General features: G+C 56.7%; 101 protein-coding genes, 1 tRNA gene, 7 pseudogenes and 1 riboswitch (2 of these 110 running past the window's edge). Of the genes and pseudogenes, 49 read left to right on the top strand and 60 right to left on the bottom strand.

Features of this window, described 5'->3' with window-relative positions; all coding sequences use genetic code 11:
- A protein-coding gene (locus AB4P97_RS09760; protein WP_230679682.1) for a LysR family transcriptional regulator crosses the window boundary here: on the bottom strand, positions 1–576 show its 5' portion. 321 nt of this gene lie to the left of the window's left edge; only the first 576 of its 897 coding nucleotides appear in the window; it begins with the start codon at positions 574–576; the stop codon falls past the left edge of the window.
- Positions 577–751: 175 nt separating this feature from the next.
- On the opposite strand from AB4P97_RS09760, the gene AB4P97_RS09755 reads away from it, so the two are divergent.
- Genes AB4P97_RS09755 through AB4P97_RS09740 form a run of 4 tightly spaced genes read left to right on the top strand, consistent with a single transcriptional unit; the run spans position 752 to position 3,780 of the window.
- Positions 752–1,129 carry a hypothetical protein gene (locus AB4P97_RS09755; protein WP_042559156.1) on the top strand — a complete coding sequence of 126 codons (378 nt, stop codon included), beginning with the start codon at positions 752–754 and terminating at the stop codon, positions 1,127–1,129.
- Positions 1,054–2,175 (top strand): ABC transporter substrate-binding protein, encoded by a 1,122-nt coding sequence (locus AB4P97_RS09750; RefSeq protein WP_273878350.1) that lies wholly within the window; start codon positions 1,054–1,056, stop codon positions 2,173–2,175. Before AB4P97_RS09755 ends, AB4P97_RS09750 begins: the two co-directional genes overlap by 76 nt.
- On the top strand, positions 2,175–2,987 hold the full coding sequence (locus AB4P97_RS09745; RefSeq protein ID WP_220182562.1) for an ABC transporter permease: 813 nt from the start codon (positions 2,175–2,177) through the stop codon (positions 2,985–2,987). The genes AB4P97_RS09750 and AB4P97_RS09745 overlap by 1 nt, the downstream gene beginning before the upstream one ends.
- Before the next feature lies 1 nt (position 2,988).
- Complete coding sequence (locus tag AB4P97_RS09740) at positions 2,989–3,780, top strand: ABC transporter ATP-binding protein (RefSeq protein ID WP_395602557.1); 792 nt, start codon at positions 2,989–2,991, stop codon at positions 3,778–3,780.
- A gap of 189 nt (positions 3,781–3,969) precedes the next feature.
- Here AB4P97_RS09740 and AB4P97_RS09735 read toward each other — a convergent pair whose 3' ends face one another.
- Positions 3,970–4,890, bottom strand: a complete 921-nt coding sequence (locus tag AB4P97_RS09735; RefSeq protein WP_042559159.1) for a LysR family transcriptional regulator — start codon at positions 4,888–4,890, stop codon at positions 3,970–3,972.
- Between the two features lie 225 nt (positions 4,891–5,115).
- On the opposite strand from AB4P97_RS09735, the gene AB4P97_RS09730 reads away from it, so the two are divergent.
- The 3 genes from AB4P97_RS09730 (at position 5,116) to AB4P97_RS09720 (ending at position 8,566) form a co-directional block, all read left to right on the top strand.
- A complete protein-coding gene (locus AB4P97_RS09730; RefSeq protein WP_042559160.1) occupies positions 5,116–6,156 on the top strand; it encodes a polysaccharide deacetylase family protein in 1,041 nt (346 codons plus the stop codon).
- A gap of 275 nt (positions 6,157–6,431) precedes the next feature.
- Positions 6,432–7,250 carry a DoxX family protein gene (locus AB4P97_RS09725; RefSeq protein ID WP_395602556.1) on the top strand — a complete coding sequence of 273 codons (819 nt, stop codon included), beginning with the start codon at positions 6,432–6,434 and terminating at the stop codon, positions 7,248–7,250.
- 218 nt (positions 7,251–7,468) lie between these two features.
- Positions 7,469–8,566: an alkene reductase gene (locus AB4P97_RS09720; RefSeq protein ID WP_234451831.1), complete on the top strand. Its 1,098-nt coding sequence runs from the start codon at positions 7,469–7,471 to the stop codon at positions 8,564–8,566.
- A 46-nt stretch (positions 8,567–8,612) separates the two neighbouring features.
- Here AB4P97_RS09720 and AB4P97_RS09715 read toward each other — a convergent pair whose 3' ends face one another.
- Entirely contained in the window at positions 8,613–9,497 is an 885-nt protein-coding gene (locus AB4P97_RS09715; protein WP_395602555.1) for a LysR family transcriptional regulator, read from the bottom strand.
- A 98-nt stretch (positions 9,498–9,595) separates the two neighbouring features.
- On the opposite strand from AB4P97_RS09715, the gene AB4P97_RS09710 reads away from it, so the two are divergent.
- The 3 genes and pseudogenes from AB4P97_RS09710 to AB4P97_RS09700 form a co-directional block, all read left to right on the top strand.
- The gene (locus AB4P97_RS09710) at positions 9,596–9,982 is read left to right on the top strand and encodes a VOC family protein (RefSeq protein WP_115148076.1); all 387 of its coding nucleotides are present in this window, start codon (positions 9,596–9,598) and stop codon (positions 9,980–9,982) included.
- 48 nt (positions 9,983–10,030) lie between these two features.
- A complete protein-coding gene (locus tag AB4P97_RS09705) occupies positions 10,031–10,249 on the top strand; it encodes a hypothetical protein (protein WP_395602554.1) in 219 nt (72 codons plus the stop codon).
- Positions 10,218–10,379, top strand: a pseudogene (locus AB4P97_RS09700) (IS21 family transposase); the annotation flags it as partial. The gene AB4P97_RS09705 and the pseudogene AB4P97_RS09700, both read left to right, overlap by 32 nt.
- 58 nt (positions 10,380–10,437) lie before the next feature.
- On the opposite strand, the gene AB4P97_RS09695 reads toward AB4P97_RS09700, so the two are convergent.
- Positions 10,438–11,328 carry a LysR family transcriptional regulator gene (locus AB4P97_RS09695; protein ID WP_042559165.1) on the bottom strand — a complete coding sequence of 297 codons (891 nt, stop codon included), beginning with the start codon at positions 11,326–11,328 and terminating at the stop codon, positions 10,438–10,440.
- Positions 11,329–11,568: 240 nt separating this feature from the next.
- Here AB4P97_RS09695 and AB4P97_RS09690 point away from each other — a divergent pair.
- The 8 genes and pseudogenes from AB4P97_RS09690 to AB4P97_RS09655 form a co-directional block, all read left to right on the top strand.
- A pseudogene (locus tag AB4P97_RS09690) lies at positions 11,569–11,781 on the top strand (putative quinol monooxygenase); the annotation flags it as partial.
- A gap of 17 nt (positions 11,782–11,798) precedes the next feature.
- Positions 11,799–11,852, top strand: a pseudogene (locus AB4P97_RS09685) (hypothetical protein); the annotation flags it as partial.
- A gap of 132 nt (positions 11,853–11,984) precedes the next feature.
- On the top strand, positions 11,985–14,648 hold the full coding sequence (gene mdeB, locus AB4P97_RS09680) for an alpha-ketoglutarate dehydrogenase (protein ID WP_395602553.1): 2,664 nt from the start codon (positions 11,985–11,987) through the stop codon (positions 14,646–14,648).
- Positions 14,649–14,754: 106 nt separating this feature from the next.
- Positions 14,755–15,840, top strand: a complete 1,086-nt coding sequence (locus AB4P97_RS09675; RefSeq protein WP_395602552.1) for an L-dopachrome tautomerase-related protein — start codon at positions 14,755–14,757, stop codon at positions 15,838–15,840.
- Positions 15,841–15,954: 114 nt separating this feature from the next.
- Positions 15,955–16,497, top strand: a complete 543-nt coding sequence (locus AB4P97_RS09670; protein ID WP_220182561.1) for a VOC family protein — start codon at positions 15,955–15,957, stop codon at positions 16,495–16,497.
- Positions 16,497–17,402, top strand: a complete 906-nt coding sequence (locus tag AB4P97_RS09665; protein WP_230679681.1) for a glycine betaine ABC transporter substrate-binding protein — start codon at positions 16,497–16,499, stop codon at positions 17,400–17,402. Before AB4P97_RS09670 ends, AB4P97_RS09665 begins: the two co-directional genes overlap by 1 nt.
- 81 nt (positions 17,403–17,483) lie before the next feature.
- Entirely contained in the window at positions 17,484–17,960 is a 477-nt protein-coding gene (locus AB4P97_RS09660; RefSeq protein ID WP_181818538.1) for an Atu1372/SO_1960 family protein, read from the top strand.
- A gap of 15 nt (positions 17,961–17,975) precedes the next feature.
- Positions 17,976–19,241, top strand: coding sequence for an MFS transporter (locus AB4P97_RS09655; RefSeq protein WP_395602551.1), 1,266 nt, complete (start codon positions 17,976–17,978; stop codon positions 19,239–19,241).
- A 13-nt stretch (positions 19,242–19,254) separates the two neighbouring features.
- Here the strand turns inward: AB4P97_RS09655 and AB4P97_RS09650 are convergent, their stop codons facing one another.
- From AB4P97_RS09650 to AB4P97_RS09640, 3 genes are all read right to left on the bottom strand, one after another.
- Positions 19,255–19,920, bottom strand: a complete 666-nt coding sequence (locus tag AB4P97_RS09650) for a TetR/AcrR family transcriptional regulator (protein WP_395602550.1) — start codon at positions 19,918–19,920, stop codon at positions 19,255–19,257.
- Between the two features lie 348 nt (positions 19,921–20,268).
- Positions 20,269–21,162, bottom strand: coding sequence for a glycine betaine ABC transporter substrate-binding protein (locus AB4P97_RS09645; RefSeq protein WP_395602549.1), 894 nt, complete (start codon positions 21,160–21,162; stop codon positions 20,269–20,271).
- A 350-nt stretch (positions 21,163–21,512) separates the two neighbouring features.
- The gene (locus AB4P97_RS09640; protein WP_042559172.1) at positions 21,513–22,004 is read right to left on the bottom strand and encodes a cupin domain-containing protein; all 492 of its coding nucleotides are present in this window, start codon (positions 22,002–22,004) and stop codon (positions 21,513–21,515) included.
- A gap of 1,000 nt (positions 22,005–23,004) precedes the next feature.
- On the opposite strand from AB4P97_RS09640, the gene AB4P97_RS09635 reads away from it, so the two are divergent.
- Positions 23,005–23,280: a hypothetical protein gene (locus AB4P97_RS09635; protein ID WP_235378397.1), complete on the top strand. Its 276-nt coding sequence runs from the start codon at positions 23,005–23,007 to the stop codon at positions 23,278–23,280.
- A 232-nt stretch (positions 23,281–23,512) separates the two neighbouring features.
- Here AB4P97_RS09635 and AB4P97_RS09630 read toward each other — a convergent pair whose 3' ends face one another.
- Positions 23,513–23,746, bottom strand: a complete 234-nt coding sequence (locus AB4P97_RS09630; RefSeq protein ID WP_155401121.1) for a hypothetical protein — start codon at positions 23,744–23,746, stop codon at positions 23,513–23,515.
- Positions 23,747–25,035: 1,289 nt separating this feature from the next.
- Between AB4P97_RS09630 and AB4P97_RS09625 the strand changes: the two genes are divergently transcribed.
- From AB4P97_RS09625 to AB4P97_RS09610, 4 genes are all read left to right on the top strand, one after another.
- Positions 25,036–26,094 carry an ArsO family NAD(P)H-dependent flavin-containing monooxygenase gene (locus AB4P97_RS09625; RefSeq protein WP_395602548.1) on the top strand — a complete coding sequence of 353 codons (1,059 nt, stop codon included), beginning with the start codon at positions 25,036–25,038 and terminating at the stop codon, positions 26,092–26,094.
- Positions 26,095–26,245: 151 nt separating this feature from the next.
- On the top strand, positions 26,246–27,316 hold the full coding sequence (locus AB4P97_RS09620) for an SDR family oxidoreductase (RefSeq protein ID WP_395602547.1): 1,071 nt from the start codon (positions 26,246–26,248) through the stop codon (positions 27,314–27,316).
- Positions 27,317–27,547: 231 nt separating this feature from the next.
- Complete coding sequence (locus tag AB4P97_RS09615; protein WP_080896099.1) at positions 27,548–27,706, top strand: DUF2256 domain-containing protein; 159 nt, start codon at positions 27,548–27,550, stop codon at positions 27,704–27,706.
- Positions 27,707–27,736: 30 nt separating this feature from the next.
- Positions 27,737–28,198 (top strand): PAS domain-containing protein, encoded by a 462-nt coding sequence (locus AB4P97_RS09610; protein WP_395602546.1) that lies wholly within the window; start codon positions 27,737–27,739, stop codon positions 28,196–28,198.
- Between the two features lie 49 nt (positions 28,199–28,247).
- Here the strand turns inward: AB4P97_RS09610 and AB4P97_RS09605 are convergent, their stop codons facing one another.
- From AB4P97_RS09605 to AB4P97_RS09595, 3 genes are all read right to left on the bottom strand, one after another.
- Complete coding sequence (locus AB4P97_RS09605) at positions 28,248–28,505, bottom strand: Pathogenicity locus (RefSeq protein ID WP_042559114.1); 258 nt, start codon at positions 28,503–28,505, stop codon at positions 28,248–28,250.
- A gap of 199 nt (positions 28,506–28,704) precedes the next feature.
- The gene (locus AB4P97_RS09600) at positions 28,705–29,067 is read right to left on the bottom strand and encodes a response regulator (protein WP_042559113.1); all 363 of its coding nucleotides are present in this window, start codon (positions 29,065–29,067) and stop codon (positions 28,705–28,707) included.
- Between the two features lie 23 nt (positions 29,068–29,090).
- A complete protein-coding gene (locus AB4P97_RS09595) occupies positions 29,091–30,533 on the bottom strand; it encodes an ATPase domain-containing protein (protein WP_395602930.1) in 1,443 nt (480 codons plus the stop codon).
- A 167-nt stretch (positions 30,534–30,700) separates the two neighbouring features.
- Between AB4P97_RS09595 and AB4P97_RS09590 the strand changes: the two are divergent.
- Positions 30,701–30,799 (top strand): annotated as a pseudogene (locus AB4P97_RS09590) (DUF190 domain-containing protein); the annotation flags it as partial.
- A 6-nt stretch (positions 30,800–30,805) separates the two neighbouring features.
- Here the strand turns inward: AB4P97_RS09590 and AB4P97_RS09585 are convergent.
- The 5 genes from AB4P97_RS09585 to AB4P97_RS09565 all read right to left on the bottom strand — a co-directional run bounded on the left by AB4P97_RS09585 (position 30,806) and on the right by AB4P97_RS09565 (position 35,529).
- Positions 30,806–31,669, bottom strand: a complete 864-nt coding sequence (locus tag AB4P97_RS09585) for a sensor domain-containing diguanylate cyclase (RefSeq protein WP_042559111.1) — start codon at positions 31,667–31,669, stop codon at positions 30,806–30,808.
- Positions 31,670–31,912: 243 nt separating this feature from the next.
- Positions 31,913–32,938: a sensor histidine kinase gene (locus AB4P97_RS09580; protein ID WP_395602545.1), complete on the bottom strand. Its 1,026-nt coding sequence runs from the start codon at positions 32,936–32,938 to the stop codon at positions 31,913–31,915.
- Between the two features lie 10 nt (positions 32,939–32,948).
- Positions 32,949–34,409 (bottom strand): RAD55 family ATPase, encoded by a 1,461-nt coding sequence (locus tag AB4P97_RS09575; protein WP_395602544.1) that lies wholly within the window; start codon positions 34,407–34,409, stop codon positions 32,949–32,951.
- Entirely contained in the window at positions 34,406–34,840 is a 435-nt protein-coding gene (locus AB4P97_RS09570; protein ID WP_228732718.1) for a hypothetical protein, read from the bottom strand. The genes AB4P97_RS09575 and AB4P97_RS09570 overlap by 4 nt, the downstream gene beginning before the upstream one ends.
- Before the next feature lie 50 nt (positions 34,841–34,890).
- Positions 34,891–35,529, bottom strand: a complete 639-nt coding sequence (locus AB4P97_RS09565) for a dTMP kinase (RefSeq protein WP_395602543.1) — start codon at positions 35,527–35,529, stop codon at positions 34,891–34,893.
- Positions 35,530–35,904: 375 nt separating this feature from the next.
- On the opposite strand from AB4P97_RS09565, the gene AB4P97_RS09560 reads away from it, so the two are divergent.
- The 3 genes and pseudogenes from AB4P97_RS09560 to AB4P97_RS09550 form a co-directional block, all read left to right on the top strand.
- The gene (locus AB4P97_RS09560) at positions 35,905–37,203 is read left to right on the top strand and encodes an MFS transporter (RefSeq protein ID WP_042559108.1); all 1,299 of its coding nucleotides are present in this window, start codon (positions 35,905–35,907) and stop codon (positions 37,201–37,203) included.
- Between the two features lie 90 nt (positions 37,204–37,293).
- On the top strand, positions 37,294–38,421 hold the full coding sequence (locus tag AB4P97_RS09555; protein ID WP_395602542.1) for an alanine--glyoxylate aminotransferase family protein: 1,128 nt from the start codon (positions 37,294–37,296) through the stop codon (positions 38,419–38,421).
- Between the two features lie 295 nt (positions 38,422–38,716).
- Positions 38,717–38,995, top strand: a pseudogene (locus tag AB4P97_RS09550) (hypothetical protein); the annotation flags it as partial.
- Between the two features lie 348 nt (positions 38,996–39,343).
- Here AB4P97_RS09550 and AB4P97_RS09545 read toward each other — a convergent pair.
- Together AB4P97_RS09545 and AB4P97_RS09540 are read right to left on the bottom strand one after the other, a co-directional pair.
- Positions 39,344–40,138 (bottom strand): CPBP family intramembrane glutamic endopeptidase, encoded by a 795-nt coding sequence (locus tag AB4P97_RS09545; protein WP_395602541.1) that lies wholly within the window; start codon positions 40,136–40,138, stop codon positions 39,344–39,346.
- A gap of 208 nt (positions 40,139–40,346) precedes the next feature.
- Positions 40,347–42,473, bottom strand: a complete 2,127-nt coding sequence (locus AB4P97_RS09540; RefSeq protein ID WP_395602929.1) for a TonB-dependent siderophore receptor — start codon at positions 42,471–42,473, stop codon at positions 40,347–40,349.
- 326 nt (positions 42,474–42,799) lie between these two features.
- Here AB4P97_RS09540 and AB4P97_RS09535 point away from each other — a divergent pair, with 326 nt between their 5' ends.
- Complete coding sequence (locus AB4P97_RS09535; protein WP_395602540.1) at positions 42,800–43,615, top strand: DUF1206 domain-containing protein; 816 nt, start codon at positions 42,800–42,802, stop codon at positions 43,613–43,615.
- A 188-nt stretch (positions 43,616–43,803) separates the two neighbouring features.
- On the top strand, positions 43,804–45,012 hold the full coding sequence (locus AB4P97_RS09530) for an ATP-binding protein (protein ID WP_395602928.1): 1,209 nt from the start codon (positions 43,804–43,806) through the stop codon (positions 45,010–45,012).
- On the opposite strand, the gene AB4P97_RS09525 is transcribed toward AB4P97_RS09530, so the two are convergent.
- Positions 44,969–46,474 carry a diguanylate cyclase gene (locus AB4P97_RS09525; protein WP_395602539.1) on the bottom strand — a complete coding sequence of 502 codons (1,506 nt, stop codon included), beginning with the start codon at positions 46,472–46,474 and terminating at the stop codon, positions 44,969–44,971. The two genes, AB4P97_RS09530 and AB4P97_RS09525, sit on opposite strands and share 44 nt — an antisense overlap.
- A 249-nt stretch (positions 46,475–46,723) precedes the next feature.
- A riboswitch (cobalamin riboswitch) is annotated at positions 46,724–46,918 on the top strand.
- A gap of 143 nt (positions 46,919–47,061) precedes the next feature.
- Between AB4P97_RS09525 and AB4P97_RS09520 the strand changes: the two genes are divergently transcribed.
- Genes AB4P97_RS09520 through AB4P97_RS09510 form a run of 3 tightly spaced genes read left to right on the top strand, consistent with a single transcriptional unit; the run spans position 47,062 to position 49,876 of the window.
- Positions 47,062–48,075 carry an ABC transporter substrate-binding protein gene (locus tag AB4P97_RS09520; RefSeq protein ID WP_395602538.1) on the top strand — a complete coding sequence of 338 codons (1,014 nt, stop codon included), beginning with the start codon at positions 47,062–47,064 and terminating at the stop codon, positions 48,073–48,075.
- Complete coding sequence (locus AB4P97_RS09515; RefSeq protein ID WP_042559102.1) at positions 48,072–49,088, top strand: iron ABC transporter permease; 1,017 nt, start codon at positions 48,072–48,074, stop codon at positions 49,086–49,088. The genes AB4P97_RS09520 and AB4P97_RS09515 overlap by 4 nt, the downstream gene beginning before the upstream one ends.
- The gene (locus AB4P97_RS09510; RefSeq protein WP_395602537.1) at positions 49,085–49,876 is read left to right on the top strand and encodes an ABC transporter ATP-binding protein; all 792 of its coding nucleotides are present in this window, start codon (positions 49,085–49,087) and stop codon (positions 49,874–49,876) included. Before AB4P97_RS09515 ends, AB4P97_RS09510 begins: the two co-directional genes overlap by 4 nt.
- A gap of 4 nt (positions 49,877–49,880) precedes the next feature.
- Here AB4P97_RS09510 and AB4P97_RS09505 read toward each other — a convergent pair whose 3' ends face one another.
- The 3 genes from AB4P97_RS09505 to AB4P97_RS09495 all read right to left on the bottom strand — a co-directional run bounded on the left by AB4P97_RS09505 (position 49,881) and on the right by AB4P97_RS09495 (position 51,453).
- The gene (locus AB4P97_RS09505) at positions 49,881–50,342 is read right to left on the bottom strand and encodes a GNAT family N-acetyltransferase (protein ID WP_234451733.1); all 462 of its coding nucleotides are present in this window, start codon (positions 50,340–50,342) and stop codon (positions 49,881–49,883) included.
- An 83-nt stretch (positions 50,343–50,425) separates the two neighbouring features.
- Entirely contained in the window at positions 50,426–51,337 is a 912-nt protein-coding gene (locus AB4P97_RS09500) for a ZIP family metal transporter (protein WP_395602536.1), read from the bottom strand.
- The gene (locus tag AB4P97_RS09495) at positions 51,274–51,453 is read right to left on the bottom strand and encodes a hypothetical protein (protein ID WP_162184569.1); all 180 of its coding nucleotides are present in this window, start codon (positions 51,451–51,453) and stop codon (positions 51,274–51,276) included. The genes AB4P97_RS09500 and AB4P97_RS09495 overlap by 64 nt, the downstream gene beginning before the upstream one ends.
- A gap of 206 nt (positions 51,454–51,659) precedes the next feature.
- On the opposite strand from AB4P97_RS09495, the gene AB4P97_RS09490 reads away from it, so the two are divergent.
- Together AB4P97_RS09490 and AB4P97_RS09485 are read left to right on the top strand one after the other, a co-directional pair.
- Positions 51,660–54,068 carry a glucose/quinate/shikimate family membrane-bound PQQ-dependent dehydrogenase gene (locus AB4P97_RS09490; RefSeq protein WP_395602535.1) on the top strand — a complete coding sequence of 803 codons (2,409 nt, stop codon included), beginning with the start codon at positions 51,660–51,662 and terminating at the stop codon, positions 54,066–54,068.
- 95 nt (positions 54,069–54,163) lie between these two features.
- Positions 54,164–55,453 (top strand): carbohydrate porin, encoded by a 1,290-nt coding sequence (locus tag AB4P97_RS09485; RefSeq protein WP_395602534.1) that lies wholly within the window; start codon positions 54,164–54,166, stop codon positions 55,451–55,453.
- 65 nt (positions 55,454–55,518) lie between these two features.
- Here the strand turns inward: AB4P97_RS09485 and AB4P97_RS09480 are convergent, their stop codons facing one another.
- Positions 55,519–55,710: a hypothetical protein gene (locus AB4P97_RS09480; protein WP_273876988.1), complete on the bottom strand. Its 192-nt coding sequence runs from the start codon at positions 55,708–55,710 to the stop codon at positions 55,519–55,521.
- A gap of 177 nt (positions 55,711–55,887) precedes the next feature.
- Here AB4P97_RS09480 and AB4P97_RS09475 point away from each other — a divergent pair, with 177 nt between their 5' ends.
- Positions 55,888–56,790, top strand: coding sequence for a bestrophin family protein (locus AB4P97_RS09475; RefSeq protein ID WP_042559095.1), 903 nt, complete (start codon positions 55,888–55,890; stop codon positions 56,788–56,790).
- Between the two features lie 57 nt (positions 56,791–56,847).
- Here AB4P97_RS09475 and AB4P97_RS09470 read toward each other — a convergent pair whose 3' ends face one another.
- From AB4P97_RS09470 to AB4P97_RS09445, 6 genes are all read right to left on the bottom strand, one after another.
- Complete coding sequence (locus tag AB4P97_RS09470; protein WP_042559094.1) at positions 56,848–57,096, bottom strand: hypothetical protein; 249 nt, start codon at positions 57,094–57,096, stop codon at positions 56,848–56,850.
- Between the two features lie 147 nt (positions 57,097–57,243).
- Positions 57,244–58,452 carry a chromate efflux transporter gene (chrA, locus tag AB4P97_RS09465; protein ID WP_395602533.1) on the bottom strand — a complete coding sequence of 403 codons (1,209 nt, stop codon included), beginning with the start codon at positions 58,450–58,452 and terminating at the stop codon, positions 57,244–57,246.
- Positions 58,453–58,670: 218 nt separating this feature from the next.
- Positions 58,671–59,426, bottom strand: a complete 756-nt coding sequence (locus AB4P97_RS09460) for a hypothetical protein (protein ID WP_395602532.1) — start codon at positions 59,424–59,426, stop codon at positions 58,671–58,673.
- 250 nt (positions 59,427–59,676) lie between these two features.
- The gene (locus AB4P97_RS09455) at positions 59,677–61,536 is read right to left on the bottom strand and encodes an ABC transporter ATP-binding protein (RefSeq protein ID WP_042562058.1); all 1,860 of its coding nucleotides are present in this window, start codon (positions 61,534–61,536) and stop codon (positions 59,677–59,679) included.
- Positions 61,537–61,785: 249 nt separating this feature from the next.
- Positions 61,786–63,117 (bottom strand): ATP-binding protein, encoded by a 1,332-nt coding sequence (locus AB4P97_RS09450; protein WP_200614280.1) that lies wholly within the window; start codon positions 63,115–63,117, stop codon positions 61,786–61,788.
- The gene (locus tag AB4P97_RS09445; RefSeq protein ID WP_200614289.1) at positions 63,114–63,824 is read right to left on the bottom strand and encodes a response regulator; all 711 of its coding nucleotides are present in this window, start codon (positions 63,822–63,824) and stop codon (positions 63,114–63,116) included. Before AB4P97_RS09445 ends, AB4P97_RS09450 begins: the two co-directional genes overlap by 4 nt.
- 165 nt (positions 63,825–63,989) lie before the next feature.
- Here AB4P97_RS09445 and AB4P97_RS09440 point away from each other — a divergent pair, with 165 nt between their 5' ends.
- The 3 genes from AB4P97_RS09440 (at position 63,990) to proP (ending at position 66,727) form a co-directional block, all read left to right on the top strand.
- Positions 63,990–64,304, top strand: a complete 315-nt coding sequence (locus AB4P97_RS09440; RefSeq protein WP_042559089.1) for a hypothetical protein — start codon at positions 63,990–63,992, stop codon at positions 64,302–64,304.
- On the top strand, positions 64,304–64,963 hold the full coding sequence (locus AB4P97_RS09435; protein ID WP_181818534.1) for a DUF3313 domain-containing protein: 660 nt from the start codon (positions 64,304–64,306) through the stop codon (positions 64,961–64,963). Before AB4P97_RS09440 ends, AB4P97_RS09435 begins: the two co-directional genes overlap by 1 nt.
- Before the next feature lie 261 nt (positions 64,964–65,224).
- The gene (proP, locus tag AB4P97_RS09430) at positions 65,225–66,727 is read left to right on the top strand and encodes a glycine betaine/L-proline transporter ProP (RefSeq protein ID WP_042559087.1); all 1,503 of its coding nucleotides are present in this window, start codon (positions 65,225–65,227) and stop codon (positions 66,725–66,727) included.
- 63 nt (positions 66,728–66,790) lie between these two features.
- On the opposite strand, the gene AB4P97_RS09425 is transcribed toward proP, so the two are convergent.
- On the bottom strand, positions 66,791–67,906 hold the full coding sequence (locus AB4P97_RS09425; protein WP_115148024.1) for an AI-2E family transporter: 1,116 nt from the start codon (positions 67,904–67,906) through the stop codon (positions 66,791–66,793).
- Positions 67,907–68,157: 251 nt separating this feature from the next.
- Between AB4P97_RS09425 and AB4P97_RS09420 the strand changes: the two genes are divergently transcribed.
- Positions 68,158–69,861 carry an amidase gene (locus AB4P97_RS09420; RefSeq protein WP_047301041.1) on the top strand — a complete coding sequence of 568 codons (1,704 nt, stop codon included), beginning with the start codon at positions 68,158–68,160 and terminating at the stop codon, positions 69,859–69,861.
- A 260-nt stretch (positions 69,862–70,121) separates the two neighbouring features.
- Here the strand turns inward: AB4P97_RS09420 and AB4P97_RS09415 are convergent, their stop codons facing one another.
- A complete protein-coding gene (locus AB4P97_RS09415) occupies positions 70,122–70,589 on the bottom strand; it encodes a hypothetical protein (RefSeq protein ID WP_234451726.1) in 468 nt (155 codons plus the stop codon).
- Between the two features lie 220 nt (positions 70,590–70,809).
- On the opposite strand from AB4P97_RS09415, the gene AB4P97_RS09410 reads away from it, so the two are divergent.
- Positions 70,810–72,444, top strand: a complete 1,635-nt coding sequence (locus AB4P97_RS09410) for a hypothetical protein (RefSeq protein ID WP_395602531.1) — start codon at positions 70,810–70,812, stop codon at positions 72,442–72,444.
- Positions 72,445–72,497: 53 nt separating this feature from the next.
- Here the strand turns inward: AB4P97_RS09410 and AB4P97_RS09405 are convergent.
- The 7 genes from AB4P97_RS09405 to fdnG all read right to left on the bottom strand — a co-directional run bounded on the left by AB4P97_RS09405 (position 72,498) and on the right by fdnG (position 81,567).
- Positions 72,498–72,593, bottom strand: a tRNA-Sec gene (locus tag AB4P97_RS09405).
- A gap of 6 nt (positions 72,594–72,599) precedes the next feature.
- The gene (gene selB / locus AB4P97_RS09400) at positions 72,600–74,516 is read right to left on the bottom strand and encodes a selenocysteine-specific translation elongation factor (RefSeq protein ID WP_395602927.1); all 1,917 of its coding nucleotides are present in this window, start codon (positions 74,514–74,516) and stop codon (positions 72,600–72,602) included.
- On the bottom strand, positions 74,513–75,925 hold the full coding sequence (gene selA, locus AB4P97_RS09395; RefSeq protein ID WP_395602530.1) for an L-seryl-tRNA(Sec) selenium transferase: 1,413 nt from the start codon (positions 75,923–75,925) through the stop codon (positions 74,513–74,515). Before selA ends, selB begins: the two co-directional genes overlap by 4 nt.
- A 48-nt stretch (positions 75,926–75,973) precedes the next feature.
- Positions 75,974–76,900: a formate dehydrogenase accessory protein FdhE gene (gene fdhE / locus AB4P97_RS09390; protein ID WP_395602529.1), complete on the bottom strand. Its 927-nt coding sequence runs from the start codon at positions 76,898–76,900 to the stop codon at positions 75,974–75,976.
- A 3-nt stretch (positions 76,901–76,903) separates the two neighbouring features.
- Positions 76,904–77,569: a formate dehydrogenase subunit gamma gene (locus AB4P97_RS09385; RefSeq protein ID WP_047301033.1), complete on the bottom strand. Its 666-nt coding sequence runs from the start codon at positions 77,567–77,569 to the stop codon at positions 76,904–76,906.
- Positions 77,566–78,501 carry a formate dehydrogenase subunit beta gene (fdxH, locus tag AB4P97_RS09380; protein ID WP_042559079.1) on the bottom strand — a complete coding sequence of 312 codons (936 nt, stop codon included), beginning with the start codon at positions 78,499–78,501 and terminating at the stop codon, positions 77,566–77,568. The genes AB4P97_RS09385 and fdxH overlap by 4 nt, the downstream gene beginning before the upstream one ends.
- Positions 78,502–81,567, bottom strand: a complete 3,066-nt coding sequence (fdnG, locus tag AB4P97_RS09375; protein ID WP_395602528.1) for a formate dehydrogenase-N subunit alpha — start codon at positions 81,565–81,567, stop codon at positions 78,502–78,504. It abuts the gene before it with no gap.
- A 332-nt stretch (positions 81,568–81,899) separates the two neighbouring features.
- Between fdnG and AB4P97_RS09370 the strand changes: the two genes are divergently transcribed.
- Both AB4P97_RS09370 and AB4P97_RS09365 read left to right on the top strand, forming a co-directional pair.
- On the top strand, positions 81,900–83,054 hold the full coding sequence (locus AB4P97_RS09370) for a MalY/PatB family protein (RefSeq protein WP_395602527.1): 1,155 nt from the start codon (positions 81,900–81,902) through the stop codon (positions 83,052–83,054).
- A gap of 166 nt (positions 83,055–83,220) precedes the next feature.
- Complete coding sequence (locus AB4P97_RS09365; protein ID WP_042559075.1) at positions 83,221–84,000, top strand: TSUP family transporter; 780 nt, start codon at positions 83,221–83,223, stop codon at positions 83,998–84,000.
- On the opposite strand, the gene nudC is transcribed toward AB4P97_RS09365, so the two are convergent.
- The 4 genes from nudC to AB4P97_RS09345 all read right to left on the bottom strand — a co-directional run bounded on the left by nudC (position 83,968) and on the right by AB4P97_RS09345 (position 88,310).
- The gene (gene nudC, locus AB4P97_RS09360) at positions 83,968–84,798 is read right to left on the bottom strand and encodes an NAD(+) diphosphatase (protein WP_395602526.1); all 831 of its coding nucleotides are present in this window, start codon (positions 84,796–84,798) and stop codon (positions 83,968–83,970) included. The genes AB4P97_RS09365 and nudC overlap by 33 nt on opposite strands.
- Before the next feature lie 5 nt (positions 84,799–84,803).
- Positions 84,804–85,616 (bottom strand): crotonase/enoyl-CoA hydratase family protein, encoded by an 813-nt coding sequence (locus AB4P97_RS09355; protein ID WP_395602525.1) that lies wholly within the window; start codon positions 85,614–85,616, stop codon positions 84,804–84,806.
- Between the two features lie 188 nt (positions 85,617–85,804).
- Positions 85,805–86,728 (bottom strand): magnesium transporter CorA family protein, encoded by a 924-nt coding sequence (locus tag AB4P97_RS09350; RefSeq protein ID WP_042559072.1) that lies wholly within the window; start codon positions 86,726–86,728, stop codon positions 85,805–85,807.
- Positions 86,729–86,735: 7 nt separating this feature from the next.
- On the bottom strand, positions 86,736–88,310 hold the full coding sequence (locus AB4P97_RS09345) for a RimK family protein (RefSeq protein ID WP_042559071.1): 1,575 nt from the start codon (positions 88,308–88,310) through the stop codon (positions 86,736–86,738).
- Positions 88,311–88,402: 92 nt separating this feature from the next.
- Here AB4P97_RS09345 and AB4P97_RS09340 point away from each other — a divergent pair, with 92 nt between their 5' ends.
- Positions 88,403–89,503, top strand: coding sequence for a GNAT family N-acetyltransferase/peptidase C39 family protein (locus AB4P97_RS09340; RefSeq protein ID WP_210624339.1), 1,101 nt, complete (start codon positions 88,403–88,405; stop codon positions 89,501–89,503).
- 79 nt (positions 89,504–89,582) lie between these two features.
- On the opposite strand, the gene AB4P97_RS09335 is transcribed toward AB4P97_RS09340, so the two are convergent.
- Positions 89,583–90,731 (bottom strand): PQQ-dependent sugar dehydrogenase, encoded by a 1,149-nt coding sequence (locus AB4P97_RS09335; protein WP_395602524.1) that lies wholly within the window; start codon positions 90,729–90,731, stop codon positions 89,583–89,585.
- 51 nt (positions 90,732–90,782) lie between these two features.
- Positions 90,783–91,103 (bottom strand): hypothetical protein, encoded by a 321-nt coding sequence (locus AB4P97_RS09330; protein ID WP_042559068.1) that lies wholly within the window; start codon positions 91,101–91,103, stop codon positions 90,783–90,785.
- A gap of 189 nt (positions 91,104–91,292) precedes the next feature.
- On the opposite strand from AB4P97_RS09330, the gene AB4P97_RS09325 reads away from it, so the two are divergent.
- On the top strand, positions 91,293–92,153 hold the full coding sequence (locus tag AB4P97_RS09325; RefSeq protein WP_395602523.1) for a Ku protein: 861 nt from the start codon (positions 91,293–91,295) through the stop codon (positions 92,151–92,153).
- Between the two features lie 143 nt (positions 92,154–92,296).
- Here AB4P97_RS09325 and lpxO read toward each other — a convergent pair whose 3' ends face one another.
- On the bottom strand, positions 92,297–93,196 hold the full coding sequence (lpxO, locus tag AB4P97_RS09320; protein WP_273877004.1) for a lipid A hydroxylase LpxO: 900 nt from the start codon (positions 93,194–93,196) through the stop codon (positions 92,297–92,299).
- Positions 93,197–94,400: 1,204 nt separating this feature from the next.
- Between lpxO and tnpB the strand changes: the two genes are divergently transcribed.
- The 4 genes and pseudogenes from tnpB (at position 94,401) to AB4P97_RS09300 (ending at position 98,861) form a co-directional block, all read left to right on the top strand.
- Positions 94,401–94,838 carry an IS66 family insertion sequence element accessory protein TnpB gene (gene tnpB / locus AB4P97_RS09315; protein WP_395602926.1) on the top strand — a complete coding sequence of 146 codons (438 nt, stop codon included), beginning with the start codon at positions 94,401–94,403 and terminating at the stop codon, positions 94,836–94,838.
- Positions 94,777–95,581 (top strand): annotated as a pseudogene (tnpC, locus tag AB4P97_RS09310) (IS66 family transposase); the annotation flags it as partial. The gene tnpB and the pseudogene tnpC (AB4P97_RS09310), both read left to right, overlap by 62 nt.
- Before the next feature lie 712 nt (positions 95,582–96,293).
- Positions 96,294–96,821: a C40 family peptidase gene (locus tag AB4P97_RS09305; protein WP_395602522.1), complete on the top strand. Its 528-nt coding sequence runs from the start codon at positions 96,294–96,296 to the stop codon at positions 96,819–96,821.
- Between the two features lie 1,263 nt (positions 96,822–98,084).
- Positions 98,085–98,861 (top strand): hypothetical protein, encoded by a 777-nt coding sequence (locus tag AB4P97_RS09300; RefSeq protein WP_395602521.1) that lies wholly within the window; start codon positions 98,085–98,087, stop codon positions 98,859–98,861.
- On the opposite strand, the pseudogene tnpC (AB4P97_RS09295) reads toward AB4P97_RS09300, so the two are convergent.
- The 10 genes and pseudogenes from tnpC (AB4P97_RS09295) to AB4P97_RS09250 all read right to left on the bottom strand — a co-directional run bounded on the left by tnpC (AB4P97_RS09295) (position 98,821) and on the right by AB4P97_RS09250 (position 108,930).
- Positions 98,821–100,261, bottom strand: a pseudogene (gene tnpC, locus AB4P97_RS09295) (IS66 family transposase). The gene AB4P97_RS09300 and the pseudogene tnpC (AB4P97_RS09295) overlap by 41 nt on opposite strands.
- A 561-nt stretch (positions 100,262–100,822) precedes the next feature.
- Positions 100,823–101,887: a fimbrial protein gene (locus AB4P97_RS09290; RefSeq protein ID WP_395602520.1), complete on the bottom strand. Its 1,065-nt coding sequence runs from the start codon at positions 101,885–101,887 to the stop codon at positions 100,823–100,825.
- 186 nt (positions 101,888–102,073) lie between these two features.
- On the bottom strand, positions 102,074–102,508 hold the full coding sequence (locus AB4P97_RS09285) for a hypothetical protein (RefSeq protein ID WP_395602519.1): 435 nt from the start codon (positions 102,506–102,508) through the stop codon (positions 102,074–102,076).
- A gap of 93 nt (positions 102,509–102,601) precedes the next feature.
- Positions 102,602–103,696: a fimbrial protein gene (locus AB4P97_RS09280; protein ID WP_395602518.1), complete on the bottom strand. Its 1,095-nt coding sequence runs from the start codon at positions 103,694–103,696 to the stop codon at positions 102,602–102,604.
- Positions 103,684–106,155 (bottom strand): fimbria/pilus outer membrane usher protein, encoded by a 2,472-nt coding sequence (locus tag AB4P97_RS09275; protein WP_395602517.1) that lies wholly within the window; start codon positions 106,153–106,155, stop codon positions 103,684–103,686. The genes AB4P97_RS09280 and AB4P97_RS09275 overlap by 13 nt, the downstream gene beginning before the upstream one ends.
- A gap of 111 nt (positions 106,156–106,266) precedes the next feature.
- The gene (locus AB4P97_RS09270; RefSeq protein ID WP_395602516.1) at positions 106,267–107,007 is read right to left on the bottom strand and encodes a molecular chaperone; all 741 of its coding nucleotides are present in this window, start codon (positions 107,005–107,007) and stop codon (positions 106,267–106,269) included.
- A gap of 91 nt (positions 107,008–107,098) precedes the next feature.
- A complete protein-coding gene (locus AB4P97_RS09265) occupies positions 107,099–107,647 on the bottom strand; it encodes a fimbrial protein (RefSeq protein WP_395602515.1) in 549 nt (182 codons plus the stop codon).
- A 240-nt stretch (positions 107,648–107,887) separates the two neighbouring features.
- Complete coding sequence (locus AB4P97_RS09260; RefSeq protein WP_395602514.1) at positions 107,888–108,370, bottom strand: autotransporter outer membrane beta-barrel domain-containing protein; 483 nt, start codon at positions 108,368–108,370, stop codon at positions 107,888–107,890.
- Positions 108,297–108,527 carry an autotransporter outer membrane beta-barrel domain-containing protein gene (locus AB4P97_RS09255; RefSeq protein ID WP_395602513.1) on the bottom strand — a complete coding sequence of 77 codons (231 nt, stop codon included), beginning with the start codon at positions 108,525–108,527 and terminating at the stop codon, positions 108,297–108,299. Before AB4P97_RS09255 ends, AB4P97_RS09260 begins: the two co-directional genes overlap by 74 nt.
- On the bottom strand, positions 108,439–108,930 hold the full coding sequence (locus AB4P97_RS09250; RefSeq protein ID WP_395602512.1) for a pertactin-like passenger domain-containing protein: 492 nt from the start codon (positions 108,928–108,930) through the stop codon (positions 108,439–108,441). The genes AB4P97_RS09255 and AB4P97_RS09250 overlap by 89 nt, the downstream gene beginning before the upstream one ends.
- Here AB4P97_RS09250 and AB4P97_RS09245 point away from each other — a divergent pair.
- The gene (locus tag AB4P97_RS09245; protein WP_395602977.1) at positions 108,874–109,248 is read left to right on the top strand and encodes a hypothetical protein; all 375 of its coding nucleotides are present in this window, start codon (positions 108,874–108,876) and stop codon (positions 109,246–109,248) included. The genes AB4P97_RS09250 and AB4P97_RS09245 overlap by 57 nt on opposite strands.
- A 235-nt stretch (positions 109,249–109,483) precedes the next feature.
- On the opposite strand, the gene AB4P97_RS09240 is transcribed toward AB4P97_RS09245, so the two are convergent.
- The 5 genes from AB4P97_RS09240 to AB4P97_RS09220 form a co-directional block, all read right to left on the bottom strand.
- Positions 109,484–109,912: a hypothetical protein gene (locus tag AB4P97_RS09240; protein ID WP_395602511.1), complete on the bottom strand. Its 429-nt coding sequence runs from the start codon at positions 109,910–109,912 to the stop codon at positions 109,484–109,486.
- A gap of 261 nt (positions 109,913–110,173) precedes the next feature.
- The gene (locus AB4P97_RS09235) at positions 110,174–110,947 is read right to left on the bottom strand and encodes an OmpA family protein (RefSeq protein ID WP_395602510.1); all 774 of its coding nucleotides are present in this window, start codon (positions 110,945–110,947) and stop codon (positions 110,174–110,176) included.
- Between the two features lie 10 nt (positions 110,948–110,957).
- Entirely contained in the window at positions 110,958–111,371 is a 414-nt protein-coding gene (locus AB4P97_RS09230; protein ID WP_395602509.1) for a DUF4398 domain-containing protein, read from the bottom strand.
- Between the two features lie 259 nt (positions 111,372–111,630).
- Positions 111,631–115,257: a transporter substrate-binding domain-containing protein gene (locus tag AB4P97_RS09225; protein ID WP_395602508.1), complete on the bottom strand. Its 3,627-nt coding sequence runs from the start codon at positions 115,255–115,257 to the stop codon at positions 111,631–111,633.
- Positions 115,258–115,343, bottom strand: partial view of a response regulator gene (locus tag AB4P97_RS09220; RefSeq protein WP_395602507.1) — the final stretch only. The gene runs 541 nt beyond the window's last position; 86 of the gene's 627 nt are visible here — the last part of the coding sequence; the start codon falls outside the window, past its right edge — the gene reads right to left on this strand; the stop codon is at positions 115,258–115,260.

Here is a 115,343-nt window from a genome sequence, read left to right as displayed (position 1 = left end):
CTCGCTGGGCAGCAACGCTAATTTAACTTGGGCAAGCGTTACCAAATCGATGCTTTCTCCGTTGTGCGGCGCGTTGCTAATCGCCACAAACTGCTCCTGGAAGCACTTCGTAATCTCCAGGTCCGCGGAAGGTTCAGGATCAAATGTCACCGCCAGTTCGAAATCTCCGCGCAGGACACCATCGGTCAATGCCTGCGCGCTACGCCGGCGTAGAGATACGGACAACGCAGGCCATTGCTCTTGCGCCCGGCGGACAACCGGTAAAACCCAACATTCGCCATAGGATTGTACGAGCCCTATGCGCACCAGCCCGCCAACCTCTTGCGAGCGATCGCTGATGCTGCGCAATGCCGCCTGGAGATCGCCAAGGCAAGCTGAAATCTGCAGATGAAGTTGATTGGCCGGTTGTGTCGGTCTGGCGCGCCCCCCACTGCGATCAAATAGCCTGAGCCCGAGCGTCATCTCCAGAGCGGCAATTTGTTCAGACAAGGCAGGTTGCGAAATCGAACATGATTTCGCGGCTTCGTTAAAGCTGCTGCATTCCATCGCTGCGCTGAAATAGCGCAATTGGCGCAACGAAATGACTTCAAGAGGGTCGCGATTTTTAATAGGTTTTTCCGATGTTTTTTAAAGAAAAAAGTGAATTTACCTTGGCAAATCCTATTGGGGATACTGGTGACCGTCAAATGTGGTGGTAGCCAGCTTTTCCACCGCAGTCTTTTTTCTCCTCTCCTGGCCAAACGGGTCTGCCATGCCACATATCAAAATTGAAGCAAGCGCTGGGATTATCGATGTCATCGACTGGGCAAATATCCTGAACAAGCTGCACACCGGGCTGGCCAATGAAGGCTGGGCCAGGCTGTCAGATCTTAAATCCCGCATCCACCCCTGTACCGCGGCTGTTTCAGCTGATGATCCGAGCGCCCAACAAGTTATCGCGACGTTGGTTCTGACTAATCCAAGGCCTGCCGAAATGCAGCGAGCGATGATCCAGATGGTTCTGGAGCACCTAGGACAAGCCATTGATGCCACCCACCCGGATCAGTGGGTTCAATGCTGCGTTTTTCTGCAGCCGGTTCCCAAACACGATTACATCAAGCAACAGTGGAACCCTCCGAGTTCAGCGTAACCGAGCAATACCAAAACGATTTGTCAGTCACATTTTCCTTACAACAAGAAGCAGACAAAATGAAAAACTCTATTTTCCGCATTGCACTCTTGCTCGCAGGCAGCCCTCTTTTATTGGCGGCTTCACCCACTCAAGCCCAGGATGTCGTCCGTCTCGGCAATCTCAAACTGGCACATTTCGGGGCCGTCTCGTACATGAAGGACCATTGCAGCAAATACGGTTTGAAGGTTGAAGAGCGGGTTTTTTCTAAAGGTACTGACATGCTTCCGGCGATCATCTCGGGTGACCTCGATATCGCCGCTTTTGGCTCGGAGGCAGCCATTTCCGGGCGCTCTAACGGTGTGCCAATCTTTGCTCTGGCTGGTTTCTCGACCGGAGGCGCGCGCATCATCGCCGGAGCCGACAGTGGCATAAAAAGTATGAAAGACCTTAAAGGCAAGCGTGTCGCCGTAACTCGCGGTACTGCGCTGGAGCTAATGCTCTATGGAGAGCTTGAGCTTGCAGGCCTGACCTGGTCTGACAAACCGGGCAAGGATGTGCAGATAGTTTTCCTCGCTTTTGCCGATCTCAACAATGCCTTGGTCACCAAGCAAATAGACGCTATGAATCAAGCCGAGCCGCAGGCAACACAAGCACTCAGCAAGAACATCGGAATCGAAATCACCAAGCCCTACAACACAGCGATGGGCAGCCCTTCTCGCCTGCTCGTCATGACCGAAAAAATGTACAAGGAAGCCCCCGACGTTGCGCAGCGTGTTGTCACCTGTTTTGTAGAGTCGACCTTACTATTCAACAAAGATATGGCTTTGGCCGACAAATACGTGCGCGAGCAGATGTTCAAGGGACAACTCAGTCCACAGGACTTCAAGGACGCCATGGAAAATGCGCAATACACGTACGACGTTACCCTCGAGCATATCGACATCACCACCGGTTACATGGCCAAGTATGGTGCGGGCAAGATGAGCAAGCCACCGAAGGCGGCCGAGTGGGTCAAGCTTGACTTGCTGCAAAAGGCTAAGGCCGATCTAAAGGTGACGCAATGATGTACAAACTCAAGAGCTTTGCCGAGGGGCTGCTGGTCCCGGTGGTGATATTGATTCTCTGGGAAGCTGGTTCGCGTTTCGGGTTGTTCTCGGCGGTTCTTCTGCCTTCTCCCACTGCAGTCGCAATCAAGTGGTGGGCCTATCTGCTGCCGCTGCAATCGCAGGAACCCAACCAGAGCTATCTCGCCTGGCTATTCTCCGGCGAACTACTGCATGACGCTTACTCCAGCCTCTACCGCGTGATCGTCGGTTTCATCATCGGTGCCGCGCTGGCGTTGCCCGTCGGCCTTCTAATGGGGGCCAGCAACCGCATCTACCAGCTGCTCAACCCGCTGATGCAGATACTGCGGCCGATTCCACCCATTGCTTATATTCCGCTGGCTATCCTCTGGTTCGGGCTGGGCAATCCACCGTCCTTCTTCCTGATTGCCATTGGTGCTTTTTTCCCCGTATTGATGAATACCATTGCCGGTGTCCGTCAGGTCGATGGAATCTACCTGCGCGCTGCACGTAATCTGGGGGTTAATCAGTGGACGATGTTTAGCCGCATCATCCTGCCAGCCGCGACACCCTACATCCTGGCGGGTGTGCGCATCGGTATCGGCACCGCGTTTATCGTCGTGATCGTTTCCGAAATGATTGCGGTCAACGATGGCCTGGGCTTCAGGATTCTTGAGGCTCGGGAGTTCATGTGGTCGGACAAAATCATCGCAGGCATGATCACCATCGGCATGCTCGGACTCCTTATCGATACCGCTGTCAGTCGACTAAATAACCATTTGCTGCGCTGGCATCGCGGCCTGGAGCAATAGCATGGCCCAAATCATCATCAACAACGTACAGAAGGTCTTTAAGACGCCGGGCAAGGATGTCATTGCGCTGAAGGATATCAATCTGGAGATCAAGCAGGGGGAGTTCGTTTGTTTGCTGGGCCCTTCGGGCTGTGGCAAGTCAACGCTACTCAACGCCGTGGCTGGCTTTGCGCTGCCTTCGGATGGGGAGATTACCGTCGAGGGCAAGAACATCATCGGGCCTGGCCCGGATCGTGGCATGGTGTTTCAGGAATACGCACTATTCCCGTGGATGAGCATTTCTCAGAATATTGCGTTTGGCCTTGAAGTGCAGAAGAAGTCGAAGTCGGAGATCGATTCGACGGTCAATCAGTTGCTGGCGTTGTTGCACCTCACTGATTTTCGCGACCGTTTTCCAAAAGATTTGTCCGGTGGCATGCGCCAGCGCGTAGCCATTGCCCGTGTGTTGGCGCTCGATTCGCCAATCATGCTGATGGATGAACCCTTCGGTGCTCTCGATGCGCTGACCCGGCGCAATTTGCAGGATGAATTGCTGCGCATCTGGCAGAAGCTAGGCAAGACGATTCTCTTTGTCACCCATTCGATAGAGGAGTCAATCTATCTCGCTGACCGCATTGTTGTGATGACTTACCGCCCAGGTACGGTCAAGCGCGATCACATTGTCCAGATACCCCGCCCGCGTGATCCGGCTTCGCCAGAGTTCAACAAACTGAAACGCGAACTTGGCCTGTTGGTCATGGAGGAGCAGCAGCGCCATTCCAACGATGAAATGAAACTTGCCACGGGCGACTGATAAAAGACCGAGAATGTCGTTCAGAAGCAAAATCTGAACCCCATTCAATCAGTTGCAACACCCAATCGTCACACCGCGCTATGACAAGGTGTGACGATTATCTTTTTGTGTCTTGGCCTCTCGTGTCTTGTTGCCGTCTATCTGGCAATCGAAGGAAAAATTCCGGTCCAACATTTCGATAACGCTGAACTACCAAGCCTCTAGTGTCTGGCTATCCAATTGCGCAACGCGAGAAATAATGTAATCGCGCAAAGTGCGTATCAACGGGGTGATCTGGCGTCGGCTCGGCAGCACCATGAAGAGTGGCGCCGGCTCGGTCGTCCAATGGGTACACAAGGCCTGGAGATGCCCTTGCGCAAGATCCTTGGCCACGTCTAAACGCGCCTTGTAGGCGATACCTTTACCCAGCAGCGCCCAAAGCCGCACGGCGTCGCCGTCGTTGGACACATTCATGCTCCTGACGCGCACGGTAATCTGCGGCTCATCCCCCAAAGAGAAGCGCCATCTGTCACGCACGTTGTCACCTAGCATAAAGCACAGGCAGGCATGGTCGGTCAGTTCGTGGGGGCTTGAGGGCGTGCCATGCCTGGCCAGATAAGCGGGTGAGGCGCAAAGCACACGACGGTGCGTCGGTGCCAGTGCAAGAGCCACAAGGCTGGAGTCTGGAGGTTGACCATAGCGGAATGCCGCATCGACAGGCTCGCTGTACACATTGGCCATGCGATCTGACAGCTGCAGACGGATTTCAACCTGTGGGTGCAGATTTTGGAAGTCGTTGAGCCAAGGCAGCAGCAGGTTACGGCCGAAGTCGGACGATGCAGCGAGCTTGAGAACGCCATGCAGTACCGGATCGCCCACGGCGATTTGCTGCGCGGCTTTGTGCAGTGTCTGTAAGGCCGGACGGCAATCTTCCAGGAAACGTTCGCCGTGTTCTGTCAGACGCAGGCTGCGAGTCGATCGCACGAACAGTTGCACGCCCAGTTCCGCTTCCAGGCGTTTAAGCGCAGCGCTTGCCGCAGCCGGCGTCAGGTCGAGCTTGCGAGCTGTCGCAGACAGACTTCCGGTGTCAACGGTACGTACAAAAATCTCAAGATCCTGTAGGGCTTTCATCGGTAAGCGGGGCGCTCTGCTGGGCACATTCTCAAATATTATTTGAATATACCTTCTCGAAATAGGCTGTTCTTCAAATTATTTTGTTCGTGGATGATCAGCCTTCATCCACGGGATGTCAGGCGCTCAACAACCTGATCCGATTGCTCATTGCCCTGCATGCCGCTTGACGTCTGGCCGTTGTGATCAACGACTCAAACTGAAAGCCAAATCTGAGAGAGACCTATGAAAGCCGATGATCGAGACCAACCTTCTATCCAGACGCCCGATAACCCACAGCGCCGCACTTTTCTCCAGCACGCGGGGGTAGGTGTGGCCGCCCTCGCAGCCACGACTTTAGTCAACCAGGCATCAGCGGCGTCGGTTCCCGTTCTCGAGGACGGCAACAAAGGCAAGGTCGCTGGCAAGCAGGGGAAGTTTTGGCCCGGTGATACGCGCCTGGTAGTTTCAGTGTCGATGCAGTTCGAGGCTGGTGGTCAGCCTGCGAAAGGCACGGACAGCCCGTTCCCTCGTGTGGATTTTCCTGACAGTGTGCCTTCGGATGCTGCCGCGAATACCTGGTTTGCCTACGGCTACCGGGAAGGTATACCGCGAATGCTTGATCTGTGGGACCGGTATGGCGTGAAAGTCACTTGTCACATGATCGGCGAAGCCGCTCAGCGTCACCCGGAGTTGGCCAGGGAAATAGTGAGGCGCGGCCATGAAGCGTCTGGTCACGGGCCGCGCTGGAGCTCTCAATATGCGATGGGGCGAGATGAAGAACGCAAATTTTTACAACAAGCGCGGGACATGGTCGCAGAAGTAACGGGCCAGAGTCCTGCGGGTTACAACTGCAATTGGTTACGGCGCGGCCCAAATACGCTATCACTGCTGCAAGAGTTGGGTTATCTCTATCATATTGACGATCTTAGTCGTGACGAGCCTTTTATTGAGAAGGTGAATAATAAAGACTTTGTGGTAGTTCCGTATACATTGCGTAATAACGATATCCTGTTGGTTGAGGGTCGTAATTATTCACCAAGTCAGTTTTTGGAGCAGATAAAGTTAGACTTTGATCAGTTGTATGAAGAGAGCAGTACTCGCCGCCGGATGATGTCTGTCAGCGCCCATGATCGCATCAGTGGCTCCCCTCAAATGGTTCGTGTATGGGGTGAGTTTCTGAAATATGCTAATAGTCATGCGGGCGTGAAGTTTATGCGTAAGGATGAAATCGCTCGCTACACCCTGGAAAGTCCACTCTCGTACAGAGAGTCAGAAACGATATAGGTTAGATCAGGGTTGCCCACCTTATAGGTTTTGAAGAGATTTAAGTTTCATCCCGATCAAGGATCATGAGAATCCGCGATATTCGACCATAACGCGAATGTTCGATGGGTTCGGTGACCATGAGTTTTACGAGCAGGCTTGCTCCTGCAGAAAGCCAGAACTGATGAACGCCGGGTAATTTTCAAGGACCTTGAAAGGGATGGTTTTAAATGGCCTTCAGTATGCTGTGATTTTATCATTATCCCGATAAATTGCGTGTGAGGCGCTGTATGTCTATGAATATAAAAGTTGTTAATTGGCTGTCATTGTTGACCACTGTCATGGTGGTTGTATTGTCGGTTAGTTCGTTTTTTATCTACTCCATTTCGAGTTGGACGCTAATATCGTTAGTGGGGTTGATCATGTTGTTGGGGTTGTCTTTTTTTTCGCTATGGCAACGTCCATACTCGTTTTTTGCATGGCTCGCTACGATGTTTTCATTGCTTGTAGTCGGTCGTTTATTTTCCACTATGCGCCTCAGCGCCTTGAGTGAAACCGGATCAGCGCTTGATCCGCTACTTCTGGCAGAAACGGGTCCTGGATTACCTTGGGTAACCTGGTCGTGTGTAGGGCTATTTGTCTTGTTGATGCTAAAGCTCTGGAGCATTATTCAGCACGATCGCAGTGTGGCTGGTACAAGTTCAGAGCAATGGGGCATGACCGCAATCAGGGTTTATGTTGGTTTGATGTTCATTGCTCATTTCGCCGGGCATTTGTTCGCTGGACCCCAGGCGTTTGAAGTGTTTCGTAATTACTTCGCAAGTATAGGCCTTCCGTATCCAGCCTATTTTGTGGTGCTGGCCGGGCTAATAGAGTTGGCTGTAGCGTTTGGGCTGGCGTTTGGCTTTCTAACGCGTCTGGCGGCCTTCGGCGGCGCCGTGTACCTGCTGGTGTCCGTTGGAATGGGCGGACACTACGGCGTGGGTTACATATGGGTGTTGCCTACGGGGGGCTGGGAGTTTCCTGCTCTCTGGGCCTTTGTTGTAGGGGTTTTTGCATTCACGGGAGCCGGTCCTGTTTCTGTTGATAATTACCTGCGAACTCCGCGCTACTGATATATGACCGTTAGGGCTCTACAACTTCCACTTTGACCTCTGTTGGCTTTGTTAAGGGGCTGCGATTGCCTGCGCCAAATGCGTCTGCCTACCCAGCAGGCCAATAGCCGTGCGCATTATCCGGATTAACCGGAATATGTTTCCCGAGCTGAGTCGATTATCAAGAAATCCCCTCGTGGATATTCTGTGGTCATTCCCCCACTATTTACCAGGAGACACTGATGTCCACACTTTTCACACCAGGCGTTGTTGGTCAACTTAATACGCCCAACCGTGTAGTCATGGCACCCATGACTCGATCGCGCAGCACCCAGCCTGGCGATGTGCCGAACGCCATGAACGCGTTGTATTACGCGCAGCGTGCGTCGGCTGCGTTCATTGTTACCGAAGCCACGCAGATTTCGCCTCAGGGCAAGGGCTATTCCTTCACACCAGGGATTTACAGTGAAGAACAGGTCGCAGGCTGGCGCTTGGTAACCGATGCAGTGCATGCCGCTGGCGGACGAATTTTCTTGCAGTTGTGGCATGTAGGGCGCATGTCGCACCCTGACTTTCACAATGGCGAATTACCGGTCGCGCCTTCCGCGATTGCGTTTGATGGCAGCATCTGGAAAGTGGATGCCGAATCGGGTGTCGGCAGTATGGCCCCGTGCCCGATACCACGGGCACTGGAGCGCGACGAAATCCACGCCATCGTCGACGATTATCGTAAGGCTGCACGTAATGCCATGACGGCAGGTTTCGACGGTGTCGAAGTGCATGGGGCCAACGGCTACCTGATCGACCAGTTCCTGCGTACCACTTCGAACACGCGTACGGATGAATACGGCGGATCTCGCGAGAACCGCCTGCGCTTTCTCAAGGAAGTCATGGATGCGGTAGTTGATGAAGTGGGGAGCGATCGCACAGCGATACGGATTGCGCCATTTCTTACGGCGCGCGGCATGGCCTGTCCGGACATTCTGCCGACTTTGCTGGAGGCAACCAGCTATTTGCAGGACAAGGGCATTGCGTACCTGCACCTGGTCGAAGCGGACTGGGATGATGCCCCCAAGTTTCCCGAGGACTTCCGCCAAGCCGTGCGCGAGCGCTTTCGCAATGCAATTGTGGTGGCCGGTAAGTACGACCTGGAACTTGCTGAGTGGGTACTGGAAAAAGGCTACGCAGACTTTATCGCCTTCGGACGCAAGTTTGTCGCCAACCCCGATCTGCCTTTGCGGTTGGAGAAGGGTTACCCGTTAGCCGGTCTGGAGGGGGCTGAGTTGTTTGGCGGTACCGAACGAGGTTACTCGGACTTTGCCGCCTGGGCTCAGTAGGGCTGAAAGCTGTACGTCTGATCCAAAAAATCTCCTTGGAGCGCGCTCAGGTCGCCAGCTTCAAGGAGATTTCGTCCATCAGCAGTTTGACCCGGCGCGGTACTGCGTGGCCGGAAGGGTAGACAATCTGCAAATCCACGCCCGGCATGGAGTAGGTCTCCAACACCTCGACCAGTCGGCCTGCGTCCAAGTCATCACGCACATCGATGTAGGACTTGATACAGATGCCGTGACCCGCCTGGCACCACTGGCGCACCTGATCGCCATCATTGGCAATACGCCTGCCTGATACCAGCACCTTGAACGTCCGGCCATCGGCGTAGAACTGCCATTCACGGTGGATGCTGCTGCCAAAGCGCATCAGGATGCACTGCTGCTGCACCAAGTCCGATGGGTGCTGGGGAATGCCGTGGGCCATGAGATAGGCGGGGGATGCACACACGACCCTACGGCCCTCGCTGATTTTTCTGACGCGCAGGGTGCTGTCGGGCAGGGCGCCATATCGAATGGCAAAATCAATGCCTTGCCCCGCCAGATCCAGGTAGCCATCGGTCAGGTTCAGGTCGAGGCTGACGTCGGGATGTTCCTGCAGAAAATCATCGAGGATTGGCACGATGCGGTTGCGCCCCAGGTCGACGGGGGCGCTCAGGCGTATCAGGCCCGAGATCCGCTCGGTGCCCAGTTTGATATTGCTCTCGATGTCTTCAGCCTCTGCGAGCAGGCGTCGGGCGCCCTCCATCAGCATCCGTCCTTCGTCCGTCAGGCTGATCGAGCGTGTGGTACGGGTCAGCAGGGTTGCGCCGTAGTGCCTTTCCAAAGCCCCGAGCCGTTCCGATACAGACGTGGGCGACAGCCCTACCTCGCGGCCTGCCGCCGACAATCCGCCTTTCTCGACAATCAATAAAAACAGCGCAAGGTTCTCGAAGAGCATTATCCGGATTTCCCTGAATATGATTGTGCTTTTGGCTGGATTCTACGCCTTGTGCTTCAACGATATCGTTTCTCCATTCACTCTTGAGGAGCGACATCGTGCATATCGATCACGTCACCCTACGTACCCGCGACCTTCGCGCTACCCGCGACTTCATGATTCAGGTCTTTGATCTGGAGGAGGGCACTCGCCCCCAGGAAATCCGTGGCATACGCGGTCACTGGCTGTACAGCGAGGGCCAACCGTTGGTGCACATCATCGAAGCCCACGGCCAAGGCCTGCTGCGTGCCGCCGAATTTATCGACCACGTGGGGTTTCGGATGGGCGACTACGACGCCTTCAAGGCAAAACTCGAACGCCTTGGCATCGATTACAGAACCATTGATATCCCGACACTGAATGAGCGGCGGATTTTTTTACGCACCCCGGGCGGGCAGTTGTTAGAGACCGTTTTCCCAGGCGCCTCTTCTGAATACAGCTGGTAGTCACTCAACCGTACGCGTGGAGAAACAACGATTACTGATCCAACCAAAATGCCTTTTCAAGTATGGATCCTCACGCTGGCGGCATTCGCCATTGGTACGGCGGAGTTTGTGATCGCCGGTATTCTTGCGCAAGTGGCCGAAAGTCTGGCGATCAGCGAGGGGCAGACAGGATCGTTGATCACAGCCTATGCCTTGGCCATTGTCGTGGGCGGCCCTTTGCTGACCCTGTGGCTAACTCACGGCGTTTGTTCGTGCCCGGCGAGGTGAGCAAGACAAGTCCTCATGCGCTTTTGAACCGCTAACTCTTGCTCTGGGGGAGGCCTTTCGATTCGACTGGAGCGAAGACAGCCTGATGATCGGCGGCCTGTTTCGACGTCTCCAAGTCTTCCACGTGAAACCAGATAATCCGCGATGACGGTGTGTGGCGACATAGGGGAGGGCGCCGCAGGCACGGTTCAGATGCGTTCAAACTGGCTGAATTGGCTACTCAACCATGCGTAGAGTTGAGACACGGCTGGTGATATCTGCTTGCGGTGCGGGCATACCAAGCTTAATGGCGAAGACTCGCCAGGGTAGTCTGGGAGCAGAAGGACGAGTCGTCCTTGCGCCACATCCGCACTCACATCCAGCCATGACTTGTAGGCGATGCCTTCGCCGGCCAATGCCCAGCGCCGCACCACGTCGGCATCGTCACTGAATAGCGGACCTGAAACTTGGACGGTGTGTGAACCCAGGCACCATTTGTCGTAGACACGACCGTTTTGCAGGTATAGCAAGCAGGAGTGCTGGTTGAGGTCATCGGGGGTTTGCGGACAGCCATGACGCGCGACATAGTCTTTTGAAGCCACCAGCACTTTGCGATTCCAGGGTGCCAGCGGCAGGGCAACGTAGCTGGCATCTTCATTCAAACCGTAGCGAATGGCGACGTCTACCGGGTCGCGAAACAGGTCGGAAACCTGATCGGACAGGAAAAACCGCAAGCTGAGCTGGGGATTCTGTTTGCGAAATGCCGAGAGCCAGGGCAGCAGCAGGTTACGTCCCAGGTCGGACGGCGCAGCCACTTGCAGCACTCCCCTGAGGCGCGCGTGCTCGCCACGCAGGTTTTCGTGCCCCTGTTTGAGGGTCTCCAGTACCGCTTGCGCGGTAGGCAGGTACTGCTCGCCTTCGGCGGTCAAGCGAATGCTGCGGGTGGTGCGCGCAAACAAGCGTACATCCAGTTCGCGCTCCAGACGCTTGATGGAGGCTGCGACCTGACCCGGCAACAAATCTGCCTCCAGCGCGGCGGCCGTGAAGCTCCCCAACGCAGCGCTTCGCACGAACAAACCCAGGTCATCGATACGGATCATTTTCATTCCTGAGGTGAAAGTGTTGGCGGATTCTGCAGGTTTTTCTCCGCCGTTGGGAAGGTGAAGATGATCGCGCGCATCGTGCGTCAGCCCTCAAGACCGCGAGTTTCCATGACAGCCACCCGTTTTGCCCAGCACGGTTTGCCCATTGAAGCCAACAAGCGCTGCAAGTTCGAAGGGCTCCGAGTCACGGTTGCGGCAACTTCATGCCGTGGCACTGCCGTCTTTATTGGTATTTGAATGATCTTAATGTGGGGAGAATCGAAGATGAATGCGTCCAGGAATGTGTTGGTATCAATTGCCGTGCTTAAAGCTAAGGCCGAACAACAACAGGCCCTGAAGGAGGCGTTGTTGGCATTGGTTGAGCCGACACGCGCCGAGCCGGGGAACCTTGACTACGTATTGTTTGAGCTGCGCGATCAGCGCGGCACTTTTTACATGCGCGAAGCCTTTGAGGATCAAGCCGCACTCGATGCTCACTTTGCCATGCCGTACTTCCAGCACTTCGCCGCCATCGCCGATGACCTGCTCGAGGAGCCCCTGCAACTGATCTTTCTTGAGCAAGTATCGAACTAGGAATTTTCAATCGCTCATTAAAGCTGCCCGACACGTTTTGCTGGATGGGCAGCACTTGCAGTCTGTCGGAGTGCTCCACCATGAAAGATTCCGCGCAACGGCCACAGCGTGTGGCGCCCGTGCCTGAAGATGTTGATGTCATTGAAACCAACGAGTGGCTTGAGGCCCTGGTAGGGGTGGCGAGGGTCGCAGGCAAGTCGCGTGTCAGGTTTTTGCTGCAACGCCTGGCCGAGCAGGCCAGCCGCCTGGGTGTTAAGACAGCCAGCAGTGCGTACTCGCTGTACCAAAACACGATTGCGCTGGAGCATCAGCCGATTTATCCCGGTGACCTTGTGATGGAGGAACGCATTACCTCGATCATCCGCTGGAACGCCCTGGCCATGGTCGCCAAGGCAAACAAAGCCTATGGCGAGCTGGGTGGACACATCGCCAGTTATGCGTCGGCTGCGGAAATTTTCGAAGTAGGCTTCAATCACTTCTTTCGTGCCGACAGCGAGGAGGGTCGAGGCGATCTGGTGTACTTCCAGGCGCATTCGGCTCCGGGCGTCTATGCGCGGGCATTTCTTGAGGGGCGGCTGCAAGAGAGCCACCTTGAGCGTTATCGACAGGAGGTGCAAGGCGGCGGCCTGTGTTCCTATCCGCACCCCTGGCTGATGCCTGATTTCTGGCAGTTTCCTACCGGCTCCATGGGCATTGGCCCGATCAATGCTATTTACCAAGCGCGGTTCCTGCGCTACTTGCAACACCGTGGGATTGCCGAGACTGAGGGGAGGCATGTCTGGGGGGTATTTGGCGACGGCGAGATGGATGAGCCGGAGTCGATTGCCGCGCTTTCGTTGGCGGCCCGAGAGAGCCTGGACAATGTCACCTTTGTAATCAACTGCAATTTGCAGCGCCTGGACGGCCCTGTTCGGGGTAACGGGCAAATTGTCCAGGAACTGGAATCTCTGTTCAGTGGCGCAGGATGGAACGTGATCAAGGTCTTGTGGGGCTCTGGCTGGGATGAGTTGTTTGCCCGTGATGAAGGCCAGGCGCTGTTGCGTCATTTTGCCCAGATGGTGGACGGTCAGTATCAGACCCTGGGCGCTAATGACGGGGCTTACAACCAGGCGCACTTTTTCGACCAGGATCCACAGTTGCAGGCCCTGGTTGCGCACTTGAGCCCCGAACAGATCGACGCGTTGCGTCGGGGCGGGCATGACTTTCGTAAATTGCACGCCGCGTTCGATGCCGCCAGGCGGCACGAGGGCAGGCCGACCGTGGTGCTGGCGAAAACCAAGAAAGGCTTTGGCATGGGCCAGATCGGTGAATCTCGCAATACCTCGCACCAACAGAAAAAGCTCGATGTCGAGGTGCTCAAGGCGTTTCGTGATCGCTTTGCTTTGCCGCTCGATGATGAAGCGGTGGAGCACATGCGCTTTTATCGGCCGTCGGATGACAGCCCTGAGTTGCGCTACCTGCAGCGCCAACGACAGGCGCTGGGCGGCTATCTGCCCAAGCGCAATAGCCAGGCCGCGTCCATTCCCGTGCCCTCGCTGGCCAGCTATGGAAGTTTTGCGCTGACCAGCGAAGATCGAGAAATCTCCACCACCATGGCAGTGGTGCGCCTGTTTACCAACCTGATCAAGGACAAGCAGTTGGGGCCACGCATTGTCCCGATTGTCGCGGACGAGGCCCGTACGTTCGGCATGGCCAACCTGTTCCGCCAGATCGGGATCTACTCGGCAGTCGGGCAGTTGTACGAGCCGGAGGATGCTGGTGCGCTGCTGTACTACAAGGAGTCGACTGACGGACAGTTGCTCGAAGAAGGCATCACCGAGGCGGGGGCCATTTCCTCCTGGATCGCGGCGGCCACCTCTTACAGCGTCAATGGCGAGCCGATGTTGCCGTTCTACATCTACTACTCGATGTTCGGCTTCCAGCGCATCGGTGATCTGATCTGGGCGGCGGCTGATCAGCGGGCCAGGGGATTTCTCATCGGCGCCACCTCGGGGCGTACCACCCTGGCCGGTGAAGGGCTGCAACATCAGGACGGCTCTAGCCAATTGATGGCTGCCACCGTACCCAACTGCCGTGCCTATGACCCGGCGTTCGCCAGCGAAGCAGCGGTAATTATCGACCATGGCAGCCGCCGCATGCTGGAGCAGCAGCAGGACGAGTTCTATTACCTGACGGTGACCAACGAGAACTATGTCCAGTCCTCACTTGAGCCGGACCAGTACGAGGATGTGATTCGTGGCATGCGTCTGTACTGCCGGCAGGGCGAGAAGGCGTCAGCGGTGCGCTTGCTGGGGTGCGGGGCGATCTTGCGCGAAGTGATCGCGGCGGCCCGCCTGCTTGAAGAAGAGTGGCAAGTCAGTAGCGAAGTCTGGAGTGTCACCAGCTTTTCCGAATTGGCCCGTGAGGCCCGGGAAGTGCAACGCCAACAACTATTTGGCGGCGACGTCGAGCAACAGAGTCACCTCCACCGCTGTCTGCCCGGCAGTACGCCGATCGTGGCGGCCAGCGACTATGTACGGGGTTACGTGCAACTGGTGGCACCTTATTTACAGGCGCCCTATATCGCCCTGGGAACCGATGGTTTTGGGCGTAGCGACACGCGCTCGGCCTTGCGCAGTTTTTTTGAAGTAGACCGCTTTCATATCGTGCTGGCGGCCCTTGCCATGGTCGACCCGCAAGCCCATGCACGGGCACGTGTCCAGTATGGCGTGGATGCAACGTCACCCGCCCCTTGGAATTGTTGAATGGACGCTGCCCGGCTGCGGGCGGCGCTTTTCATCTGGTCACTCACTCTTCAACCCTTATCGGGAGAATAAACATGGCACTGCATTTCCTTTCTGAGGTTCAACAATGAGCAGCGTAGATCCTTGGTGGTGCGGGCTGGCAATGGCCTTGGCGCTAACCGGCTGTACAAGCCAGCAAAGCAGTCCTGCAGCCCTTGAAGCAGCATTGCAAAGCCGTGAGAAAATCTGGAACGCTGTGGCTCACCTTGAAGGTCAAACCTATGTCGCCGGCCCTCGCTGGACAGCAGGCAGGGGACCACAGTTGAGTATTGTCGATGAGCAGGGACGGCGAGCGGCTTACCCGGATTCGGCATGGAACGCCTGGGCACCGGCAAAGGATGCACGCCAAGCGTTTGTCAACATCAATGCCCTGCGTCTTGAAGAGACCACGCTGTGGGTGGTGGACACCGGCGCTGCCGAGTTTGGTGGTAACCCGATACCTGATGGGGCCAAGCTCGTCGCCATTGACCTGAATGAAAAACGCGTGAAGCGCACTTATCTCTTTTCCGCTGAGGTCGCCCGGCCAGGTAGCTACATCGATGATGTGCGGTTCCAGGGCAATTATGCCTTCCTGACCGATGCGGGAAACGCGGGGATTATCGTTCTGGATCTCCTCAGTGGCAGTGCCCGGCGCGTACTGGATGGGCATCCGTCCGTCACCGCCACGAATGACAGAGACATTGTGCTCAGCGGCCAAACGGTCAAGGCACCAGGCGGCAGCGCGCTACGCGTGAATGCCGACCCGCTGGAAGTCAGCCCGGATGGACAATGGTTATATTACGGCCCCCTGCAGGGGCCATGGTCCAAAGTGCGCATCAGCGACCTGACGGCGCCTGACTTGACGCCCGCGCAACTCGCCAGCCGCGTCGAGCCTTTTGCCGATCTGCCACCGACCGGCGGCACCGTGATGGATGCCAAAGGCAATCTTTACTTCTCGGACTTGGCCCATGACGCGATACGGGTCCGGCGGCCCGATGGGCATGTTGAGACGCTGATCGTCGATCCCCGCCTGCATTGGGTAGACGCACCTTTCCTTGATCGTGACGGCATGCTCTGGTTGCCAGCAGCACAAATGGATCGGGTCAGTTTGTTCAATGACGGTACTTCACGCGTCCAGTGGCCGATGACAATCTTCGTGCTCCCCACGCGTTGAGCCTGACTGCAAAGCCCCCAACCTGGTTGACAGGATGGGGGCTTTTTCATGTGATCGATACAAATTATCAATTGATAATTTGTTGTCTGATTTTATTTATCAAGTGATAATTAATTGCCGACCAATGCAGCCAAAGGGATGCGCTGGCGCTTCAACTCATCGCATCAATTAATGCCAGGAGAAACCATGGGAGTGCTACAGCTCGACCATTTCACCATCCGCACCGAACAGTGGGCTGAAACTGCCGAGTTCTTCGAACACGTCATCGGCCTGACGCCTGGACCGCGACCGGGGTTTCGTTTTCCCGGATGCTGGATGTACGCCGCTGGCCACCCGTTACTGCACATAGCCAGCGTCCAAGGCGATCCGGATGAACTCAAGGGATACCTCGGCGACAAGCCGGGCGGCTATGGCTCGGGTTCGCTCGACCACGTGTCGCTGCGTTGCGAAGGGCTGGAGCAGGTACAGGCGCGGTTGCAATCGATGGGGATCGCGTTTCGTGAGCGCGTCATCCCTCAGATTGCTGAGCACCAACTGTTTCTCGAGGATCCTAACGGCATCACCATCGAGATGATTTTCGACTATGTGCCGGGTAGCCGCATCGTGGGTCAGGCCATGCCGCACCTTGCTGTCGATCTTTCTGAGAAAAACCTGTGATGGCAGGTTTCAACCGCAGACAGCTCATTCATGCCTTGGGTGGCGCGGCACTGTTGGCGCCGGTGCTGGCCCGCGGCAATATCCTCATGGGGAACCAGACTATGGTACGACTCGGTGTCACCGATCTTTCCTTTCATCGCGCCACTGCGGCGGTCATTGTGCAAGTGCTGCAGCGCATGGGGTTTGCCGTAGAGCGCTCTTACGCATTGCACGAAGCCAACTTCGAGCAACTGCGTGCAGGGTCGATCGACATGATTGCCTCGGCCTGGATTCCCTCCAGTCATGGGCTGTACAAGGCACGTGTCGAAGAGCAGGTCGCGACACGTGAACTGGGGCTGCATTACGAGCCTTATGCGCTTTGGGGCGTGCCTGACTATATCCCGGAGTCCGAGGTGAGTTCGGTCGAGGACCTGCTAAAGCCGCAGGTCGTAGCGCGCATGCACCCACTGATCCAAGGCATCGGTCCGGGTGCCGGGATCACGCGTTTTTCCCTGCGCATGATGGACGATTACGGTCTTACGTCGGCAGGCTACCACTTTCGTACCGGCACTCAGGAAGAGTGCGTGGAAGCTTTTGAAAGTCTGGTGCAGGCGGGGGGCTGGGGAGTGGTTCCGCTCTGGCATCCACAGTTTTTACATTTCCGCCATCTCATACGCGACCTCAAGGATCCCAAGGGGTTGCTGGGCAGCGTCGACCGCGCAGTGTTGTTGGCGCGAGCCGATCGCCTCGGGCATTTGAGTGCTGCGCAGATTCAGGTACTGGACAACATTCGCCTGAGCAATGCCATCGTTGCCGAACTTGATTACGCCATCAACCGCGAGGGCAGAAGTGCTGACCAGGCAGCTATCCGCTGGTTGGATAAAAACCCGCAAATGCTTGCTTCCTGGCTCACCCCACTTGGCTGAGTAACCACAGAGTTTTCCTCGGTATAGCGTCCAGGCGCGCCGTCGGTGTGCCTGACAATAAAAACAACACAGGACCTCACAATGAATATTCTCAATACACCCGAGTTACGCATGCAGGCCGCCGGTTTGCACTTGCCACGTCCCGCTCCAGCACTGGGCAACTATGTACCTTGGAGCATTGTGGGCAATACGCTGATGACTTCAGGGCAGTTCCCCTGGATCGATGGTCAACTTCAGTACCGTGGACGCTTGGGCCGCGATCTCGACCTGGAGCAAGGGTATGCGGCCTGCCGCCTGGCAGCGTTGAATGCAATTGCTCAACTCAAGGATGCAGTAGGTGAGCTGAGCCGGATCCGCCAGATCTACAGGCTTGAAGGCGTGCTCAATGTCGCTGAGGATTTTTACGACCATCCCAAGGCCCTCGACGGCGCTTCGGACATTTTGGTCGAGATATTCGCTGAGCGCGCCCGGCACACACGGATGATTTGGTCCAACCCGGTGATGCCCATGGACGGCTTCTGTCTGGTCTACCTGTTTGCCGAAATAGAGCACCAGTGAACAGGAGCCAAGACCATGATTCAGGCCAATAAGCTGTTCTTCGCCAGCTGCTTGTCGCTGCTGGTGACTTCAATGATCTTTTCCATCCGCGCGGACGTATTGCAATCGATCAGTGCCGACTATCTCTTGTCCAACGCGATGATCGGCTTAACGATTTCATCAGTGTTTTGGGGCTTTACATTGGGCATTATTTCCTGCGCCTTGATTGTTGATTGGGTCGGCATGAAGTGCCTGCACATTGTGTCCGGGTTGGGTTACCTGCTGGGGATTACGTTGATTCTTTTGGCACCGGCCAATAGCAGCGGCCAGCCCATTGACGATGTGTTTGCAGCCACGGGCACCACGGTGCTTTATCTTGGATTTCTGCTCACCGGTATTGCCCAGGGCATTGTGGAGGGCGTGACCAATCCTCTGGTCGCTACGCTGTTCAAGCGTGACAAACGGCGCATGCTCACCAGGTTGCATGCCTGGTGGCCAATGGGTCTGATCGTGGGTGGCTTGATTGCTTGGGGCCTGGGAAAACTGGGTCTGTCCTGGCAAGTCAAGTTGGCGGTGGTAGCCTTGCCCACCCTCGGTTATCTGATGCTGATCATTGCACTCCAGTACCCCAGCACCGAACGAGTTGACGCAAGGATATCCAGCGGCGTCATGTTCGCCCAGCTCAAGCGCCCTTTGTTCATCGTGCTGATGCTGCTCATGTGGTTGACAGCGGCCACCGAGCTGGCCCCTGATCAATGGTTCGCAAAAATCATGGTCGACCTGCTACCCCAATTGGGCAGCAACAGCATCCTGCTCTTGGTGTACACCGCAGGCTTGATGTTCATTCTTAGGCATTACGCGTCGGGTTGGATCTTCGCGCGCTACTCGCCCTTCGCGGTGCTGACCTCAAGTGCGGTACTGACACTGTTAGGCTTGCTTGGCCTGGGTTTGTCCGGACAAAGTGCTCTACAGGGCGGCTTGACGGGCGCCGTAGCGCTCTTCTGCGTAACGGCATTCGGCGTTGGCAAGACCTTCTTTTGGCCGACTATGCTCGCGATCACAAGTGAGTTGCTGCCCAAGGGCGGAGCGCTCTTGATCAACTTAATGGGCGGCGCAGGCATGCTGTCGGTGATGGTCGCCGTGCCGGCAATCGGTTCGTTGATGGATCAATACGACACCGCCAGCGCGTTGTTGGTGGTCGCCTTGTTGCCTAGCGTGCTGGTCATCGCCTTTGCCAGTCTGTGGCTCTACTCACGCAAACGCGGTGGGTACCGTCCGAATGTGCTGGAGGCACCACACTGATGGCAATTGCAGCCTAAGGCGTCGGTGCCGGATGGCAATGCAGGGCACCGTCCAGGAAGCAATTGACTCGATGGGTGATCAGCTCGGTCAGATTTTCCGGGACGGGCATCTGGTAAACCCACTTACGTACCCCCAAGTAAAAGAAGCTGCTGTGGAAGCCCCACAGCACTTCGATATCGAGGGCCAGCTCATGCTCGGTCGGCGCGTTGGTGAGTTGCCTCTGGTGACGCAGCTCTTCAATGATCACCAGGAAGATATTCTCATGCAGGCGCTTAAGGTAACGCTGGTTCAGAGCGGGGTCCTGCAGGCCTGCATACAGGAAGATTCGCACCCACTCATTGTTCAGTATCGTGCGGGTATAGCTGATGAAATACTCAATCAGCCGCTTCCTCAACGGGGATGTGCGATCTTTGAGACGAGGCTCCAAATCAGGATCCCAGCGGTTCATGAACACTTGCTGGTAAACCTGTTCGATTAACAGCTGTTTGCTGGGGAAGTAGCGGTAAAGCAGGGGCTGAGTCACTTGCAAACCCTTGGCCAGTTCCCTTGTGGTCAGGGCAAAGCCTTTCTGGGCAAACAAGGAGATGGCCCGGTCGACCATCTGCTGTTGACGGTCCACCGCTGTGAGGTTCTTGCGACCAGCGGTAGACGCTTTTTCGGTGTCGCTGATTTTTGCCATTGTTGACCTATGCAATAAAGGGTGTGCAACTCATAGAATAATCATACCCGTTGGCGCGAGCACAATGGTGCTGCGGTGCCACAGTCGTTCAGGGATATCGTAGTGTGCGGGGTAAAGGCGAGAGGTAGCATGACCAGTGCGGCACCGACGAGTATTGCGCGTTGCCGCGTGGTACGGATGCTGCCCTTATTGCAGGAAAAAGCCAGACTGATTAGCGAAAGCGTTGTCAGTATCAGGTGAGCGTTAATTTGTATCTCGAGTCGATGGGTTGGCATAGCTGCTGACAAGAGTGGGTCAAGGCTGTCAGCCTCATACTTGAAAATTCTCCAAGTATTTAAAATACACGCGTTAGTCCAACGGCTTCAGCCACGCGCTTAGGATTTCAGGGTGCCTCGCCAACCAATCGTTTGCAGCATTATCGGCGGACTGGTCTCCGCGATTGAATGCATCATCGAGTTCGGAAACAGTCAAATTCGACAGACGAATGTTGTCCAGCACCTGGATCTCGGCGCTCGTAAGTAATGCCAGGCGATCCTCACGAGCCAGCAGCACCGCTCGATCAATGCTGCCGAGCAATCCTTTGGGATCTTTCAAATTGCGAATGCGGTAGCGGTGGTGCAAAAAATGCGGGTGCCACAACGGAACGATGCCCCAGCGTCGCTCGCGGTACAGCGCTTCAAAAGCTTCAATGCACTCGTCCTGGGTACCAGTGCGGAACTGATAACCCGCGTTCCTCAAACCATATTTCTCCATGATTGTCATCGAAAACCGGGTAATACCCGCTCCCAGACCAATGCCTTGAATCACCGGGTGCATCCTTGAGCGGACCTCGGGATTGAAGAGGTCTTCGATAGATGCAACCTCACTTTCGTTCACATAGTCGGGCACTCCCCAAAAAGCATAGGGTTGGTAATGCAGACCGAGTTCACGAGTAGGCGCCACCGCGTCCACCGCCTGCTTGTAAATGCCATGACTGAAAGGAAGCCAGGCGGAGGCGAGCATATCGATCGAGCCTTCGCGTAAGCGCCGAAAGTTGACCTCATGCAACGCATATTGGCGTTCTACGGTCAGCCCCATGCGCTGCATGACAATCGCAACCACCGCCGCAGTCGCGCGATGGAAAGACAGGTCTGTCACGCCTAGCCGAACAATGCGCGGACCGCTGGCAACGTTTGCTTTGGAGAAGGATTGGTGAGGCACGGCCTGAGTTTTGGCTGAACGACGAGGTGAGGGGTTACGCATGTCTTCTCCTTAGAGAGAGTTAAGCCTGCGAATTAAAACTTCGCACTGGAAAGGATCTGTTTTGCACCAGCGTCATTAGGTGGGTGCTGGTGCCTCTATATCGCGCGTGCGATCAGTCGCGTCCGCTAAAAAATAGGCGGACACCATCATCCTTAATTTGCGAGTTCAGTAGGCGTGTTGGCTGTTCGCTTACACTTAAGCCAAATCTTATTTAGGAGAGAACTTGCTCGCGAAAAATCTCAATGATTGACTTGACGCTGCGATCTTAAGTTCTTCGTGAGCAAGCTCTTCCTACAGAGACATTAATAGCTATACATCAAAGTATCCCTTCCAAGGGCTTTAAGATGTTGCTACTTCAACTTGTTATAGCTGCCATTGCCATCAATCCAATCCTGCCGAGGCGGGGTGAAAAAGTCGACATTCACAGTACCTTCTTCCAGAGCGTGAAACTCATGGGGCACGTTCGGTGGGAAAATGATCACCTCTCCAGCACGGACCGTATAGCGTTTGCCCTGTGAAAAAACTTCCACTGCTCCCGACACTATCCAGGTGACCTGCTCATGGGGCTGATGGTGAAGAGGCACGATGGCACCCTTTGCAAATACCCAACGCGCCAGAGTGCTCTGAGAACCGTGAATCACTTGCCGAGTGACGCCAGGCAAGGTTTGCTCTACTGGCGCCTTATCGAAATTGTATAGATCGGGAAGTGTATGCCGATAGGGCGACAGCAGTGGCAGTTTGCCTCGGCCTGGTGCCTCGGTAATATTGGTGTTCGTTTCGGCAGATACGGCATTACCAACCATTAAGGTAGATAGCAATACCGCGGTTATTGTTTTCTTCATGATGTGACTTCTCCGGACAACGATTTGACTTATTAGAATCAACGTAAACAGAAGGCGTTCTGTCTAGCCAAGGTGAGTTTGGTGTTTGCGTATCGGATTCACACTTGTGCAAACCCTTCGAAAAAATAAAGCGTTGAACTACTCCGAAAAAGTCTGTTTGCAGACTAAGAGTTACTCTCGAGAAGTGAAAGTCGAAAATTAGAAAAGCATGTCTTTTCCCGACCTACGTTCCGTTTGCAGCCTAAGCCACAAATCAAGTCATCCCTGCTCGGTCAAGCCGCAGTTGTTTGGGATTGAGTAGTGCTCAGTCTGGGATCAGGTGCGGTCCACGAAAGGCAGCTATCGAATGTGCGGCATTGTAAGAAATACTCGCCCGCAAGATTCTGAAGGTCCGGTCAACAGGTTCAAGCTCAGTCCGAAAGCCAATGACAAGCGCACTGTCGCAGTAGCACGACTAGCGGCAGAAGGGGCGCAATCGAGCTTTTTTTCGAGACACAATCAATGTCCACAGCAACCAACGACATGCGCTGAAGGAGTTGAAGGTTGGTTGCCTGCATATGACCTCGAGAGGCTCCGAACAACCAAACAGCCGTCAATGGAACAATACCCGAGCTAGAAACGCTTGATATATTGCTGTACAGCGGGAATGGGCACATCAGGATGCACTGGTCAGATGTGCAATACCTAGGGTTGATAGTTATCAGATGTCACAAAACAGCTGACACAAAAAATGTGGGGCACCGTAAACTTATAACTCAACTAAATGACTATTTAGCTGAGTTATAATTATCCATTATTGATGGAGGAGGGTAGCGCATTAAATGAACTACGGGGCGTTCATCCTTGGCCGCCATCTTCCATGGGTGTGCTGTATCTTTCAAAGCTGCGAGCAGACACGTGTAATCGGTAACAAGCCACCTAAATCGAGGGCTCCAGCGTAGCGAAGCTGCTGGCTTTGGTGTCTAAGCACTGAACGAAAACGAGTCAAAGGACTTTTGTAATGACAAATTCATCGCCCTGGATGGTTGAAAGCGCTTATCGCTATTTGATGGCTGCGAAGTACCTTAGACGTGGCCATGACATGGTGGGCATTGCGCAGATCAATGCTGCAGTTGGCATGGAAATCCTGCTTAAAAGCTTCGTGTCAAAGCCCAATGGCAACCTTGGCCAAGTCAATGAAACTTACGAGCTAGACATCGGCGCAATAAAAACTGCGCATGAGCATTTGAAATGCGACAGGCAGAATTTCGGCTTTTCGGAAAGACAAAGAGCCTAATAAGCACGATCTGCTTACGTTGTTTCATGCGATACCTGAAACGATCAAGCTACGTATCCGGCTTGATCGTCACGAGCATTGGATCGAGAAGGGTCGGGAAGTTTTACTAATGCGCGTTATCGATATGAAACCGGTGCTCCTGGAGGTTACGACGAAATGATTTCGCTGGCTTGGCTAATACGGCATATGCCGAATAAATTTTCATACGAACCCTAAACATAAATAATACCTATTAATTATACGTTAGAGTAAATGTTGCCGTGCCATTGGCCTGTCCAGCAGTGATTGCGTTCCTCGTTTGATAGTGGCGCGGTAGCAGCTTGTCGAATGGTACTTTTACGTTAACAGAAAACAGCTGATCTTTACTGTCGCGCTCAGGTGGCTCGCTTAAAGTAAATCTCACACCATAAGTCACGCCTTGTTTGCTCAAGTCGCCTAAAGACTGGATATTGAGTTTAAAGTTCATTTTCCGGGCTTTCAACATGCTCGTCAGAATCGCAATTCCGCCTGTGCATTTTAGCTTGAGGTTTGGCTGGCCGAAATTCGCTTTAATCTTGCAAGTAATTAGGAATAATCCTACTTTCCTGGGTTTCTAATTCTGATAAATGTGGACCATGCTTGTGACACGCTAGTGGCGGAACGGAGAGGGTTACTCCATATCGCTTGAAGTAGCCCTCAGTGTACTCGTCTTGCACGCTAATTTTCGCGGCCTTGTTGACCTTACCGACAACGCTGAACCACCAATTTTCACCGTCAAACTCGAATGATCCCATTGTAGGCTTCCAGTTGTCCCGACCGACTAGATCAGAGATCTCGAAAATAAAGAGAGAAGAGCATGACCACAATCAATAGCGTCCGCTCATGTCGAGATTCCTCCTGAGGAATGTTTTATGCGGTTTTAATTACATAATTTCACTGGGCTAAGCGCTTTTCCACAGTTCATAACAGTGTTGTGCTGTTTAAAGTTGGATTTTTGTTTGACGGTTCGAATTGGATTGGCTTCAGTGATGAAGCCTTCGTCAATGGCGTACTGAAAAAAATTGCACATGGGGTGCATAGTAAGACTGTAAACGGAAAAGCGTTCCACACAAAACGCCAAAGCCTAGGCTGCTGACCTGTCCATATGCCTGCTGCGGATCAGCATCGTCCAAGCTCACATATGGCAGAAATTGGACGCAGCGAAGACAAGAAGTGATTTGTGGATTCGGAGCGAAATCGGTGCTGTCTATGAGTTAGTTTCGCAAACGAGGACTCCAGCGGGCTCCGACGACAGGCGTGCACACGAAAGGCTGCGAAGAGCTAAAATGTTAGATGGGTCTATTCGATGTAGTGCGCGGGTTAAGTCCAACGTTCTGAGTGAGCCAGCACCAATTCCTTCATACGCTGAAACCACGAAGAATGATTTTCGTGAATTCCTAAGCGCATGAATTCGCGAGAATATTTTTTTAAGATGATTTTTCTGATTTTTGAGCAACAACGGCAGCCTGGCTTCAAATCTGACCGCCAGAGCCGTCCAGACCTCAATAGTGCGATTCGCATAATGTATATTATGTTAAATCATGTGTTATGTCAGATATGTTCCATCGACGACAAGCTGCCCTCGCTTCGACCGCCAGTTTCGTGGTCGGCGCAGCGTTGCCGCTGGCAGTAGCCTTCACAGCGCCAACGGACAGCGTTGTATCTTGAGCAACATCAACAAACGTCCGCTTCGAATGGATTAACTTAATCTGACTCTCGCCGACCCAAGGATTCCCCATGCCTGCCGAAGTGGATGTTGCGATTATTGGCGGTGGCCAGTCCGCACTCGCCGTGGCTTACTTCCTGCGCCGTACCGGGCGTTCCTTTGTGATTATTGATGCCGAAGCGGGACCGGGTGGCGCCTGGCGGCATGGCTGGGATTCCCTGCGACTGTTTTCACCGTCGACCTGGAGCTCCATCGCCGGTTGGATGATGCCTCCGGTCACTGACGGCTACCCAAGCCGTGACAACGTACTCGATTACCTGCGCCAGTATGAGCAACGCTACCGATTTCCTGTCGAACGGCCTTACTGGGTCAACGCTATTGAGCGTCGGGGCAATCACCTCCACGTAAAAGCCCAGGGCCGCAGTTGGCTGGCCCGCACCGTGGTCAGCGCGACCGGCACCTGGCGCCATCCCTACCTGCCGCATTACCCCGGCAGCGAAACCTTTACCGGCCAGCAATTGCATTCGGCCCACTACGTTAACGCCAAGCCGTTTGCCGGGAAAAAAGTCCTGGTGGTGGGCGGTGGCAACTCCGGCGCACAGATCCTCGCTGAAGTCTCGCAAGTGGCCGATGCCACCTGGGTCACTCCGCAGCCGCCAGAGTTTCTTGCCGATGACGTTGATGGACGGGTGCTCTTCGAACGCGCCACCGAACGCTTGAAAGCGCAGCTGGCCGGCATCGTCATTGAAAAGCCGGTTGGCGGCTTGGGCGATATCGTGATGGTGCCGCCAGTCGTCGAGGCTAGGGAGCGCGGCGTGCTGCACGCGGTTCGGCCGTTCCTGCGTTTCACCGAGACCGGCGTGACGTGGGCTGATGGCTCGCAAACGCCAGTCGACGCAGTGATCTGGTGCACCGGCTTCCGCCCTGCCCTCGGCTATTTGGAATCCCTGGGCGTGTGTACCGCCGACGGGCGCGTGGCCGTAAAAGGTACGCATTCGATTCAGGAACCGCGTTTGTGGTTGGTGGGTTATGGCGACTGGACAGGCGCCGCTTCGGCGACACTGATCGGCGTGACCCGAACGGCGCGCAGTACCGTTGAGGAAATTGAGCGGTTTTTGATGGAGCAATGAGTCGGCGCATCTCAGCTCAGTAGTGGTTAGCGCCGCCTAAGCGTCGGCTGTTGTGAATCAAGCCACGCACAACGAACGCCAATGCGAGTCCGGTTTAGGTTGAACCTCTGCTGCTCAGGCGCACTCCCAAACCTAAATCCAGGAGAAACGTATGACCCATACAGCTTTGGTCGTGGGTGCCAGCGGCATCGTCGGCAGCGCCATCACTCAATTACTCATCGATAACAAGTGGCAGGTCGCCGCGCTCTCGAGGCACCCGTCACAAGTGCAAGGCGTGATACCTGTCGCGGCAGACCTTCAGGATCCCGCTTCGTTGGAACATGCGCTGGCGGATTTGAAACCCACTCATGTGTTCATTACCACATGGTCACGGCAAGCCACAGAAGCCGAGAACATTCGCGTTAATGCCGCCATGGTACGCAACGTACTCGCCGCCATTCGCCCAGCCAATAGCGTTGAGCACGTAGCGCTGGTTACTGGGCTAAAACACTATCTCGGCCCTTTCGAAGCCTATGGTAAAGGCAGCCTTCCGCAGACACCGTTTCGCGAAGAGCAAGGTCGTCTGGATGTCGAGAATTTCTATTACGCCCAGGAGGATGAACTTTTCGCCGCTGCTGAGAAAGACGGCTTTACGTGGAGCGTTCATCGCCCGCATACCGTTACTGGAGTTGCTGTAGGCAATGCGATGAATATGGCAACCACCCTCGCCGTCTATGCCTCAATTTGCAAACAAACCAATCGCCCTTTTGTGTTTCCAGGATCAAGAGTGCAGTGGGACAGCCTTACCGATATGACGGACGCCCGGCAGTTGGCGAAACAACAATTGTGGGCGGCCACCACGCCGGCTGCGGCGAATCAGGCATTCAACGTCACTAATGGCGATGTGTTTCGATGGAAGTGGATGTGTAGCCGAATTGCCGACTACTTCGACTTGCCTGCTGCCGATTATCCCGCTTCAGTGTCACCTCTTGAGAAGCAGATGGCTGACGACCAAACCGTATGGACGCAAATAGTCGCGGAACACGGTTTGAAAGAGGCGGATATTGGTCGCCTGATATCCCCATGGCATACCGATGCAGACCTCGGTCGACCCATCGAAGTTGTCACGGATATGTCGAAAAGCCGTGCAATGGGATTCACTACCTACCAAGCGAGTGATCAAGCATTTTTCGATGTGTTCGACAAACTACGCGAGATGCGCTTGATACCCAGAAGAACCTGAATCATCGCTTATCTTGTGAAAAACGTGTTTTCTGGTGCACAGCAGGCACTCCCCTACAGCCAAGGATTGCCGCAGAATCAAGAGCCGAAAGGCTACTAGAAATCAAAATGGCTCCGTCATTAATCGAGTACTACCGTCAAATTCTCGTAGCCGCAGGCGAGAACCCAAACAAAGATCGCTCTGGGAGCGCGGCCAGAAACTGCTCGCGTGACTTGATGCATGGGGGGCATTTTGAAAAAGAGTGAGCTACCGGTAAAAACCTGCGTGACCTGCGGCCTTCCCTTCGCATGGAGGAAAAAGTGGGCACGCTGCTGGCAGGAAGTCCGCTACTGCTCGGAGCGTTGCCGGCGCAAATCACCTTTAAAAGTCAGATCGCAAAGGTTGGTATAGACTTGCGTGAAAGTCACAGGGACTCTGGAAATGATCAATGCAGAATTGCTGAAACTGATGATCGAGGCATCCAACGATGGCATCGTTGTGGCAGAGCAGGAAGGCGATGAGAACGTTCTTATCTACGCCAACCAAGCCTTCCAGCGCCTGACGGGCTACAGCTCTGATGACACCTTGTATCAGGATTGCCGGTTCCTGCAGGGCGATGACCGAGACCAACCAGGCATTGTGGCTATCCGCGAGGCAATAAAGAACTTTCAGCCTTGCCGGCAAATCATTCGAAACTATCGCCAAGACGGCAGTGCTTTCTGGAATGAGCTGTCAATTACCCCAGTGTTCAACGACGCAGATCAACTCACCTATTACATCGGCATCCAGAAGGACGTTACTGTTCAGGTCGAGGCTAGCGAGCGTGTCCGTCAACTGGAGGCTGAAGTCGAGAATCTGAAAGCCCAGTTGACGGAATTACAACGAAACGCTTCATCGATTTAAAGAGCCATAGAAAACGGCAAAAACAAGTCCGTTCACATACGGCCAAAAGTCACTCTGTCACCGATAATCTTGGCGTGGAGCTCTTTGCGAGCTCAACGGCAGCGTTAATGGCGGCTCGAGCCTGGGGGCTGTTCTTCCAACAAGTAGATCCCACTGCAGCCGATGCCTGGGCCAAAATGTCACAAACATCCGCTTTGCTGAGCATTGCCAGGGAGTCAAACCCCATCTGTTCAAGGCGAGCGATAACGGTTGGTCCTACGCCCTTCAATGCCAAAAGGGCTTGCTGTTCCTTCAGGGTAAATGGCATCCGTAAACTCCTGTTCTCGGCCAGTTAACTAATGACTCTGCCCTACTTCGGCGGCCATCTCAATAGCCAGCAATAAGCCGCCCAGTTGCCTCTGAATCGCGGCCAAACCAAGCAGGACCAACGTCAATAAGATGCTACCACCCACCTGAAGGCAACCAAGCTTGAGACTCATGAAGGTATGCATGTTCCAGACAGCTGACTAATCAGCAGCCAAGAGCTTTTTAACTTCGGCGATGATCAAGTCGATGTCGAATGGTTTTGCCAACACGGCATCAAACAAATCTGATCTCTGCATACCGATATGTGCCTGAGCACCGCTCATCAAGATGATCGGCAATTGACTAGCTGAAGGGAGAGCTCGAACGGCTGTGGCGAATTCCAGCCCGTCCATGACCGGCATCATGAAGTCGGTAATGATCAAGGCAGGCCGCTCTCTATCCAGTATCTCGAGCCCTTTTCGGCCATTGCTGGCCGTCACCACCATGAACCCCTCATCCTCTAGCGCAAAGCTGAGAATGTCAGCGATCAAATACTCGTCGTCGACGACCAGGATGGTGGACATGTTAATTCAACCCACTCAAAAGCTTAAGAAATTGAACCGGGCGATGACTCAGCGGGAACTGATGGTTCACGTCTTGAAGCCTTTTCCAGGAAAACATCTTGATCACGGATCACGACCACAAATCGCGAAGGATCGTAGGAGCTGTCTCGTATTTTAAGAATGGAAAGCGTCCTGCTAAGTTCAGATTGATTCTCAGAGAACCGCATGAGCATGAGATTGTCGACGATGCTGGACAGGTCCGAGTTCGGCGCGCTGACCTCGGAGCCGAAAAGATCGCGCATTTCCCAAGAGGCAAATACGGTAACCCCTCTGGATCGCAGCTCGTTCATCAGTGCACTGAAGAAGTCAGTAATCCGCGCCGGATTTGTCGAGACTCGCGTCATACCGCTCAGGCTATCGATAAACAGGCGCTTGATGCCCTTTTCTTCAACGAGACTCAGTAGTCGTGCGCCCAAACCATCCAGGAGGCCCTCTGTGGTGGGTTGCCATGCGATGGTCAGTGCGCCGCTGTCTTCCATGCTTTTTAAATCGATGCCCAGTGATTGGCCCTTGAGTCGCAGCCGTTGGGGACTTTCGTAGAAGCCGAAATGCAGACCCGGCGCTTCCACGGTCGACTCGGCCAGGAATTTGAGGCCCAGCGTCGTTTTACCAATCCCGGAGGGGCCTATGACCAGAGACACACTGGAACTGTGCAGGCCTCCGCCCAAGATATCGTCCAGTGATTCAATGCCACTGGCGATACGCGTCATGTCGGCGCTGTCGGGAGAGGACGGATGGCTGTAGAGACTTTCGAGCCGTGGATAAACAACCAGGCCATTGTCGGTGATTTCACACTCGTGAAGGCCGGTCATTGCTCCGCTGCCGCGAGTTTTACGCAGCTGAATTCGACGCACCGAACGAGTGCCATACAACTCTTCGCCCATCTCGATCACGCCATCAACCATCGTGTGCTCAGGACTGCCATCGTCAAGGCGAGAACTAGTTAGAAACAGCACCGTGCAACCAGCGAACGCGGCGTGCCCTTGCAACTCAGAGATGAATTTCTTGGTGTCGATATGAGAATCAGCTTTTGAACGCGCATTTAGCAAGCCATCCACCACCATAACTGTGGCTTTCTGACGGCTTATCTCACGCCGAAGCAGCTTCACTACTTCATCCAAACCTTCGTTTTCCAAAGTATCGAATGCGCTGACGAACTGGATTTCAGCCCCGACTTTGGAAGAGTCGAAGAAGCTCAGAGTCGAAAGAAATTGAAAAAGGCGATCGTGTGACTCGGCCAGCAGCGTTGCGACTAGAACTCGCCCACCCTTTTGCGCGTGATGGAACCCAAGCTGGTTGGCCAAGATCGTTTTTCCAGACCCTGGGCGCCCTTGGATTATGTATGAAGAGCCCGCTACCAGCCCGCCCTTGAGCAGAGCGTCGAGCCCTTCGATTCCACTTTCGAGGCGTTTTAGCTTTTCCACAATGCGACCCTGATCTGAAAAACAGGCTGTTTAAGCCGAATGGGGGAATGCTAACGCCATTTTCGCTCTGGGCCAATGCACTAATTGGTGGCATGCGTTTACTTACAACATGCTGGACGCCTACCTCGGTTTGATTGCTTGGAGCAGCTTGAATCATCGGTAGGCGCTGCGAATGGATCGTCGATAAGGCTAAAGAGATGGAGTTACGCGGCGCCACGCTCTGCACTGGAATTGAAGGGTTTGGACATACCGGACAGCTACATTCAGCCCCACGCTTAACTCTCCAAGGAGCGATACCTCTTCATTCGGTACATTTCACTGTCCGAATGGGTGAGCAGTGTATCGGCATCATTTCCGTGCTCGGGATAATAGGCAACGCCAATACTGCACAATGGCATCTTGAGTGTGCCGAACTCAGGGCCGAGTGGCTCAGCCATGACGTTGTGAATCTGCTCTAGCTTTTCGGAAATCGTGTCCCTCGACTGGACGTCTGTTAGCAGCACCGTGAATTCATCGCCGCCAATGCGAGCCACGGTGTCTGTCTCACGCACACAGCTTTTCAGACGCTGGGCAACAATGCACAGAACACTATCTCCCGCTGCGTGACCATGGACATCATTGATACTCTTGAAATCATTTATATCCAAAAAAAGCAGAGCTAGCTCATTACCGTGGCGCTGCGCAGTCTGCAGTGCAGATATCAGTCGATCACTAAAGAGCGACCGATTGGTTAATTTCGTCAGCGGGTCGTGATGAGCGAGGAAGCGTAACTCCTCCTCGGCTTTAGCTAAGGCTGTAACGTTTCTTGCGACCCCAATCCTGGCACCGACCTCCTCCGACCAGAATGCAGCCCACAGGATGTACACGACTGCCCCATCCTTGCGGATGTAACGATTCCGGAAATCGAAATGAGGTTGACCATTCATGACGCGGGAAATCGAAGCTCGCGTCGCATCCAAATCTTCAGGATGCATATAGCTGGTGATACTGGTGCCAATCAGCTCATCAGGGAGGTAGCCCAACAGGGCCTTACAGGCATCACTCACAAAAACAATGTGGTCGCTTTCATCAACCACAAAAACAGTATCCAACATTAAGTGGATCAGTTTGGGGTAGAGCGCTTGAAGATCGATGGCCATAAGTCATGTGGGTCTGAGTCGTTGAGCGCGATCATATCCCGATTTACAGGGTGGACTGCGAGGAATCTTGGTGGAAGTAGAATCCCGTCGCTTAGGCCATCCAGAGTGGTTGCGTCCGCGGTGTAGTTCTGGACGTTCGTTGGCCATTGACCATCGTCCTATACGCGCTCGCTGAAAAGCGCCCAGTGGTAATGGGGAGCGTCTGTCACCATCAGTTTTTTACCGGCTGACGCAAAAGAAAAGCTAGGGATTTAACAGCGGTATTTTCACTACGAATTCGCTTCCCTTGCCTTCCCCCGCACTTGTGCCGGTCACTGTTCCACTATGGGCTTCAACCAACTCTCGCACCACCGTCAGCCCAATGCCTAAGCCTGCGCCATTGAAACCCACTGCATGATCATCCTGGACAAACGGCTCAAAGATGAAAGGCAGCGCTTTGGCTGAGATACCAATGCCGGAATCCCGAATGCGAATTTCCAGCAGATTGGCTTCAACAGAAACGGCAAGTGTGACAGTGCCACCTTTGGGCGTGTACTTGGCTGCGTTACCCAGCAAATTATCAAGAATCTGCGTCAGCCTTACAGGATCGCCGTTCACCGCTAAACGAGATTCCAAGCGTTCTGAGCTGAAACTCAAGCCGTGAGCGAGCATGACCGGGGTATAGATTGCTATTGCGTCACTAATGATGTCAGCCATGTTAGTAACCTGGAAGTACAGGCGAAATTTACCGGTGGAAGCACGAGCAATGTCGAGCAAATCTTCCACGAGTCGGGACATCCGCTGTACTTGGCCTTCAATCAATAGCTGCATGCGAGGCAATTCTTCGCGAGGCATTCGCACCAGCCGGCCTGCAATCATGCTGATGGGCGTCAGTGGATTTCGCAGCTCGTGGGCCACTACAGAGAGGATATTGCGCTGCTGCTCCAGTGCCTGTTCAGCTGCAATTTGCAGGTCTTGGGCACTAAGCGCTGCGATAACCAATCGCTCGTTGGCTTCACGCATTTCCAAATACAGATGGTGTTCTGCCTGAGCATTTTTCTGATCTTCAACATCCGACTGCGCCGATAAAATGGCCAGCACTAACTGCTGATTGGCCTCAATGAGTTGCTCGACTTGCAAGGTATCAACAAGCTGGCTGTTGGCTTCGCTGAGTTGCTTTTGCAGCGCCGCGAGTGCCGCACGAGCCGCGACCGTTTTCCGGCCCAGTAGGAACAGCTCGCGTGCAGCAGTGGCTAAAGCCTGTTCATTCTTGCCGCTGGCCTCACTCATCATTCTTCGCTCATTTATCGACCTTGTTCAAAACCTGCCTTGTCGGTCGCCCACCGAGCAAACCTTCCTGCTCCGGCAACATGTCACCGATGTGTAGGCCGCTATCATCAATGAAGTACTGACGTAACTCATCAGAGTGCGCACTGGCGCGAACCTTGACCACGGCCATGATGCGCAGCAACCGGCTCTGCACCTCAATATAGCGCTGGACGATGATTGCATCCGTCAAAAACGCTGTGCCGTAAGGGCTGAAACGCAGATCGGTGTAACGATCTTCCAACTCCGAGGTCATCAAGACACTGACCCCGGAATTGGTCAGCGCCGTGACCATGCGCGAAAGCGACTCGCGAAAATCCTCGCGAAAGGTCGGCGCCACTGCCAGTTCGAAGCCCGACAGCGAGTCGATGACCACGCGAGTGGCTTTCAGCCGAGTGATCTCGCCGAGCAACAGCTGGACAATTTCGTCAATCGAGAGATCGGGAGCGCGACTATCCACCAGACCGACCTGCCCGCTCGCAATCAAACCCGACAGGGTCGCATTCTGCGAGTGATTGGGCCGTTGTTCGAATACTGCGATCACGCCGGTTTCGCCATTGCGCGCGCCTTCGGCGAGGAAGGTCGCCGCGAGAATGCTTTTGCCTGAGCCCGATGGCCCGGCCACCAGCAACGAATAGCCTCGAGGCAGACCTCCCCCGAGCATCTCGTCGAGCTGCGCTACCCCCATGCTCAAGCGCTTGATCGGTGATTGCGGCGGCGTATCAAACGGGCTAGCTATTACGGGTGCAAAAACCTTGATCCCGGAAGTTGCAATGCGGAAGGTGTGCAGGCCCGGCAACGTCGGTTGGCCGCGCATCTTCATGATTTCCAGCTTGCGTACCATGGAGTTGCGCTGAACGCTTTGTCGAAGCCAGATCAGGCCATCGGCCACGGTGAAAATCGGGTTGGTGTCGGTTTCAGTGAAATACTCGCCGATGAGGAACGTCGTCGCTTGCCACGTCGTCATCAGCATGCCCAGTTGCTGAACGAACTGCGGAAGGTTGTTGTTGGGGTTGTCCTGGGTCTGGCTGGCCAGCACCACGGAGCGGAACGAATCGACAAACACCAGCGCCGGCGAATGCGCTTCGACTTCGCTGACGATGCGCCGCAGCACCTCGTCCAGATCCCCGGCCAGGGTATCGTCGGCCAGGTTGATGTAACGGATCGACTGGTTGATCGCTTCGCTGTCGAAAAAGTCGAATTGCTGCTGATAACGCAGCATCTTCAATGGCGGTTCACCCAGGACGGTAAAGAACAGCGCCGGGCGTTCGGGCGTTGCCAGGGCAAACATCATCTGGTGGGCAAGTGTGGTCTTGCCGCAACCAGGAGGGCCGGCAATCAGATTGAACGAAAACTCCGGCAATCCTCCACCCAGCACCTCGTCCAGTCCAGGCACGCCGGTGGCCAGACGGTTGATAGTCACTTTGGTGCTCATGGCGAATTTTCCTGCGAGGGGGTGTCGCTCAAAGAAGGTTCCCACACGCCACGAAGCAAACTAGCGGTGAGCGAGGGCCCGATCAGTGTGGTCAGAAGCTCGTAGAAAGTAGTCAGCAACACTTCACCACAAAACAGTGCTTCGGTGTCCTGCTGCTCGACGAGTACGGATTTAAGGGCAATAAGATCCATCGCGGCCGGCAGACTGTCATAAGTGCCGGCGAGATGCGGATGAGCAGAAACACACAGATGTAAACTGCGCCGGTACAGGGCGACAACCCCTTGCTGGCCAATAATCGGCGTAAGGGCTGCGTCCATAGCCTGCAATTTCGCAACAATCGCCTCGGCGATGCTTGCAGTGTCAGCATTAAGACCGACACCCTGCGCCAGAGAAGCTACGATCCGGCGGCTCTCTTCGCTAAGCGTGGACATGGCTGACTGATATCTGATGAGCAGAATCTGATGGTACACCCTCAAGCGAACTATTGAGTCCCCCTCCCCCAGTTTCGTGCCAACATCACCTGATAGATCTGAGTTACCACCTGCATCGTCGCCTCTTCGATCGTTCCTTCATTACGACAGAGAACCCAACCGTGGTCGGCTACCGCTTTTTCGAACGACTCGGTACACGCAACGTGCTCTGCATATTTCTGAATCACAGTGCCGCCCAGTCCTCGCGAACGTGTCGCGGCCCTTGCCCATGAAATTTCCGGCTCGGTAACGACGCCGACATGCAGGTCTGGCACTTGTACGTTTCGATCCATGTTCAACTGGAGGATGTCGGAAAACGGGACTGATTGCCGAAACGCAGCGTCAGATGGATACCAGCGATCAATCAAGATGATGCTGTCTGGCGGCTGTTTCGTCAGCACGCGACGGGAAATCCAGCTACGGCTTTCAGCAAAACCCTGGCATACAGCCCACTCCAGATCCGTGGAGGGATTTCGGGCGAGATTGTTAACCAGGGCCATGGTTTCACCCCTGAAAGGATCGCTTTTTCTCTCGCAAAGCCGGATGACTTTCTGGTTGCCCGCGCGCAGTACCTGCGTAATGGCTTCCAACAGTGTGGTTTTGCCGGTGCCCTTGGGCCCATCCAGAGAAACGAACAGCGGACGATTCATTGTTCACACAACAACTGAGACATTGATGAGCACTGTAACCTCATTCCGGGTATTCCATTAGCTCACCCCTGCCCCTTGCTGAGGCTTTGGAACATTTGTGCAATGCAAAACGATGACCTGTCGTTATGTCTCAGCCTTGATCGGCCTGCGTCTAACTGCCGCAGCAAACAGCCATTGGCAAATTCCGCACAAGCCTTAGAATCCGCGCGCTCTTGCAGCCGCCAGATTTGGCGCCCGAGTCATACCTGACGGGCTGGCCCCACCTCGGACTCAACCGCCCCGCCCGTTCGGCGGGCACTTGCACCCCACACACTTCGGCTTGGCAATCGCATGCGCAGAGGCGCACGTTCTGCTGTTCGTTTTCTAGAGGTTTTTATGTCTGCGCGTTTGCTGGCCATGGCGCTGGCGCCCTTGCTTGGGCTGTTCATTGTTGCGCTGGGCAACGGTTTCATGTCGTCCCTGACCACCCTTCGACTGGACGCTGCCGGTGCGTCGACCACGATGATCGGTATCGTCTCTTCGGCCTACTTCATTGGTTTGACCCTGGGCGCCGTGTTCAATGACCGTTTGATTTTGCGCATCGGTCATATCCGCGCCTACGGCAGCTTTGCCTCGCTGATCGCGGTGACCATCCTGCTGCAAGGGTTGTTCTATGACACATGGGGCTGGTTTGCCCTGCGCCTGATCAATGGCTGGGCCACGGTCGGTGTGTTTCTGGTAATCGAAAGCTGGCTGTTGCTGGCAGGTGACGCGAAGATTCGCGGGCGCTTGCTCGCGTTGTACATGATCGTCTTGTACGGCGCCGGCGTGCTGGGCCAGGCAACGCTGGGGAGAATTACCGGATTGAGCGACAGCGCACCGTTCATGGTCGCTGGCATGCTCGCCTCGTTGTCGGTGCTGCCGATCGTGATCCTTCCGCGAGTCTCGCCTCTGCTCGATCAAGTGGAGCCACTCAAGCCACGGCAATTGTTGGGCGTGACGCCGACCGGGCTGGTCGGTTGTTTCGGCTCGGGTATCACCATTGCGGCGATTTACACCTTGCTGCCGCTGTACCTGCAACGCAGCGGTCTGAATGTCGGCGAAGTCGGTAGCATGATGGCCTGGACAATTCTCGGCGCGATGCTCCTGCAATACCCGGTCGGACGCTGGTCCGACCGCAAGGACCGCTTGCAGGTGCTGACCCTTCTGACCGTGGCGTGCAGCGCATTGTCGCTGGTGATCGTCGTACTGCCGTTGTCCTCGACCATGCTCGCCGCGATGTTGTTTCTGCTCGGCGGCGGTGTGTTCGCGCTTTACCCGGTTGCCGTCAGCCACGCCGCCGATCGCGCCCCTGCCGAAGCGTTGGTGCCGATGATTCAGGGCTTGCTGCTGATCAATTCGCTGGGCTCGGCGATCAGTCCGATGATGATCTCGCCGGTGATGAATTCGTTCGGTGCCAATGGTCTGTTCTGGGTATTTGCGCTGGTCAATCTGTGCATGGTCACCTTCTTCCTGTGGCGACGTGGCAAACGCCCGGTTCCGGCCAATCCCGCGCCTTTCGCGGCGGCGGCGACCTTCTCGCCGACAGGTGCGGAGTTGCGGGTGACCGAAGATCTGCGTCAGGCGGTGCAGGATCATCCGCCGATGGTTGACGCGCTGAGCGGCGAGCCTTCGCCGCAATGTGAAGCACGCTAAGCTCATTTGCGTAATTCGATGAGCCCATTAGTGCCGTTTGCCTACACTCCTTGGCATTGATGTTTACCTCTGTGCCCAAGGAGTCACCTTATGTCCAAGCTCTACCCCAGTGTCGATCCCGAGGGGCTGGTCGAGTACTCAGTGGTCTACACCGACCGCTCGCTGAACCATATGTCGCAGTCCTTTCAAGGGGTGATGAAAAACATTTCCGCAACCCTTAAACAGGTCTACAACGCCGAGGCTGTTGCGGTGGTTCCGGGCAGCGGCACATTCGGCATGGAGGCGGTGGCGCGGCAGTTCGCCACCGGCCAGCAATGTCTGGTGATTCGCAACGGCTGGTTCAGCTATCGCTGGAGCCAGATCCTTGAGATGGGCAACATTCCGGCCGCCACCACGGTACTCAAAGCCCGGCCAGTGGAAACGGGTCACCAAGCGGCCTATGCCCCGCCGCCTCTGGACGAAGTGCTGGCAGCCATTGCGGCGCAGAAGCCGCAAGTAGTCTTCGCGCCCCATGTTGAAACTTCATCCGGGATCCTCCTGCCCGACGAGTACTTGCGGGCAGTCGGCGACGCCGTGCATGCGGTAGGCGGCCTGTTCGTGCTGGACTGCATCGCTTCAGGCACGATTTGGGTGGATATGCACAAATGCGCCGTCGACCTGCTGATCAGCGCACCGCAGAAAGGCTGGAGCGCCTCCCCTTGCTGCGCCCTGGTAATGCTCAGCGCTCGGGCTCTGGAGCGCATCGAACAGACGCAAAGCAGCAGCTTTGCCTGCGACCTGAAAAAGTGGCTGCAGATCATGCAAGCCTACGAACAGGGCGGACATGCCTACCATGCGACCATGCCCAGCGATGCCCTCGCGCGGTTCAACGACGTGATGAAAGAGACGCAAGCCTACGGTTTCGACAAAGTTCGCGACGAGCAACAGGTGCTGGGTGATCGGGTTCGCGCCCTGTTGACCGGCAAAGGCTTCAAAAGTGTGGCGGCTGCCGGCTTTCAGGCCCCTGGCGTCGTGGTGAGCTACACCGATGATGCTGACATCAAGAACGGCAAGAAATTTGCCCACCACGGTCTGCAGATCGCTGCCGGCGTGCCGTTGCAATGCGACGAACCGGCCGACTTCCAGACCTTCCGCATCGGGCTGTTCGGCCTCGAGAAACTGCGGAATATCGAGCGTACGATCAGTACGCTTGAGCAGGCAGTGGACGAGGTTATTTAGTTACCCGGCCGCGTGCGTCCAGACCAATGGTGTCTTGGCAGAGGCTTGAACCGTGTGCTGGAACTCGTATGAACGGGTGGATGAGAGCAGCTGTCTGACTACCCGACAATCAGATCCGACCGTGGGCGTTTGGCCGTTCAAACTGGCCACTAAGACCTATACTGCCGGAGCACTGTCGTCGAGGCGGTGACAAGTCGTTTCGCCCGGCCTCGGCCCTGCGCGTGCTGTCGTATGACCATGACGCTCGTGCAGTACGTACAACCACTCTCAAACAGAAGGAGAATGTCGCATGAATATGAACAAGTTTTTGCTGGGTGCCACCACTTTACTGTTTGCCACCGTAGCCAGTGCTGATATTCCGCTACTCAACTACGACTGCCCGACCAATATCGCCGTGCATGCGGATCAGGGTGGGCCGGTGTACATCAATGGCAAGGAAGCCAAACTGAAGAAATTCAATAACAACGCCTATGAAGCCAAAGGCTCTGGCGTGACGATTTCCCTCACGCGCAATCCAGATGAGTCATGGGACGTATCCTATACCGGTAAAGGCGGGGCCAATGGGGTGTGCAAGCCAGCGACATCGGGCGCTGCGAGTGCTGCCGGTAGCGCCAGTGGCAAATCTGCCACCAGCAAGGCAGAGAAAGCCTGCCTGACCGAGGTGGCGAAGAAAACCGGTGTGGCCGTCAGCAAACTTTCGGTGACCGACGTCATGACCGCCGAAGCGGGAGTTGGCGTGACGATCAAGGTACCTGACGCGGACGCTCCTTGGTCGTGCCTGTCTGATGCCAGTGGCAAAGTCCAAGGTGCAAGTTATACCGGATCTGAAGGCAAACTCTGAGCTCTAGCCAAGCGCCTTCTGCTTGCGCGATCGGCATCCCAACAGAGCTTCGCCCTGCCGATCGCGCAATTCAGCGACGCCTTAATGCCCAGAGGGTAGCGCAACCAACAGGGCGATAATGAAAAGCGTCCAGTCATTGAGTATATGAGCGCCCGTGGAGACCCAGATGTTCTTCGTCATGATGTAGGGCAGCAGCAGAATCAGCCGCGCGCTGCCAATCACCACGAACGCCTGCACCATGTTCCAATCATAGGTCGGCAAGTGCGCCGCGCCGAATAGCAGGGCCGACGAGAGCCAGGCACCGATGATCGCACCCTTGCGTGACCAGTGCAGCCGCGCAAACAGGAACGTCATGATTGCGAGGAATGGCAAAATCGTCAGCACCTCCTCGCCCAATAGCTGCGGCAGCGTCTTGAGAAAGAAGAGCAAGTGCTCGACGGATGTTTGCGTCGCCAGCCCGGCGAAAACCGGGTTCGAGTGCATGCCTATGGTCTTCATGACCACCAGGCCGATGACCATGGTCACCACGATGTTGAGCAGCGCGAACAGTATCATCCACTTGATGTCGCGAATCGTGACCCTGCGGAACAGTGCCCAGCCATGTTGCCGCGTGATCCATGCCAGCACCGCCAGCGGGATGGCGAAGAACAGGATTGCGGGAATGAATTGCCCAACGCTTCCCGCAAACAATGGCAACGGCGCTATTAGCACCAGGAACCCGGCCACCACCCCAAGCATTAACAGCAGCCATTGTTTGCCTGAAAGGCCCACGGGCTTGCCGTTGTAGTACGGGAAGTCGTCGTCGGGATACTCCAGCCAACGGAAAAGCTGAACTGCCGCGGATTCGTCGGCACTGACCTGCTTGCGGTTATCCACGGGGAACCTCTCTGCGACGGAACTACGCACTGCCATTCACCGTAGCAGTGCTGGGCCGAGTCGCAAGGCGTTTTCGTGCGCCGAGCAAAGACACCCCGCTAACAGAGACAACCTGCCCGATCCGCCGGTGCTGGTTGGGAAATTGTCAGAAAAGCAGAGCGAGCGTGTCTATTTGCTTAGCGTCAGGTCGTCGGTGCGTCCGGATCATCTACAAGGTGTAAGAAACACCCACTTGAACGGTTCGCGGTTCACCAGGGTATGCGTAGACATTGCCGAAGGCGCCTTCTTCATAGTCGCGGTCGAAGACATTCTTCACATCAAGATTAAGCCTGACCTTGTCGTTGATCTTGTAGAAACTGAGCAAATCGACAACGGTGTAACTGCCCATTGAAAACGCCGTGTTAGCAGTCTGACCGACACGTTCGTCAACGTACTTGCCGCCCATACCCAAACCCAATCCCTTCAGATTGCCATCCTGAAATTCATAAACGTTGAGCAGGCTGAAGCTGTTCTTCGGAATGTTCATCAGTCGCGTGCCCGACTGGATTACATTGTCCTTGGTGACTTCAGCGTCCACATAGGCATAACCGCCAATCACCCGCCACTCTGGGGTTACGTTGCCAGCGACGTTGAGATCAAAGCCACGGCTGCGCACCTCTCCAGCGGCCACGCTGAAAGTGGAGTCCACGGGATCGGTGGTGAGGACGTTTCGTTTTTCAATCTGGTAGATCGCTGCGTCGACGCTTAACTGGCGATCCAGCGCCTCCCATTTGATCCCCATCTCATAAGACTTACCCTTTTCCGGCTCAAAACCGCCGCCCTGCCGACTTGCTCCCGTATTGGGTTTGAATGAGCGCGCGGTATTGGCATACACCGCGACGGTATCGGTAAGGTCACAAAGCAAGCCAAGACGCGGGGTTACCGCATTGTCGCTTGCCTCCCAGCTTTTACCGCCCGGTACATAGGTTTCGTAGTCATGCTCGAAACGTTCGAAACGGGCGCCCGCCAGAACTTTCAGGCGCTCGGTCAATGCCACTTGATCCTGGATGAAGGCGGCGTAGGTCTTGAGATTTTCCTTGTCGTGGGTCGGCGTACGGGTCAGGGCGGGACGCGCCTGACCATATACCGGATTGAAGATATCAATCGGGTAGGCACCTACCGCGCCACTGGAGCGCTGGATGATGGACTTGTAGTCGTAATTCTCGTACTCGATTCCGGTCAACAGCGTGTGATCGAAGCCCCCGGTTGAGAAATGTCCGGTGAGGTTCAGTTGGGTATCCTTGTCCGTCCACTCCAGTTTGCGATAGTTGAAGTTACGCCCCAGCGTGCGCCCGTCGGCAGCGACGCCATTCGCTTCAATGGCGTTGCCCTGCAGTGTCCCATCGAGCCATTGGAAACCACCGCCCAACGTCCAGTTATCGCTCAGTAGATGTTCGAAACGCAGCTGCGCCATGTTGTTGTCGTTGTGCAATTTGCCAACATCTTTTTCGCCAAAGAAGGTATCGCGAGACGCGGTACCGATCTGATTCGGATAACGCGTGACACCACGATCCAGCGGGTGATTATTGCGCATGAAATCACCCTCGAAGATCACCTTGGTGTCGTCGCTGGCCTGCCAGGAAATAACCGGCGTCACGCCATAGCGCTCGGTTTCAACATGATCGCGGAAGGTATCACCGCCCTCACCCACCACATTCAAGCGATAGGCGAGGCGGCCTTCTTCGTCGATCGGGCCGGAAGCATCCAGCGTGCCACGCTTCATTCCCTGATCATCGAGTTGGCTGCCCAGGGTCACGGTGCGCTCCATCAACGACTGTTTGGAGACCACGTTGAACGTGCCACCTGGATCACCTCGGCCATAGAGAGTAGTGGCGGGGCCTCGCAGTACCTCAAGACGCTCGATGGTGTTCGCATCGGGCATGTTCGGATAACCACGGTTGATCGGGAAACCGTTGCGATAGAACTCGCCCGTGGTAAATCCACGCACCGTGAAAGTAGTCAGTCCCTGGCCTCCGAAGTTATTGGCCCGCCCTACCCCTCCGGCGTAATCAAGCGCGTCCTGAAGCCGAGTAGCGCCGATGTCTTCGACAGCGTCTTTGGTCACCACGCTCATTGACTGCGGGGTCTCGTGAATCGACGTGTCGGTTCGTGTTGCGCTGGCAGAACGCGTTGCTCGGTAGCCCTTCACCGGCCCTTGGGCGGCTTCGTACTGCGCAGTACCGACGATGTCGGTCGCCTCCAACTCCAGAATGGTTGTATCGGATGTCGCCTGCTCCGCCCAAGAGGAAGCGGAAAACGCCTGAAGCACACAGATGGAAAGCAGAGTACGACGCATCGAGGAAACCTTGAGGAAATAGCCAAATGGGACGGCATACGCGCCAATAATTTGCGGGAAATAATATCTGACATTTTCAGCATTTGATACGTATTCGCATTTGTATTTATCAACACTAGTTGAATAGCCGTGTTGAAGATCGATCCCTCCAGACAACCCAACTTGTGCAACCAATGCATCCTCGCGTGGTGACAATGAAAAAGCTGGGTGTTGCCCATTGCCAGTAACGACTCACAACCCTTCAGGTCGCCGCACAGCGCTTTATCGAACCCCTGCAGCCGCGGCGGGTCTGCTCGTATACAACTTCTCTGCTCGGAAATATTTAAATGCTCGCCCAACACACCCTTGTTCTGCTCGCGCGTTGCGGTTACGCCGCTCGGGGCGTTCTGTATCTGATCATTGGGATATTCGCGCTGCTGGCGGCTCAAGACGCTACGAAACCAAAAGACAGTCATAAAAGTCTCGAGGCACTGCTGAGCCAGCCATTTGGGTATGTCTTGATTGGACTGGTGGTGGCAGGTCTACTCGCCTTCGCGGCGTGGCGCGTGTTGCAAGCTATTCGCGACGTTGATCATCACGGTACCGAACTCAAGGGGCTCGTCATTCGTGCAGGTTTGTTCGCGGGAGGTGTGGTCAATGGCGCGCTGGCGTTTTTTGCATTGGGCCTGCTCGTCAGTGGTGCTGGAAGCTCGGGTAACGCCGGGGATGGCAAGACGAAGGATTTGTTGGCGCATCTTTTGTCGTTCGAGCATTCCAACCTGCTGATCTACCTTGTTGCGCTAGTTCCGTTTGGTGTCGGCATTGCGCACATCATCAAAGGCTGGAAAGCGTCGTTCGAGAAGTACTTTGAAGCCGACGAAGATGTTATGCGCTATATCCGCCCGGTGTCGCGATTCGGACTGATTGCACGAGGCGTGGTGTTTATCGAGATTGCAGTGCTAATGGCGATCAGCGGCTCCCTTTACAAAGCCACGAATCCACCGGGCATGAAGGAAGCCCTTGATGCTCTGCAAAGTATGCCTTTTGGCGGTTTGATTCTGATGGTGATGGCGTTGGGGTTGATCGCCTTCTCGGTTTACAGTTTCTCCGAAGGCGCCTGGCGCAAAATAAACATGGACGTGCCGGGCGTAGAGAAGCACTAGCGGCAAAGTGAATGCTGGTCGCAGGAAGTTGTAAGGCGAGCGCCCTTGTACGCATAACGCAATCAGCGTTCAGGGCGCAGCGTTTCATAGGACAGCGCAGCAAAACAGCAAATCCGTGTTCTACTTCACGTTGCGGCTTCCCCATCACTCCTGTCTGGAACTCGCCCTCCTGACCAGCATCCATGCAAATGCGACTGTCCGACTTCATCACCGCCAACCTCGAGCCGATTCTGCAGGACTGGGACGATTTTGCGCGAACGATTGAGACGCCCGGTGCACCGCTGGACACAGAAGCCCTGCGTGATCATGCCGAACAGATGCTCGACGCCATAGTGCTCGATCTACGGACTAAACAGACTGCAAAAGAACAACTGGCGAAGGCGCATGGCAATGCCCCGTCCAACGATCTGGAAACACCCGCTGAAACCCACGCGGTCACGCGGCTCATGGCAGGCTTCACGATCGATCAGATGGTCTCCGAATATCGCGCGCTCAGAGCCAGCGTACTCAACCAGTGGTCTAAACAGATCAAGGCCGGCACGCCACTCGACATCGATGACATGACGAGATTTCACGAAGCAATCGACCAAGCCCTCGCCGAGTCAATTGCAAGCTATTCGCGAGCCGTTGAAGCGTCACGGAATCTATTTCTAGGCATCCTTGGCCATGACCTGAGAACTCCGCTGGGCGCGATCTTGCTCGGCGCCGACATGTTGCGGCGCTCAGAAGACATCGGCACCAAGGCCACGAAAATTTCCACGCAAATTTACACCAGCGTCAAGCGCGCCAGTCAGATTGTCGGTGACCTGCTGGATTTGACACGTTGCCAGATGGGCCCCGGCATACCTGTTAAAACAGAGCGCCTGGATTTGTTGCCCTTGTGCGAGCGCATCGTTGATGAACTGCGGGCGTTCTACCCGAGTGCCGCTATCTTCTTTGAGCCAAAAAGATCCTGTCATGGTGAATTCGACGGCGCACGGATGGAGCAGGTTCTTTCCAACCTGATCGGCAACGCCGTGCAGCATGGCGATAACCAACGGCCAGTAACCGTTACTCTGGATACCAATGAGGAGCATGTGATTTTCACCGTGCATAACAGCGGTGAGCCCATTCCAGATGATGTGATGCCGTTCATCTTCAACCCGATGGGCCGTTTTTCTCAGCACTCGATCATCGACCATGACCCAAGTGAAGGCTTGGGGCTGGGGTTGTTTATTGCTTCAGAGATCGTTACATCGCACGGCGGCGGCATCGAGGTCACTTCGGATTCGCAAAGCGGTACTACCTTCGTCGTCACGGTTCCAAAGCTTCATCGCAAGCACAATGATTCCTGGCATCTGCAGCAAATGACACTTACAGCCCACCCCTCACATACTGATTTCGACCCCGTGCCTTAGCGGTGTACAACGCCTGATCGGCTCCCTCGATCAGACCTTGCAGATGATCCAGTCCCGACCCCGTAGCGGTCGCAATCCCGATGCTGACACTGACGCGTCCGAGCGGGCTGGCGGTGTGGGGGATGTTTGCTTGCTGCAAGCGGTCGATGATCAGTTGCGCCACTATTGCGGCGCCGTCGGTGTCGGTGTCAGGCATGATCACGGCCATCTCTTCACCGCCATATCGGGCCACCAGGTCCGACGGGCGCCGCACACATTCGTCCAGGATTCTGCCAACGGTTTGCAGACAGGCGTCACCGGCAACATGCCCGAGTGAATCGTTGAACAGCTTGAAATGGTCGATATCGATCATCAGCAATGCCAACGTCGTGCCGTCACGTCGTGCGCGCCGGGCTTCCATGGCGAGGCTTTGATCAAAGCAGCGTCGATTGGCCAGACCGGTCAGGGCATCTTTCATCGCCAGCAACTCCAGTTGCCGATTGGTTGAGAGCAACTGCTGCTGGGCTCCTCGCAACTGATCTTCTGCCTTGGTACGCCGACGGATATCCACAATCAGGAACCAGCCGATGAGGCCCGTGAGCCCCAGCAGCCCGGTTACCACCACCGCCGACAACAATGCCTCCGTGCGCCACGCGGCGAGAGCTTCGCGTTTGCCGAGTGCCACCGTCGTTATCAGCGGCAGCCGGTCACTCTTGCGGAAAGCGTAGAGCCGCTCGACACCATCCAGGCTGGATGTAAACGACGCGGTGCCGACTGATCGATCCACCAGATACTTGGCATAGATGGGCGATTGGGAAAAGTTGCGACCCATGTCCTGCTCGCGGAATGGATAACGAACCAGCAACGTACCATCGGTGTAGGACAACCCGATGGCGCCCTCCTGCCCCACGTCGATCTTTCCGAACAACCGAAGAAAGTTTTCGACGCCCAACGTGACCGCCACCACCCCGGCAAACTCTCCGCGCGCATCATTGAAGCGGCGGCTGAGGGTGATCACCCATTCCTGATCGGAGCGGCTCTGGATAGGCGGACCGATAAAGGTCTCACGGCTGGGATCGTCGCGATGATGAATGAAATAGGCCCGATCGCTGCTATTCGCCCCGGCCGGAATCGGTCGGTTGGAGGACATCAGCCAGCGTCCCTGATTGTCGTAAATCGTGATACCACTGAGCTGTGGCATCAACGATTCCTGGCGGATGATCAATGCACTCAGCCGCTGAATCTGCGCGGGGCCGCTACCTTCGATTTCCAGGCGCTCGACAAGCCCGAGTAAAAGCAGCGAGCTCTGGCGAACAATCCCCTCGGAGTAGGTAGAAAGCGCCTGGGTCAGGTTCAAGCCGTGGACATCCACTTCCTCTAGTGCTCGATCTCGAGAGGCCAATACTTTCCAGACCGTCAATGACGCCAGAGAGCAACCGATCACGAACAGCAAAAGCACAACCAGGTGCGAATCACGCTTCACGTCATTACCTTCAGAAAAGTCCGGTTTTCCGTTCCCGTGACTATTGGGTCAGGGCAATAGCTGGGGCCATTCGTCCTCGTGTAACGCAAGGATACAAGTTGCGCTAAATCGTTGCAGTAACTGAATAGTGGGTGAAAAAGGTGCTGCGCATAAAAGTACTTTAATGGTCTGTTGTCCTCACCAGCCCTCCTGCTGACGCCGCCCGACCCCTTGAGCGAGCACGCCCGTTCGCCTCAACCGCCACGATCGGATACCATGCCGCCCGCCGGTTTCCAATTGGGATTAATAGGGAATCCGTGATGCGCCCAACGCATCAAACGGAACTGCCCCCGCAACTGTAGATGCTGAGCCTTAGTCCGAACTGCCACTGGGATTGCTCCCGGGAAGGCTGACGCAGGCGACGACGCATCAGTCAGGAGACCTGCCGGCCAAGCAACAATCACTAACCGGCGGGGTGTCCGGGAAGGACATCCTTGTGCGCGCGTCACTTCGGTGATCGGCCTGGCACTGCTTTTAAGGCAGCGTAAGCGATGTGTTTCCAGAACCTGCACCCTGGCTCCGTGTAAGGTTCAAATGGAGATTGCATCATGCTGTTGCCTCGTTTTGTCGCCCTCGTCGTTGGCCTGGGTGTTGGCGCCCTCGCCCATGCTGCACCGACGCAGTACCCCCTGACGATTGAAAACTGCGGCAGCACGCTGACCTTCGCGCAGGCTCCTGCCCGTGCGGTGACCATCGGCCAGGCCGGCACGGAAATGCTTTTTGCGCTAGGGCTGGCTGACAAAATGGTCGGCACATCGCTGTGGTTCAACGATGTGCTGCCGCAGTACAAGGCGAAAAACGACAACATCGAGCGCTTGGCCGATAACGAACCGAGTTTCGAATCGGTGATTGCCAAGCGCCCGCAACTGGTGGCTGTCGAACTGGAATGGATGGTCGGGCCACAAGGCGCGGTCGGCACACGCGAACAGTTTCACGAACTGAAGATTCCGACGTATCTGATGCCGTCTGACTGCGAGGCCAAGGACAATCTGGTCGGTTCCGACGGCACGCGTCTGGCGCCGTTTCGCATCGACAGCATCTATAAAAGCATCACCCAGTTCGGTGAGATTTTTGACGTCCAGGCGCGTGCGCAGCAGCTGAACACAGACCTCAAGGCGAGCCTCGCCAAGTCCATTGCCATGGCGAAAGACAAGAACTCGAAAGACATCAGCGCGTTGGTCTGGTTTTCCAGTGCCAGTCTGGATATCGACCCGTACGTTGCAGGGCACAAGGGCGTTCCAGACTTCATGCTTAACACGCTGGGCGTGCGCAACGTCGTGGAGTCCGATGAGGAATGGCCAACCGTCGGCTGGGAAACCATCGCCAAAGCCAACCCGACGTTCCTGGTCATCGCACGCATGGATCGCCGGCGCTTCCCGGCGGATGACTACCTGAAGAAGCTGGAATTCCTGCGCAACGATCCCGTGACCCGCAACATGGACGCGGTGAAAAACAACCGCATCATTATTCTCGACGCCATGGCCATGCAGGCCAGCATGCGCACATTCGACGGTATCGCCGCGCTGGCGAGCGCCATCAACGGATACGACCTGTCCAAATGACCGCGACGTTGATACGCACTTTGCTTGCACTGACGATCCTGCTTTTAGCGGTGATTGCGGGTGTGGCGATTGGTGAGACAACCATTGATCCCATCGTGGTGTTTCAGGTGCTGGCCAACAAACTGTGGGCGGCCGGGTATGTTCTTGATCCGATCGACGAAGGCATCGTCTGGAACTATCGCCTGACTCGCGCGCTGGTGGCTGCCGCTTGCGGCGCTGGCCTGGCGACTTGCGGGGTGATTCTGCAATCGCTGCTGCGCAACCCGTTGGCCGATCCGTATCTGCTGGGCATTTCCGCTGGTGCTTCGACGGGCGCGGTGATGGTCGCGTTGCTCGGGTTCGGCGCGGGGGCGATTTCCATGTCAGTTGGCGCGTTCGGCGGCGCTGTTGTGGCGTTCGCCGTGGTGGTTTTGCTCGGCCGCGCCGCTGGCTCACCGGGTAATACCGGCCAGATCATTTTGGCGGGGATCGCCGGCTCGCAGCTGTTCAATGCCCTCACGGCATTTCTGATCACCAAGTCGGCCAGTTCCGAACAAGCTCGCGGCATCATGTTCTGGATGCTCGGCAATCTCAGCGGCGTGCGCTGGCCATCGGTGTGGCTGGCGGTGCCGGTGGCGGTCATCGGGCTCGTTGTGTGCCTGTGGCATCGGCGTGCGCTGGACGCGTTTACCTTCGGCGTCGACTCCGCTGCCTCGCTGGGGATTCCGGTGCGTCGCGTGCAATTGCTGTTAATCAGTTGTGCCGCATTGGTGACGGCTGTGATGGTGTCGATTGTCGGCTCGATCGGTTTCGTGGGTCTGGTCATTCCCCATGCTGTAAGGCTGTTGCTCGGCACTCGACACACGCGTCTGCTGCCAGCGAGTGCACTGGGTGGCGCGGTGTTTCTGATTGCTGCTGATGTGCTATCGCGCACGCTCATTAAAGGCCAGGTGATCCCGGTCGGCGTGATTACCGCGCTGGTCGGTGCGCCGGTGTTCGCGCTGATCCTGATCGGCCGGAGGAATGCCCGATGAATGCGCTGTCCCCGGCTGCCGGCGAATCGGTGCTGCAGTGCTGCGGTCTCGGCTTTGATATCCGCGATGCAAGGTTGCTGCACGAGATCGATCTGGACATCCGCCGCGGCGAAACCCTTGGCCTTGTCGGCCCCAACGGCTCCGGCAAATCCACTTTGCTGAAATTGCTCTGCGGCATACGCGCGCCCAGTCGTGGCGACATCCATCTCCACGGCCAGCGCTTGAAGACGCTATCGCGTCGAACCATCGCGCAAACGCTGGCAGTGGTTGAGCAACAGGCGGACACCCTCGACGCGATCAGCGTGTTTGACGCAGTGGCACTGGGTCGAACGCCCTGGCTGTCGGCGCTCAGTCCGTGGTCTGCCGAGGACGACAGCATCGTCGATCAGGCCTTGCGCGATGTTGACGCGGCGCATCTGCGCAATCGCTCCTGGCGCAGCCTTTCCGGTGGCGAACGCCAGCGTGTTCACATCGCTCGCGCCCTCGCCCAGCGCCCGCAAATTCTGTTGCTGGACGAACCAACCAACCACCTGGATATCCAGCATCAACTGTCTATTTTGCATGTGGTTCAAGCGTTGCCGGTGACCACGGTGATTGCCCTGCACGACCTCAATCAGGCACTGACTTGTGATCGTTTGGCCGTACTGGAAAAGGGCCGACTCGTCGCCCTCGGCAAACCCCTTGAAGTGCTGACTGCGCAACGCCTGCTGGAAACGTTTGGTGTCCACGCGCACTACCTGACTGACCCGTTCGACGGCGCGCAGATCCTGCGATTGCGCTCTTCCTGAATGGTCAGTTTTGAATCCGGCAATCCATATGAGTCGTCTGCCAAACCGGGTCGGCATCCACGGCGATCACCTCAAAGCCACGCTTGAGCCAGAAATTGATCGCGCCCGGCAAAAATGGGTGCGTGTGCAGGTAGATCACATGAACCCCGGCACGTTCGGCTGACGACTTCAGTTCTTGGTAAAGCTCACTGGCCAATCCTGAGCGTCTGAACTCGGGAACGACAAACAGCCGCACCACTTCCACGACCTCGAGTTGCTGATAGTCGAGGTGTTCGAAGCGATCGTCATAGGGTAGATAGCCGATCGTGGCGACGATGCGGCCCTCATGACGGGCGAGCAGAAAACGTCCGGCGCCACTTATGTAAGTCTCTTCAAAATTCGCCAGATCTGGCGGGATTCCTGTGGCGCTCAGCTTCGGAAAAAGCTCAGCGCGAGCCTGCATGACAAAGTCGATGACCTCGGCCATTTCTGACCGGGCCACGGCCTCGATGTTGAGTGTGGGCACATGCCCTCCTTTGTTGACCATCGTTTTGACAAGACGATGAGCGATTAGCCCAGCGCCGTGTCGAGAAACATCATCACGCCGAACCCGAGCATCAGCCCCATCGTCGCCGGTGTTTCGTGGCCATTGCGGTGCGTTTCGGGAATCACTTCATGGGACACCACGAAAATCATCGCGCCAGCGGCAAGCCCCAGCGCAATCGGATAACCGAGGGCGAAGCTGCTGGAAATGCCCAGACCGACGACCGCGCCGATCGGCTCCATCAAGCCCGATGCGATGGCAATCATCGCCGCGCGCAGCGCTGAAATACCGGTCACCCGCAAGGCCAGAGCCACCGCCAGGCCTTCGGGAATGTCCTGAATGGCAATGGCTGTTGTCAGGGGCAGGCCGACCTGCATGTCGCCATTGGCGAAACTGACGCCGATGGCCATGCCTTCCGGCAAGTTGTGCAAGGTAATCGCCAAGACGAACAACCAGACCCGATTGATGCGCTCGACTTGAGGCCCGCGCCGTCCACTCTCGGTATGTTCGTGAGGGACGAATCGGTCGAGTCCGATCATCAACGCCACCCCCAGGCCCAATCCCAGCACGACGATGCCGGCAGCCAGCAATGGGCTGCCGCTAAGCTCCCGAGCAGCTTCGATACCGGGAAGAATCAATGAAAACGAACTGGCGGCGAGCATCATGCCGGCGGCAAAGCCGAGCATGATGTCCTGCGTGCGAGCGGCGATGTCGCGCAGCGCAATGGCCGCTACGGCGCCCAGTGCGGTTGCACCAAATCCGGAAAGTCCGCCCAGTACGGCAAGTTGCAAGTTATCGCGGTTGGCATTCACCAAAGCACCGTAGCCGCTGACCAGCAACAGCATCGCCACCCCTGCCAGTACCAGCCAAAACATCATGCCCATCCAGCGTCGGTTTGACGGTTGAGTCGGCCTTGCAGACGCAACAGGTTGTGACATTGATCCTCCTGATTTTTCCAAGTTGGAACACCCCACGCCTGCGCCAGGATCGGCACCGGTGCAGGCATTCCACAATGATCTGAAACGCGGTCGAAAGGAATAATTGCAATTTTCATGGCGCGCCTGCGACGGGCGGCGCTCACCGCCGATTCTGCGCCTGTCGACAGCATTTGGCCAAACGGAACTAACGCTTAACGAGGTCCGAACCTTCCGATGGCGCGCTTGATTCGAGAGCGAACTACGCTTGAAGCGTGAAATTGTGTTTTAACTAGGTAGTTACCTAACTATATAATGGGCGCCTCATTTCAACGGGGCTCTCAACGTGAAGCAAAGTCAACGCGTCTCTGGCGTATCAAAATTCATTCTGATCGGGCTGGGTGTGATCATCGCCCTGCTCGGTCTGGCGCTGGCGGCCGGGGGCGTGAAGTTGGTCGGCCTCGGTGGTTCGTGGTACTTCCTGGTCGGCGGTCTAGCGATGGCCATCGCCGGTTTTCTTATCGCGCGCTACAAGCCGGCCGGTGCCTGGTTGTTCGCAGCGTTCCTGCTCGCAACCGCTATCTGGGCGGTCAGCGACGTGGGCCTGGTGTTCTGGCCGTTGTTCTCGCGTCTGTTCATGTTCGGCGCGGTCGGCCTGGCCGTTACGTTGGTCTACCCCCTGCTGACGCGTGCCAACGGTGGCGTGCCTGGTCGTGGCGCTTATGGCGTTGCCGCCGTATTGGCGGTGGCACTGGCCTTTGCCGCCGGCAACATGTTCGTCGCCCACCCTACCGTCGCAGCGACCGGCACTGGTCCGGGGCTCACCCCCGTGGAGCCAGAAAAAGCACAGAAAGACTGGGCTCACTACGGTAATACCGAAGGCGGCAGCCGCTTCGCCGCGCTGGACCAGATCAACCGTACCAACGTCGACAAATTGCAGGTCGCATGGACTTACCACACCGGTGACGTCGCCGAGAGCGATGGCAACGGTGCCGAAGACCAGCTCACCCCGCTGCAGGTCGGCAACAAAGTGTTCATCTGCACCCCGCACAACAACCTGATCGCGCTGGATGCCGACACTGGCAAGGAAATCTGGAAAAACTCGATCAACGCCCAGTCGAAAGTCTGGCAGCGTTGCCGTGGCATGGCTTACTTCGACGCCACGGCGGCAGTCGCCAAGCCAGAAAACCCGCCGGTCGCTCAGGACACTGCCGCCGCCCTCCCTGCCCACTGCCAGCGCCGTTTGCTGACCAACACCATCGACGCACGCCTCATTGCTGTGGATGCCGACACCGGCGAGTTCTGCCGGGGTTTTGGCAACAAGGGCCAGGTTGATCTGAAGGCCGGTCTGGGCAATGTTCCGGACAGCTACTATCAGCTGTCCTCCGCACCTCTGATGGCCGGGACCACCGTCGTCGTTGGCGGTCGAGTGGCCGACAACGTGCAAACCGACATGCCGGGCGGCGTGATCCGTGGTTTCGATGTGATGACGGGCGCCATGCGCTGGGCATTCGATCCGGGCAACCCGCAGGATCGCAACGCACCAGCCGAAGGCAGCACCTATGTGCGCAGCACGCCGAACAGCTGGGCGCCGATGTCTTACGACGCAGCGACCAACACCGTATTCCTGCCGATGGGCAGTTCTTCCACCGACATCTACGGTGTCGAGCGCAGCAAACTGGATCACACCTACGGTGCATCGATCCTCGCGCTGGACGCCAACAGTGGTGAAGAAAAGTGGGTGTTCCAGACCGTTCATAATGATCTCTGGGACTTCGACCTGCCGATGCAGCCGAGCCTGATCGACTTCACCAAGGACGGCAAAACCGTTCCGGCGCTGGTCATCGGCACCAAGGCTGGTCAAATTTATGTGTTGGATCGCGCCACCGGCAAACCGCTGACCAACGTTGAAGAAGTACCGGTCAAAGCGGCCAACATCCCTAACGAGCCGTACTCGCCAACCCAGCCAAAATCGGTAGGCATGCCGCAGATCGGTGCGCAGCACCTGACCGAATCGGACATGTGGGGCGCGACGCCGTACGACCAACTGTTGTGCCGTATCGATTTCAAGTCGATGCGCTATGACGGTTTGTACACCGCGCCGGGCACCGACAAGTCCCTGAGCTTCCCGGGTTCGCTGGGCGGCATGAACTGGGGCAGCATCTCCACCGATCCGGTGCATGGCTTCATCTTCGTCAACGACATGCGCCTGGGTCTGTGGATTCAGATGATCCCGTCGCAGAACAAGGCTCAGGCCGCTTCCGGTGGCGAATCACTGAACACCGGCATGGGCGCCGTGCCGCTCAAGGGCACGCCTTACGCGGTGAACAAAAACCGCTTCCTGTCGGTCGCCGGTATTCCTTGCCAGGCGCCGCCGTTCGGTACGCTGACCGCCATCGATATGAAAACCCAGAAAGTCGCCTGGCAAGTGCCGGTCGGCACTGTTGAAGACACGGGCCCGTTGGGTATCCGCATGCACCTGCCGATCAAGGTCGGTCTGCCAACCCTCGGCGGCACGCTGTCGACTCAAGGTGGCCTGATCTTTATCGCCGGTACTCAGGACTTCTACCTGCGCGCCTTCAACAGCGGCAACGGTGAAGAAATCTGGAAGGCGCGTCTGCCTGTGGGCAGCCAGGGCGGTCCGATGACTTACGTTTCGCCGAAGACCGGCAAGCAGTTCATCGTTGTCACCGCCGGTGGTGCTCGTCAGTCGACCGATCGTGGCGACTACGTGATGGCTTACGCGCTGCCGTAAACATCTGCGAGCCACTTCATTGCACTTGTGCGCGGCACCTTCGGGTGCCGCGCCGCTTTATGCCTATCGCTGAAGATTTCACCAGGAAGATTTCCATGTTTCGTTTTTCTCATATGGGCTGGCTCAACGGCGTGCTGTTGGGACTGACCTGCAGCACCGCCCTGCCCGCCTTCGCCGATACCGGTGCGAACCTCTTGACCCGCAACACCCTGACTGGCGATTGGGGCGACCTGCGCCACCAGATGGACGAAGACGGCATCAAGTTCACCGGCGAGTACAGCGGCGAGACGGCCTACAACGCCGACGGTGGGCTGCATCGTTCGGCGCGTTACTCGCAGAACATCAAGTTGGGTGTGCAGTTCGACCTGAGCAAACTGTACGGCGTGGACAACGCCGGCAAGGTCCAACTGACCATCAACGACCGTCGCGGCAACAGTGCCTCTGAAGATCTGGTCGGCAACCGTCTGCCAATTCAGGAAAACTACGGTGGCCTCTACACCCGCCTGACCGAGTTGAGCTACGAACGCTCACTGTTTACCCCGGCGCTGAACGTCAAACTCGGCTACATGGCCATGGGTAACGACCTCGGCGGGCTGGACAGTGGCATTCTCTGCAACTTCATGAACGCCGGTTTCTGCGGCCACCCGCTGAACATGTCCGGCGGCAGCGGCTGGACCAACTACCCCAACGCCCGGTTGGGTGTGCGGGTGAAATACGACCTGTCGCCCTCGTGGCAACTGCGTGTGGCCGCATTCAATGTCGACCCCGAAAGCAACGGTGACGCCAGCCGTGCCTGGCATCTTGGCCCGAAACACACCACGGGCACCGTGGTGCCGATCGAGTTGGTGTACAAGCGCGCAGGTGACTTGCCGGGTGAATACAAGGTTGGTTACTACTACGACAGCTCCGATGTAAAACGCATCGACAGCGACAAGGAAGTGTCCGGTCGCGGTGGTCATTACTTGCTGGTCGATCAGGCGGTGTGGCGCTCGCAAGCGTCTGAAGGTCGCAGCCTGCACGCCTTCGGCCAATATTCGGCAGCCAGCACTGCGGCCTCGCCGTTCAGCAAGTGGTATGGCACGGGCGTGGTCCTGTACAAACCGTTCGAAGGCCGGCCGCGTGACACCGTTGCCCTCGGGTACGGCCGCGCTGTGCCCAACCCGCGCAGTCGCGATGTGCAACAAGACGCCGCACTGAACAACGGCACTGCGTTCCCGAATCTGGACAGCGCCGAACAGTTGATCGAACTCGGTTACGGTTATCAGGCCACGCCCTGGCTGACCTTGCGGCCGAACATGCAGTACATCATCGAGCCGGGCGCTTTTTCCGGCCAAGACATCGACAATGCACTGGTGTTTGGCTTGCAGGTGAAAGCTACGCTCTGATTGGCCGATTGCAGACCAAAAAAAACCGGCGTAATGCCGGTTTTTTTATGGCTCGATCATGTTGATCAGGGATGCTCGCTCGATACCGAATTATTCGCATCCACATCGCTCATGTCTTCCTCGACCGGCGCTTCATCGTCTGCTGGCAACGGGACCTCAGGTTCATCGCGTCGCGGATCGTGTCCGGTCTCGTTGTCTGTGGTGCGTGTCACTTCCTGCTGAGACTTGTTGCCTGGCGCGTTTTCATCAATTTCCATGCTGGCTCTCCAACCGGGGCGCGGGAAGTCCGTGCTTGAAGTTCAGAAGCGATCCGCTCTGAGGAGTGCCGCGTTCTGGACGAATGGACGACAGGTATTTCAATCGGCGAACCTTTACCCCGAAAACACCGTCCGAGCTAGGGCGTAAATGCTTACCGCTCGCCTCGAGGTTTCCGTTTGAAAGCTGCCATCATCAAAAAATACCGTCTGATCATCAAAACCATGGGCTATGTCGGCTGGGCCCTGTTTTGGCTATTGCTCTGGGATATCGCCGTCACAGTAGATTTCATGTTGTTTCTCAACGCCAAGATCAACCTGCCGCTGATGCCCCTGACATTGCTCGGTTCAGCATTGGTGGTGTTGATCAGCTTTCGCAACAGCAGTGCCTATAACCGTTGGTGGGAGGCGCGAACGCTGTGGGGCATGATGATCAACAGTTCCCGCAGCTACGCCCGGCAAGTGCTGACGCTGCTGGACGACACCGGCAGCGAGGTGAATCCGGTCAAATCAACCCTGCTGCGACGTCACGTGGCCTATGTGAATTGCCTCGCGGCGCATCTTCAGGGCGAGCCTTGCCCCGAAGAAATTCGCGCGTTTATCCCTGCCGACGAGTTCGCCCGCAGCGGCACCACCAATAACTTCGCCAACGACATCCTCACCGGTTCCGCCGCCCTGCTGGCGAAGGAATACAAGGCCGGGCGACTGGACAGCATTCGCCTTGCGCGGCTGGAATCGACCATGGTCGATCTGTCCAACAGCCAGGGCGGAATGGAGCGAATCGCCAATACGCCGCTGCCGTACCCTTATGTGTATTTCCCACGGCTGTTTATTTCGCTGTTCTGCCTGATCGTGCCAGTGGGGCTGGTGGAATCCCTGGGCTGGTACACCCCGCTCGCCTCGACCGTGGTGGGCTTTATGCTGCTGGCCATCGAACGTATCGGCACCGATCTACAGAGCCCGTTTCGTCTCAGTGAACACCAGATTCAGATGGAAGCGCTGTGCGAAACCATCGAGAAAAACCTTCAGTCGATGCAGCGTGATTCCTTGGGTGATGTGCACAGGGTTGAGGAGCTGGCCTGAAGTGAAGCCATCGGCTTGAGGAAAGCTAGGGCGTAAAGCCCTAGCAGATGGCAGGTGTCACTTTTTCTTCTTTGCAGGCTTATCAGACTTCTCTGATTTCTTGGCCTTTTCTGGCTTGCTATCAGCCTTCTTTGCAGACTTCTTGGGTTCGGCGTCTTTCTTTTTGTCCTTCTTGTCGGAGGATTTGGAAAGCGTCGAAGCCGCCGCTGATTTTTTTGCCGGTGATGATTTTTTGTCTTTCAAGTCCTTGCTGGCTTTCGAAGCGTCACCTTTGCTTTTCTTCTCGTCTTTAGCCACGTTGATCACCTCTCGGAGGGTGCCGATATTGGCACATTGCCTGTGTGATTATTCACAAGCTAATCATTAGGCGAGCGAGCCCAAGAGCGGTTCAAAATTTTTATGCGTTGAGATCGGCTTTGAGGGATGCACCGTTTACTTGGCAGGTGACCTGATTCATACCAAGACACTCAACACCCACCCCGCCACCCCCGTGCCGATTACAACCAGCCACGCCGGCAACTTCCACACCATCAGCGCCATCAGGGCAACCAGTGCGAGGCCGAAGTCTTGCGGCTTGAGAATCGCGCTGGTCCACACAGGTTGATAAAGCGCGGCAAGCAATAGGCCAACGACGGCCGCGTTCACCCCGGCCAAAGCGGCTTGTGCACGCACGCTGCGACGTAAATGTTCCCAGAAAGGCAAGGCGCCGACGACCAACAAAAACGCTGGGGCAAAGATCGCCAGCAAACAGATCATGGCGCCCGCCCAACCTGAAGGTGGGACGCTCATGGAGGCGCCGAGAAACGCGGCGAACGTAAACAATGGGCCCGGCACAGCCTGCGCAGCACCGTATCCTGCGAGGAACGTTTCGTTGTTGACCCAACCGGAGGGCACTACTTCTGCTTGCAGAAGAGGCAGAACCACGTGGCCGCCGCCGAATACCAGGGAGCCGGAACGGTAGAAAGCATCGACCATTGCCAGGCTTTGATCGGTTACCCGTTCGGCCAACAACGGTAGCCCCACCAACAACAGAAGAAACAAGGCCAGCCACATCACCCCGGCTCTGCGGCTGACCGGTAAAGACAGCACGTCGTGCTCGACACGTTGCGCGGGTTTGAACAGCATCAGCCCCACCCATCCAGCCACGACAATCACGCTGACCTGCCCCCAGGCAGACGGCGCAAGCAACGCGACGCACGCGGCAATCACCATGAGGGTAATTCGCGGTAGGTCCGTGCACAGGTTTCGAGCCATTCCCCACACGGCTTGAGCAACCACCGCAACAGCCACGATTTTGAGGCCATGCAGCGCGCCGGGCGAAAGAACAGCGCCATAACGGGAAAGGCCCAGTGCAAACAAAATCATCAGCATCGCCGACGGCAACGTGAACCCGGCCCAAGCAGCGAGCGCACCGCGATATCCTGCGCGGGACAGGCCCAAAGCGATGCCGACCTGACTGCTCGCCGGTCCTGGCAGAAACTGACACAACGCGACCAAATCGGCATAGCTGCGCTCGGTCAGCCATTGCCGCCGGCTGACGAACTCATGGTGGAAGTAGCCCAAGTGAGCAATGGGACCACCGAATGAAGTCAATCCGAGCCGCAGAAAGATCAGAAACACCGACCAGGCACTGTTTCGTTCAGTCGTACAAGAGTCGGCCATGTACCCGCGTTCCTTCTTGAATAGTCGAGCAACGATAGCGTATTTCGATTTATTGAGAAGTTACAGGGTCATTGTTCCATTACCGTTAAAACGCTGCGGACGCTGATCAACTGCTTCCTGCCGCACCACCTGCAACGGCTGGAGCATTGGCATCCGGGCCAGAGTAGTAACGAGTGGCCGAAAGCTGAGACTCAGAATGCGAACGCCCAACAAACCGCTTAGAGCTGCATTTCGGCGAGCGCCCTGCGCAGGGGCTGATCGGATATCTGGATAGGGCCGTGAAATGGCACATCCATGTCCAGCACGAGGTAAACAGAGGCCGCGATGAGCAATGACGAGACAATGAACATTCCAATCACCATCGAGTTCCGGGGAGCGCGGTATCCGAAACTGGCGAAGATGAGTGTCAACCAGGCAACCAGCATCCCAATCAAAGGGCCCGGAATCGCCCCCTCTGACTGCTCGACGATCCTCCAGCGTTGCTCGATGAGCGAATGATATTGCTGACGGATATCCTGAAGCATCGTTTCATGGAAGCGATCCGGTGGCTTTATGCCGGTCAACGACTTGCCTATGTCATCCAGGTATTTAGCCGCTTCGCTGTCGCGATGCTGCAAGGCCTCATCACCTCGATACGGGGTCTCGATAGCGCGCTCGAGATAGGTGATCAGGCGGTTGCGCGTGTCTTGTGTCACCTCTCCATAGCCTCGTAGCGTCCGGTCAAAAATAATCAGACTGGTTGCATAGCCATGGAAGTTCGCATCTATGGACTCGTAGGTGTTTTTGGCAGAATTGATCATCAGACCAAAGACCAGCGACGTCATGACCACAAAAATGTTGGCGACCAGGCGAATGACGGTATTGGTCTCGTCATCCCGGTGGTGGGACGCCAGCTTGGGGTACCCATTCATCATGAAAAGCGAAGCAGCAACCAGGCACCCGAAAATGGCCAGGGCGATCCAGAGAGAGTTCATGCATCAGCACCCTGAGCAGTTGAGTCAAGTCTTGGAGCATAGACTGTCAGGCGTTCTCGGAGTTTCCCTGTTCAGATACAGGTTTGCCTGCTGGGGAATGACCGCGATGCTGAGTCGAAACCCGGCGTTGGCGACTGGCAGGTATGGGTCGACCTCTGCCCAAAATTCTGGTTAACCACGGGCTACTGTCGGCCCATATAGAGGGCGCATGGACGGAACTCAATAAATCCGCGCCATGCGCCCTGGCATATCAAGCCTGATCCAGTGCCTCGACCAACCCCTTGTCTTCACCCAGAAACCCGCCGCTTTGATGCTGCCAAAGCCGCGCGTACACGCCGTTCCTCTCCAGTAATTCGCTATGGGTGCCCTGTTCGATAATGCGTCCGTCATCCATCACGATGAGCCGGTCCATGGCCGCGATCGTCGACAGCCGATGGGCGATGGCAATCACGGTTTTGCCCTGCATCATGTCATCGAGGCTTTCCTGAATGGCCACTTCGACTTCCGAATCCAGCGCGCTGGTGGCTTCATCAAGCAGCAGGATCGGCGCGTTCTTGAGCATCACCCGGGCAATCGCGACGCGTTGCCGTTGACCGCCCGACAGCTTGATGCCCCGCTCACCGACCAGTGTGTCGTAGCCGCTATGGCCTTGGCGGTCGCTCAGTTGACTGATGAACTCATCGGCCTGGGCGCTGGCGGCGGCGCTGCGGATTTGCGCATCGGTGGCGTCGGGACGGCCGTAGGCGATGTTGTCGCGAATCGAACGATGCAGCAGCGAGGTGTCCTGGGTAACCATGCCGATGGCACTGCGCAGACTGTCTTGGGTCACTTTCGCGATGTTTTGCCCGTCGATGCGAATCTCGCCGCTGTCGACGTCATAGAAGCGCAGCAGCAAGTTGATCAGCGTGGATTTGCCGGCGCCGGAGCGGCCGACCAGACCGATCTTTTCACCCGGGCGGATGTTCAGGCTGAGACCATCGAGTACCTGGCGTTCGCCGTTGTAATTGAAGTGCACCTTATCGAAAGTAACGGCGCCGCCCTTGGTCACCAGCACACCCGCATCCGGCGCGTCCTGCACCTTGGCGCCTTGCGTCAGCGTGGCCATGCCATCCTGCACAGTGCCGATGCTCTCGAACAGCGAGGTCATCTGCCACATGATCCAGTTCGACATGCCGTTGATGCGCAACGCCATGGCAGTGATTGCCGCCACGGCACCGGCGCCGACATCGCCCTGGTGCCAAAGCCACAGGGCGTAACCACCCGCGGACATGATCAACCCTACCACCAAGGCCTGATTGACGATCTCGAACCTGCTGACGAGACGCATCTGGCGAAAACCGGTCAGCTTGAAATCTTCCATCGCTGCACGGGCGAAGTGCGCTTCACGATTGGAATGGGAGAACAGCTTCACCGTCGTGATGTTGGTGTAGGCGTCCGAGATACGCCCGGTCATCATTGACCGCGCATTGGCTTGCTCCTGCCCGACTTTGCCCAGCCGCGGCACGAAGTACCACATGGCCAGCGCGAACAACACTGCCCAGCCAATGAACGGCAGCATCAGTTTCAGCGCGAAGCCACCGGCCAGCGCGATGATCGCGATGAAATACACGCCGATCCCGGGGATGATCTCGATCAGGGTAAACAACACGTCACGCACTGCCAGCGCGGTTTGCATCACCTTGGTGGTGACCCGGCCGGAAAACTCATCGGAAAAAAACGAAAGGCTCTGCCGCAGCATCAGGCGATGGAAATCCCAACGCAGGCGCAACGGCAAGTTAATCGCCAATATCTGGTGCTGCACCATGGTGCGCAACGCCACCAGCCCGACACTGGTCACCATGACGATGCCCATGCCCCACAACACCCGACTTTCCTGCGCGGCGGCTTCGCCGCCCGCCTGCCAGGTCGAGAGCAGATCCACGACCTGCCCTAGAAAGGAAAACAGCCAGGCTTCGTAAATCGACACAGCGGCACTCAGCAGCGCAAGCAGCAGAATGTAACCGCGCGCGCCTCGCGTACAGGCCCACAGAAAACGCGCCAGACCGTTGGGCGGCGGTGGTACCTCGTCAGGCGGAAAAGGGTCGAGTCTTCGTTCAAACGCACGAAGCATAATGATCTCCAAAACTTTCAAGTTGAGGGGATTCTGCCATTGAATGGTTGGCAGGAGGGCTTTGTGAAAAAGTGTGTGTCCGTGGGGACGGCTGTGGGCCATAAACTACAGATCGCTTTTCACGCAGCTTTCCAGCAGGTCGAATGATGCGCGTCTGTCCAGCTTAGGAATGCGATCCCATCGAATTCGTATAACCACGGAATGTCCTGGCGCTGATAACGGTGCCCCTGACAGCGGCTAAAGACGTGGTCATTGAATCGGCAACTCAACCCGTGCCACTAACCCGCCACCGCTGCGATTGCTCAACGTCAGTTCCCCGCCCTGCTCACGCACAATGGCCCGCGCCGCGGAAAGTCCGAGTCCGACCCCGCCGGTCTCGCGGTTGCGTGAGGTTTCGAGGCGCAAAAACGGATCGAACACGCGCTCCAGTGACTCTTCGGCAATCCCCGGCCCTTCGTCGCTGACCTCGATGCAGATCGTGTAGCCATCGCCGCTCAAGGCGATGCTCGGGTGTTGCGCGTACTTCTCGGCATTTTCCAGCAGGTTGACGATCACTCGTTTGATGCCAAGCGGCCGACCCTCATACACCCAGTGTGCCGGGCCGCTGTAACCGACGGCGATGTTCTGGTCACGGTAGTCATCGATGATGGTTTGCAGCAGTTCGGCAAGGTCAAACGCCGTGGTGGGTTCCCCGTGGGTGTCCTCGCGAAAAAACGCCAACGCGGCGTTGATCATCGACTGCATTTCTTCGATGTCACGAATCTGTTTGCCTTGGTTATCCAGATCTTCCATGAACTCGCTGCGCAAGCGCATGCGGGTCAGCGGTGCGCGCAAGTCGTGGGAGATGGACGCGAGCATGTGCGTGCGTTCGCCGATGAAATGCTGAATCTGCGCCTGCATGGTGTTGAAGGCGATGATCGCCTGGCGGATTTCCTCAGGGCCTTCGATTTTGATCGGCGGTGCGCGCAGATCACCCCCGAAACGCCGCGCGGCGCTGGCGAAACGCTGCAAGGGTTTGGCCAGTTGGCGCGTGGCGATCCAGGCCACCAGCAAGGTAGCGATCAGGCCGAGGGCGATAACCACCGCAATCCGCGTACTCGCCTCCAGCCCCCAAACCCGTTCCGGTGGGGTGAACGACAACCAACTGCCATCGACCAGTTGCACAAGTGCGGCATAGTGCGCCTGCGGGCTGTGGCTCGGCCAGTCGTCGGGGTTGAAGGCTTCCATGGTTCGGCCATCGGCCAACAGCAGTTGCAGCACCGGCACCCTGCCCGCTTCAACCGGATTGCCGCCCGCCGGCAGCCCGAAGTCGGCGCGCTGCGCTTTCCACGCCACTTTCAGCCGCGGGCTGCTTGCCGCGTCCGCCAACTGCGGGCGCAACGGTACTGGCGCGGCCTCGATCACGCGCACGGTAGCGGCAATCTGTTCCAGCAAACCGGTACGCTCAATCGGCGGACGCGCCCAGATCCCGGCGACCTGCACGAACAAGGCATTAAGGGCCAGCGACGTCAGCATCGCCGCGACGATAGTCAGGGCAATCCGCCGACTGAGGGTGTCGCGCCGCAGCATCCGGCGGATCACGAGCGGCTGACCTTGGCCGTGAACATATAACCGCCGTTGCGAACGGTGCGGATCAGGTCCGGACGTTTGCAGTCGGGCTCGATCTTGCGCCGCAACCGGCTGACCTGCACATCGATGCTGCGATCAAACGCGTCGTGGCCCTGGCCGTGGGTCAGGTCGATCAATTGCTCGCGAGTCAGAATGCGTTGCGGATGCTCAAGAAACACCACCAGCAAGTCGAACTCGCCGCCGGACAGCGGAATCATCACGTTTTGCGGTGAGCGCAGTTCGCGACAGGTGATATCCAGATGCCAACCGGCGAAGGCAATCACCGGCCGGGACGGTTCGCTCGGCTGACTGGCCGGTTCGCTCGCGCGGCGCTGCACGGCACGCAGACGAGCCAGCAGTTCACGCGGTGCAAACGGCTTGGTGACGTAGTCATCCGCCCCCAGCTCCAGGCCGACAATGCGGTCGCTCAGTTCGCCCATGGCGGTGAGCATGATGATCGGAATGGCCATCTGCGCGCGCACTTTCTGGCACAGACTCAAGCCGCCCTCCCCGGGCAGCATCAAGTCAAGAATGATCGTGTCCGGTCGCTGCTGGTCGATCGCCGCCCACATCGCCTCGCCGTCCGCCGCTACATCGACTTCATAGGCGTGCTGGACGAAGAACTTCTTCAGCAGCGACAGAATTTCCACGTCGTCGTCGACGATCAGCAGTCTGCTCACGGGCACAGGATCCTCAATCCAGAAAAGAGCGCATCTAAAACCATTCTGGCGTCCGGGTCATTTATTTCAATCGAGCAACATTCCTTCGCCAGTGACATCAACCGGACATCGTCCGGCAAAAACCGTCCTGCATCCTGCACACCTTTCCAAATCAGGGGGTTGTTCATGAAGGCCTTACACAGCAGGTATACCGCCGAGGGGCATAACGCCCAATATCCGTTGATCCTCAGCCAGCGCACGACAGCACCGACACACGATACGCCGATCCTGTTTCAGGAGTTTTGCCTGGGATTGTCCAGTGATCAGAGCCGGATTGTCCTGCGCCGTTACTTCGAGCAGTTCAGCCCGACCAACGCCCAGTGGGTGGAGTACGCCCATTCGATCCCGGCCGCCGACCTCATCCACTGGATCATGACCCACGGCCAGTTGCACATCGAGTGCTCGCAAGACACCCCGCCAAAGCACAAGGAATCGCATTGATGAGAAGCCATTGCCTGATGTCGATTTTGTGCACGGCGTCCCTGAGCATGTCGGCTTGCAGCAGCCAAAAGGTCGAACATACCGGGTTTCTGCACGACTACAGCGTATTGAAGGAGCACAAGTCGCCTTCGGGTCAGGACGTATTGGGTTGGGTCAGTCCGGCATTGGTCAGAGGTCGTTACACCCAGGCCTATTTGGCGCCGAGTCAGTTCTATCCCAGCGCAGAGCCGACTGACCGGATTCCACTGAGCACGCTGTCCGGGGTGACCGAGTATTACGACGCAGCCCTCAGGCATGAACTGGGCAAAGTGCTGCAACTGGTGTCCACGCCCGGCCCGAACACGCTGATCGTCAGGCCGGCTATTACCCGGGTCAGTGCCAGCACCCAAGGCCTGCAATTTTATGAATGGCTGCCGGTCACACTGGTCGCGGCTGGCGTGAGCACCGCCACCGGCATCCGCGATCAGGACAGTGAAATCGCCACGGAAGTCTCTTTCGAGGACGGTTCGACCGGCGAAGTGGTGGCCGAAGTCGTGCGCAAGGGCACCGGCGTGCCGCTGGAAAACGACAAACAGGTGCTGAGCGCCGATGACGTCAAAGTGGTGCTGGATGGCTGGGCCAGTGATCTGGGTAAATCGTACGTGGCGATTCGTAAGTAGAGCCCGTGGCCGGGTGCATCGGTCGTAAAGACGTTTTTTGTCTGACGTGAAGTGCAGCTTTCGACAGCCCTCTGGGGCACTGCCCCCCGTAGGAACTGTCGCGTGAAACGAAGCTGCGATCTTTTGATCTCGTGTTTGAAAATTAAAAAAAGTCGCGAGCGGTGAATTATTTCGTGTCCTCATGTATCAGACCCATTAAGCACGCGCCATCAAATAGATGGCATTGACGCGAAAAGATGGATCAGTAAAGAGAATACCCGGATGAAATCACGTAAAAGCAGCGTCAAACCGATTGGTCTGAAAGACATCACAATCGTCGATGACGTCAAGATGCGCAAAGCCATTACGGCCGCTGCACTCGGCAATGCCATGGAATGGTTCGACTTTGGCGTCTACGGCTTTGTCGCCTATGCGCTCGGCAAGATCTTCTTCCCCGGCGCCGATCCTGGCGTACAGATGATCGCGGCATTGGCGACATTCTCCGTGCCGTTCCTGATCCGGCCGCTGGGCGGCCTGTTTTTCGGCGCGTTGGGCGACAAGTACGGACGACAGAAAGTCCTCGCCGCGACCATTGTCATCATGTCCCTCAGCACCTTCGCCATCGGCCTGATCCCCTCCTATGACTCCATAGGTATCTGGGCGCCGATCCTGCTGTTGCTGGCGAAAATGGCCCAAGGCTTTTCCGTCGGTGGCGAATACACCGGTGCCTCGATCTTCGTCGCCGAATACGCGCCGGACCGCAAGCGCGGCTTCCTCGGCAGTTGGCTGGACTTCGGTTCGATTGCCGGTTTCGTCCTTGGCGCCGGTGTAGTGGTGATGATCTCGACGATTATCGGCGAAGAGCAGTTTCTCGAGTGGGGCTGGCGTCTGCCGTTCTTCCTCGCCCTGCCATTGGGCATGATCGGTCTGTATCTGCGTCATGCGCTCGAAGAAACGCCAGCGTTCCAGCAGCACGTGGAGAAACTCGAACAAGGCGACCGCGAAGGTCTGGCCCGTGGGCCGAAAGTGTCGTTCAAGGAAATCGCCACCCAACACTGGCGTAGCCTGATGACCTGCGTCGGCGTGGTCGCGGTGACCAACGTCACCTATTACATGCTGCTCACTTACATGCCGAGTTACCTGTCGCATAACCTGCACTACAGCGAAAACCGTGGCGTGTTGATCATCATCGCGATCATGGTCGGCATGTTGTTCGTGCAGCCGCTGATTGGTTTTGTCAGCGACAAGATCGGCCGCAAGCCCTTTATCGTCATCGGCAGCATTGGCCTGTTCGTCCTTGCCATTCCGGCGTTCATCCTGATCAACAGCGGCAAGATCGGCCTGATCTTCGCCGGGCTGTTGATGCTGGCGGTGTTGCTGAATTTCTTTATCGGCGTGATGGCCTCGACCCTGCCAGCGATGTTCCCGACGCATATTCGCTACAGTGCACTGGCGGCGTCCTTCAACATTTCCGTGTTGATCGCCGGCCTGACGCCGACCGTCGTGGCGTGGCTGGTGGAAAGCACCAACGACCTGTACATGCCGGCGTACTACCTGATGGTGGTTGCCGTGGTCGGTCTGATCACCGGCGTGACAATGAAGGAAACGGCGAACAAACCGTTGCGTGGCGCCGCCCCCGCAGCCTCTGACCTCGCAGAGGCGAAGGAGCTGCTGCAAGAACATCACGACAATATCGAGCAGAAGATCGAAGACATCGATGCCGAAATTGCCGAGCTGGAAGCCAAGCGCAACAACCTGGTGCAACAGCATCCACGGATCAACTGAACCATACGTGGCCCGGTGCAGAATCCTGCCCGGGCTGCTGCAACCTCTTCAGCACTGCGTGAGTCAGGACAGATTTTGCTCTGGCGGCGATTCCAGCACCTGGGTGACGTCGTCGGGTTGATACACCCAACCCATAAACAACGCATAACCGACCGCCAGAATCACCGGCCCGGTGAACAACCCGATAATCCCGCTGGTCACCATGCCGCCGAGGGCGCCGATCAACACGACGGGCATCGGCACGGCCACGCCGCGTCCCAACAGCATCGGTTTGAGCACATTGTCGGAAAGCCCTGCAACCACCATCCACACGGCGAAGATCACCGTCGCGACGCTGACGCCTTGCTGCGCAAAAACAAAAATCACCACAGGTAGCGTGATCAACAGCACCGGCAATTGCGTGATGCCCAGCAACAGCACCAATAGCGCCAATATGCCGGCCGCCGGTACGCCCATGATCACCAGGGCGACGCCGATCAGCAGCATCTGGATAAAAGCGATGCCCACCACGCCCTGAGCTACGGCGCGAATGGTCGCCGTGCACAATTGGGCAATCTGCTGCCCACGCGCGGGCCCGGAAATCCGCGTGGTGACGGCGACGGCGGTGCGATGGCCGCTTTCACCGTAGGTCATGATCAGCCCGGCAACGATCAGCGCTACGACGAACACCACAATGCCCGCTCCCACCCCGGCCGCTTGGTGCAGCATCACTTTGCCCCAATCCTTGAGGTGCGGCGCCAGTTCCTGGAAAGCCCAGCTCAGATCCTGCGAAGCATGCTGCCAGATGCCGAAAATCGGTGGCCCGATCAGCGGCCAGTTCTCGACATTGGCCGGCGGCGGCGGGATTTCGAATTGGCCGCTTTCAAGCACCTGCATCCCGCCCTTCACCGAGTCGGCCACCGAGGCGCCCAGCAGACTCAACGGCACCATCAGGATCAGCAATCCCAGCAACACCAAAATAACCGCCGCCCAGCCGTAGCGCTGACCAAGTTTTGCGCCGAGCATCCGGTTCAACGGGTACAGGGTGACGGCCAGGATCAGCGCCCAGAGCATCACATTGAGAAACGGATGGAAAATGTCGTAACAGAACAGCACCAACGTGGCGATCAACCCCGCACGGATCAGGACGTCAAGCAAAGCTCTGGAGCTGTTGAAAGCGATCAGCGGTTTCTCGTCCACAGTGGTTTTCCTGTCAAGCGTATCGTTAGGAATGCGCTGAGCCTAGATCACCGCCTTGCATTCTGCCTGTTTGATTGATGGGCCCGCCAAGGAGGCATCGATGGACAAAAACCATCCCGCCGATTACTCCGCGCCCGGCATGGTGTTAAATAGGCGCCAGTCTTAACCTTGTCGCTAAAGCCGTGCACGAGAACTGATATGAATAGCTCTTCAAAAACCCATGACGCTCAACTGCAATCGGCGGTGAACGCATGATCGAAGTCACTGAAGTTTCCATCGCCCAATTGCGCGCTGCGCTTGAGTCCGGCCAGACCACGTCGCTTGAGCTGGTGCAGGCCTATCTCGCCCGCATCGATGCCTACGACGGAGCCGACACGGCGACAGCGCTCAACGCGGTTGTCGTGCGCAACCCCGAAGCGCTGAACGAAGCGCGGGCCGCCGACGCCCGCCGCGCCAAAGGCGAAACCCTGAGCCCGCTCGACGGCATTCCTTACACCGCCAAGGACAGTTATCTGGTCAAGGGCCTGACCGCCGCGTCCGGCAGCCCGGCCTTTGTTGATCTGGTGGCCTACCGCGACGCGTTTACCATTGAGCGTCTGCGCGGTGCCGGGGCGATTTGCCTGGGCAAGACCAACATGCCGCCGATGGCCAATGGCGGCATGCAGCGCGGGGTTTATGGCCGCGCCGAGAGCCCGTACAACGCTGACTTCCTCACCGCACCGTTCGCTTCCGGTTCGTCCAATGGCGCTGGCACCGCCACGGCCGCAAGTTTTGCCGCATTCGGCCTGGCGGAAGAAACCTGGTCGAGCGGGCGCGGTCCTGCTTCGAACAATGGCCTGTGCGCCTACACGCCGTCGCGCGGTGTGATCTCGGTACGCGGCAACTGGCCGCTGACCCCGACCATGGATGTCGTGGTGCCCTACGCGCGCACCATGGCTGACTTGCTCGAAGTCCTCGACATCGTCGTTGCCGAAGACCCTGACACCCGTGGCGATCTGTGGCGCTTGCAACCCTGGGTGCCGATTCCGAGTGTCAGCACCGTACGCCCTGCCGCTTACGCCGAACTGGCTGCCGACCGCACCGCGCTGGCCGGCAAGCGCTTCGCCGTGCCGCGCATGTTCATCAATGCCGACCCTGACGCTGGCACCAGCGAAGCGCCGGGCATCGGCGGCCCGACCGGCCAACGCATCAACACGCGCGCGTCGGTGATCGATCTGTGGAAACAGGCACGTCAGGCGCTGGAAGCCGCCGGTGCCGAAGTGATCGAAACCGACTTCCCGCTGGTCTCCAACTGCGAAGGCGACCGCCCCGGCGCACCGACCGTGTTCACCCGTGGGCTGGTGTCCAAAGAGTTCCTCCACCATGAACTGTGGGACCTGACCGCCTGGGCTTTTGACGACTTCCTGCAAGCCAACGGCGACCCGAAGCTCAATCGTCTGGTCGACGTCGACGGTGCGAAAATCTTCCCGCACGAGCCGGGCACTCTGCCCAACCGTGAGGGTGACCTTGTCGCCGGCATGGACGAATACGTACGCATGGCCGAGCGTGGCATCACGCCGTGGAATGAAATCTCCACTGTTCCCGATGGCTTGCGTGGCCTGGAACAAACCCGGCGCATCGATCTTGAGGACTGGATGGATAAGCTGGGCCTCGACGCCGTGTTGTTCCCGACCGTCGCCGATGTCGCCCCGGCGGATGCGGATGTGAACCCGGAGTCCGCCGACATCGCCTGGAGCAATGGCATCTGGGTCGCCAACGGCAACCTCGCGATCCGCCACCTGGGCGTGCCCACCGTCACCGTGCCGATGGGCGTCATGGCCGACATCGGCATGCCGGTCGGCCTGACCTTCGCCGGCCGCGCCTACGACGACTCGAGCCTGCTGCGCCTGGCCGCGGCGTTTGAATCGACGGGCAGTAAACGCATGATCCCGCCACGCACCCCGCCGTTGTCATAACGCGGTCAAGCTGTGGGAGTGAGCCTGCTCGCGAAAGCGGTGCTTCAGTTGATAGAAATGTTGCCTGATGCACTGAAATCGCTGGCAAGCCAGCTCCCACAATTTTATCTGTTACCAAAAATGGTGGGCACATCCCAAATCCCTGTGGGAGCTGGCTTGCCAGCGATGGCGCCGACTCAGTCAGCATCGCTTCGCGCATCACGTTGGCGTTCGGCGAAATGACAGTCGAAACCCCGGTGTTCGACAAACGCCTTCATCCGTCACTCCGGCATCTCAGCGATAATCTCAATCAGATCATCCCGGCTAATGTCATTGGCCTTGACCGCCGCGGCAACATCGCGCCTGGATAAAGGAAAACGTTTAAAAATGTCGTTCAACGTAACGGCATCAATGCTTTCCAACCACTGCGGGACAACCACCGAGCCGCCGTACTTCGGCTCCATCGTCACCGTTTCGTGATCAATCGGGCCTTTGTGGTTGAAGTAGACCAGATAACGCGTGAACCCTTCCGGGTAGCTTTTATCTTCATAAAGTGTGGTGCCAATCGGCAGTACATAGCTGTTTTCATCACCATAACGCCCGCCAATCAGCAGCGGTTCTGTGGTTCTGATCATTGGCATTCCACGTGTCACGGTGCCGTGCATGGTCACGTAGTACAGCCATCCCGCGGCGTTCGCACACACCAACAAGATGAAGAAAAGCACGGTGCTTTTGGTTGGATTTTTCAAGCGGAACTCCGGCAATCCATTGTCAGGATTGGCGGATGGTACAGAGCTTGAGAGCAAAAGATGCGGGATCCGCCGAAAGCGTTGAACCTGAATTCAAACGCCCGCCTGTAAAAGACCGTCTGTCGAGAAGTACTTTCGACCTGTCAGATCTGACAGGTGCGCAATCTTCCCATTCAGCGCGTAATGACTCCGGCCCCTAACCGACCGGAGTACCTCACCCATGTCCGCCAACGACCTGCCCGAAAACAGCACCCCGACCTTAAAGGAACTCGACATCCCCGGCCGCACTGGCCCGGTATCCGAAATCCAACGCGCAGCGGGTGGCACCAGTTATTCCAACCCGCTGGAGTTCCGTGTCGCAACTGCGCTGGAGCTCAAAGCTCCGGCCATCAAACAAACGCTGAATGGTTCCACCCTCGACCCTTTCGCAGCGCAGGATGAGCTGACCGCAGTTATTGATTACGTCGGCATGGACCTCGACGACGAGATCACCGTGACCTGGACCGGCGCCCCTGGCACCCCGGCCGGCGGCTCAAACCCGATCATCAATGGCAACACCAGCTCCGAACTGGACCTCTCCACGCTGGTACCCGGCGCAAAAACACGCCTTGATCGCAGTTCCGATAAAAGCAAAGCGGTAACGTTCCCGGTGCGCACCTATACCATCAAGGCTGTGGAGGATCTGAAGCCGCAAATTACGTCCGTCAAAGGCTCGCCGAGCGGGGATGAAATTCCCGAGGGGGGCACTACCGTGGAAACCGCCGTCACCCTGACTGGCACTGCGGCCAAGGGCCAGAAAGTTGAAGTGTTCGACGGCGCCACGTCCAGAGGGGACGCCACCGCAGATGTGACAACAGGCAATTGGGCGTTGAGCGATTCAGGCTTGAGCCTGACGACTCACCTTTACAAGGCAAAGGCACTTTATGGTTCGGGCTTTGAGTCGAACGCACGGACATTCAGCGTGGTGGAAAAGTTGAATGTCATACAAACCCGGTTTCCGCGCTACATCAGAGTCAGTCCTGATGGTACTCGTGTATATGTTCTCGGATTCGCATCTGAGATTACTAACAGAGTGATCACAATCGATTTAATTGATCTCGCCACACACCGCGTTATCAAGTCAGCCAATATAGATACCCGGCTTCCCAACGACTTCAACATCAGTCCGGACGGCAACAGACTGTATGTCTGCTTTTCGCGAGAAATCCAAGAATACAGTTCTTCCGACCTGTCACACCTGCGAACTTTTACGAATACTAACTTTCGCTCAACTCTGCAAATAAGCCCTGACAACAGCAAACTTTACGCTCCTGGCGAATTACTCGGCGCCAAAGGAGGAAAGACAGAAATATCTGACATTGCCACCGGCCGATTTATTCGGAGCGTCAACATAGGCTTTATTCCAGTCGCATCGTCGCTATCTGCAGATGGTCGCTACTTGTACATTGCCTTAGGCATTTATAGTTCGCAGCTCGCGATATTCGAGATTAATACTGACAGAACTACATACCTCGATCTCCGAACGTTAGCAATTAATATAGTCGCAAGTCCAGATGGAAAATTCGTATATGCGTTAAGTGAGAATCAAATACTACAAATCAGCACCCCGGCACACATCATCACCCTACGCAGGAATATTGAACCAGGACTGTCAAATCTGGCGATAACCCCGGATGGAAAACATTTATGCGGTGTTGGTGTAGCAGGTGAACCGGCCATATTTGATGCCGACACGCTGGCAATACGAAAAATTGCTGCGGGAAGCGGGTCCAAGGCAGTGGCATTCAGCAAGAATGGCCAAAGGGTATATATCTGTAACTATGCCGATCACACGGTATGGGATTCTCCTTGGTGAAGTAGATGGAAATCCCTCCCTGCGCCGGACTGCGGTTGCCTGTGTCAGGGAAATGGCGGAAGGCAGCCGGAGTCGAACCTGCCCGGGAACGGATGCCGTCCCCAACCGGGTTTGAAGCCCGGCCGCGCCACCGGACGCGATTGCCTTCCTTGAACTCAGTGCGCGTCCGCCATGGCCAACGCGTTGTCGTGACGGATTTGTCGTGATTCGCCGCTGCGCCGGGTCAGGCCGAGGCGATCGAAGTATTCGAGGTATTGAATTGAGCGTTTGCGTCCCAAGCCTAGCGCATCGCGGAAGGTTGTCACCTGGATCTGCGGATTTTCCTTGGCCAGTTGCAGCAACACGGCCACCATTTGCTGCAGCATCGCGTCGCTGATAAACAGGTCGCGCACCACTTGATGCATCAGCCCAAGGCGCGCGAGTTTGCGCAGCAGCAAGCGGACGACGGCGTCGTCCTGCTCAACAACTCCTCCGATGTCGCGCACCCACGGCGGATCGAATCCTGCCTGCTCGAACAGCGGTTGCAGTTGAAGCCACAAGGTTTCGTCTTCGGCATTCAAGCGCACCTGATGATCCGGCAGGTGCAGCCACGGCCCGCTGGCGTTGATCGAACCGGCGCCGAGCAATTCCTCCAACAGACTGCCGAAGATAGAACGCTCCAGCGCCAACCCGCTGAACCGCCGAAGTCGATCCCGATCCGGGCCCATCTGATCGGGCTCCAGTTCATGAAACTTCGTCAGTTGTTCCAGCAGGGTGAATTTCAGTTGACCCCAGCGCTGCACGTTGAACAGCACCGGCCCTTGGCGCGTATTGATCAACCGGACGTTCTGCGGCAATGACCAGTCTTCGCGCGGACGATTGAACTGGCGCTCCAGCCGCTGCGGATCGAGGCCGCCGGCGCTGTGATTGAGCAACACCGGCAGCACCTGCTCAAAACGTTCACTGCGCGCCAAGGCCTCAAGTTGCGCCAGCCGTTCGGGGCTGCGACGTTGGCGGGCCGGGGCGAACGGGTCGAGCACCTGTCCGCCGCCGAGGGTACGTTGCGCACTTTGGTCGCGCAGGATCAGCCGATCGCCCTTCACCGCGTGCACCGGCGCGTTGATCAGCAATTGCGCGAACATGCGTTCGCCGGGGTTCAGGCGCGGGCCTTCGAGCAGGGCGACGCGGGCGATCACGTCTTGAGTGCCGAGGTGCAGATGCGCCGGGTGGAAGTGCTCGAAGGGGCGTTCGCCGGGCAACAGTTGAAACTCGATATCGACCCGTTGCGTTGGCGCGTACAGCCACTCGCTCAGCAGCCATTGGCCGCGGTGGATTTGCTCCAGCGCCAGACGATCGCCGCTGATATTCAAAGCCACGCGCTGCCCGGCGCACCCGTGTTCGGAAGGCTGATTCTGCGCATGCAAACCACGAACCCTTACGGCTTTACCGGCAGGCCCCAAAACCAGTTTGTCGCCCACCGCGACCACGCCCGACAGCGCCGTGCCGGTGACCACAATCCCGGCACCGACAACGCTGAAGGCGCGATCGATGGCCAGACGAAAACCACCGTCACGACTGCGTTCAAGCACTTCACGTTGGCTCTGCAACAAGATCTGTCGCAATTCATCAATGCCCTGCCCGCTCACGCTCGATACAGCCAAAATCGGCGCCTCGGCAAACGGCCCGGCTTCGAGCAAGTCCAGCGTCTGGCGCTGCACTTCCTCCACCCTGCCCGCCTCGACCCGGTCGCACTTGGTGATCGCCACCACCGCGCGGGGAATGCCGAGCAACTGGACTATCGCCAGATGTTCGCGGGTTTGCGGCATCACGCCGTCATCCGCCGCAATGACCAGCAACACCAGATCAATGCCCTGCGCGCCGGCGAGCATGTTGTGGGTGAATTTTTCATGGCCGGGTACATCGATAAAACCGCTCAGCCCGGCACCCGGTTCCAGCTCGGCATACAGATAACCGAGGTCGATGGTCATGCCGCGCTCGCGTTCCTGCGGGCGGCGGTCGCCGGTTTGCCCGGTCAGCGCTTGCAGCAACGAGGTTTTGCCGTGGTCGATGTGCCCTGCCGTGCCGACAATCATTGCGCGACCTGCAAGAGCGGCAACTGCGCCAGCCATGCGGGCTCGTCGTCGAGTTGGCGCAGATCCAGCCACAACGCGTCGTCATCGATGCGCCCGAGGACCGGGATCGGCAAGGCACGCAGCGCTGCTTCAAGGTTGAGCAGATGACGGCCGCGCAATCGCCTGGACACTTGCGGCCGCAAACACAGCGCCGCACTGGGCAGGCGCGCCACCGGTTGGCTGCCACTGCCGATCATGCCGAGTGACTGCACGGCACCCACACGCCAGACCTCGCCCAAAACGTCAGCCATGGCCGGTTGCAATCGTGACGCTTGCGCAAAAATGTCGGCTTGCGCACGGGTCAACAGGCGCAGACTCGGCAATCGCTCGGCCAGTCGATCCGGATCGCGATACAAACCCAGCACGGCTTCCAGCGCCGCCAGGGTCAACTTGTCGACCCGCAATGCACGCTTGAGTGGGTTCTTCTTGATCTTGGCGATCAGCGCTTTGCTTCCGACAATCAATCCGGCCTGCGGGCCGCCGAGCAACTTGTCACCGCTGAAGGTGACGATATCGGCGCCATCGAGCAGCGCCTGTCGCACCGTCGGTTCTGCTGGCAACCCCCAGCGCGTCAAATCCAGCAGACTGCCGCTGCCCAGATCCTCCAACAACGGCAGCCCGTGACGATGCGCCAACTCGGCCAACTCGGCGGTCTGCACCCGGGCCGTAAAACCCTCAATGCTGTAATTGCTCGCATGCACACGCATGATCAAACCGCTGCGCGAGCTGATCGCTGCTTCGTAATCACGGGCATGAGTGCGATTGGTGGTGCCGACTTCGTGCAAACGCACGCCAGCGCGGGCCATGATGTCGGGGATGCGAAAAGCGCCGCCGATCTCGATCAACTCGCCGCGCGAGATGATGCCTTCCTTGCGTGCACCGAGGCTGTTCAGCGTCAGCAGCACCGCCGCGGCATTGTTGTTGACCACGGTGACGGCTTCGGCACCGGTCAGTTCGCGGATCAGGCCTTCGATCAAATCATCACGATCACCGCGTTTACCGCTGGCCAGATCAAACTCAAGATTGAGCGGATAACGCGCCGCCATTTGTACCGCTTCGATGGCTTCTTCAGGCAATAGCGCCCGGCCGAGATTGGTGTGCAACACCGTGCCGGTCAGGTTGAACACCCGCCGAACCTGGCTGCGTTGTTGCTGCACAAGCCGTTCGCCCACCCGGCCGGCCAGCACTTCAGGACTGATTTCAACCGCCGACAACTGCCCGCTCAACACACTGGAGCGCAGTTCATCCAGCAGCTGTCGCAAACTCGCCAGCAACGCCTCACGCCCATAACGCTCGGCCAGCGGCAGACACGCCGGGTGACGCAACAAACCATCAATGGAAGGTAATCGCAGGGCAACACTTGCAGACATCTGCCACTCCCGAAACAAAAGACTGTCCGGCGAGTGTAGACGCTGCGCTCATTCGTCTCCCGGTGCCAGCAGCAGATTGGGTGCCAGACGCTGATAGCCGTCCTGCGCCAGACGCATGTCCAGCAGCAAACTGCTCAGATCGGCCGACAACGCCTCGGCGTCGGCATCGTTCTCCAGATAGAGCAATTTCAGATAGCTGTTGCAGCCCGGACAGACTTCGGCGCGCAATGGCGCCTGATTGGCGGCGTGGCGATCGTCCTCAAAACTCAGGTAGTCGAGGCCCTTGCTCGACTCGCAATACACGCATTTGACCCTCACCACGTGCCATTCACAGGCGCACAGCGAACACACCAGATAGCGCAAGCCGTTGTGTTTGCCGCGATGGCGAACCACGCCGATCATGGCCGGTGAACCGCAGGCCGGGCATTGGCTGAGGCTGTCGCCGGGTTTGAGTTGCAGGTAGGGCGCGCTGAGCAGCCAGTGGCTCCAGGCCGCTTGCAACGCCGCGCCAAGAAATGGCACCAGTTGCGCCGGCACCATGGAATATTGACCGCTGACCAGCGCCACCGCCCAACTGCGCAATTGCCCGGAGTCGGCGCTACGCAGCACGCTGATTGCATCGATCACGGCGGGTTGCGCGGGAGGTGCGTAGCGTTGCAGCAGAGCCGCAAGCCAGGCTTGCCAGTCATCTTCGCGGATCAACGTATCGGCGCCGAACGGCGGCAAACCGTGTTGCTGGCACAGGGCAAGCCGTTGCTGATCGACTGGCCCGGTTGACGGCGGATCATCCAGCAATTGCTGCTGAGCCCGGCACAAACCGGCGATCAAGCGCAGATACTCGGCCAACGGGTGCCCCTCGGCCAATCGCTCCAGACGTTCGGCGCGCAAGGTAAAAAGGTTGTGCGGTGGCAGGTGCAGAAACGGCGGCGAACTGGCCGCCGCTTCGATTTCTCCGGGTTCAAGAATGCTTGGCAAAGGTCAGCCCTTTTTGGTGATCGGTCGCTCTGGCACGTCCGGTTGACGCTCATCGCGGGTGATGTCGCGATACCACAGTGCGTGGTGTTTCTTCGCCCAGGCGCGGCTGACCCAACCATGCAGCATCGCGTCGACCGAGCCCTTGATCCACAGCCCGGCGTAGATGTGGATGATGATGCTGAGGATCAGCACAAACCCGGCCAGTGCATGCAGCAGCATTGACCAGCGGATCAGGGTGATGCCGAAAAACGCGCTGAACCAGGCGCGCCAGATCACCAGCCCGGTGAACAGCAAAGCGAGCATGCACAGCAGTAAAGTCCAGAACAGCAGCTTTTGCCCGGCGTTGTACTTGCCAACCGGCGGCACGGCTTCTTCGTCGTTGACCAATACCCGATCAATGCGCCGCAGCCACTGCCGGTCGTTGGCGATGAAGAAATTGGCACGCCAGAAATTGAACACCAGACCGAGAAACAACACGAACATCGCCACACCCATGAACGGGTGCAGAATCCGCGTCCACGGTCCACCGCCAAACAGATTGGTCAGCCAGAACATCGATGGATGAAACAGCGCCAGTCCCGACAGCCCGGCCATGAAAAACAGAATCGCCACCAGCCAGTGATTGGTGCGCTGGTTGGCGGTGTAACGCAGGATCGTCTTGTTGCTCATGGCCGGTCCTCCCCGCGTGGGTCGAAGGTATGCACCGCCGGATCAACGACATGCACCGAGGTGTCGGGCGCGGTCGGATGTTCATCCTCTTCAACCCGGTTCGGGCCGATGCGCACGTAGTGGAAAAACCCGGCCAGCACCGCTGCGCCCATCGCCAGCAGGCCCAGCGGTTTGCTGATGCCTTTCCACAAGCCCACCAGCGGACTGATGGTCGGCGCGTCGGGCAGACCGGCGTAAATCCTCGGCGTGTCGGCGTGGTGCAGCACGTACATGACGTGAGTGCCGCCGACGCCGGCCGGATCATACAAACCGGCGTTCTCGAAGCCACGGCTTTTCAGGTCGACGATGCGTTCGGCGGCGTGTTCCTTCATGTCTTCCTTGGTGCCGAAGACGATGGCGCCGGTCGGGCAGGTTTTCACACAGGCCGGCTCCAGGCCTACCGCGACTCGATCCGAACACAAGGTGCACTTGTACGCCTTGTGATCTTTTTGCGAGATACGCGGAATGTTGAACGGGCACCCGGTGATGCAATAACCGCAACCGATGCAGTGATCCTGATCGAAGTCGACGATGCCGTTGGCGTGCTTGATGATCGCACCGGGGCTCGGACACGCCGCCAGGCACCCCGGCTCGGCGCAGTGCATGCAGCCGTCCTTGCGGATCAGCCATTCGAGGTTTCCGGCGTCGGTTTCGTGCTCGGTGAAGCGCATCAGCGTCCAGGATTCTGCGCTCAGGTCCTGCGGGTTGTCGTAGGTGCCGTGGTTGTGGCCGACCTCGTCGCGCAGTTCGTTCCATTCCGAACAGGCGACCTGGCAGGCCTTGCAGCCGATGCATTTGGTGGTGTCGATCAGCTTGGCCACCGCCTCCTGATTCCTCACCGAGGGCGGCACCGTGGTGGTGGCCGAGCGGGCAATGATGTCTTGGCTGGCCATTTAGATTTTCTCCACGTTGACCAGGAATGACTTGGATTCCGGGGTCTGTGTGTTGCCATCGCCGAGGAACGGCACCAGGGTGTTGGTCAGGTAACCGTGACGCGTCAGGCCGGTAAAACCCCAGTGCAACGGGATGCCGATCTGATGCACAACCTGGCCGTTGACCTGCAGCGGCCGGATCCTTTTGGTCACTACCGCGACCGCTTCAATAAATCCGCGTTTGCAACTGACCCGCACTCGATCACCTGCAGCGATGCCCTTCTCTTTCGCCAGCACCTCGCCGATTTCGACGAATTGCTCAGGCTGGGCAATCGCGTTCAACTTGCAGTGCTTGCTCCAGAAGTGGAAATGCTCGGTCAACCGATAGCTGGTGCCGGCGTACGGGAAGTCCTTGGCTTCGCCGAGGGTTTCCCACACCGAATCGAAGATCCGCGCTGCCGGGTTGCTGGTGGCCTGTTTGTTTTGCGGGTGCAGCGGGTTGATGCCGATGGGGGTTTCGAACGGCTCGTAATGCTCGGGGAATGGCCCTTCATTCATCTTGTCGACGGCGAAGAATCGCGCCACACCTTCCGGGTTCATGATGAACGGGTTCATCCCGGCTTCCGGCGGTACGTCGGCCTTGTAGTCCGGCACATCGGTGCCGGTCCAGACTTTACCGTTCCACCAGACCAGACGCTTTTTCGGGTCCCACGGTTTGCCCGCAACGTCTGCGGAAGCGCGGTTGTACAGAATCCGCCGATTGGCCGGCCAGGCCCAGGCCCATCCCTGGTGCTGATGCATGCCATACGGGTCGGCATTGTCGCGCCGGGCCATCTGATTACCGGCCTCGGTCCAGCTGCCAGCGAAAATCCAGCAACCGGACGCGGTGCTGCCGTCATCCTTGAGCAAGCCGAACCCGGCCAGTTGCGTGCCAGCCTTGACCGTTGCGCCGCTGGCATCGGTGAAGTCTGTGACGGCGCTGCCGTTGATCTCTTTGGCCAGTTCTTCCGGAGACGGTTCGTCGGCGATCTTGTACGGCCACGTCAGTTTCAGCAGCGGGTCGGGAAACTTGCCGCCCTCAGCCTGATAACGCTTGCGCAGGCGCAGGAACAGTTCGCTCATGATGCGGATGTCGGTCTGCGCTTCGCCCGGGCCATCGGCGCCCTTCCAGTGCCATTGCAGCCAGCGGCTGCTGTTGACCAGCGAGCCGTCCTCTTCGGCAAAACAGGTGGTCGGCAGGCGAATGACTTCAGTCTGGATCTCGTCGGTTTTCACATCGTTGTACGGTCCGACGTTGTGCCAGAACTCCGACGTTTCGGTGGCCAGCGGGTCCATCACCACCAGCCATTTGAGTTTGGCCAACGCGCCCATCACGCGGTTCTTGTCAGGCAACGCGGCGATCGGATTAAAGCCTTGGCAGAAGTAGCCGTTGACCTTGCCCTGGCTCATCAGGTCGAACATCTTCAACACGTCGTAGTTGGGGATGTCGAGTTTCGGCAAATGGTCGTAGAGCCAATTGTTCTCGGCCGTGGCGTGAGCGCCGTACCACGACTTCATCAGGCTGACGTGGAATTTGCTGTAGTTCTGCCAGTACGAGAGTTGCCCCGGCCGCAACGGTACTTGCGTACGTTTGTGGATGTAGGTGGCGTAATCCTGCTCGGTGTCGGTGCCCAATGACAGATAGCCCGGCAACGCATTGGAAAGCAATCCGAGGTCGGTCAGGCCCTGAATGTTCGAGTGCCCGCGCAAGGCATTCACCCCGCCGCCCGGCATGCCGACATTGCCCAGCAACAGTTGCACCATCGCCGCACTGCGGATGATTTGCGCGCCGATCGAATGCTGGGTCCAGCCGAGCGCGTAGAGAATCGTCATGGTCTTGCCCGGTATCGAGCACGTGGCGATTTCGTCCCAGATTTTCTGCATGGCATCGACCGGCATCCCGCAGATCTGGCTCGCGAGGTCGATGGTGTAGCGGCTGTAATGCTGCTTCATCAGTTGATAGACGCAGCGCGGATCTTGCAGGGTCGGGTCGACTCTGACGAAGCCGTCCTCGCCCATCTCGTAGCCCCAACCGGATTTGTCGGTATAGCTGCGCTTGGCCACGTCGTAACCACTGAAGATGCCGTCCTCGAAGCCATAACCGGCTTTGACGATGAACGATACATCGGTGTAATTGCGCACGTATTCGTGCTGGATCTTGTCCTCGGTCAGCAGGTAATTGATCAAACCGCCCATGAAGGCGATGTCGGTACCGGTGCGAATCGGCGCGTAGTAGTCGGCCACCGAAGCGGTCCGGGTAAAACGCGGATCGACCACGATCAGCCGCGCGGCGTTGTGCGCCTTGGCCTCGGTCACCCATTTGAAGCCGCACGGATGCGCTTCTGCTGCGTTGCCGCCCATCACCAGGATCAGATTCGCGTTAGCGATATCGGTCCAGGTATTGGTCATGGCACCACGGCCGTACGTCGGGGCAAGACTTGCCACCGTCGGACCGTGTCAGACACGCGCCTGGTTATCGAACCCCAGTAGACCGAGGCTGCGAATCACCTTCTGGGTGATATAGCCCGCTTCGTTGGACGCTGCCGAGGCCGCGAGGAATCCGGTGGTCAGCCAGCGATTCACCGTTTGCCCGTTGGCATTTTTCTCGATGAAATTGGCGTCGCGGTCGGTTTTCATCAGGTCGACGATGCGATCCAGCGCTTCATCCCAACTGATCCGCGTCCATTCGCTGCTGCCAGGTTTGCGCGTCTGCGGATACAGCAAACGGCCCGAGCTGTGAATGAAGTCCAGCAGGCCCGCGCCTTTTGGACAGAGGGTGCCACGGTTGACCGGGTGGTCGGCGTCGCCCTCGATGTGGATGATATTTTGCGCGACATTCTTCCCGGCATCGCCCTGGCTATACATGATCAAGCCGCAGCCGACCGAGCAATACGGGCAGGTGTTGCGGGTTTCATGGGTGTGGGCAAGCTTGAAGTGACGCACCTGCTCGGCGAAGGCAGGCGTCGGGGCCATGCCCAACGCGCCCAGGCTTGAGCCTGCAAGGCCGATACCGGCGACCTTGAAGAACTGACGACGGCTGAGATCCATCGTGCACTCCTGATCAGGTGGAACCCGGTACTGATGCCGGGCTTTATCTGGACAAACACGGTTGCGGCAACGGGTGCCCGCTTTTTCACTGTAGACAATGACCACACAGACTGTGTGAAAACCGACCGTCGGCCGTTTGTCGGGGCTCTCCCTGACAACTTCAATTCCCTGTGGGAGCTGGCTTGCCAGCGATGACGTCGGCACATCCAACAATGATGGTGACTGATCCACCGCTATCGCTGGCAAGCCAGTTCCCACAGGTTTTGTGTGCTCCCACAAGGTCATGGGCTTATCATGGCGGACAGAACTCACCCGCCTTCACGAGACCGCGCATGACTTTCGATTTTGATCAGGTATTCGACCGCCACAACACGGGCAGCACCAAGTGGAGCCGCTATTCGGCCGACGTGCTGCCGATGTGGGTCGCTGATATGGATTTCGCCGCGCCGCCGGTGGTCATCGAGGCGCTGCAACAGCGCCTGCTGCACCCGCTGGTGGGTTACAGCGTCGCGCAGGACAACCTGCGTGAAGCCATCGTCGCCGACCTCTGGAACAAGTTCGCCTGGAAGGTGCAGCCGCAAGAGCTGATCTTCCTGCCAGGCGTTGAATCCGGTTTCAACATGGCGCTCAAGGCGCTGGTGCAGCCGCAGCAGAATGTCGTGGTGCAAGTGCCGAACTACCCGCCACTGCGCCATGCGCCGGCTCATTGGGGTTTGAACAAGGTTGAGCTGGAATTCGTGCCGCAGGCTGACGGCACCTACGCCACGCCGCTGGACACTTTGCGTGATTCGCTGAACGGTGGCGGCGCGCTGTTGTTGAGTAACCCGCACAACCCGATCGGCAAAGTGTTCGGCCGCGATGAGTTGCAAGCAGTGGCGAACATCTGCGTGGCGCAGGACGCATGGATCATCTCCGACGAAATTCATGCCGAGCTGTGCTTCGATGGCCGCGTGCACATTCCGACTGCTTCGCTGAGCCCGGAAATCGCCCAGCGCACGATCACCCTGATGTCGGCGAGCAAGGCCTACAACATCGCCGGCCTCAAGACCTCGTTCATGATCATCCAGGACGCCGCCCTGCGCGAACGCGTCAATCACGCCCGTTGCGGCATGGTCGACAGCGTCAATCCGCTGGGCATGGAAGCCACCCGTGTCGCCTACAGCGAAGGTGGACCATGGCTTGCCGAGTTGAAAACCTACCTGCAGGCCAACCGTGATTATCTGGTTGAAGCGGTTCGCAGCCGTTTGCCGGGCGTGACCATCAATGTACCGCAGGGGACTTATCTGGCCTGGCTCGATTGCTCGGCGCTGGATCTGGAAAACCCTCAGCAGTTCTTCCTTGAACAGGCCAAGGTAGGTTTGAGCGCCGGGCTGGACTTTGGCGATCAGAATCAGCAATTCGTGCGGCTGAACTTCGGCTGCCCACGGTCGTTGCTGGAAGAAGGGATTGCGCGGATGGCGCGGGCGTTGGCTGATCGTAGGGTCTGACGCTTAGCGAGAAGCTCCTGCAGGGTCTTTGAGATCAACGCAAAAACCTGTGGGAGCGAGCCTGCTCGCGAAGACGTCCGTCGACTCGCCGCAACACTTGGAAATGAGTAACATGGCAGCCCTCCGCGCAGCCCCGATCTGCGCCCCTGCCGAATAAGTCGACTCCATGCCTTTTGAACTCAGCGTTGACCTCACCACTTTGGCCATTCTGGCCGTTGTCGCTTTCGTTGCCGGTTTTATCGATGCCATCGCCGGCGGTGGCGGTCTGTTGACCACGCCGGCGCTGCTGACCGCTGGCCTGCCGCCGCATCTGGTACTGGGCACCAATAAGCTGAGTTCAACCTTCGGTTCGGCGACGGCCAGTTTCACTTTCTACCGGCGCAAGCTGTTTCATCCTCGCCAGTGGATGCACGCGATTGTCGGCACCTTGGTCGGTGCGTTGACCGGCGCCGTCGTCGCTCATTACCTGCCGGCAGAATGGCTGAACAAAATGCTCCCGGTGATCGTCTTCGCCTGCGGCCTGTATCTGCTGTTCGGCGGCACGCCAAAAGCGCCGCTGGACAGCAACGCGCCGATCAAGAAGAAGTGGCAATCGACCCAAGGCTTCAGCCTCGGTTTCTACGACGGTGTGGCCGGTCCCGGCACGGGGGCATTCTGGACCGTCAGCAGCTTGCTGCTGTACCCGATCGACCTGGTCAAGGCCAGCGGCGTGGCGCGCAGCATGAACTTCGTCAGCAACATCGCGGCGCTGTCGGTGTTCGTGTTTTCCGGGCAAGTGGACTGGATCATCGGCCTGAGCATGGGCCTGTCGGTGATGGTCGGCGCATTCTTTGGTGCGCGCACCGCGATCAGCGGTGGCGCCAAGTTCATTCGTCCGGTGTTCATCACCGTGGTGCTGGGATTGACCGTGCGCCTAGCCTGGCAGCACTGGTTCAGCGTGGCCTAAACGCCGCGCCACATAAACGTCGATCAGATAACGTGCAATCGATTTTGACGCCGGCAAGGGCGGCAGGTCGTGCACGTTGAACCACTGGGCGTCTTCGATCTCGTCTTCCTGACAAACAATCTCCCCGCCCGCGTATTCCGCGTGAAAACCCAGCATCATCGAGTGCGGGAACGGCCAGCACTGGCTACCCAGATACTGGATGTTCTTCACCTCGATCTGCACTTCTTCGCGCACCTCGCGAATCAGGCAGTCCTCCGCCGATTCGCCCGGCTCGGCGAAACCGGCCAGCGTGCTGTAGACGCCAGTGACGAAGCGCGGTGAGCGTGCCAGCAGAATTTCGTCGCCACGGGTAATCAGCACGATCATGCTCGGCGAAATCCGCGGGTAACTGCGCAGATCACACGGCTGGCAATACATCGCCCGCTCGCGCGGCACTTGCGTCATGGCTTGCCCGCAATTGCCACAGAAGCAGTGTTCACGGGCCCAGGTGCCGATCTGCGCGGCATAACCCAGCACTTTGTAGATCGTGTGATCGCCGTCGAGCATGAACGCCCGCAGGCCCTTCCAGCTGCAACCCATGACCTCGCTGGCACTGCGCAATTCCAGCAGGTACACCGGCTCGCCATCGAGGTGGCCGATGCCATGCTCGGTCAGCACCGACAAGTCCTGACGCTTGAGCCATTCCCGTGGGAACAGCGCGCCGTTGTCGTCGAACAGAAAGCCTTCGGGGCTACGCGCCACGGCCCAGCCGCCGGGTTGATCGGTGTCCAGTACTGCAGTGGTCCAGCGAGATGTCATGGTTCTCAATCCACAAATTCGGGTTTCTGTTTGCTCATATGGGCGGCCATGGCCACGCGCAAGTCGGTGGATTGCAACATGGCGGCGTTCCAGGTGGCAACGTATTCGAGGCCGTCGTCGATGCGATGGTCACGCATGTAGCTGATCATTTCCTTGGTGCCGGCAATTGCGATGGGCGACTTGGACGCGATGTCGCGAGCGATATCCAGCACGCCTTCCAGCAGCGCGTCCTTGTCACTGTAAACGCGATTGACCAGACCGATGCTGCGCGCTTCTTCAGCGCCAAAGTTGCGACCGGTGTAAGCCAGCTCACGCAGCATGCCGTCACCGATGATCCGTGGCAACCGTTGCAAAGTGCCAACATCGGCGGCCATGCCGATATCGATTTCCTTGATCGAGAATTGCGCGTATTCAGCTGCGTAACGCATATCGCAGGCGGCGATCAGGTCGATCGCACCACCCAGGCAATAACCCTGAATCGCCGCGATGACCGGTTTGCGGCAGTTATCGACGGCGTTGAACGAGGCTTGCAGGGTCAAGATCTTTTGGCGCAGCAGGCGCGCGTTGCGGCCGACATCCTTGCCCAGTTCATTGGCGACGCCGGCGAGCATCATCAGGTCGATGCCGGAGGAAAAGTGTTTACCGTTGCCGCTGAGCACCACCACGCGCACTTCGTCGGTGTCGTCGATCCACTGGAAAATCTCGACGATCTCGCTCCAGAACGCGGCGTTCATCGAGTTGATCTTTTCCGGACGATTGATCTGCACATGGGCGATATTGTCGGCCAGTTCGACGCTGAAGGCGGTGTATTGAGACATGGCAGTGATCCTTTACCGGGCTGAAAATGAGGCCCGAACTATAACAAGGCATCACGGTGGCGGTTCGGCCAAAAGCGGGACTGTCAGAAATACATAAACCGTGTAGGAGCTGCCGAAGGCTGCGATCTTTTGATCTTGAAAATCAAAAGATCGCAGCCTTCGGCAGCTCCTACAAGGATTACCAACGATCAACTGGCCAAACGCCGTAGACCAAACAACATCCCTCCCGCCGCCAGCAACATCGCCGCCAGGAACAGCGGATACGAGACCCACCACGGTGTTCCCGCCGTCATCATGCTGAACTCCGACATCCCGCCAATGCTCGCAATCAGGTTCAACGGCAAAAACACCACGTTGATCAACGTCAATTTGCGCAACAGGTTGTTCATGCTGTTGTTCATCAGGTTGCCGCGCGCGTCGATCAGCCCGGAGAACACCGTGGAGTAAATCTCCGCCTGTTTGTAGCACTGGTTGTTTTCGATGATCAGGTCGTCGATCAGGCCGATCGCTTCGCTGTTGAAATGCAGTTTTTCGGCGTGGTTGCGCAGCCGCGTCAGCACTGCGCCGTTGCTGTGCAGGGCGTTGATGTAATAGATCAGGCTTTCACTGAGGTTGAACATTTGCACCAGATGCTGGTTCTGCATCGAGGCGTTGAATTTTTGCTGCAACTCGCGGGCGACCAGTTTGATCACCTTCAAGTGCCCGAGGTAGTGATGGATGTTGTTGAACAGCAGGTCGAGCAGAACATCCAGCGGCGTGTTTAACGGTTGGCGCGTGCCGAGGCCGTGCAGCGGCGTGTCGTCGGTGGCGATCACCAGCAACTGCCCGGGCGAGAACAGCAAACCGCACGAAGACACCTCAAACGCCAGGCTGCCGCCACCGGAATAGTTTTCCGGGCGCTTCCAGATCAGGAACAAGTGGTCGGGGTGAAACTCGATTCGCGACACTTCGTCCGGATCGAGTGCCGAGGCCAGTGCGTGCTCATCGACTTTGAAATGACTGTGCAGCAGGTCACGCTCGGCGGCGTCGGGATCGCTGAACAGCATCACCTCGGCGTCCAGTCGTTCGACTCGCTGCAAGGCACCGCGGCTCAATGCAAAACTGTTGATCATCGGCGCTTCACCAGGCCTGGCCGCGACGCTTGAGCTCCAGCCGCCGCACGAACTCTTCCAGCACCAGCGAATACAAGTCGTCCTGCAAATAAGCGTCTTCGATACCGGCGTCCAGGTTCGGGTTGTCGTTGACTTCGATCACCACCACCTTGTCGCCAGCCTGTTTCAGGTCCACGCCATAGAGACCGTCGCCGATCAGGTTGGCTGTTTTCACCGCCAGTTCCACCACGGCGCGGGGGGCCTCGTGGATCGCCATTGTCCGGCATTCGCCGTTGATGTCTTGGCCCTTGGCCTTGTGGTTGTAGATTTGCCAGTGTCCCTTGGACATGAAGTACTGGCAGGCGAAGATCGGTTTGCGGTTGAGCACGCCAATGCGCCAGTCGTACTCGGTGTAGAAAAACTCCTGGGCCAGCAACAGCACCGAATGTTCGAACAGCTCGGCCGTGGCTTCGAGCAGCGCCTGCTGGCTTTCGACCTTGATCACACCCCGCGAGAAACAGCCATCGGGGATCTTCAACACCAATGGAAAACCAAGCCGTTCCCCTACCCGTTCGAAATCTTCGGGTCGCTCCTTGTACAGAATCTCCGTCGCCGGCATGCCCAGTTGATGGCTGTTGAGCAGGTCGGTGAGGTAGACCTTGTTGGTGCAGCGCAGAATCGAGGCCGGATCGTCCATCACCACCAGCCCCTCGCTTTCAGCCTTCTTGGCGAAACGGTAGGTATGGTTGTCGACGCTGGTAGTTTCGCGAATCAGCAAGCCGTCGTACTCGGCGAGTCGCGCGTAATCCTTGCGCTCGATCAGCTCGACGTCGATGCCCATGGTCTTGCCGACCCGAACAAAGTTCGCAAGCGCCTTGCTGTTTGATGGCGGCAGCGCTTCCTGCGGATCGTGCAAGATCGCCACGTCATACCGCGCCACTTGCCGGGAACGCGGCACTCGCCAGACTTTGCGGCTGAAGCCATCAAGGGCATTGGCGAATTGATCTTCCTGATCGTCGCGCAACTTATGTAACGTGCCGGACTTTATGCCCTCGATGTGCCAACCGTTAGTTCGACGAAACTCAACTAACAGAATCGGACAGGGAAACACTTCAAACAATTGTCGAGCCAGATCCTGTAATGGCTCGATATGAGTTTTGCCAAAGTACAACGTCAGGGTAAAACCTTCGGTATCGCTATATAGATGATGACTGAGGGCTTTTTCCAGGGTTTTATCGAGGTCGTCCAGCGCCAGGCCGTAAAGTGATTTTTTGGTCAGTTCGCTGATCGTGCGAACCGACGGAATCACTTTGTGCCCGCGGGCTTCGGCCAGTAGCGAGCAGTAATAGCCATGGCCGAGGTACTTGTAGCTGCGGCACAGATTGATCACCTGCACACGCTTGCCCGGCTCGCTGTCACGGGTTTGCTCGAGGTATTCCTGCGCCGTGATGATGTCCTCGCTGGGGAAGTACGAAGCCCAATCTTCCTTGCGCTCGACAATGATCAACACCCGGCTGGAAGTACCAGTTGCTGAGTTTAAATAAGTTGCCGCCGGCAAATTTTGCTCGGATACTTCGCGCCAATGACCCTGTACCGCTGACATAGAGATTGATCCGTTGGAGAACAAGACCTTTTCTATTAAGCACGAAGTTTTTCGAAAGTCTCGTTTCGTTACGCAACTTTTACGGTGGTCATATGAATGCTGTTTTTCGTTTGGCGGTAGTTGAAGATCTGCCGGCGTTGCTGGCATTGGAAATGCAATGTTTCACCACGGACGGGCTCAGCCGTCGCAGTTTTCACTGGATGATTACTCGCGCCCACGCACAGCTGCTGGTGGCCGAGGTCGACGGCCATTTACGGGGTTACGCACTGGCGTTGTTTCACCGTGGTACGTCGCTGGCGCGCCTGTATTCCATTGCCATTGCCGCCGAGGCGCGCGGGAGCGGGTTGGGTAAACAACTGCTGCAACGTATCGAGACTTGCGCGCTGGAACACGATTGCGCGTACCTGCGCCTGGAAGTACGCACCGACAACCCCGCCGCCATTGCCCTGTATGAACGCAACGGCTACCGGCGTTTTGCACTGATCCACGATTACTACGAAGACCATGCCGACGCGCTGCGCCTGGAGAAACGTATTCTCCAGCATCGAGACTCACGCAGCATCAAAGTGCCTTGGTACGGTCAAACCACCGATTTCACCTGTGGCCCGGCGTGTCTGTTGATGGCCATGGGGGCGTTGCAGTCAGAACGCTTGTTAGAGCGCCGTGAGGAACTGCAGATCTGGCGCGAGGCGACGACCGTTTTCATGACGTCGGGGCATGGTGGTTGCAGTCCGCAGGGATTGGCGCTCGCCGCATGGCGACGGGGATTTCGCGTGCGTCTGGAGTTGAGCCTGGCGGGGCCGTTGTTCCTCGACGGCGTACGCAATGAGCATAAAAAAGACGTCATGCGCCTGGTCCATGAAGAATTCACCGCACAGTTGGCGCAGACCGATGTCGAGCGCGTAATCGGTGCTCCGCTGGATTTGCCGCGCTTACTGGAAGCGGGAGGCCAACCGCTGGTGCTGATCAGCAGCTATCGGCTGACTCGATCGAAATCGCCGCACTGGGTGGTGGTGACCGATTGCGATGAGGATTTCGTTTACCTGCACGATCCGGACGTCGACCATAGCCAGCACCGCCAGCCCATTGACTGCCAGCATGTGCCGGTCAGTCATGGCGAGTTCGAGAAGATGTGCCGGTTTGGGCGGGGGAAGTTACGAGCGGTGGTGATTCTTTACGCTCGTAGTGAGTAGTCGGCCCCTGATGCTGATATTGAACCTGTAGGAGCTGCCGAAGGCTCGGGCAGCTCCTACAAGGGCATGCATTTCAAAGTCAGGGTTTCAGGCCAACCTTGTACAACGAACCGTTCTCCTCATCCGTCAGCACATATAGATACCCATCCGGTCCCTGTCGCACGTCTCGAATGCGCTGTTTCAGCTCACCCAACAAGCGCTCCTCATGCACGACCTTGTCGCCATCGAACTGCAAGCGAATCAACTCCTGACTCACCAGCGCGCCGATAAACAGGTTTTTCTGCCAGGGTTTGAAGCGATCGGCATCGTAAAACGCCATGCCGGTGACGCCCGGTGATCTCTCCCACACATGGCGCGGATCGACGCCCCCTTCAACGCTTTTGCCTTTGGCTTCAGGAATCGGCAGCAGCGAATAGTTGATGCCGTGGGTCGCCAGCGGCCAACCATAGTTTTTCCCGCGTTCGATGATATTCACCTCATCACCGCCGCGCGGGCCGTGTTCGTTTTCCCAGACTGTGCCGTTCCACGGGTTAAGTGCTGCACCCTGCGGGTTGCGAATGCCGTAAGCCCAGATTTCCGGGCGCACGCCTGACTGCCCCACGAATGGATTGTCGTCCGGAACCTTGCCGTCCGGGTAGATCCGCACAATCTTGCCTTGCAGCTTGTCGAGATCCTGCGCGGTCGGCCGGTCGTTGTTTTCACCCAAGGTGATGAACAGATAACCATCGCGATCAAACACCAGCCGAGAACCGAAGTGGTTTCCGGTGGAGAGCTTTGGTTCCTGACGGAAAATCACTTTGAAATCCTTCAGCGTTTTCAAGTCATCCGACAGGTAACCGCGCCCCACCGCCGTGCCTGCCTTGTCCCCAGCGCCGCCACCTTCGGCATAGGACAGGTAAACCAGTCGGTCCTGTTTAAAGTCGGGTGACAACACGACATCCAGCAAACCGCCCTGCCCCTTGGCCCATACTTGCGGCACGCCGCTTAGAGGAGCCGATAGCTTGCCGTCCGCACCCACCACGCGCAGATTGCCCGGTCGTTCGGTCACCAGCATGCCTTGGCGATCCGGCAGGAAGGCCAGCGACCATGGATGCTCAAGCCCTTGGGCAATTGTTGTGACTTCGAGAGTGCCTTGCTCGCTTTGCAGCTCTTTGGGGACAGCGGCGAATGCCGGAGCACTGATCAGAGCACCGGCGCACAGGCTGGCCAGAAGGGTTTTACGCAACATGCACGATTCCTTTTGTCGTTTCAAAGTCTGGCAGAGCGTTTTACCTGCCGTTTAACGTTGAGTGTCGGTGCTTCGCGAGGGTGGGTTTGGAATGAATGTAGGTGGCTTGGCCGGCGCGGAACGGATCGGCTGGCCATTGCCAATGCCCCGGTTATCGAGGGTTGGCGGACGCGGCACGGGAACGGTGCTTGGTCCACGGATGGGCGGCGCACTGGGCTGGGTGCCCTGCATGCTGTTGGGATTCGCCCGGCGAATCGGACTGTTATAGGGATTGTTGCTGTTGCCGGTCGGACTCTGCGCCAGCACAACGTCCGCATGAACCAGACCGCCACTGAGTGTCAGGACGGCAATGCCAATCAGAAATCGGTTCATGGGTCAGCCTCTCGATGTGCGTGGTGTAGAGCCTTCGAGTCCACGCTACGCTTCAGGTTCGGATTTGTTAACCCGTCGGCCTTAAACAACATGTAACACGGCTTGACCGAACCTAATTGAAAACGCGCATTCTCTGGAAACTTTCGCGCCGGGCTTCAGGTCACCTGATCATCACTCGGAGAACTCACCATGGCTCGGGCAATCTGGAAAGGCGCGATCAGCTTCGGACTGGTCCATATCCCTGTCGCGCTGGTTTCAGCGACCTCATCCCAAGGCGTGGACTTTGACTGGCTCGACAGTCGCAGCATGGACCCGGTGGGCTACAAGCGCGTCAACAAGGTGACCGGCAAGGAAGTTACCAAGGAAAACATCGTCAAAGGTGTGGCCTACGAAAAGGGTCGTTATGTGGTGCTCAGCGAAGAGGAAATCCGCTCGGCGCACCCGGTTTCGACCCAGACCATCGACATCTTTTCCTTCGTCGACGCCGAGCAGATCCCGTTGCAGAACATCGATACGCCCTACTACCTGGCGCCGGACAAGCGCGGTGGCAAGGTGTACGCGCTGTTGCGTGAAACGTTAAGCAAAACCAACAAGGTTGCGCTCGCCCGCGTCGTCTTGCACACGCGCCAGTATCTGGCGGCGGTGATGCCGCTGGAGTCAGCGCTGGTGCTGGTGAAATTGCGCTGGCCCCAGGAAGTACGCGGCCTCGATCAGTTGGAACTGGGCAGCGAAGTGACCAAGCCTCAGCTTGCCAAAGGTGAGTTGGACATGGCCAAACGTCTTGTTGAGGACATGAGCGGGGACTGGAGCCCCGAGGATTACAAAGACGAGTTCGAAGACAAGATCATGGCGCTGGTGGAGAAAAAGGCCCATAAGGGCGAGATCGAGGATGTCGAGACGGTTGGTGGTGAGGAACAGCGCAAGACCGCCGATGTTATCGACCTGACCGAGCTGCTTAAACGTAGCCTGGGTGGCAAGGCCCCCGCCAAGCCGAAGACCAAAACGGCGAGCAAGGCAGCGCCAGCGAAGAAGGCCAAAAAAGCCTCCTGAGTCATCGGGTGAATCTCAGGGCCTCATCGCTGGCAAGCCAGCTCCCACAGGTTTAGCGGTGTGAATGCGATCGCAGCCTCACGCTGGCCACTGTGGGAGCTGGCTTGCCAGCGATGGCGTCAGGACAGTCACAGCAATAATGTTCAGATCAGAATAAAGATCGCCAGCAAACCACCAAAGATCGCCCACTTTTCCATGTAGTACCGAGCACGATTACGCTTTTTCAGCTCTTTGCCACGCAACCTGATCTTGTAGATTTTGGTAAACAAACGGTTGATCCCACCGGTACGGTCGCCCGCATCGTTGGGCGCACCGGCGGCGGACATTACCGTACGGCTGAACCAGGCATTGAACGCTGCAGCCCAGCGGTACTTCATTGGGCGCTCAATGTCGCAGAACAGGATGATGCGGTTCTTGTCGGTGGTGTTTTCCGCGTAATGGATGAAGGTTTCATCGAACATCACCGCTTCACCGTCACGCCAGTGGTAGCTCTCACCGTCGACGTTGATGTAGCAACCCGCATCGTTAGGCGTGTCCAGGCCCAAGTGGTAACGATAGGAGCCGGCGTACGGGTCGCGATGGCGTACCAGTTTCGAACCTGGCGGCAGTTCGGCAAACATCGCAGCCTTGATCGAGCCGATGCTCTGAACCAGTTCCGTGGTGCGCGGGCACAGCTTCATGGCCGACGGATGGCTCTCGCCGTACCACTTGAGGTAGAAACGCTTCCAGCCGCTTTTGAAGAACGAGTTGAAACCGACGTCGTCGTATTGGTTCGAACGCTTGATCTCCCCCGCGCGCAGCAGGTTCTGGCCCTCCTCGCGGATTTCTTCCCAATGCGCCTGCAACGGGCTCAGGTCAGGAAATTCAGTAGGATCAAGGTAAGGCTTGTTCGGCTTTTTCGAGAACAGGTAGAGAAAGCAGTTGATCGGTGCCAGAAACGTCGAATGATCGCTCAGTTGCCGACCCAGTTTGTGGCGCACACGGCCACGCAAGTGAACGTATGCAATGGAAATGACATAAATAGCAGCAATGATGAGTTTCACGGAATTCGTCACACGTCAGAAGTGAACAAACTGCGCGCCTGTCGGCCTGAGGCCCAGCGTCTTATGCAGTGGTCTGAGTACAAAATGGCACGTCCTTGAGCCCGCGCCGCTGTAGGGCGGTGGGTGAATGGATGGCATTTTAGCCACACTTTGTAACCGATAGTGAACCTTCATCTGTGAAAAACTGTCCCGCGATTGTGCCAATCGGCACCGGCGACGTCTTCGCCCTATCGTTTAAAGAGCCAGACCAGTACAATCGCCGCCAAACTTTACGCGCCCCCTTGGTTGATGCCGGGAACTCCCCGCCTCAGCGCACCTTGACTCGGGCCAAGCGCTACAGCCGCACCCTCGCTATTCAGAATGCTTCGCAGGAAAAACTCTTGATCTCTACAGCTAACATCACGATGCGATCTTAGATGCAACATGATGCGACTAAAATCGCAATAAAATCAGCCTGTTAGCTCGCACGAGATCGCACCAGAATACGCCTTTTAGCAGCTTATGGTATCAAAATTGGTATCAGCTTTAGTCCTGCAAGCGTTCGATATGTCGGCTGATGGGGAAGCATTCCTTCCCTGCGCTTCTTCGCGTCCAGACCCCACGTTCATACCGCTGATCTGAAGCATAACCTTGCCACCTTCCTTACCACTTTTGCTTAGTGCATTTAGGCATCGTGATGGTAATCGGTCACTTTGGTCCGCCGTACAACTGAAACTCACCGTTCTGATCCTCGAAGCCTTTAAATTCTCTATTTAGCCTTGCTTCTCATCTCGAGATGCAGCCATGGCGGCCGCCGGGTTACGGCAGTGGGACGGTTTGCCATTCCATTCTTCCGAGCTACATTCACTAGCGAGTGCTCTCTAGTGAGTATGCCAATGGGGGCTGGATCCGGGATTATCGGCATTACGAACGGAGGAAATCGCTAAGTAATGCTGTAGACCTACCGTAAGCGTCCGGCCAAGTCACCTTACGAACTCAGGTATAAAGGGCGATGGTGTCCGCCTAATTTTTTGCGGACACCATCGCCCTTAACGTCAGGCATTCCATGCGCCAACGAAGCTCTTATCCCAAATCATTCAAAGCCCAGGTTGTGCCGGAATGGCTGTAACCAGGCGCGGCCATCTCCGGCGTCGCCATCAGCCATGGCACCAACGCTAACGTAATTCGAAAATCGTTGCCGCAGTACCGAGATCAGCCGCCAGCAATGCTACCTGCTTTTATTCCAGTGAAATCTACGCCAAAACGGCCGAATGAAACGTCGGCGGTCATTGATTTACCGTTTGGCGATCAGTCGGTCACAATGAAATGGCCAACTTCTGATCCTGAAGGATGTGCCCCGCTTTGTCCGTGGGCTCACGCAATGATTCGCATCGATGCTATCTGGCTTGCAACCGAACCCATGGACATGCGTGTCGGCATTGAAACAGCGCTGGCCAGAGTGATTACGGTGATCGGTTCGGCGAAGCAGCACTGCGCTTATCTGTTCGCCAATCGCTGCGCTACCCGTATGAGAGTGCTGTTGCACGACGCGATAGGCGTTTGGCTGGCTGCACGTCGGTTGCACCAAGGCAAATTTCATTGGCATGGCAATTGCTCGCTCGACACTGACGCAATGGGTCCGCCAAACCGGAGTGCAGCTTAAGCCGCTTGTCGACGCGTTACGCGAAACGATACTTGCCCAACGCGTGATCAACGCTGCAGAAACGCTGGTGCAGATGCTCGCGCCGGGCCAGAAGAAACCCCATCGTGCCTACGTCTAGACTTACTGCACTACGCCGTTTTTGCCGCTCAAGGCAGTGGTTTATGACTTCAGCCCGACTCGTGCGGTCAAAAATGCGCGCAACTTCCTTGGCCAGTGGAATTGCCAGTTGGTGTGCGACGAGGTCGCCGGGTAAAAAGCAAGCTTCAAGCAGGTTATCACTGAAATCTCCTGTATGGCGCATGCCCGCCGAAAGTTCTTTGATCTGCATACGACCAACAAAAGCCAACCGGCCGAGCAGGTGTTTCACTCGGTTGGCGGGTTGTACGAAATCGAACGGCAAGCGCGAGATATGACTGACGAAGATCGCGGAAGGATACGTCAGAAAAAAGGGGCGCCAATACTCAATGCACTGCATACCTAGATGCTGGCACAGCGCGATCTTGTGCCCGAAGGATCTGCTAATGACAAAGCGCTGGGGCTCACTGGCTCTATATATAGAGGACGGAACAGTGCCCATAGATAAACGACTGTGAGCACTCGCAGCCCCAACTGGTTGTTCATTAGGTCTCTGGGCAGCGGCAAACGAGCAGCGGCAATCATGAGTTTGATCCAGTCGGCACGTATGATTGGGCATGATCCGTATGCCTATTCTCAAAGATGTGCTGACGCGCTTGACAACGTAGCGAGCGAGTGAAATACCGAATTGCTCCCGCACCGATGGTGCGACCGTTCCATCAAGCAGAGTGTCTGGTAGACGCCCACCACAAACTGAAGCGCTTAGCGCTCCGTTGAATACCAATCACGCTGATCGCCTAGGCAGTTCATTTCCTCGACGATCATTTCGCCAATCATCAACGCCCAAAGATCTGCATTGAGGATTAGCAGTGAAAGCAAACCCCAATACGCAGACTCTGAGCGACTCGAATTCATCACAGGTGCCCGAGCTGCCAATATTCTGAGGGCATCGCGAAGGTCTATCTGGCTCGTTATCATCGCTCGTAACTGCTCGTTGTCCAATCGCCAAGTTTGCATCGTTGTTACTCACCGTCGAAGTCAAGCTTCATAGTGCCATCAGCCAGAGCCCATGGCGCTGAGTTTTTGATCCTTAAGTGGCGATGGCGTGTTCGTAACAAGTAGACCTTGGAGTCAGAAAGGTGTGTTACCCGGACGCATACGACCTACGGAGACGCTTGAGTGATTTTCAGTTGGTCGGGAAGTAGGTGGCGTGCGCAATCAGGGAGCGGATGTAATCTTGCCAATTGAGATGGCAGAAGCAGCAAGTGATTGAAAAAGGAGTTCGGAAATTTCCTACGGACTGCAAGCCTATTTCCGGCATTGCCTTCACGACTGCAACTCTAAACTTCTGCTCGTCGAAATCTCCCGAGTGGTAAGAAGGTGAACGTTCCAGCATTTGCACTATCCATAGTGGTTTTGAGCTTTGCTTCGCTTAGTTATGGAGCGAATGATCAGCCTCCCCCACTATATACTGCCTCAATTCAGAGTAGCTCCGATGCTGTCAATGAATCGGACACGAGTAAGCGCATCATCCTGAGGGCGCAAGAATTAATCGGTACTCCCTATAAGTGGGGAGGCACGAGCGAAGAGACGGGGTTCGACTGCAGCGGATTGCTGGTTTATCTGTTCCGCAGCGAAGCAGGGGTAGAGTTACCTCGGACAACTAAAGTGATGATAAATGAAGGGTTTCCGCGTATAGACCGTGCCGACCTCCAACCTGGTGACGCCGTTTTTTTCAAGCATGGTGATCAGGGACAAGTGAATCATGTAGGTCTATACATAGGCGATAACCAGTTCATACACTCCCCCAGAACAGGCAAAACAATACGTACCGACTCTCTAGACAATAGGTACTGGAACGAACGCTATTTCGACTCTCTTCGTTTTACGGAGGAGTCATCGAGTTGAAATAAAAACTTCGTTTTGCTACGTACTCCGCCAAAAGATAATACAACCATCAGGAAGCGCGTCTTTAATAAAGTTATCGCCTTCTGCGACGGTGGCCACCTCAAACCGTCGATTTTATGTGCGAAGCTCGCTCGATCCGCTTATCCTATTTTCTGCTAAATCATGGACGACCTTGATTATAATCGGGCTTTGTCGGAGCGGCGAACCGCCTCTGTAGCATTGGACATCGCTAAGCATGTGTGTAGCACCGGATCCTCTCATGATGTACAGAGCCCGCACATGACTTGCCGATGCTCCTTTTTTATCATAGCTGCAGGATGACTTTCGATGAGTATCCGCCTCCTCGCCGGGATCAAAGTCGCCCTCCTTCCCCATTTCTTTCTGCCATTCGCGCACAATTACCTTAACGCTGGCCAATGCTGTTTGATCTTCAGGACGGCCAATTGCAAGCACAGGTGTCCGACAGTCTGATCGTGGGTGCCTTCGCTCATCATTTCGTGGGCGACAATTAAGTAGATACAGGTGGACTTACAGGAATAATAGGTCTTTCTAAGCGTGGGCAGCCAGTGCTCATAAACCACACACCGGATCAAGCTGGATACTCGATAATTGCAGGCGGCCTCCAAAAAAAATAGGGTGAATTCCGTGACTGCCCGACTGGTTTTACAGGCAGATGGCCACGCATGGAAAACCTTAATGCACCCTCCCCTAGCCTATCCTGCCAGCTCAATAATAAGCAGAATACGGAAGTAAAGCACAGGCCTCAGGCACATTCCGGAACGGTTTACGATGGTGCGCTGCCTTTGGAGCGTAAGCGTCCAGCCATCAAATCTACCGAACGCCAGCATTAAGCGCGATGGTGTCCGCATACTCTTAAGCGGATACCATTGTCCTCAACGTCAAGCGCGTCGGTAAAGACGCCAGCGAGAAGTTGGATTGCACGCTGGGCGTGTTCTTGGTCGAGCAACGCAAAGACCGATGCAGCGAGCGAGTGAGATCGGCCAGTAACAACCATTAATTTGCAGGTAAGCAGGTCGCTGCACAGGTTGCATCCAGGGCGGGTATCCTGATGCGCAGACTGTACGATCAAAGTTTCGAACGGCTAGCGCTATTAAAAAGTCGTCTTCTTTGCGTTGTCATGAAGGTTGGCTAATGCGCCCACGGCATGGATTTTCTACGTGCATAACCAGGAAGGCGTGCAATTGCTCAAGGCCTATCTGCCACTCTACCTACATATTCCCTAAGCTTAGTACCGGAAAATTTATGACTCAGGTTCCTCAACGTTACCTTGGCGTATGGAAGCGGCGTTTGATCCAGCGCTGCTCAGGGTACTCGGACAGCGAAACCGCTGTGTATTGGCTACAGACACCGCGATTGTTTGCAGATCTGCGAATCCCCAAAAACCCGCTTCCAGGCCTTACGCTAGAGAGTCTCAGCGACTCTCAACGCCAGGCCTTATGTAAACAGCAGGGCTTTGCCGGGGTGACCCATGTAGACGCCGACATTTGCCAATGGCATCGCAAAATGGACTATCAGCCGGTCAGTGGCGATGAGGACATCGGACGCATGCACTTTGAAACCAATGATTGCCTCATAGAAACAGCTTTGGATGAAAGCTACTACGAAATTTGGGATCGCTTGCCCCTGTCTCTTGGCGCTTTTCGTGGCCAATGGTTGCAGGCGATGGATGAGCCATCGCGTCAAGGTTGTTTACTATTAGCCGGAGACTACTTTATGTTCGCCGCCAGCCGTCCTGAGCCACTGTTGCCGGGTACTCATTTGCAAGAATTGTTCAGCCAAGCTGAAAGCTCAAAAACAACCGCTTCTCTTTTAGCCTGCGAATTATCTTTTGGCCAACATCACGCAGGAGATGCACCATGGAAAATCGGGTGCTCAACACTCCCTGCAAAAATTGGCCAGTTCCTGCTCCCATCATTGGTGGATCCTTTTGCACCAGATATTTTCGCCAATGATGCTGTTCTGTCTTCACTGGGCACGTTCATCCCGGCTGGAGGTTGGCGCTGCGCGCCAGATCCGTGATTTCCCCAGCTTCATACCCGTGTGCATTCGGGCGCCACGTAACCGCATGCCACCTATGGGGCAGCAACTGATCGAAGTCACTCACCCGCTGCGTCGACAGCCGCGTAAGAACTTCCTTTAAGCAAATACACGGATCATGACCATTGAGCCGCGTCGACTTTATCAAACTCATGATCGCCGCCGCCCGTTTGCCCCTACGTAACGACCTTGCAAAGAGCAAGTTCTTGCGCCCAAGTGCCCATGGCCTGATTTGGTTTTCGGCCCAATTGTTGTCAATGGGTACTGCCCCGTCATCGAGGTAGCGCGATAGTGCTGCACAGCGTTACAGGCTGTAATCGAGTGCTGTGCTAATGGCTAAGCCTTCGGGCACCAGATCGCGCTGGCCGCTCATCCAGGTATGCAGCCAGTCTCGATCATGCTTATTTGTAACCGCCAAAATCATCGCAGACCAGCTTGCCCTGCCAGTCATTCAGGAAGTTGCGAGCATGTTCTCCGGCGCGGCTGGTTGAAGTCACAAGCTACCGCCGCCACGTCCGAGAACTGGCTGGTGGCGTAGACCCAAACATAAGAATGGTGAGTTTGCTTTGTTCCCGACATGAGCATTTGCACGGGTGTTTCATCGTTTTGGATGACTTGTTGCCCGAGTACCACGTCGCGCAGCGCATAGACCAGCGGCTGCAACTGAACCCCAGTCACACGAACCCAATGAGCTAGGGTTGAGCGTGGAATCGCCAGACCCGCTCGACCGAAGATCGACTCCTGACGATAATCGGCAGGTGGTTGGCAAAATTGGCGATCATGACGTGGGCCAACAGGCCAGCAGTCGTAATACCCTTATCAATAACTTGAGCCGGTACGGGAGCCTGGGCAAGCGTTTCGCAGTCATAGCAGACCCATTTGCCACGTACATGGCGTTCAACAGTAAATACGCCGGGCGTGTAGTCCAGTTTCTCGCTGACGTCATGGCAGATGAGCTTGAGGCTACATCCACATGGGCAGTGAGTGTTGTCCGGTTTGTTATGGATCAGTGCACTTGGAAAATCGGCCGGTAATGCAGTTCGCCTGGGCTTCTGCTTTTTCTCGGCCGCCGGTGGCACTGTTTGCAAGGCCTGAAGCTCTGCTTCAATCACTGTGGTATCTGTATCGATCAGGTCATCGAGCAAATTGGCCTGCTCGGGACTCATCTGCTCGCTGCGCTTGGGAAACTTCAAGCGCTTGAGTTGCGATCTCGTGGGTCAGTTTCTCGATCAGCGTTTGATCACGGTTGATCTTCTGGCCCATCGTCTCAACGGCTTTAACCATCGTTTCGACCGTCTTGCCCAGCTGTCGGCCTGCTGGTCGAGCGTCTCGACACGCTCCATCAACTGCGCCGCCAAGGCGCGCGGTTGTTCAGAGGTCATGTGATCGAGATTAGGTAGCTAAGTCATGTGGCGGATTTTGCCAGAGCAGGCAATCCGCGGCGATAGACCGATAGGCTATTGCCAGCCGTTAAAGCAGTGTGATTGAACCTCCAGAACCCGCGCATTGCCATGGCAGACCCAGCCCAAATGCCTGAAGTTGCCCGGTATCCAGTTCCATTTCAGGGCCGTGGCGATTGCCCAGTCCAGTGAAACTAGCCTTGGTTCAATCGGCGCGCTGCCAGCCATATTCATGGCTTTTTCGTTTGTCGTGTTGGTGGGTGGGGCTCCTTTCCTTACAACTCGTTTCCACATTTTTTTGTCCTCTCCACACCCGTTCACTTATCTAAACAACCAATACGATTTGAACCGAAAAAACGTGCTTAGCGGGAGGCCTTAGATCCAACGGCGTATCGATAATGGGCATAACTAAAAAAACGACAACTAAATTTCGAACACATTGCACGCGCGACTGTTCTAGATAATGGGGCGCCGAAGAAACTAAAAGCCGCGATTTGACAAGCGAATAAATTGATTAGATTAGGTAAAGGCCTCCTTGACGACTCAGCGGTAGGTAACCGAAAAACTAGCGTAACCGTTGGCACTTCCGGGGTTTGGAGTAGGCCCATTCCCGGTCTGAATATAACGGGCCTTCAAAGGCACCGTCGTCACACCATTTATCACGCGATTAAGCCGTACCGGTTTTCCAAGATTCATTGGGGTGCCGTCACTCTGCAACACTTGAATTGCAACACCTTGGGCTGTCGAATCGCTGGAAAGACTAAGAACCCCGTTCGTCGCGTCGATGATCGTTGATGTCTTGTTGCCATCAATTTGAATGTTCGCAAAATTGCCGGTGAAATACGAATTAGACCCGTTGCTAGGGTAATTGCTACCGGCGATACAAGAGTTGAGCGTAATCGCAAAAGGCTGGGAAGCGGTAGTTGAGTTCTTGCCATTAAAAACGCGCTTTTCCCAGGTCCCCATCGGAACATCGATCTGGTTACCCGGCGCCGCAGGCATCGTACAGCCGGCCAATGTAACATTCGCAGTAAAGTAAAGGTCGAACATGTGGCCCATATCTGATGCTCCGGTAGCCACCAACTGGTTGATGCTGTGGGTGCCGGGAGCGATGTCGCCGGTTTTAACGAGGGCATAACGCATGATTGCCGACGGCATGACCGCGGTCGAAGCGGCGCTACGCGTCAGACGAAAAGGAATGAATCTCCTCGGATTACCTGCTGGCGTTGACCAAGCGGTCGCAAAGCCTGTCATGTAAATGGCCAGGCCAATCCCAGGTACGTTGGTTTGCAGAATCGAGCCCGGCGGGGGATTCACTACATCCACGGGAATATTGCTCACCACGGGGCCAACAAGAGAAGTGCTGTAGCTTGCAGTGCCATAGCAGCTCAATCTGTCCCCAAAATTGATAGTTCGCATAGTCGAAGCGGTATTCAACGTAGTGCCTACAGGCACATCGCGCGGAGCGAATACCGTTCCACCTGCAAGAGTAAGCTGCTTGGGCGCATTGTTTCCTGAGTCCCAGCTGCAGGCAGCCATTACAGGTTCCGCCGCCATTATAAAGGCGACCACACCAAGGCAGCACAACAAGCGTCGTTGAGTATTCATTGTTTAAGTCCTCGAGGCTGTACCTGAAGGCGCTTCAGGACATCACCTACACACTTTGAATTGAATGGCGTACTCGCCTTAATGGAGAAATTATCGTTGGTGGCGCTCGCTCGGCATGTAGCTTGCGTCCCGTTGATCTGTAGGAAATTTCCTAGAACTTTGAACAGCGCTAAGCACAAGAAACGATCAGCCGCTATGGGGGCGCGCGACTTCGAAGTCTGGATCGATAGTCGAAAGGAAGTCCCTCAGTTCTGCCCCGTCGATGGCTCGAATCAGGCGCAGCTGTTGACGCGCGTGTTCGCTGAAGGTTCTCGAGCGGTAATGCTTACGTTTCGGTTCATAAATCAGCACGTGACGAAGGCGCGAGTTATGCAGGCAGAAATCTCGGGGGTCGACACCTGTCTTGCCGATCAGCTCGGCGTTGACCACCAGCAGGTCGAAACGGCCGGTCGCCTCGGGATTGTAGTGGGTGAGCGTCACCATTTCACGGAAATTGGAGGCGGTTGCGATCCGGAAATAACCCAACGCTGTTAGCTCCCTTACAATCAGTGATCGCTGCGAGATTTGCTGATCAGCTACTAGGATTCTGAACGACTTGCTGGATAGCGGCGTATTGACCATTAGCAGGTACTCGATAAGTGGAATACCCCATACGGTACTGATACGCAGCTCCCGACTATGTAGGAAGATTCCCAAGCGCTCGCGCAAGCCGTGTCATTTATAGGTGAGCGTGAAATTGGCCGTCGCATTGGCCGCGCCGGGTTCCGGACCGGTGGTGCTGCCGGCAGTTTGTATGTAACGCGCACCGAAAGTCAGTGTTGTAATGCCATTCCTGACGGGCATTACCGGCACCTCGATTCCTAGCGGCATGGTAGTTCCGTCCTGCTTGAGGATTTGCACCGCGACATTCTTGGCAGTGCCCTCGGAGTTGAGACCCAGTATTCCCTGCGCTGCATTGACGATGGCCGAACCTTTGGCGCCTTCTAGTCGAATATTCGCGCTGTTGCCCTTGAAGTAGTTCCAGCTCGGATTTGTGGCGTAGTTGCCTGCGACGCAGTTATCCAGCGGAATCTTGAACGGGACGGTTTCGGTAAAACTGCCCGGGCCCTTAAAAACTCTTCGCTCCCAGCTTCGAAGTGGCACTTGCAGGACTTTACCGACCGACTCGGGCAAGCTGCAGCCGGCCACCGTAACGCTGCCGGACACCATGCCGGTGACGAAGGTAAACGTCGAGTCGCTGTTGTTCACATCGATCCGATAGGCCTGATAGCCATTAAAATTATGCCTCCCCGCAGCTATCGGCCCTGTCTTTACTAGGTAAAGGCTGTTGGTCATGCCTTGCGTGTAACCCCCGGTTCCGCAACTTTTGAACAGTATTGGAAAAGCCCAGCTTGAACTCACCCGGCAGATGAAATTCTGTCGAACTTCGTTGACGACAGCCACTCCGATACCCGGCACGTTGGTCTCAAAGAGCGATGCCCCGACGATCCCGCCGACGGCTGCCGTGATGGTCTTACTTTTGGTTCCCATCATGAAGCCCTGAACAGTAAACGCCGTTCCGGTCGTACATGTAAGGTTAGGGAATCGCGCGTATTTCGCCGCCCCAATGGTCGAACCGATAGGAGCATCCTGCGGGATATAGACGTCGCCAATGGTGTGCAGACTGCCGCCGTTCGTTTCGGTGCAACCGGCGAAAGCCTGCTGACCACAAGTCAACGACAGCAACACAGAGACCGAAAACAGCAGCTTGCCCACAGCCCCGCACCCGTCAACTTCAGAGTACCTCTGTTCCATTTTTATGGCGCGCATGTCGCCTCCATTACACGATACCCATCAACCACCGGTGCCTGACTGATATCCAGCTGAATCTGGCAGCGCTGCGACGCCTTTTCGCCCCACTTCATGCTGTAGGTTTTACTTTCGCCGACCGACAACAACACCTGCCCTGCCTGGCCAACCACTCCGACGCTTAGGCCATTGTCATCGACAACGCTGGTGCCGAACGGCAACAGAGCTCCATCCTTGAGTCGCACATTCAGCAAGACCTTTTCCGAACGACTGGCGGCGAACGTCGCCTTGACCACGGCACCGCGCCTTGGCACCACGTTGGTCACGCCTTCGGCTATATCGACGTTGGTGTCCAACTCACTGGTGTCTACTGCGACTCGGTTCTTGCGGTATGGCGTTACAAAAGGCACCAGGGCGTAGCCGTCCTTGTTGGTCAGCGTGCCGGGCGCATTCAGAACCCCGACGTTTTCCGTGTCCTTGACCTCTACCAGCGCCACGGTTTCGCCCAGCGTCTGACCGAACTCAAGGCCATCACTATGGGCCAGCAACGAACCAGCAGCGCTGGCCGACATCTGCCGGTAACCGCTGCCGACACTTACGCCCGCCCCCAGTTGGGCATAAGGCGCGCGATAACCGACAAGGGCAGAGCCGTTATTGCCTGCGTTGTCAGAGCGATTGGCGTTTACGTTGTAGGTCACTTCGCCGTTGCGTCCGCTCAAACCGGCACGCTGGTCAAGGCTGCCATCGTTATTCCGCGTGAGGGTGTAGGTCCCGGTGCTACGGGTCTTACCAATCGGCATCGACACGGTGAACACCACCTGATTGTTCTGGCCGACGTTGTCAGTAAGGGTCTTGCTCGCATAAACGCCATACGTCACGCCTTTGTACTGGGTGTTGAAGCCCAGTTGCATCTGTTTATCCTTGCGCGAGGTGCCCCAATAGTCCTGCTGACTCATGTTCAAATAGAACGATCCATAGCTGTCCAGCGCCTGATTGACACTGGCCTCTACCTTGCTGCGCTTTGAGGTCACGTTGAAGTCGTTCGGCTCCTGCAGGCTTACTGCTTCATCAAAGTCGCGATAGCCTTCGGTAGAATAGCGATAACCGGCAAAACGCACCGACGTGCCGGTTTCAAAGGCCTTACCGTATCGCAAGCCGATACTCTGGCCCTTCTCTTTACCTGCCGGGGCTTCGGTGCTGCGGGGTACATTAGTCTGGGCCTGGGTGACGTCCAGCGATACGGCGCCAAAACTGCCCAGACTCTTGCCGACTCCGACCACTGCGGCGCTGTAGAAATCGGCACCAAGCAAGCCGCCGTAAAGCGTCACGTCAAACGGCAGACCATAAGCCAAGGACGCTTGCGCAAAGGCCGGACGCGAACCGCCATCCACGGCGTCGTACTCACCGGCGGTCACGCTGTAGCGCCAGGTTTTCTCGCGCAGCATGTTCGCCAGCGTGGCGTATGGCTGGGTGAAACGGCGCTCGCGACCATCGGCCTCAGTAATGATAATTTCGAGGTCACCACTGCCCGACGCGGCGTTGAGGTCGTTAATCTCAAATGCCCCGGGTGCAACATAGGTGGTGTAGAGCGAATAACCATTCTGGCGCACTTCGACCTTTGCCTGAGTCTCGGCGATGCCGCGAATGATCGGCGCGTAGCCCTGCATCGAATCGGGAAGCATGCCCATGTCGGATGCCACCTGCGCACCGCGAAACGGAATGCTGTCGAACACATCGCCGGGGGTAAAACTCTCGCCCAGGGTCAAGGTGCCCTTGATTGCGCTCAGGTCACGCTGAGCGTAGGTATTGCTGTGTTGCCACTCACGTACGCCATCCTGGTCCTGACGGAACGCAGAGCTGGAACGAAACCGCCAGTCACCCAGGTTGAAACCACCGTTGGAATAGAGGTTGTACTGAGTGCTGTTGCCACGTGCATCACTCTGATTCTGGGAAGCGGAAACCTGATAGTTGAGCATCGCTGCGTTGATCCCGCGATCCCATTCTTGAGGCGACACGAAGCCGGCGGCATCACGACGCAACGCAATCTGCGGCACGCTGATGTCGAGCGCCAGGCGGTTGGCATCGAAGCTGACCGACGCGCCCTCAATCAGCGTTGCCAGGTCAATGCATTCTCCAAGCGGCATGTTCGGCGTCTGGAATGCATCGAGCTTGACCCCGATCTCGGTCAGGAAATCCGCAGACAGGCACGCACGCACCTCACCGCTCTTCTCTTCCTTGGCAAAGGTCATGTCGCGGCGGTCAAAAAAACTCTGATTCAAGCGCACCACCACCGGATAGGTACCTGGGCCAATGCTGCCGCTGTTGGCGATTGCATCAAGATCCAAGTTCGGACCAGAATTGGCGCCGCCGAATGACTGCATGAAGCTGGAGTCAAACTTCGCCGGTTCATCGGCATGCACTACCCCGGCCATCAGCGCAGCCAGGATGGCGGCGGACAGCTGCAAAGAAGTAAAAGGCACGGACGGACAGTCAAGATTCAGGGCATCGGTTCGCATGACAATACTCAATACGCTTCCGCCACGCGGCGACGGCAGCGTGCGGATACATTCGCAAGGGTGAGGACGAGGGTGTTATGGAGTGCTGGTCAGGGAGATTTTCTGAGGCTGGCTGTAGCCGCCGTAATCGTTGATCGCAGAAAACACCACTTCCCCGCTGCGGCCACTGAAGCCGGGCAGCTCATAGCGCTGGCTGCTCTTAGGAGCGACCATTTTCGGCTCGTTGACTTCCACGCTCTGTGCGCCTGCAGCGACCTTCACGCCAATGAACGAGACGTGAAATGCCGACGGGTTTTCGACCACCAGTACCGGCTTACCCTGCTCTTGCGTCAGGCTCCAGCGCAGTTGATCTAGTGCATCCAGTGAATTGCCTTTGAGATCAGCCGGCCGATAGAACAGTTTGATTCGGGTACGCATGGCGATTTTTAGGGTGTTCTGGTCTGCCTGGCCGGCGACCGGAATTTCTTGGGCATTGAAGTAAAATACCGACTCGCGATCTTTGGGAAGATCACCTGGGACTTTCTGGATCCGCACCATTTGCTCTTTGCGAGGGTCCAGACGAAACAGTGGCGGCGTCGCAATGAAAGGAGTGGCCGTGGTGTTGTCGTCCGCCTCGGTGTTGATCCAGGTCTGCACCGCGTAGGGCTGTGAGGTGGTATTGCTGACGGTTATGGATGCATCACGCTTGCTGCCGTCGAACACAATACGCGTGCCGCCGAGCATTACACCGGCTTGGCTGTAGGTGCTGAGCAGCGAGCTGCCGAGCAACAGAGCCAGTACAGCTGTGGTTTTGAAAGGGGAAACAAAGCTTTTCATTTCGATCACCTCGTGTCGCAGTAGCCGTCGAAGCTAAGGCGAGGGAAAGGACAGCCAACGCACAATGGCGCTGGCTGTTCATCGACTTAACTTACTGATAATCGACAGTAAAAGCGGCCTTCGCATTGGCCGGACCTGCGGTTGCGGCGCCAGTAGCGATGTAGTTGGCGGTGAAGCGCAGCGGCTGGCTCAGATCCAGGTATGGAGACGACTCCAGACCCAGTTGCAAGTCCTTGCCAGCGGCGTCCTTGATCTGTACGGCCACGTTGGTCGCTACGCCTGCTTCGGGAATCAGGCCGATCCACTGCCCACTGGCGCCAGCGTTGCCGCTCAGGGACAGGAATTTGACCACCGCTTTTTTGCCAGTGACGTTGCAACCAGGCGCAGTGGTATCGATAGTCAGGGTGAACGCACCACCACCGGCTACTTGGCCTGCCGTGGCCAGTGCGGTAGCCGGCACGTTGCCGAGCCCCACATCGCCAGCACCGGCCGAACCGTTTAGGTCGTCGACCACCACTGGACAGGTGTTGTCTGTGACGCTGCCGATGAAGTTGATTTCACCATCGGCTGCCATTGCAGCTTGAGAGGCTGCACCGAGAACCAAAGCAAGCGACAAACCTTTAAGAGCAAACTTTTTCATGATCACATCCAAATAATGAAGGAGTGTCTTTAGGCCTTTCCGGCCCTCAGACGGGTCGACGTTGCCTGCCCGGCGTCGGGCCATTGCGTTTCGTCTGTGTTCATTATCGGGATACGGGGGAAGCACCTATGTAGGACGCTTCCTCGCACTTGTAGGAAAATTCCGAGCGACGTCATCCAGCACTTTTGTTTCGCGCAAAAAAAACGCGTGGCTGCAAGCCACTCGCTTTTGAGTACGGCATTACCACAGGTAGCGATAAACAACGTTCACGCCGAATGGCTGACGGATACCGTTACCGTGGGCAAGCTCGGCCTCAAGGGATAACTTGCTGTTTTCGCTGACCTGCAGCACCGCACCGAAACCCACCTTCAGCCGATTGCTAGGCAAGGCTGCCTGCAGCTTGTTGGCATTGATCGAAACGCGGCTGTTACCGGAGTGCTCAGTGATGTAAGACGCTTTTGCATAAAGCTGGACCTTCATCCCGTTGTCCAGATCAAGGCTGCGGCCTACCAGAGCCCCCAATCGACGCTGCAGCGAATCCAGTTGGTCGGTCTTGACTTTAACCCCGTTGCTGATGGTGTAACTTGAGCCCTGAGTGCGCGTAGCGGTAATTTCAAGCTGAAGCTCAACGAACCAGCCGTCTTTGAGATTAATACGCTTGCCGATCTCGACGTTCGCTCCTACGCCATTGGTGCTGTAGGAACCCTTTACCGTTCTGCCCATGTTGGTCGGTGTCTTGATCTACGCCGCTGATGTCCTGGGTGTAGTCCCGACTGGAACGCTCACTGAATTCAAAACGCTTGCCGATGGCCCTGGCCCAGACGCCACCTTGATCCATGCCCATGCGCAACTCTACGAGGTGCTTGGTCAGGGTATTCATCTGCGCACTCCATAGTGCTAGCACCGGCCGTATGGGAAGCGATTGCAGCGTTTGCGCCTTTGAATAGAGTTTCAGGCGCATGATCAGGGTCGGTCGGCGGCGTTGGCACCACCGGATCAACTGGAGGCGTCGGTTTAACGGATGCTTCTTGCTCGACCGGCGCGGTTGGATCGACCGGGCTATCCGTATCCACAGTGGCATCTGGATCGACCGGTGTGACGAGGTCAACTGGTGTGACAGGATCTACAGGTGCAGGGTTTCCAGGGGCCGGGATATTCACTACCCTCGCAAGTAACCAGTCATTACCTTCCTGCTGCAGGGTGTAGCGAAAAGCACCGGCGTCAACATGTCCACCGTACAGGCCGAACCTGTCACCGCCACCGTTGGTATCTACCAAAAGCACACGACCGTTCTATGTCCCGAGCTCATGGCCCGAATCACTCACCACCAACGTATGGTCGCCCTTCGCCAGGCCAATCCCTTTCACTACCAGCAAATCGCCCGTTTACGTGGCAAGGTTCGTATTAATGAGAGAACTGCCGCTGCCGGAAAGGGCATTGACAGAGAAGGTCTAGAAGGCGCCGTCGTCTGCCGGGGTGAAGGCCAAACGCCCACCGTTGAGGTTCATCGAGTCCACGGCTTTCACACGTTCTCCATGACATTGACGGTCCCCCCTGCTCGGCAACCAGCTCATTGGCCTGTGCGCCGCGATAAAGGTTGATTCGTCCGCAGTTGCTGACTCTGCTGTGATTCGCCGTGCACCGTCGTAGACGCTCTGCAAGCCACCGTCACCCATGTATGTGTATCGCCAAGGCCCCACCAAGAAAGCTTGTAAGTAGGCTCTGTTCGCCGCCTGTCAGAATGAGCGTATCTCGCGCAGTACCTTGGTTTATCAGCAGCTGCTGGCCACCGTCGTTGATCACCGTTTTTGTAGCAGCGCCTCCAAATGTCAGTGTCTACATCCCGTTGAGGTTGATCACCGTGCCATTGGCCAGACTGTTCCTGTTCTGCACAGTTTGCGAACCGCCATTGAGAATAGTGTTGTTAGCCACACCGGAAGTGCATATAGATTGTGACGCACCAGCGCTAATGATGCTGCGATTGGAAGTACCGCTCAGAATAAGTTGACGCCCTTTCACCAACGCATCGCTCGAGACGCTCTTGAAAAAAACCGACTGCGAGCCAGCTGCTTCGATCAGCGTGTAATTGGCCGTACCGTCGGCACCGATACTCTGCACGCCCGTAACGACTTCACCCTCGACTATCGCATTCTTCTCAACCACCGCCGTATAAGCCTGTGCAGACATCGGCAACGACAAGATGATGGCAAGCAAAACAGCCGGACGCATCAGGATGGCGTGTTGATTCGGGTTGAGCGTCTTCATGTTCAGTACCTCCGTCGTACCACCGTACCGGTGGCAGAATGCAAAATATTGGGGCCGAGTGTCGCCTGACTGCACTCAGTCAGCGCTCGGGTGAGGTCTGTAATTTAGTGAGCGAGGGGGCAAGTGAGAGTTGGAAGATTCTCTTCGCGTGTAGGAAATTTTCGAAGCGAAAGGAATGGCCAACTAACCCCTGTTGGCAAGTTCGAGGTCACCAGAAAAACGCGCTCCCAGAAGGGAGCGCAAAGAAGTCAAGACAATGGATTAGTGACGCGCTTCGATCGCCTGCGATCCATTCGATAGGATCACCTCGACCCTCCGGTTTTGCTGACGACCGGCAGCGCTGCTGTTATCCGCGATCGGAAACTGCTGGGCAAACCCTTGGGTCACGATCCGGCGACGATCCACGCCCATTTGCGACAAGGCATTGGCAACCGAATTGGCCCGGCGCTCAGACAAAACCTGATTACTCGACTCACTGCCGACATCGTCGGTAAATCCTTCTACCCGCACCTTGCGTTCCGGATTATTACCAAGAAAGTCGGCCAGTTCCTGGAACTTGCGCTGGCTGCCGTATTTTAGATCGGCCTTGCCCGTATCGAACAGCACATCGCCAAAGGTAACCACTTCGCCACGCTTGGTTTTGTGCGCGTTCATCGCTTGCAGCGCCTTGAGTTGCTGAGTACGCACGTCGAGTTGCACCTGGGTACGCTCAGCGTCGATCTTCTTCAGTCCTGCTTCAGCTTGGCGACCAATAATTGTCTGTTCAGCCAAGGAAACTTTCTGACTGGCCAGGTAGCTCAACTGCTCGACTTCGGACGCTTGGCGATCCTCCAAAGACGCCTGGTCAGCCTTGTTCAAAGCCATGAACGCGGCCTTCGTTTCGATAGCTGCCAGCGTGTTTGATTCAGGCCTGTTCTGCAGCGCTGCGAACTGCGCGCGGGCTTCGAGCAGGTTCGGGTTTTCCGGTGGTGTTGCACAACCGGCCAGCATCAACGCAAACAACGCAGCGACTGGCAGTAATTTGAAAGCGGACATGGGGCATTCCTTATTCGGCGCGGGCAGGCGGGTTGAAATCGGTAAGCGGGTCTTGAAGCATTTCCTGCTTGAGCACCTGAATTCCACTGCGAGCGTCTGTTAGTTGCTTGTCCCACTTGGTCGCACGTGCCTTGCGCTCGGCGAGGTTGGCGTCGGCTTCAATCTGCTCGGCCAACAACCTGGCGCTCGCGTAGTTCTTTTCGCCCAAGGCGCGCTCCATCAAGAACAGCTTGTCCTGCGCAGCTTTCATTTCCAGCGGCGCATATTGGATTGCATCCGCTGATACGGCACGGTTGACTGCGTCCTTGGCCAACGTGATCTGCTGTTCCGGCACCGGTACACTGGTACAGGCACTCAAGGTCGCTGCTACAACCAGTCCGCCAAGAGACATACGCACACGAGAAGACATACGTTGAAGGGTCATCAACTGCTCCAATCATTAAATGTGGGAGGAACAAAACACTCGTACACAGCACCCTTTCTTGCTGAACCGAGTGACCTGCTCACTGCATCCGGCAGGTCGACAGCGTCCTTCATGCTCCCGCATAAGACCGTTATCAACCGCTCGGTACGCGTATCAGCTAAACGCTGACACCTCTGCAACGTTAATGAGGGAGTACGCCTGAAGATGTAGGAAAATTCGCAACGATGATCGTCTGTAGCAAAAAAAACACGTCCCGCCGCTATCCTTTCAGATAGATTTGCAGTTGCCCCGCCAAATGTTCCATCGATTGTTGCAAGACATCCACCGCATCGGTCAGGGAACTGTCATCACGGGTCTCAGTGGCCCGCTCCAGCGCCTCACAAGCTTGAATCAGCGACTCAGCCTTGATAATACGAGCGCCGCCTTTGACTCGGTGCGCAATGTCGGCGAGTCCTGACAGATCATGCTGAGTAAAAAGGCGCAGCAAACTAGCCTTGTCGTCTTCGATACTTGTGGCCAGGTCACTCAGCAGACTCTTGATCGAAGCTGCGTCTCCACGTGCTAACTGCTCCAGACTGCTCAAGTCTATGCCGTCGGACATAGACTTCGACTCACGCTCTTCAATGAATGGTCTGAGCTGCGGATCGACACACGCCAGACGCGCGCTCAGGTCCTTCAGACTGATTGGTTTGAAAAGACAATCGTCCATTCCGGACTCGATGCATCGCTCCTTTTCCTCTGGTTGGGCATTTGCGGTAAGGCCGAGCAGCAGGCCGCGTGGCACACCGCGCGATTGCTCTTCATCGCGAATCGCGCGAGCGAGCTCATAGCCATTCATCATTGGCATATGGCAGTCGGTTATGACGACGTCGAATGTTTCGTTGAGCCAAGTGCGCAGGCCGTGGGCACCGTCCTCTGCATCCGTCACCTTGTGGCCGAGATAATTGAGTTGTTGCGACAACAAGAGACGATTGGCCGGATAGTCATCGATCACTAGAATGTTCAGCGAGTGGCCAGTCCTCGTGGGTTCAACTTCAGACACAGGTACTGCGTCAACCGGATCCAAGGTCGGCAAGTCCAGACGTACCTCAATTTGCGTACCCTGCCCCAACTGACTGTCCATCGTTAACGTACCGCCCATCATCTCGCACAAGGTACGACTGATTACAAGACCCAACCCAGAGCCACCCTGAGCCAACTGGCCATGATTGGCAGCCTGAGTGAATGGACTGAACAGGCGTTGCTGATCATCTTTGGAAATACCGCGACCACTGTCTGCAATCCGCACGCAGACGTCCACCCGCTCGTTGCCATTATCGCGTACTTGCGCGCTCAGGCGAACCTGCCCGGCATCGGTAAATTTGATAGCATTGCTCAGCAGATTGGAAATCACCTGCTTGAACCGGAGCGGATCGATCAGTAAGTCAACATTGCTCTCGGGGTCCAGATCCAGTAGCAGACGCAAACCTTTCTGGCGGGCCACACCTTCAAAAATCCGCACGACGGACTCGATCAGCTCACGTAGATTGGCACGCTCGGGCGACAGCGATAGACGACCGGATTCAATCCTGGCGATATCGAGGATATCGCCAATCAGATCCAGCAGGCCGCGCGCCGCGCCAGAAGCGACCTCAATGGCAAAACGATCCATGATTCCCTGATCAGCTTTTCTCATCGCCAATTCAAGCATGCCGATGACAGCATTCATGGGCGTGCGAATTTCATGGCTCATGGTCGCCAGAAACGTGGTTTTCGCGCTATTAGCATCGTCGGCATGGCTCTTAGCTACACGCAACTCCTGCAGCAGTTGCTCACGTTCGCTGACATCGATCCAGCCGGCAATCATCCCACTGATGGCGCCATCACTGCCGCGGTATGGCAGCATCCAGTGATATATGGTCAGTATGCGCCCGTCGCCCATTGTCAGGCGGCGGTCCTGAATCCGTGGCAGTCCGTCTTCCATCACCTGCACATAATCATTCTGAAAAGTCTGCGCTTCAGTTGAATTGCTTAGCACCCCTTCAGTCACCTTCTTATCGATCACCGCCTCCCGCTCGACGCCAAACGCCTGCAAATAGCCGCTGTTGCAGATCACCAGCCGGCCATGGCGGTCACGCACATAAATGGGATGCGGCGTTCCATCGATCAAGACGCGCATGAACTCCATTTGATCATTAAGGGCTATTTCCGCCTCACGTCGCTTGCGTATCAACCGACGCAGATAGGTGATCCAGCCGAGCGCAATCAATAGGAGGATGCCCGCAATGAAAAATCCTTTAATGATAAAGCTGCGATGGCGCATCCAGTAACTGTCGTTAACCGATACTTCACTACTCCAGCGGTTGGTCATCTCATCCATTTCTTCCGGAGAAATGCTGAGCAACGCTTTTTCGAGGATTGAATACAGCTCCAATGCACCACGATTGGTTGCAATCGCTATGCGCGCAGGCTTTGTACCGACGGTACTGCTGATCTGCAACTGCCCGCGGTACTGACGAGAGATCAAGTAACGGGCATTGATCAATGAGTTGATTGCGCCGTCGACCTTTCCTAGCGCAACCATGGCCATCGCATCGGCTGCATTCTGTGCCGGGACCAATTGCACGTTAGGAAACTGTTCAATCAAATATTCGCGCACTGTGTTACCGCGTATTAGCGCGAGACGTTTACCGGACATCTGATCCAATGTATTCGGTTTATCATTGCCGCTGGCAGTGACCAAAACAAATGGAGTGGTCAAGTAAGGTCTGGTGAAACGCAAATCGTTTTCGCGCTCTGCACTTGGGGTAAATGCTGCGAGCATGTCGGCCTTGCCGCCGATAACTTGACCAATCAGATCACTGACCGAATCTCCCCGCTGGAGATCGAATTTCAGACCAGTGCGAAGGCTAATTTTGGCCAGGACATCAGCGCTCAATCCGCGAAAGTTTCCCTCCTCGTCGAGAAAGGTGAGAGGCAGGAAGTTTTCGTTGATGACAACTTTTACCCGCGGATGACGATCCAGCCAGCGCTGTTCAGACGTACTCAACTGCAAACCTTGCAAACCAGACATTTGCGCGCCACCGGCATCCCAACGGCGCTGGATAGTCATGCGCTCATCGGCAGGAATGGAAGTCATTGCTAGATTGAGAATTCGCAGCAGTCGACCGTTTTTTCGCGCCAAGGCAAAACCGAACGGTTGCACTTCTATTCGCGAAAATCCGCTTAGCTGAACATTGTTCAGGTAGTTCTTGTTGATCAGATAATTGGAGCTGATCGAATCGCCCAGATAGACATCAGCCTGACCGAACGCGACGGCCCCGATCCCGCTCAGGGTTGAGGGAAACACCTGCACTTTGGCATCGGGATAGAACGCTTTGACTTTCTCCGGCGGGAGATAGTGGTAAAGCATCGCCACGCGCTTGCCTGCCAAGTCGACCGGCAGGGTCTTGTTGTCGCCGATTCGGGTGACCAGCGTCGGCTGGTCATCGGCATAAGGCTGCGAAATAACCAGCTCCGGGTCGTTGGCCTCGTATCCGTTGGCAGTCCCGAGCAGGTCGATCTCGCCTTTCTTCAGCGCTGCCAAGACTTCCCCGCGTGAGTCATAGCGGCGAACCTCGATCTTCACGTGCAGCAATTGCGAGATCAACTGTGCGTAATCTGCCGTCAATCCTTCGTAATCTTTTTCATTGCTGGTGATGCCGAATGGCGAGTAGTCCGGTGTCGAGGTGCCCAAGACTAGACGGCTTTTCTGCCGTAGCCAGCCCCAATCGTCCTCGTCGAGAGAAACGGAATATTCATCCACCACCGAACGCCCGAGAAGCTGCAGGGGGGTGGAGGCCATCGACCCGGAGGGCAGCCACGTACAGAGCAGCATGCCGAATAGACATACTCTGAAAATATTCATTCAGATCAGGTTGTTGCGCTTGGCAAATTCGGCGAGATATACCACCGACTTAACCTTGAGCTTCTCTATCAAACGCGTCTTGTAAG

Source organism: Pseudomonas sp. A1230 (assembly GCF_044218825.1).
Classification (GTDB): Bacteria; Pseudomonadota; Gammaproteobacteria; order Pseudomonadales; family Pseudomonadaceae; genus Aquipseudomonas; species Aquipseudomonas iridis.
This window is presented reverse-complemented; position numbering and strand designations above follow the sequence as displayed.

Bases quoted from the DNA above. Each gene is read 5' to 3' on its own strand.
- AB4P97_RS09435 (WP_181818534.1), top strand. From the start codon at position 64,304: ATGAGAAGCCATTGCCTGATGTCGATTTTGTGCACGGCGTCCCTGAGC.
- AB4P97_RS09625 (WP_395602548.1), top strand. From the start codon at position 25,036: ATGCCTGCCGAAGTGGATGTTGCGATTATTGGCGGTGGCCAGTCCGCA.
- AB4P97_RS09580 (WP_395602545.1), bottom strand. From the start codon at position 32,938: ATGAGTGAGGCCAGCGGCAAGAATGAACAGGCTTTAGCCACTGCTGCA.
- AB4P97_RS09515 (WP_042559102.1), top strand. From the start codon at position 48,072: ATGACCGCGACGTTGATACGCACTTTGCTTGCACTGACGATCCTGCTT.
- AB4P97_RS09370 (WP_395602527.1), top strand. From the start codon at position 81,900: ATGACTTTCGATTTTGATCAGGTATTCGACCGCCACAACACGGGCAGC.
- AB4P97_RS09555 (WP_395602542.1), top strand. From the start codon at position 37,294: ATGTCCAAGCTCTACCCCAGTGTCGATCCCGAGGGGCTGGTCGAGTAC.
- AB4P97_RS09535 (WP_395602540.1), top strand. From the start codon at position 42,800: ATGCTCGCCCAACACACCCTTGTTCTGCTCGCGCGTTGCGGTTACGCC.
- AB4P97_RS09255 (WP_395602513.1), bottom strand. From the start codon at position 108,527: ATGAATACCCTGACCAAGCACCTCGTAGAGTTGCGCATGGGCATGGAT.
- AB4P97_RS09325 (WP_395602523.1), top strand. From the start codon at position 91,293: ATGGCTCGGGCAATCTGGAAAGGCGCGATCAGCTTCGGACTGGTCCAT.
- AB4P97_RS09600 (WP_042559113.1), bottom strand. From the start codon at position 29,067: ATGTCCACCATCCTGGTCGTCGACGACGAGTATTTGATCGCTGACATT.
- AB4P97_RS09740 (WP_395602557.1), top strand. From the start codon at position 2,989: ATGGCCCAAATCATCATCAACAACGTACAGAAGGTCTTTAAGACGCCG.
- AB4P97_RS09280 (WP_395602518.1), bottom strand. From the start codon at position 103,696: ATGCGCGCCATAAAAATGGAACAGAGGTACTCTGAAGTTGACGGGTGC.
- AB4P97_RS09355 (WP_395602525.1), bottom strand. From the start codon at position 85,616: ATGTCTCAATACACCGCCTTCAGCGTCGAACTGGCCGACAATATCGCC.
- AB4P97_RS09520 (WP_395602538.1), top strand. From the start codon at position 47,062: ATGCTGTTGCCTCGTTTTGTCGCCCTCGTCGTTGGCCTGGGTGTTGGC.
- AB4P97_RS09565 (WP_395602543.1), bottom strand. From the start codon at position 35,529: ATGAATCGTCCGCTGTTCGTTTCTCTGGATGGGCCCAAGGGCACCGGC.
- AB4P97_RS09530 (WP_395602928.1), top strand. From the start codon at position 43,804: ATGCGACTGTCCGACTTCATCACCGCCAACCTCGAGCCGATTCTGCAG.
- AB4P97_RS09260 (WP_395602514.1), bottom strand. From the start codon at position 108,370: ATGGGCAGAACGGTAAAGGGTTCCTACAGCACCAATGGCGTAGGAGCG.
- proP (WP_042559087.1), top strand. From the start codon at position 65,225: ATGAAATCACGTAAAAGCAGCGTCAAACCGATTGGTCTGAAAGACATC.
- AB4P97_RS09735 (WP_042559159.1), bottom strand. From the start codon at position 4,890: ATGAAAGCCCTACAGGATCTTGAGATTTTTGTACGTACCGTTGACACC.
- AB4P97_RS09505 (WP_234451733.1), bottom strand. From the start codon at position 50,342: ATGGCCGAGGTCATCGACTTTGTCATGCAGGCTCGCGCTGAGCTTTTT.
- AB4P97_RS09640 (WP_042559172.1), bottom strand. From the start codon at position 22,004: ATGAAGAAAACAATAACCGCGGTATTGCTATCTACCTTAATGGTTGGT.
- selB (WP_395602927.1), bottom strand. From the start codon at position 74,516: ATGATTGTCGGCACGGCAGGGCACATCGACCACGGCAAAACCTCGTTG.
- AB4P97_RS09495 (WP_162184569.1), bottom strand. From the start codon at position 51,453: ATGAAAATTGCAATTATTCCTTTCGACCGCGTTTCAGATCATTGTGGA.
- AB4P97_RS09460 (WP_395602532.1), bottom strand. From the start codon at position 59,426: ATGAACTCTCTCTGGATCGCCCTGGCCATTTTCGGGTGCCTGGTTGCT.
- AB4P97_RS09480 (WP_273876988.1), bottom strand. From the start codon at position 55,710: ATGGAAATTGATGAAAACGCGCCAGGCAACAAGTCTCAGCAGGAAGTG.
- mdeB (WP_395602553.1), top strand. From the start codon at position 11,985: ATGAAAGATTCCGCGCAACGGCCACAGCGTGTGGCGCCCGTGCCTGAA.
- AB4P97_RS09610 (WP_395602546.1), top strand. From the start codon at position 27,737: ATGATCAATGCAGAATTGCTGAAACTGATGATCGAGGCATCCAACGAT.
- AB4P97_RS09410 (WP_395602531.1), top strand. From the start codon at position 70,810: ATGTCCGCCAACGACCTGCCCGAAAACAGCACCCCGACCTTAAAGGAA.
- AB4P97_RS09265 (WP_395602515.1), bottom strand. From the start codon at position 107,647: ATGAAAAAGTTTGCTCTTAAAGGTTTGTCGCTTGCTTTGGTTCTCGGT.
- chrA (WP_395602533.1), bottom strand. From the start codon at position 58,452: ATGGCCGACTCTTGTACGACTGAACGAAACAGTGCCTGGTCGGTGTTT.
- AB4P97_RS09575 (WP_395602544.1), bottom strand. From the start codon at position 34,409: ATGAGCACCAAAGTGACTATCAACCGTCTGGCCACCGGCGTGCCTGGA.
- AB4P97_RS09755 (WP_042559156.1), top strand. From the start codon at position 752: ATGCCACATATCAAAATTGAAGCAAGCGCTGGGATTATCGATGTCATC.
- AB4P97_RS09645 (WP_395602549.1), bottom strand. From the start codon at position 21,162: ATGCGTAACCCCTCACCTCGTCGTTCAGCCAAAACTCAGGCCGTGCCT.
- AB4P97_RS09745 (WP_220182562.1), top strand. From the start codon at position 2,175: ATGTACAAACTCAAGAGCTTTGCCGAGGGGCTGCTGGTCCCGGTGGTG.
- AB4P97_RS09730 (WP_042559160.1), top strand. From the start codon at position 5,116: ATGAAAGCCGATGATCGAGACCAACCTTCTATCCAGACGCCCGATAAC.
- AB4P97_RS09240 (WP_395602511.1), bottom strand. From the start codon at position 109,912: ATGAAGACGCTCAACCCGAATCAACACGCCATCCTGATGCGTCCGGCT.
- AB4P97_RS09585 (WP_042559111.1), bottom strand. From the start codon at position 31,669: ATGGCCATCGATCTTCAAGCGCTCTACCCCAAACTGATCCACTTAATG.
- AB4P97_RS09660 (WP_181818538.1), top strand. From the start codon at position 17,484: ATGAATATTCTCAATACACCCGAGTTACGCATGCAGGCCGCCGGTTTG.
- AB4P97_RS09500 (WP_395602536.1), bottom strand. From the start codon at position 51,337: ATGTCACAACCTGTTGCGTCTGCAAGGCCGACTCAACCGTCAAACCGA.
- AB4P97_RS09455 (WP_042562058.1), bottom strand. From the start codon at position 61,536: ATGCTTCGTGCGTTTGAACGAAGACTCGACCCTTTTCCGCCTGACGAG.
- AB4P97_RS09335 (WP_395602524.1), bottom strand. From the start codon at position 90,731: ATGTTGCGTAAAACCCTTCTGGCCAGCCTGTGCGCCGGTGCTCTGATC.
- AB4P97_RS09235 (WP_395602510.1), bottom strand. From the start codon at position 110,947: ATGTCCGCTTTCAAATTACTGCCAGTCGCTGCGTTGTTTGCGTTGATG.
- AB4P97_RS09350 (WP_042559072.1), bottom strand. From the start codon at position 86,728: ATGATCAACAGTTTTGCATTGAGCCGCGGTGCCTTGCAGCGAGTCGAA.
- AB4P97_RS09635 (WP_235378397.1), top strand. From the start codon at position 23,005: ATGACAAATTCATCGCCCTGGATGGTTGAAAGCGCTTATCGCTATTTG.
- AB4P97_RS09285 (WP_395602519.1), bottom strand. From the start codon at position 102,508: ATGGTCAATACGCCGCTATCCAGCAAGTCGTTCAGAATCCTAGTAGCT.
- nudC (WP_395602526.1), bottom strand. From the start codon at position 84,798: ATGACATCTCGCTGGACCACTGCAGTACTGGACACCGATCAACCCGGC.
- AB4P97_RS09620 (WP_395602547.1), top strand. From the start codon at position 26,246: ATGACCCATACAGCTTTGGTCGTGGGTGCCAGCGGCATCGTCGGCAGC.
- AB4P97_RS09510 (WP_395602537.1), top strand. From the start codon at position 49,085: ATGAATGCGCTGTCCCCGGCTGCCGGCGAATCGGTGCTGCAGTGCTGC.
- AB4P97_RS09245 (WP_395602977.1), top strand. From the start codon at position 108,874: ATGTCCACCGTACAGGCCGAACCTGTCACCGCCACCGTTGGTATCTAC.
- AB4P97_RS09650 (WP_395602550.1), bottom strand. From the start codon at position 19,920: ATGGCAAAAATCAGCGACACCGAAAAAGCGTCTACCGCTGGTCGCAAG.
- selA (WP_395602530.1), bottom strand. From the start codon at position 75,925: ATGTCTGCAAGTGTTGCCCTGCGATTACCTTCCATTGATGGTTTGTTG.
- AB4P97_RS09385 (WP_047301033.1), bottom strand. From the start codon at position 77,569: ATGAGCAACAAGACGATCCTGCGTTACACCGCCAACCAGCGCACCAAT.
- AB4P97_RS09705 (WP_395602554.1), top strand. From the start codon at position 10,031: ATGCCTTTTCAAGTATGGATCCTCACGCTGGCGGCATTCGCCATTGGT.
- AB4P97_RS09715 (WP_395602555.1), bottom strand. From the start codon at position 9,497: ATGCTCTTCGAGAACCTTGCGCTGTTTTTATTGATTGTCGAGAAAGGC.
- AB4P97_RS09300 (WP_395602521.1), top strand. From the start codon at position 98,085: ATGACTCAGGTTCCTCAACGTTACCTTGGCGTATGGAAGCGGCGTTTG.
- tnpB (WP_395602926.1), top strand. From the start codon at position 94,401: ATGCTACCTGCTTTTATTCCAGTGAAATCTACGCCAAAACGGCCGAAT.
- AB4P97_RS09665 (WP_230679681.1), top strand. From the start codon at position 16,497: ATGGCAGGTTTCAACCGCAGACAGCTCATTCATGCCTTGGGTGGCGCG.
- AB4P97_RS09725 (WP_395602556.1), top strand. From the start codon at position 6,432: ATGAATATAAAAGTTGTTAATTGGCTGTCATTGTTGACCACTGTCATG.
- AB4P97_RS09560 (WP_042559108.1), top strand. From the start codon at position 35,905: ATGTCTGCGCGTTTGCTGGCCATGGCGCTGGCGCCCTTGCTTGGGCTG.
- AB4P97_RS09365 (WP_042559075.1), top strand. From the start codon at position 83,221: ATGCCTTTTGAACTCAGCGTTGACCTCACCACTTTGGCCATTCTGGCC.
- AB4P97_RS09485 (WP_395602534.1), top strand. From the start codon at position 54,164: ATGTTTCGTTTTTCTCATATGGGCTGGCTCAACGGCGTGCTGTTGGGA.
- AB4P97_RS09570 (WP_228732718.1), bottom strand. From the start codon at position 34,840: ATGTCCACGCTTAGCGAAGAGAGCCGCCGGATCGTAGCTTCTCTGGCG.
- AB4P97_RS09605 (WP_042559114.1), bottom strand. From the start codon at position 28,505: ATGCCATTTACCCTGAAGGAACAGCAAGCCCTTTTGGCATTGAAGGGC.
- AB4P97_RS09340 (WP_210624339.1), top strand. From the start codon at position 88,403: ATGAATGCTGTTTTTCGTTTGGCGGTAGTTGAAGATCTGCCGGCGTTG.
- AB4P97_RS09290 (WP_395602520.1), bottom strand. From the start codon at position 101,887: ATGAATACTCAACGACGCTTGTTGTGCTGCCTTGGTGTGGTCGCCTTT.
- AB4P97_RS09270 (WP_395602516.1), bottom strand. From the start codon at position 107,007: ATGAAAAGCTTTGTTTCCCCTTTCAAAACCACAGCTGTACTGGCTCTG.
- AB4P97_RS09655 (WP_395602551.1), top strand. From the start codon at position 17,976: ATGATTCAGGCCAATAAGCTGTTCTTCGCCAGCTGCTTGTCGCTGCTG.
- AB4P97_RS09540 (WP_395602929.1), bottom strand. From the start codon at position 42,473: ATGCGTCGTACTCTGCTTTCCATCTGTGTGCTTCAGGCGTTTTCCGCT.
- AB4P97_RS09695 (WP_042559165.1), bottom strand. From the start codon at position 11,328: ATGATCCGTATCGATGACCTGGGTTTGTTCGTGCGAAGCGCTGCGTTG.
- AB4P97_RS09225 (WP_395602508.1), bottom strand. From the start codon at position 115,257: ATGAATATTTTCAGAGTATGTCTATTCGGCATGCTGCTCTGTACGTGG.
- fdxH (WP_042559079.1), bottom strand. From the start codon at position 78,501: ATGGCCAGCCAAGACATCATTGCCCGCTCGGCCACCACCACGGTGCCG.
- AB4P97_RS09630 (WP_155401121.1), bottom strand. From the start codon at position 23,746: ATGAACTTTAAACTCAATATCCAGTCTTTAGGCGACTTGAGCAAACAA.
- AB4P97_RS09345 (WP_042559071.1), bottom strand. From the start codon at position 88,310: ATGTCAGCGGTACAGGGTCATTGGCGCGAAGTATCCGAGCAAAATTTG.
- AB4P97_RS09420 (WP_047301041.1), top strand. From the start codon at position 68,158: ATGATCGAAGTCACTGAAGTTTCCATCGCCCAATTGCGCGCTGCGCTT.
- AB4P97_RS09330 (WP_042559068.1), bottom strand. From the start codon at position 91,103: ATGAACCGATTTCTGATTGGCATTGCCGTCCTGACACTCAGTGGCGGT.
- AB4P97_RS09750 (WP_273878350.1), top strand. From the start codon at position 1,054: ATGCTGCGTTTTTCTGCAGCCGGTTCCCAAACACGATTACATCAAGCA.
- AB4P97_RS09230 (WP_395602509.1), bottom strand. From the start codon at position 111,371: ATGACCCTTCAACGTATGTCTTCTCGTGTGCGTATGTCTCTTGGCGGA.
- AB4P97_RS09440 (WP_042559089.1), top strand. From the start codon at position 63,990: ATGAAGGCCTTACACAGCAGGTATACCGCCGAGGGGCATAACGCCCAA.
- AB4P97_RS09675 (WP_395602552.1), top strand. From the start codon at position 14,755: ATGAGCAGCGTAGATCCTTGGTGGTGCGGGCTGGCAATGGCCTTGGCG.